The organism is Gordonia sp. HS-NH1, assembly GCF_001418765.1.
Lineage (GTDB): Bacteria > Actinomycetota > Actinomycetes > Mycobacteriales > Mycobacteriaceae > Gordonia.
This window is the reverse complement of record NZ_LIYC01000013.1, coordinates 1-113,543: the sequence shown is the minus strand read 5'-3', so window position 1 is coordinate 113,543 and position 113,543 is coordinate 1. Positions and strand designations below refer to the sequence as shown.

Below are 113,543 nucleotides of genomic sequence, written 5' to 3'. Positions count from 1 at the left end.
CCGGGCGGACTCGTGACCGCGCTCGAGCCGATCCTGCGCGCCAACACCGGGGCCTGGGTCGGATGGTCGGGGATTCCCGACTCCGACGACAACCCCGACATCGAGGGCATCGACATCCACGCAGTCCCGCTCTCGACGCAGGAGATCGCCGAGTACTACGAGGGCTTCTCCAACGCCACGCTGTGGCCGCTCTACCACGACGTCATCGTCAAACCCGAGTACCACCGCGAATGGTGGAACGCCTACGTCGAGGTCAACCGGCGGTTCGCCGAGGCGGCGTCGAAGGCCGCGGGCGAGGGTGCGGTCGTCTGGGTGCAGGACTACCAGCTCCAGCTGGTACCCAAGATGCTGCGGATGCTCCGACCCGATGTGAAGATCGGCTTCTTCCTGCACATCCCGTTCCCGCCGGTCGAACTGTTCATGCAGATGCCGTGGCGGACGGAGATCGTCGAGGGCCTCCTCGGCGCCGACCTCATCGGCTTCCATCTGCCGGGCGGGGCACAGAACTTCCTCTTCCTGGCCCGGCGCCTCGCCGGTCAGGCGACGAGCAAGGGCACGGTCGGCGTGCGCTCGCGTTTCGGCGTGGTGCAGGTCGGGTTCCGGACCGTGCGCGTCGGCGCGTTCCCCATCTCGATCGAGTCCGGCGAGCTCGACGCCCAGTCCAAGACCCGCAAGATCCGGGAGCGGGCCGCCGAGATCCGCCGCGAACTGGGCAATCCGAAGACGATCATGCTCGGCGTCGACCGGCTCGACTACACCAAGGGCATCGACGTCCGGCTCAAGGCCATCTCGGAGCTGCTGGCCGAGAAGCGGCTCGAGCCCGCCGACACGGTGATGCTGCAGCTCGCGACGCCGAGCCGGGAACGCGTCGAGAGCTACAAGCAGATGCGCGCCGGCATCGAGCAACTCGTCGGGAACATCAACGGCACGTACGCGAGCGTGGGACAGCCCGTGGTGCAGTACCTGCATCGTCCGGTGCCCCGCGAGGAACTGCTCGCCTTCTTCGTGGCAGCCGACGTCATGCTGGTCACGCCGCTGCGTGACGGCATGAATCTCGTCGCCAAGGAGTACGTGGCCTGCCGGGGCGATCTGGGCGGCGCGCTCGTGCTCAGCGAGTTCACCGGCGCGGCAGCGGAACTACGTTCGGCCTACCAGGCCAATCCGTACGACCTCGACGGCGTGAAGGACGCGATCGAGGCCGCCGTCGAACAGAGCGAACACGAGGGCAGGCGACGCATGCGCGCGCTGCGGAGGCAGGTTCTCGCCCACGATGTCACGAAGTGGGCCGAGAGCTTCCTCGGCACGCTCGGCGCCGACTCCGACACCGAGCTGTCGGCCAATCGGGGTGTCCACCTGGTGGACGAACCGGAGTGAGCGACAACAGGATTCCCGCCGAGCTCACCGAGGCGCTGACGCGGGCCGCCGGCGTGGGGGTGCTGCTCGTGGCGAGCGACTACGACGGATGTGTCTCGCCGATCGTGTCGCGGCCCGAGGACGCCGTTCCCCTCCCCGCGTCGATCGACGCTCTCACGGCCGCCGCCGCGCTGCCGGACACCGTCGTCGCAGTCGTGTCCGGTCGCGAGCGCGCCGTGCTCGCGGCACTGTCCGGCCTCACCGCCCCGGTGGTGCTGGTCGGCAGTCACGGCAGCGAGTTCGAGTCCGGGTTCGCGGTCGAGGTCACCGACGAGGCCCGCGCGCTGCTCAACCGGCTGATCGACGAGTTGTCCTCCATCGCAGCCGAATTCCCGGGCAGCACAGTCGAGGTCAAACCGGCCAGCACCGTGCTGCACGTGCGCAACGCGTCCGAGAGCGACGCCGTCTCCGCGCTCGACCGTGCGCGCACCGGCCCGGCCGCCTGGCCGGGCGTTCACGTGACCGAAGGCAAGGCCGTTCTCGAACTCGCGGTGATCGAGACCAGCAAGGGTCACGCGCTCGACACCCTGCGCGAGGCCATCGGCGCCGACGCGGTCATCTACCTCGGCGACGACGTCACCGACGAGAAGGCCTTCGCCCACCTACGCCCGGGGTCCGGCGACGTCGGCATCAAGGTCGGCGAGGGCGACACCGCCGCCGAATACCGCATCGCCGACACCGACGACGTGGCAACGGTTCTCGCGTTCGTCGCCGAACAGCGGGCACGCGCGGCCGACTAGGCCGGCATCGCGACGAGCGGGTCCGTGGCCACCGCCCGGCGGGCACTCTCGCGGATCACCTCGTGCACGAAACCGAGTTTGCGTACGACCGGTTCGGGGATCGTGAACGGGTACAGCGGCCGACGCCCCATCGCCACGTTCACCCTGTTCAGCATGAGCGACAACCACTTCCAGTCGTAGAGCAGGCGCTCGATCGGCTCGTCGGCGTACGACCGGAGCGGCACGATGTCGCGCTCCATGGTGAACCGGACCTGCTGGGCATCGAGATTGAGCCCGGATTCCCGGGCGGTGTCGATGGTTCCGGTGATGTGCAGGTAGTGCGCGAAGCACTCGGCGAAGTCCTCCCACGGGTGCATCGTGGCGTACTCGGAGATGTACGAATCGTGCCAGTTCTCTGGTGCCCCGAACCGGTAGTGCCGCGTGATCGCGTCGGCGTAGCTCGCGCGTTCGTCCCCGAACAGGTCCCGGCAGCGCTCGAGGTACCGGTCGGCGCCCGGACCGGTTTCGACGAGGACGTGTTCGAAGTAGTGACCCGTCTCGTGCCGGAAGTGACCGAGCATCGTGCGGTACTGCTCGCCGAGGTCGACCCGTAGCCGCTCACGATACGCATCCTGGGTCTCGGCGAGGTCGATGGTCACCACACCACCCGCGTGACCGATCATGACCGGCCTGCCGAGGGTCTGACTCGACAGCAGATCGAACGCCAGGCCGCCGTCGGTGCGCCAGAACGGCTCCACCGGCAAGCCGAGATCGACGAGTTGATAGATCAGCAGCCGCAGGTCGAAGGACGCCGGGGCGAGCTTCTCGAGCGCGATGGTGTCCTCGGCGTCGGGCTGACGCCGGATCAGGGACTCCGGAAAACAGCGTCCGCGCAGTCCGATGCTGTCGTCGGCGACCTCGGCCGGGGTCAGCCAGTTGCAATGGGTCCGGTCCCACAACGAGCATCGGACCCACCGGATGCCATCGATCTCGACCCCGTCCGCCGAGACCGCGTACAACGACCGCGACGGGAGGTGCACGCCGACGGTCGTCCCGCAGTTCGGGCAGGTCTGACGGTCGAAGCCGGACAACGCATTACAAACCGGACAGGTGAGCGCATGCACGCGGCTCAGCCTATCCGGATGCGCGCATTCCCGTCGTCGATCGGAAGGTCCCCTCGTACCGTCGCCGTCACCTCGTAGGAGTTGAGGTTGATCGAACCGCGATGGTTGTCGAGGAATGCGGTGTCGGCGGCGTCGCGGCCGGTCGAGATCCGCACGAGGCTCTGCCGTGGAGCCAGTCCGGTCGCGTCGACCGACACCCATTCGCCGTCCACGATCGCCTCGGCGACGGCATGGAAATCCATCGGCGAACATCCGGGCGCGTAGACCGCGACGAGCCGCGCCGGGATGTTGAGGGCCCGCAGGAGCGCGACGACGAGATGCGCATAGTCGCGGCACACGCCCGCACCGGCGAGCAGGGTGTCGGCGGCACCGTCGATGGGGTCACTCGCGCCGGGGATGTAGCTGAGCCGATCCGACACGTAGGCGGCGACCTGCCGCAGGATCTCGCCGTCGGGCAGCGACGAGTCGAACTGACCTGCCGCGAACCCGAAGAACTTGTCGCACTCGGCATATCGGCTCGGACGGAGATAGGTCGAACGGTCGGTGACGTCGACGGGCAGCGGGTCGGCGGGGGTGAGCACCGACGCCCAGTAGTCGATGGTCAGGACACCCCGCTCGAGCTGCAACCGGTGGATGCGGGAGCCGTGCTGCCCGATCATCTCCTCCGGGGTGACCGACCGGCCGTCGAATTCGACCTTGAGTTCCTCCTCCAGTTGGAGTCCGGGCAGTCGGGCGACGGTGATCTGCATCTCCAGTTCGGTGGGGTCGTCGACCCGCACCTCGAGCCGTGCGGACACATCGCGGGGCAGCGTCATGGACTCACCGTAGGGGATGCGCGCGACAACGGCAGCGGCAGGCGGTCGGGTGACCGGTCACAACGTCGCCATCGCCGCGACCGGATCCGCGTAGATGACACTGAGCGCCACCACGATCGCCGCGCTCTCCTGCACCCGCACACCGAACCTCGAGGGCGCGATCTCCAGCGGCCACGTGAGCGTCGTGGCTTCGTCGAAGGCCGCCTGCACCGGCGCGAGCCCGTGCGGGTGCGCGGCGAACGCGTCGCCGGCGACGACGATGGCGTCGGGATTGATCACGTCCCGGATGAGCGCGACCGACTCACCGAGGACGCGGGCCCGTTCGTCGACGATCCGGGACGACGTGGGACTGATCCCGAGACGACGGGCCGCCGCCTCCGCGGCGTCGTCGCCGATGACGTTCTGCAATCGGACCCGAGTGAGTCCCGGCGCGAGCACGGGCGCCGTGACCGGCAGGTGGGCGATGGTGCCCGCCCCGCGTTCCGGCACATGCACCCGGCCGTCGAGAGTCATTGCCATCCCGGCTGTTTCACGTGCGTAGAAGAACAACCCGGAGCCCCCGTCGTCACGCGGGTGGGTCAGCAGCAGCTCGGCGGCGGCCATCGCCTCGACGTGCTCGCACACCGACACCGGGGTGTCGAGGTGTTCGGCAAGTGTTGCGCCCACGCTGAGTTGATGCCAGCCCAGGACCCGATGGTTCACCACACCGGTCTCGGCGTCGACCGCACCGCCGACGGCGACGCCACCCCACAGCACCCGACGCCCGCTGAAGCGTGCGGCGAGTTCGGCGAGCAGTGCGCAGAGGTGCCGCAGGGCGTCCTCCTGGTCACCGGTCGGCGTGAGCACCGCATGGCTGTGCAACGTTCGTCCGCCGAGGTCGGCGATGGCGAGCACGGTTCGCCGGGCACCGATGTGCATCCCGGCGACACACAGCGAGTCACGGTCGAGGGTCAGCGGATTCTTCGGTCTGCCAATCGATTTCGGCCCCGCCAGGTCGGGTCGTTCGACGATGAGGCCATGGGCGGCGAGAGCATGCACCTGACGGTTGATGGTGGCCGGCGACAGACCCGTCGTCGACGCGAGCTGATCCCGGGTCACCGGACCACCGACCCGGATCGCGTGCAGGACCGCCGCCGCCGGGGTGGAGGTCAGTTGCAGCGCCGCCGGGATGACTCCCCCACGCATGCGATGAATGTAGCAGTGCGGCGGGGGCGCCGAGGCGTGCCGACGGGCTGCGCGGCGGACTTGCGGGCATCCGTAAGGTTGAGCCCATGAGCACCGACACTGCCTCTCAGTCGACGGACAGCCGACCGATCGCCGTGGTCACCGGCGCGAGTTCGGGTATCGGCGCGGCCACCGCGCGGCAGCTCGCCACGCAGGGTTACCACGTGGTGCTCGGCGCCCGCCGGCTCGATCGGGTGACGGCACTCGCCGACGAGATCGGTGGCACGGGAAGACAACTCGACGTCACCGACGACGAGTCCGTCGCGGCGTTCGTCGCCGGGCTCGACACGGTGAACGTGCTCGTGAACAACGCCGGCGGCGCGAAGGGCCTGGACCCGGTCGCGACCGCCGACCTCGACGACTGGCGCTGGATGTGGGAGACCAACGTCCTGGGCAGCCTGCGGGTCACCAAGGCCCTGCTCCCCTCACTCGTCGCCTCGGGTGACGGACTGATCGTCTCGGTCACGTCGATCGCGGCGTTCGAGGCCTACGACAACGGCGCCGGGTACACGTCGGCGAAACACGCCCAGGGCGTCGCCCACCGGACGCTGCGCTATGAACTCCTCGGGAAGCCGGTACGGCTCACCGAGATCGCCCCGGGCATGGTCGAGACCGACTTCTCACTCGTCCGTTTCGAGGGCGATCGGGAACGCGCCGACGCGGTCTACGCGGGGCTCACGCCGCTGGTCGCCGAGGACGTGGCCGAGGTCATCGGGTTCGTCGCGTCCCGCCCGCCCCACGTCAATCTGGATCAGATCATCCTCAAGCCGCGCGACCAGGCCTCCGCCCGGAGGAACATCAAGACGGGGTAGTTGCGGTCAGCGCGGCGCCGGCGCATTCGAGGTGGGCGCCCCGCTCGGCGTCGCAGGGACCGAGGTCTCCCGGACCTCACCCTTGACGGCGGACATCCCCTGCCACGTCTCCCAGTCGTAGATCCAGTCGTAGATGTCGCCGTCGGCCTCCGACAACGCGATCCGTGTCCCGGTGACCTCCACCGGGTCGCCGTACACCGCGACCCCGAAGTAGCGTTCGGCGTCGGACTCGGACAGGTTGATGCACCCGTTGGTGACGTTGGCCGAACCCTGGACGTTCACGGTCGCGGGGTTGGCGTGGATGAACTCGCCGTTGTTGGAGATCCGCACGGCCCAGCGTTCCCTGATGTTGAAGTAGCCCGCGGCCGGGTTGCTCATGAAGAACTCTTCGTACTTCTCGGTCACCACGTGGATGCCGGAGCGGGTGACGTTGCGGTCGAGATCGCCGCCGCCGTAACTGCACGGCAGGGCCATCAGCTCGACGCCGTCGCGGAGCACGACGATCCGGTGCGAGGACTCCTCGGCCTTCACCACCTGCGCGCGCCCGATGGAGAAATCACTGGTCACATCGGCCGCCCCGTAGGCCCCGCCGCCGTGGTCGAGCCCGTAGAGCTTGGCGACCATGCTGACCTTGGTGCCGGGGGCGAAGTACTCGCGCGGCCGCCAGTGCACGCGGGAGCCGTTGTCCTCGCCGAGCCACGCCCACGACCCCTCGGTCGGCGGAGTGGTGGTGACCGTCAGCGCACGTTCGACGGCCTCCTTGTCCTCGACCGTGCCGTCGAACTTCAGGATGATCGGCGCCGCGATGCCGACCTCCTGCCCGTCGCCGATGTTGACGACGACGTTCACCTGACTCGACGGTGTCAGGGTGGTGAACGTCCCGGCGACCGGCACGACCTTGCGATCGAGACCCACCGCCGTTCCGCTCCAGGTGTATTCGGTGCCGTAGCCGAGCGGCTCGCCGATCGTGTAGCTCGTCCGGTCCGCCGACAGCTGCCCCTTCACCACGACTCCGCGTGGGTTGGTCAGTTTCACGTCGGGATTGAGGAACCCGTCGGTGGCCTTCACCGAGAACTCGGTCGTCGGGCCGGCCGGTTCGGCGTCGAGGGCGGGGGTGAAGGTCAGGCGGACCGGGGGATCGGCCGGCGTGTCCTCACCGGGGCCGAGGCCGGAGCCCGAGCAGGCCGCCACCGCGACCCCGAGCGCGCCGACCCCGGCCGCGGCGAGCACGGAGCGTCGGTTCACCGAGGTCTGAGGAGTCATCACTGCAACAACAGTACCGATGCGGCGCCTCGCATCGGTGGTGTGCGGGCCGCGGGGTCAGGCGTCCGGGGCGCCCGCGGCGTCGTCGTCGCGCGCCGCGGTACCGGTCCGCACGGACGGCAGGTGGGCCCGCTCGCCGGCATGGTCCATCATCGACAGCACCTCCACCGGACCCTCGTACGAGCAGATCGCGTGCGGGATCATCGTCGAGAACTCCGCGGCGTCGCCCTCGGGTACGAGGACGGTGCGGTCACCCAGCCACAGCTTCACCGTTCCCGACAACACCGTGAACCACTCGTAGCCGGGGTGAACACGCAGCTCACCGACGGGTTGCTCACGGTCGAAGCGCATCTTGGCGACGGTCACGCCCTGCGGCGCGTTCTCCCGCGAGAGCAGCCACATCGTCATCCCCTCCACCGTGTGCGGCTGGGGCCGGATCACTACATCGGTGTCATCGGCGGGTTCGACCAGCTGATCCAGGGTCGTGCCCAGCGCGCGGGCGATCGGCACGAGCTGGTCGAGCGCCACCCGCCGGTGCCCGGTCTCGATCCGGCTGAGGGTGGACGGCGACAGGTAGCACCGGGCGGCGAGGGCATCGAGTGTCCAGCCCCTCGCGATCCGGAGTCCGCGAATGCGCTGGCGGACGACAGCATCGAGTTCTTGCGTCATTGGCAAGATAGTATGCCATCGGGGCATGACGCCGCTACCGTGAAGACATGACCAGCACCCACCATCACCACCCGGTCGGCGACCGTCACGCGCACGCGGGCCACGCCGGCGATCACATCCACGACCACGCCGACCACGCCCGGCTCGCCGCTGTCCTCGACCTCGACGCCGAACTCATGGCCGATTATCTGGAGGACGCAGCGCGGCTGATCGAGGAGTCGTCGACACACGCGCCCGCGCGCATCGCCGATCTGGGAGCCGGCACCGGGACCGGCACCGAGGCGCTCGCGCGCCATTTCCCGCAGGCGCAGATCATCGCCGTCGACGGTTCGCCCGACATGGTCGCGCTCGTCGAACGTCGTGCGCGAGCGGGCGGTTTCGCCGGTCGGGTGACCGCCGTCGTCGCCGATCTGGACGACGGGCTACCGCCCCTGGGGTCACCGGACGTCGTCTGGGCGGCCATGTCGCTGCACCACGTCGCCGATCCGCAACGCCTGTTGCGGGAGGCCGCGACCACGCTCGCCCCGGACGGGATCGTCGTGATCACCGAGATGGCAGGCGTCCCGCGCTTCCTTCCCGCCCACGAGGACACCGAGCTGCGTGCCCTGCAGGAGCGCTGCGAGACCGCGGCGACCGAAGCCGGATGGGAGGCGCTCGTGGACTGGACCGACGCGTTCGACGCCGCCGGGTACGACGTGCTCCGTGTCGAGACCCTCCGGGTCGAGCGCAGCGATCCCGGCCAGTCGGTGGCGCGGTACGCACGGCACTGGTTCACCCAGTTCCGGCTGCGCTTGGCCGAGACCCTCGACCCCGCCGACCTGACCCGCCTCGATGACCTGACCGACGATTCCGACTCCGACGCACAGCGTCGTCTCGACGACCTGACCCTGTCCGCCGGGCGGCTCCTCTGGATCGCCCGCCCGCGCACCACCGCAATCCCCACTCCCGAGAGCGAGCAACGATGACCACCCCCGTCACAACCGGGAAGTACTCCACCACAAGCAGATACGACGTCGCCATCGTCGGCGGCGGAGCTGCCGGCCTCAGTGCCGCGACGATCCTGGCGCGGTCCTTGCGCAAGGTCGTGGTCATCGACGCGGGCCAACCGCGCAATGCACCCGCCGCCGGAGCCCACAACGTGCTGGGGCAAGACGGGACCTCGCCCCTCGACCTGCTCGCCCGCGGGCGCGCGGAGGCGACCGGGTACGGGGCCGAGATCCGGTCGGACACCGTCGTCGACGCCGCCGGCGCCATCGACGACTTCACGCTGCGTCTCTCCTCGGGCGAGGTCGTCGCGGCGCGCCGCCTCATCCTGGCGACCGGGCTGGTCGACGAACTCCCCGACCTCCCCGGGGTCGCCGAACTGTGGGGTCACGACGTGCTGCACTGTCCGTACTGCCACGGCTACGAGGTGCGCGGGACCCGGATCGTCCAGATCGCGACGAGCCCGATGTCGGCGCATCAGGCGCTCATGTTCCGCCAGCTCAGCGAGCATGTCACGGTGATCGCGCATGACCCTGCCGCCTTGTCGGCGGACGATCGTGAGCATCTCGCGGCCACCGGCATCGACGTCGTGGACGCCCGCGTCGAACGCGTCCGGACGCGGGAGCGGGACGGGGCGACCCGCCTCGACGGCGTCCGCCTGACCGATGGCACCGTGGTCGAGGCCGACGCGGTGGTCGTCTCACCGAGGTTCGTGGTCCGCGGTGAACTGTACGAGCGCCTCGGTGGCAGCCTCGTCGACGGCCCGATGGGCATGGGCGGCGTGGTCGGGACCGGCCCGATGGGTGAGACCGAGCTGCCGGGCGTGTGGGCGGTCGGCAACACCACCACGATGAATGCGATGGTGACCGTGGCCATGGGTGAGGGCGTCTCCGCCGGTGCCGCGGTCAACGCCGGACTGGTGATGGCCGACCTCCACGCCAAGGCCTCCGCCCCGGCGTGACGGACGACCACCGTGCCGGGCGTCGTCGGCCGCCTATTCGGGGAAACCGTCGAGTACGGCGGCCGACGCGGACAGACCGAGCCGGGTCGCACCGGCCGCGATGAGCTCGGCGGCGAATGCGGCGGTCCGGATTCCGCCACTCGCCTTCACCCCCATGCGATCGCTCACCGCGGCCCGCATCAGTTGCACCGCCTCGACGCTCGCACCGCCCGCCGGATGGAACCCGGTCGACGTCTTCACCATCGACGCACCGGCCCGTTCGGCGCGGCGGCACACCTCGGTGACGGTCTCCGGTCCGGCGAGTTCCAACAGCGCAGCCGATTCGATGATCACCTTCAGGAGGGTGTCGTCCCCGACGGCCTCACGGACGGTGAGGACGTCGGCGAACACCTCGTCGAACCGACCGTCGACGGCCGCCCCGACATCGATCACCATGTCGACCTCGTCCGCACCGGAGTCGACGGCCAGACGCGCCTCGGCCGCCTTGACCAGCGAATGGTGCTTTCCCGACGGGAACCCGGCCACGACGCAGGTCCGCAGTTCCCCGGTGTCGATCGGGAGCATCGACGGCGACAGGCAGACGGCGAACACCCCGAGCCGCGCGGCGTCGGCAACCGTGGCCTCCGCGTCGGCGCGGGTCGCCTCCGGCTTCAGCAACGTGTGGTCGATGATGGCGGCGACGTCGCCGCGGCGCAGGTCCTTGTTCGTCACACCGACGAGCTTGGCACACTGACTGTCGTGGCCCCCGGACAGACGACCCAGACCCAGGCAGATCAGACCGAGCACCGCTATGTGCTGACGCTCGGCTGCCCCGACCGCACCGGCATCGTGGCCCGGATCTCGACCTTCCTCACCGACGTCGGCGGCTGGATCACCGAGGCGGCCTACCACTCCGACGAGGAGACCGGCTGGTTCTTCACCCGTCAGGCGATTCGCGCGGATTCGGTGTCGTCGACCGCGGAGGAACTGCGCGCGCGCTTCGCCTCGGAGGTCGCCGCCGAACTCGGGCCCGAGACCGATTGGCACCTCACCGATTCGCGGGAGACCAAGTCCGTGGTCCTGCTGGTGAGCAAGGAGAGCCATTGCCTCATCGACCTTCTCGGCCGCGCTCACCGAGGCGAACTCCCGGCAGCGATCCGGGCCGTCGTCGGCAACCATCGCGAATTGGAGGACCTGGCCACCCGTTTCGGCGTCCCGTTCCACCACGTGCCGTTCGGGGGCGAACGCAAGGCCGAGGCCTTTGCCGAGGTGGGCCGGATCGTCGAGGGCTACGAACCCGACGCAGTCGTGCTGGCGCGCTTCATGCAGATCCTGCCGCCGCAGTTGTGTGATGCCTGGGCCGGCCGCGCCCTCAACATCCACCACAGCTTCCTGCCCAGCTTCATCGGCGCCCGGCCCTACCATCAGGCCTTCGCGCGCGGGGTGAAGCTGATCGGCGCCACCTGCCATTACGTCACCGCCGACCTCGACGCCGGCCCCATCATCGAACAGGACGTCATCCGCGTCGACCACAGCGACTCGGTCGCCGACATGGTCCGCCAGGGCCGCGACATCGAGACCCTGGTGCTCAGCCGCGGCCTGCGGTGGCACCTCGAGGATCGTGTTCTGGTCCACGGACGCAAGACCGTCGTCTTCACCTGAGGTCCCCGACACAGCGAAACGCCCCGCGACTCGAGTCGCGGGGCGGTTCCAAGTATGTTCCGGGCACTCAGGTAGTGGGCTCTTCCTCGCCGCCGAGCGAACCGGTGAGCACGTTGCCGAGGATCTCCTCGATAGCGCCGGAGATGCCACCCTCGATTACGTCAGCCATGTCTACTCCCTTCGTCATCGGTGAGATTGTTCGTTGATCACCGTCCGCTCTCACCCGTGCGTCGGCTCGAATCCGACGTTACATATTCATTTCGGGAATGTCTGCCCCTCATCGTGATCTCATCACTCGTAAACGGATGAATCGGGCGGGGAATATCTCGAATTACCAGCTGAGAGGGTACGGCAGCGGATTTGGAATCAGAATAAATCGAAACATCGAATTCAGACAATGCAGCGATAATGCAACGTCGAACGACGTGTCGTCCGACTTGAATGGACCCAAAAAGAGTTCAGCGGCTGGTGCCGCCGCGCGTCACCAACCGCTGAACCGGAATTCGTCTGCTCAGGTCTCCGAATCGCTGCCACCGAGCGAACCGCCGCCGATCGAACCCGCGTCGCCGAGCCCGCCGATGATCGCCTCGACCGCACCTCCGATCGCACCCGCTAGACCGCCCTCGACTATGCCTGCCATATCCGCCTCCTCGATGATGGTGAGATGTCCGGTGTCGGTCGCGCGTCTCACCTGGTCACACGACTCGGGTGCGACGTTACAGACCCATCACGGAATCGTCCTGCGATATGAATAATTCTTGGTTTGAATTCTCGAATGAGGATCTAAACAAAACGTGAATCTCGCGCCACCGACCTCAGAGTTGTCCCGACTGGATACATTCGCGGGAATTTCATGGTGGCATGGACCAATGGTCAGCATTCACGCGGCCGGGATCAGATCACGGTCATTGACGGCCGCCGACCGCCCGCTCGCACTCAACCTTCTCGCGGCGGGAATGCAGGAGGTCCCGGTCTATCGATGGCTATTGGGCGACGATGCCCCGGCCGAGGCATTCCGGTGGTACGGCGACATTCTCTTCACCGACCATCTGCCGGGCGCCCGGGGAATGTTCACGCCGGCCGGAGAAATGACCGCTCTCCTCGCGGTCGCCGGCCCCGATCACCGGACGCAACCGGTCGATGACGAACTGGCGGCCCGTTCACGGCATTTCGTCATCGCCCTCGACGGATTCATCACACGATTTCGAGAACTCCAGCAGAAATCCCGCGCCCGCTCTGTCGACGGCGCACACAGCATCGTCTTCGCGCTGGTCCACCCGGACCATCGCAGGCACGGCACACTCGGAGCACTGCTCGACCCGGTTCTGCAGCAGGCTCTCGACGCCGGCTCGCCGGTCACCGCCAGTACGGCCGACGAGCACATGATCGAGGTGTATGCGCGCAGATGGGGTGGGCGGGTCTACGACGAGTTCACCCTCACCGACGGTCCGACGGTCTGGTTCCTGAAGGTCGACCCGCCGGAGACGGTCTAGGTCCGCCGGTCAGACCGAGCAGCCGCCCGACTGTCCCTGCGACGACGTGCCGGTCATCTCACTCGTCAGCTGCACGTCCGAGCCGCTGATCCCGAACTCGAGCCCGGTGTCGGTGACCTTCAGCGAGTCGACCTGCACCTCGTCGAAGAACGGGCCGAGCGACGACGTCGTGATCTGGTCGACGATCTGCTGCGCGAAGTCCGGCGGGATGCCGAAGACCAGGGCGCTGGCCTTCACGACCTCGAAGTCGACCCGGCCGTCGTTCAGGACCGGCTTGATCGTCGCCGACACCGGCACCTGGAAGACCATGACCGGGAAGGCGGCCTGCACCTCGAAGGTGCCGTCGGCCGCATTGCCGGTGATCTGCTCGACCGCGCCGACCCCACCCGCTCCGGTACCGGTGCTCTGCCCGGCGCCCGCGGCCTGCTCCTTGCTCAGTTCGACGATCCGCTCGTAGGGGATGAAGCCCGTCCCGTTGAGACTGCGGATGTCGGTGGAGTTCTCGGTGCCGGAGATGCCGTCGGCGCGCATGTGCAGACGGACGCCCCCGGCACTGTCATCGGTGTCGACCTGGACGAACGGGATGTCTCCGCTGCCCTGCAGGATGATCGGCTTGCGGCTCAGCGAGACCTCGGTCGGCACGCCGGTGAGTCCGCTGAAGGACTCTTCGAGACAGTCGGTGACCTTGTTGCGCAGGTACAGCTCGCTTCCGACCGCGCCGATGACGACCAGCAGCAGCACCCCGACGAGGCTGAAGGCCACGATCTTGCCGGTGCTCCGCTTCTTGCGCGGCGAGGTGAGGACCGGGCCGCTGCCGCTGGGGTCGGCAGACCCCGGGGGAATCGGTCCCGACGCGGTGCCGGGGGGCCCGTACGGGTCCTCCCCGGGCGGGAACTGAGACGTCGGCGGCTTGGTGCCGCCGAGGCCCGACGTGTCCCCGTCGGACGGGGGGATGGCGGAGTAGGCCTGCGCACCCGGGACGATCGGTTCGGTCGCGAACTGTTCGGTCGCCGGGGGCTCGCCGTGCCCCGCGCCGGGCACCGGCCGCCATTCGCCGCCCTGTCCGGCCGGGGCCGGCTGACCGCTCGCGGGATCGGGATGAGCGGACTCACCGGCACGCGGATCGGGCGTTCCGGTCTCGTCTGGATCCCCGGGTGAGGAATCGGGGCGGGGCCTGTTGGTGTCGCTCATGGGTTCCGTCCTGGGTCGTCTGACTCGCGGAGCCGCGCGTGGGCCGGCGTCACGTCGTTGTCCGTTCCACCGCCGACCGGCAGGGGCCGCTCGTTGGCGAGGACTGCCAGTTGTGTACGGGCCTTCTCGACCAGCGCTAGGTCGAGGTCGTGCACGTCCACCCGGATGCTATCCGGATACGCGGCGACCAACGTACCGAATGGGTCTGTGATTTGGCTGTGTCCGATTCCGGTGGGCGCACTCGACGACGCGGCGTCCTCATCGGTGGGAAACGCCTGGTCGACGGCCACCACGAAGGTCGTCGAATCCAGCGCCCGAGCCGAGGAGAGCACCTCCCACTGGCGCAGCTTGCCCGGACCGGCGCCCCACGACGTGGGCACCACGATCACCTGGGCGCCCAACCGTGCGAGATGGGTGAACAGCGCCGGGAACCGGATGTCGTAGCAGGTGGCGACGCCGACGGTGACGTCTCCGACCTGGAACGTCAGCGGCTGAGAACCCGGCGCGACGTTCTTCGACTCGGTGAAACCGAATGCGTCGTAGAGGTGGATCTTGTCGTATCCGAGACGCGTTCCGTCGGGATGCGCGACGACGACGGTGTTGCGGACGCGGCCGTCACCGGACGGGGTGAACATCCCGGCCACCACCGTGACTCCGGACGCCGCGGCGACCTCGGACACCCCGCGCGCCCACGGACCGTCGAGGTCCTCGGCCACCGGCTTCAGCGGCACCCCGAAGCGGCACATCGTGGCCTCCGGGAACACGACGAGTTCGGCGCCGCGCGACGCCGCGTCCTCGGTGGCCGAACGCAACGTCGCCAGGTTGGCACCCGGGTCGTCGGTCGAACTGATCTGGGCCATCGCCACACGCATAGCGGCCAGACTATCTACCGGGGCGCGACTTCCTCCCACGGAACCGTGAGGACGTTGTCCGACAGGCGGCGCCGCGGTACCTCGCAGTCGATCCCGCGCTCGCGCAGCAGACCGAGCGCTCGACGCCACCGCGTGCGCGGACCGTACGGCGCCAGCGGTGCGGCGACGTCCCAGCACTGATCGGCCAGGGTCAGCAGGGAGTGGATCCGCTCACCCGGGACGTTGTGGTGGATCAGCGCCTTGGGCAGCCGCGCGGCCAGATCCGACGGACGGTCCGAATGCTCCGGCGCCCAGCTGAGGGTCAGGCTCACCGGACCATCGGCGTCGAGCAATAACCAGCTGCACCGTCGGCCGATCTCGTCACACGTGCCCTCGACGATGACACCGCCCGGAGCGAGCGCGGAGCGCATCCGCGCCCACGCGTCGTCGACCTCGTTCTCGTCGTACTGCCGCAAGACGTTGAACGCGCGCACCACGTGCGGGCGCAGGCCCCCCAACTCGAATCCGCCGACCGCGAACCGGACACCCGCGCGTGGCTCGACGACACGTTCGGGGTCGATCTCGAGTCCGACCATCTCCAGCTGCGGAGCCACCCGACGCAGGCGCACGGCCATCTCGACGGTCGTGTCCGGACGCGCACCATAACCGAGATCGACGACCAGGGGACGCGGGGTGTCCAGCGCCGACCGCACCAGCGGCGAGTGGGCCATCCATCGGTCCACGCGCCGGAGCCGGTTGATGTTCGTCGTGCCCCGGGTGACGCGTCCCTGTGGTCTGGGAGTTCGGTGTGATCTGGGTGTTCGGCCGAGACCGGGCCTGCTCACAAGTTCTTGTCGACCCAGTCCTTGGCGTACTCGGCCTCGGCACGGAAGAGGTCGACGAGGTTGATCAGGATCATCTGCTCGAGCTTGCCGTTGACGAACGGGACGAAGACCTTCGCCTCACTGGTCCGGCGGATCGTGCAGCCGCCGTTGTCGGTCGGGAACAGCTCCTGCCAGCCGTTGAGGCTGCCCGGACCCGCCGGGATCGACGCGTTGTAGGTGCCCTTGGTGTTGTCCGGGTCGAACGGACCCAGCGTCTCCTCGCGGGTGATGATCATGTCCTTCTTCATCACCGTCTGGGCGAGCGCGGGTAGCTGATCTCGCCCGATGGTCTGCTTGAGGACCACCCGAATACCCGTCTCGTCGGAGACGAAGGAGTCGACCTCGCAGTGTGGGGAGATCATCTGGAAGCCTGCCATCATGTCGTCCCAGTACTGCTTGATGCTCTGGGCCTGGTAGAGCTTCTCCGCGGACTGTGCGTACCGAGCGGAGTAGCTGAGCCGTCGTGCCATGCAGACCAGGCTACGTCAGCGGATTTTCGCTCTCCCACTCGACGGTGTGTCCGCGCTCGGCGTCGAGCAGCGCCGACAGCTCGCTGACCACCGCCTTCTCGATCTTCCCGCCGAACAGCGGGAGGTTCACCGACACCTCGGCCTTGTTGTCGGTGGTCGCCGGATCACCGGTCGTCAGCGTCGTCCCGGTGACGTCGACCGGCACCGGAGCTCCGTCGACCGTCGCATGCGTCTCGCCCTCGATGCGGTCGTCGACCAGGCGATATGTGTTCTTGCGCGGAATCCGCAGGTCGCCCGGCATCACCTTGGTGACCGCGGAGGGCAGCTTGTCCGCGGGGATGCCCTGCTGGATCTCCACCGTCACCGTGTCCCCGGCAATGGTCACCTTCTCGACGTGACCGTGTCCGGAGTTCATGCGCTCGACGAGGTCGTGCCAGTACTTCTCGGTGGTGTAGATCGCCCACAGGCGCGCGGTGGAAAAGGGATAGGACACCGTGTGCTGCAGCTTGCTCGCCATGATGAGAACGCTACCGCTCGCCGGTTAACGTTGAGGACGTGACCGACACGCAGGCGCCGCTGAGCGCGCCCCTCGCCGAGCTGACCACCCTGCGTCTGGGCGGCCCGGCGCGCGAGATCCTCCGGTGCGAGGACACCCGCACCATCGTGGAGACCATCCTCGACCTCGACGAACGCTCCGAGCCGGTCCTCGTGGTCGGTGGCGGCTCGAACCTCGTCATCGGCGACGCCGGGTTCGACGGGACCGCGGTCGTGCTCGCGAGCGGTCGCATCGAGTTCGGCTCCGGCCGCGAATCGGGCCGCGCGCACGTCGTCGCCGACGCCGGGGTGGGCTGGGACGAACTGGTCGCCGCGACGATCGACGCGGGCCATGGCGGACTGGAGTGCCTGTCCGGAATCCCCGGCGCCGCAGGAGCGACCCCGGTACAGAACGTCGGCGCCTACGGCGTCGAGGTGGCCGACATCCTGCGGTCCGTTCAGGTTCTGGACCGACGCTCCGGCAACCTGCGGTGGGTCTCCCCCGCCGAACTGGGCCTGGGCTATCGAACCAGCAATCTCAAGCACCGCCACGACTTCGTGGTGGTCGCGGTGTCGTTCTGGCTCAACGAGAATCGCGCGAGCCAGCCGATCCGCTACCGCGAACTCGCCACCCGCGTGGGCGTCGAACCGGACGACCGCGTCGATGCGGCCGCGGTCCGCTCGGCCGTCCTCGAACTGCGCGCGGGCAAAGGCATGGTGCTCGACCCGGCCGACTTCGACACCTGGAGTGCTGGTTCGTTTTTCACGAACCCGATCGTGCCCGGCGAGGACACCCCGGCGGTACTCGAACGAATCGCGGCGCGCGTCGGCGACGATGTCGCGATCCCGACCTATCCCGCCGGTTCCGACGACACCGATCCGGCGGTCAAACTGTCGGCGGGGTGGCTGATCGAACGCGCCGGGTTCCACCGCGGATACCCGGGCCCAGACGCCGCGGTCCGATTGTCGACCAAACACACTCTGGCACTGACCAATCGGGGCGCGGCGACCACCACGCAGCTCCTCGACCTGGCGCGCGAGGTGCGCGACGGGGTCGCCGAGGCGTTCGGGGTGACGCTGCGGCCGGAGCCCGTTCTGGTCAACTGCAGTCTCTGACCCGGCAATTCGTCAGACCGACTGGACGTCCTTGCGCTCCTCGGTGTCCCGGCTGCTCTCGGCGACGACGTCGTCGAGGAGGTCGTTGAACCGTTCGGTGGCTTCGATGCTCGACATGTGACCGACACCCTCGTACACCACGAGCTCGCGCAGAGATCCGTTGCGCCGCAGCACGTCTGCCATCTGCTCGGCGTGCAGTCGTGGGGTGAGGCGATCCTCCGTGCCGACGACGACGGTGGTGGGCACCGACAGTGCTGCCAGTCCGGCGGTGACGTCGAGCTTTCCCATCGCCGATCCCCAGCCGGCGCGGGCGCGCGGTGGGCACGCCCCGATCATCTCGTCCACGAACTCGACGTGCGCCCGGCGGGCATTCGGCCCCAGCGCGATGTAGTGCGAGAAGCGCACGCCGTATGACGTCTTGGGAATGGGCACCGGGACCGAGGTGATCATCTTCGCGGCCGCCGGCGCGAACGGCTTGGCGTAGACCGGCAGGTCGACCGGGATCAGCAGGTGGTTGTCCATGACCGCCTTGGCCGCGGTCGACACCAGCACCACCGACGACACCCGTGATCCGACCTTCTCGGGATTCTGGGCGGCCCACGACATGATGGTCATCCCGCCCATGCTGTGGCCCACCAGAATCGCGCGACGGTCGTCGGGCACCGCGGCCTCGAGCACCGCGTCGAGATCCTCGCCGAGCATCGCGATGGTCGGTCGGCGACGACCACGCTCGCTGCGGCCGTGACCGCGCTGGTCGTAGGTGACGACACGCCGGGAGCCGCCTTCCGACGCGGCGAGGTGATTGATCTGCGGGTACCAGTAGGCGGTGTTGCAGGTCCAGCCGTGGACCATCACGATGACGTCACCGGTGTCGTTCGCGGCCGGGTCGTCCGAGTCCCCGTAGACCTCGACATTGAGCCGCGTCCCGTCGGCGGTCCGGACCTCGACGCGCTTCGGCGGGTTGTCGGGCCGGGTCAGGAGGTCGTCCGGGCCGTCGTCGACGGCGACGTCGGCGTGTAGGGCTTCGCGCGCGAGCCGCGTGAAGATGGTCCCGATCCCCACCGCGACCGCGCCCGCTCCGATCGCGGTGGCGACACCGCCGGCACTGGCCAATGACTTCGTGTTCACGCGGCACTCCTCACCTGGGAAGGACCCTCATCGGTCCTCTGCGAGGCACCGAATTCGGTCAGCGCCCCGTCTCGGGATTCAATGTACCAATGTCCGTTGTCTCATAGTTCGGCTGTGCCGGCTCCGACTGCTCGTCGTCGGACCCACCCGTATCGAACACACCCGCGTCGGACTCACTCGTGTCGGACACGATCGGCGCGGGCACCTCGGCGTCGAAGTAGGTCGCCGCCTCACCGATGGCCTTGGAGATCTGCTCGTCGAGCGCCTTGCGGAAGGTGGTCTCGACGATCTCGTGGGCGATGGGCCGGACGGTCTGGATCAGGTCGGCCATCTCGCTGACCCCGGCCTCCCCCAGGTCGGGGAGGTTCTCGTCGAAGTACTTGTCGGTGATGATCGAGACGAAGCTGGTGGCGACGTCCTCCAGATCTTCCTGGACGCGTACCCACCGGTCGAGCAGGACGTCGATGTCGACTCCGCTCTTGACCAGGATCTCGGCACCCTCGAGCAGCTCCGGGTTGCGGATGGCGTAGTGCGCACCGTCCTTCGCCAGCAGCCCGAGCTTCTGGCTGAGGGCGATCGACCGGTCGCTGGCGTTCAGCGTCTTGCGCAGCTCGGTGATGGTGATCGTCGCGGCGCGCTTGAAGTTGCGGAACCGCCCGCCCTTCGGCGTGCCGCGGAGGATCTGCTCGACCCGCATGCCGTGATGCGCCGCGTGCAGGAGCTCACTGATGGTGGCGAAGGTGTAGCCGCGCTCGAGCATGCGCGAGATGAGGTTCAGCCGGACGAGGTGCTGGTCCGAGTACCAACCGGCGCGACCGCGGATGGTCGGAGGCGGAAGCAGTCCGCGGTCCTGATAGACCCGGATGTTGCGAACGCTGACCCCGGACGCCTCCGCCAGGTCGTTGATCCGATATTCCGCCACGTGAGTCAGGCCCTTTTGCTGAACCAGGACTTGCCCTGGACGTCGTCGACTCGTTTGCGCACGTCGACGAGGTAGACGAGCATCGCGACCACGCCGATGATGCCCAGGAAGTTCACCGCCCCGAAGAACCAGATGAACAGGGTCGCGGCGGCGAGGATCGACACCCAGATGACCTTGGTCTGCCGGTCCACCGCCGGGAAGGCGTCGGGCCGTTGGATGGCCGCATGGATCAGCGCGACGGTCGAGGCGATTCCCGCGACCAGCGTCAGGGTCAACATGATCAGACTCTGGCCGTATGCCAATACGCTGAAGAAGTCCACGTCGAACACTGTAGTCGCGCGAGTCCGATTTGCTGCGACACCCTACGACGCGGAGCGGTCACCCGGCCCGTCGACCGTCACCCGGAGCGGGTCAGTCGGCGCCGGGCGAGGCCTTCTTCGCGGGGGCCTTCTTGGCCGGGGCCTTCTTCGCCGCGGTCTTCGTCGCAGTCTTCTTTGCCGCAGTCTTCTTTGCCGCAGTCGTCGTTGCCGGGGTCTTCTTCGCCGCGGTCTTCGTTGCCGGGGTCTTCTTCGCCGGGGCCTTCTTGGCCGCGGCCTTCTCGGCCGGGGCTTTCTCGGCCGCCGTTGCCTTCTTTGCCGGGGCCTTGGTGGCTCCCGCGGCCTTCTTGGCCCCCGCCGTCTTCTTGGTGGCGGCCCGTTCGGCCGCACCTCGGACGGCAGCGGCCTTCTTGGTGGCGGCCTTCGCAGGCGCCTTCTTCGCGGGTGCCTTCTTCGCGGCGGCGTTCTCGGGTGCGGCCTTCTCGGGTGCCGCCTTCTGGGGTGCCGTCTTCCGGGGCGCCGACTTCGATGCCGGCTGGGTCGTGGCCGGCGGCTCGGGAGCCGAGTCCACCGCCGCCGTGTCGACGGCCGCCTTGTTCTGCTCGACCTTCGCCGCGGCCTCCGGCGAGAGGACGTCGGGTACACCCGGCCCCGACTTGCCGGACCGCGCGATGCTCGCCGGGGACTCGGCGTCGCCGCCATCGGTGCGGTTGGCGAGCTTCAGAGCGCGTTCGCCGACCGCCCGTGTCTGCCCGGAGATGGTCCCCAGCGCGTCTTCGGTGAGACCGACGGCGTCGTTGTACACCTTCTCGAGCTTCGGGAGATTCTCACCGACGAGGGGTTGCGCCTTGAGCTTCTCCACGGCCTCGTCGCGTCGTTCCGACAAGGCGGTCAACAGTCCCGCGGCCACCGCCAGGTACGCCTCGGCCACCTTGCGCAGTTCCTCCGGCGAGAAACGCGCCCGCAAGTCCTCGATCTCCGCCGGCAACTCGACCGGTAACGCCGACAGCTTGGTCCGCGCCTCCTCGAACAGGGCCAGCGCCGTCGCGAGCGCCTCGTCGATCCGTGCCTGCGCGTCGTCCTTCGACCCGGTCAGCCGCGCCTCGAGCTTCGACTGTGTGGAGCCCACGGTCTCGACGAGCTTCGACTGTGTCGAACCGACGGTCTCGGCAAGCCTCGACTGGGCGTCGGCGACCTTCGCCTGAGTGGAACCGACCGTCTCGACGAGCTTCGATTGCGCCTGCTCGCTCGCGGCCTCGCCGCGCTCGCGCACGTCTGCGAGCAGAGCAGCCACCTGCCCCACGGCTGTGGTCAACGGGTTCTCGCTCATCAACTACTCCTTGCCGGTCGACTCGATCGTGTTCTCTTTACGGAATGACTCATAGATCTCCAGCAACATCTGCTTCTGGCGTTCGTTGATGGAATCATCTGCGATCAGAGCATCGCGGACCGGGCTCGCGGGGCGTTCTTCGAGAATCCCCGCCCGGACATACAGGACCTCCGCGGAGACCCGCAGACCCTTGGCGATCTGAGCGAGCACATCCGCCGACGGTTTCCGCAATCCGCGCTCGATCTGACTGAGGTACGGATTGCTCACTCCCGCCCGCTCGGCGAGCTGGCGTAGCGAGACCTTGCCGGCGACCCGCTGGGACCGGATGAAGGCACCGATGTCCTGGGCCGCGTTGGCCACGGCCTCCACCGCCTCGACCGCGATCGGGGTCGTCCCGTCGGTGTCGTCCTCCTCGGCTCCCGAGCCGGGACCGTCTGCGGTGGTGGGTGATTCGACCGCGCCGCCGGAGCTCGTGCCCGCGTCTGCGACCGAGGCGTCGTCCGCGTCGAGAGACGCTTCGTCCTTCTCGGGCTGCATCAACGCTCCGTTCTCCTGGACCTGCCCCGGTGTCGTCGGTCGGGGCGTTCGGCGATGTGTCCGACTTTCGGCCCGTTCCCCAGTATCAACACGACTGCTAACCCGTGCAAGCACACAGCAAACTGTCCGGCACCGCCACCGGGGGCGGTTCCGCCGAGCCAGACGTCACGAGAAGATCAGCACCGATGCGGAGTAGATGACGAGCCCGGCCAGTGCACCGACGACGGTGCCGTTGATGCGGATGAACTGCAGGTCCCGGCCGACCTGGAGCTCGATCTTGCGACTGGTGTCGTCGGCATCCCAGCCACGCACGGTCTCGGTGATGACCGAGATGATCTCCTGCGAGTAGTTCGCGGCGACGTGATGTGCGACCCTCGCGACCCAGCCGTTCATCTTCTCCTGCAGCGGACGGTCGTCGCGGATTCGCTCCGCGAGTTGGATGATCGAGTCCGACAACGTGTTCCGCAGGGTGCTGTTCGGGTCCGACAGCATCTCCTCGATCACGGCCTTGCCGGTCTGCCACGCCGTCGACGCCGCGCCGGTCACCTCGTCGCGTCCCACCAGTTCGAGCTTGAGAGCCTCGAACTTGGCGATCATGTCGGGATCATTCTGCAGGTCGTCGGCGAACTTCTCCACGAATTCGTGCATGGCGCGCCGCAATTCGTGATCGGGGTCCACCCGGACCTTGTAGGTGAAATCGACGAGTTCGCGATAGATCCGGTCGCCCACCAGGTTGTTGACGAACTTCGGCGTCCACTGGGGCCCGTCCCGGTCCACCACCCGGTCGACGAGGTCCTGACTGCCGACCGCCCACTCGTGGGCACGGTCACACAGAAGCTGGAACACCGGCTCCAGACGGTCCTCGGCGATGAGCTGTTCGAGGATGCGTCCGGTGGGGGGCGCCCACTGCGGTTCGGCCGCCCACTTCAGCGCGGCCTGGATGAGCTGTTCGACGTCCTCGTCGCGCAGCATCTCGGCGGCGAGCTTGATCGCGCGCGCGGCTTCGCCGCTCACCCGCGGAGCGTTGCGCGGGTCCGCCACCCACGTCGACAGTCGGCGCGGGAGGTCGAGTTGTTCGGCGCGGTAGACCACGACCTCGGGCGTCATGAAGTTCTCTTCGATGAAGCCGCCCAGCTGATCGCCGATGTCGTCCTTCTTCTTGCGGATCAGCGCGGTGTGCGGGATCGGGATGCCCAGCGGGTGGCGGAACAGCGCGGTCACCGCGAACCAGTCGGCCAGCGCACCCACCATCCCGGCTTCCGAGGCCGCGCGAACGTATCCGACCCATGCCGCGACGTCGGCGCCGTCGCGATGCTCGAGGTATCGGGTGAACAGATACACGATCGCCGCGAAGACCAGGAAGCCCGTGGCCACCGCTTTCATCTTGCGTAGGTCCTTGCGCCTGCTCTCGTCCCCGGCGCTGTTCTCGCCGAATCCGGGAGAGGACGCCTTGGCCGGCGGACCCTCGTGCTGACCGGCTACTCCCGGGATGACTGTCGATGCCATGGAACCAGTGTCACCCATCGAGCGACTACGCTGGCTGCGTGATGGCCAACCGCCCGAATCCCGCCGCAGCCGCGCGCGCAGCAGTGGCGGCCGCGGCCAACGTGACGCGCGGGCTGGAACAGGTCCTGACCACTGTCACCGAGTCGGTCGCCGAGACCGGCGCCAAACCGGACGGCCGCAAACAGCGCTGGGAGAAACACAAGCTCGCGCGACGCACCGAACTCACCGACGGCGTCATCGCCGCGGTGCGTGAGCTGGGCGCCGACGTCGGCATGGACGAGATCGCCGCGCACATCGGCGTCTCCAAGACCGTGCTGTACCGCTACTTCGCGGACAAGAGCGACCTCGGCGTCGCGACGACGGTGCGCTTCTTCGAGACCACCATCTACCCACGGCTGACCGAGGCGATCGCCGACGATCTCGACGAGTACACGCTCACCCACACCATCATCGGGGTGTACGTGCACGCCGTCGACGACGAACCCAACCTCTACCGATTCGCGCTGGCCAGTTCGCCCACGTCGTCGCCCGCGCCCGCCGACTCGGTGCGCCTGGTCACCCAGTTGGTCATGGGCAGCATCCAGATGCGAATGGCCGAACGCGGGGCCGACACCACCGGCGCCGAGCTGTGGTCCCATGCCCTCGTCGGCGGCATCCAGCACGTCGTCGACTGGTGGATGACCAATCGCACCCTCAGTGCCGACGAAGTGGTGGATTATCTGACCATGATGGTCTGGAGCGCAGTCGTTGGTGTGTGGCAGGTCAACGGATCGCGGGAGAAGTTCCTCGCGGCGCCGCCCGCACTGTTCGATCCCCCGCCCATCGATCCCGCCGCCGGGACCCCGACCGTCTGATGACACGCGTCGCTCTCGTGACCGGCGGCAGTCGCGGCGTCGGCTACGGAATCGCTCGCGCACTCGTCGACGAGGGGTGGACGACGTACGTCACCTCGCGGAAGGGAACCGGGCCCGACGGAGCCCGCGCGCTGCCCTGCGATCACACCGACGACGCCGCGGTCGCCGCCGTGTTCGACGAGATCACCACCGACGCAGGCCGACTCGATCTCCTCGTCAACAACGCGTGGGCGGCACCGAATGGCTTCGGGGGATTCTCCGAACCGTTCTGGAAGAGACCGGTCGACGACTGGGACACCCTGATCGGCGTCGGACTGCGAGCACACTACGTCGCCTCGGTGCATGCGGGGAGGATCATGACCGAGGCCGGCGGCGGGCTCATCGTGAACATCTCGTCGTTCGGCTCGCGCGGTCATCTGCATTCGGTCCTGTACGGGATGAGCAAGACCGGTCTGGACAAGATGGCCGCCGACATGGCGGTCGAACTACGGGGAACCGGCGTCAGCGCGATCTCGTTGTGGCTCGGCCTGATTCGCACCGACCTTCTGCTGTCGCTCGGCCTCGACGAGTTCGCAGGCTTCTCGCTCGCGCGCGCCGAGGATCCCGAGTTCGTCGGCCGGGTCGTCGCCCGGCTCGCCGCCGATCCCGGACTCCCCGAGCTCAGCGGACACAGCCTCGTCACCGCCGAACTCGGTGCGGCATACGGGATCGTGAACAACGACGGCACGCCGCCGGATTCCCATCGCGCCGCCTTCGGCGGTGGACCGCTGTTCCCGCCGCCGGTCGAAGCCGTGTCCGAGCCCGAATCCGAACCCGAATCCGAGAGGACGCCGTCATGAGCACCGGTTGGTCCACGCCCGCCGTCGAGGCCCTGCGCGCCAGGACGATCGGCCCGATAGCGTCCTTCGACCCCGAGACGACGCCCGGCTTCGACGGCGACAAGGCGGCCGGCACAGAGCTCCTCGCGCAGCGCGGAGAGGTACTCGCCGATCTGCAGGAGTTGCTGTACGCCAACGGACGCGCCGGCGATCATCGCTCGGTGCTGCTCGTGCTGCAGGGGATGGACACGGCCGGCAAGGGCGGCATCGTGCGTCACGTCGGCGGCATGATGGACCCGCAGGGCCTGTCGATCAGGGGGTTCGGCAAGCCAACGAAAGAGGAACTCCAGCACGACTTCTTGTGGCGTATCCATCGCGCCCTCCCGCCCGCGGGCCGGATCGGGATCTTCGACCGGTCCCATTACGAGGACGTCCTCCCGGTCCGCGTGCACAACCTGGTTCCGCAGTCGGAGTGGGAGAAGCGCTACGACCTGATCAACCAGTTCGAGTCCGAGCTCGTCGCCGGCGGGACCACCGTTCTCAAGTGCTGTCTCGTTGTGTCCAAGGACGAGCAGAAGCGCCGTCTCGCCCAACGCCTCGACCGACCCGACAAATACTGGAAGTACAACCCCGGCGACGTCGACGAACGCGGTCACTGGGATGCCTACCTCGATGCGTATCAGGCGGTTTTCGACCTCACCGACCGCGACTCCGCACCGTGGTTCGTCATCCCGTCGAACCGCAAATGGTTCGCGCGTCTCGCGGTGTGCGAACTGCTCATCGATGCGCTCACACGTCTCGATCTCGATTGGCCACCGGCCGATTTCGACGTCGAGGCCGAGAAGAAGCGACTCGCTGCCGCCGACTGAATCTCTGCTCCCTGAGGTGCGAGGAGCGATAGCGACGAGCCTCGGAGGGTCTCGACACCCTTCAGCGACGGGGCCCAACGCGCCGCCCGAGCACCCCGTGCGCCACCAGTCCGACGACGAGTGCCCAGAAGGCTCCGCCGATCCCGGCGAAAGTGACGCCCGCGGCAGCGGTCACGAAGGTCAGCGCCGCCGGCATGCGGAACTCCGCCTTCTCGAACGCCCCCAGGACCGACGCCACGAACGTGGTCAACAGCGCAAGTCCCGCAACCGCTTCGAGCAGTCCATCCGGCGCGATCGCCGTGATGACCACCAGCGCACCCGACAGCACCGCGAGTACGAGGCTCGTCGAACCCGTGGCCACGCCGGCGATCCACCGCCGCGTCTTGTCGGCGCCCGCCTCGGGTCCGGCAGCCAGCGCCGCGGACAGAGCGGCGAGATTGATCGCGTGCCCACCGAACGGCGCGCCGAGCACGGTTCCCGCCCCGGTCACGAACATCGCCGGGCGCCACGGCGTCTCGTATCCGAAGGACTTGAGGACGGCCACACCCGGAACGTTCTGTGAGGCCATGGTCACGATGTAGAGCGGGACCGCGAGCCCGACGATCGCGGTGGCGTCGAAAGCGGGTGTGGTCCAGGTCAGCTGCGGCCACCACGACTCCCCGGCCCAGCCACCGTAACCGTCGAGGACGAGGTTCACGCCGATCACGATCAGCGCGGTGACCAGTGCCAGCGGCAGTGCCCATCGCGGAAGCCACCGCATCGCCAGCAACCAGACGACGAGGATCGGAATGGTCGACCACGGTTGCGCCGACAGTGAGGTCATCGGCGCGAGGCAGAGGGTGAGCAGCACCCCGGCGAGCATCGCCTGGGCGATCGGCGTGGGGATCCGGCCGATCAGTTCGCCGAGCGCCGGCACCAGGCCGGTCGCCAGGATCAGCAGCCCGACGACCAGGAACGCCCCGACCGCTGCCGGCCACCCGGCGTCGTAGGACGCACCCGCCGACACGAGAAGTGCCGCTCCCGGGGTGGACCACGCCAGCGTCACCGGCCGGCGCGTGCGCAGCGAGAGCAGGATCGACCCGAGGCCGAACAAAACTGTCAGGACGAGCAGACCCGACGCGGCCTGTGCCGGACTGGCACCCACCGATCGCAACCCGGTGACCACCACGACGAAGGAGGAGGTGAACCCCACCAGCGAGGTGACGACTCCGGCGATGATCGGCTCGCTGCGAGTAGACGGCACGGCACTGGTCATGTCGCGAGCATAACGGTATCGTTCCGTAAACAGAACACTCCGACGACCCGAGAGGACAGGGACTGCGACGATGTCGGACGGCGAGGACCGACGACGCTCGGTCGGCACCCGGATCACCACCCTGCGCAACCGCCGCGGCCTGTCCCTGTCCGCACTGGCCCGCGAAGCCGGCATCGGCAAGGGCTCGCTGTCCGAACTCGAAGCAGGACAGCGAAATCCGACTCTGGACACTCTCTACGCGGTGGCCGGTCCGCTCGGCGTCCCGCTGACCGCCCTGCTCGGCGAGGACACGGGCGTGGAGGGCGCGAGTCCGCACCTCGCGGCGCGGCTGCTCCATGTCGAGCACCACGACGACGGATCGGTCACCGAGGTGTTCTGGCTGCGCGTGACCCCGGGCGGAACCAGGCAGTCGCCCGCACACGGCCCCGGCGTCGTCGAGCACGTGCATGTGGTCAGCGGCCACCTTCGTGCCGGGCGCGCCGGCGAGGAACACACGGCCGGACCGGGCGAATCCCTCCAGTGGCTCTCCGACGCCACCCACACCTACCGCAGCGACGACGGCGCGCTCGCGGTCCTGACCATCCGGTCACCCTGACACCCTGACCCGCGCCGTCGAATCCCGCTCCCGCGGTGCTGCTTCCGTCCCGCTGATGAGATCCGATCAGCGGGACGGAAGCGGGACCGCGGGAAGGTTGGGGAAAACCCGATGGAGCCGAAACCCCCTCCGCTGCGTCGAATAGAGATGACCAGCTACCCACTGGACCGCTACGGTCTGATCCGTCGCGGCGCCGCACTCGATGCGGCTTTCTCCGACAATCTGCTTGCTGCAGCGGTGTCCGCCGGCGACCTGATCCGCCTCATCCCCGGCGTCTTCGTCCCGGCATCCGACGACTTCGCCGGGCACGAAGGCGATCAGGAGTTGCACCGCCTCAAGTCTGTTGCGATCGCCACGTCACATCCCGCGAGCGCACCGCAGCTGCCGCTGAGTCACGTCTCGGCCGCCGCGGTGCTCGGCATTCCACTGCTGAAGCCCGACACCGAACGCGTTCACGTCACCAACGGCAAGAGGGCCGGCGGATTCATCGCGACGCATCGTCACGTTCACGCCGCCGCCCTGACAGAGGACGAGCTCGCCGTCGTCGACGGAATACTAGTCACCAGAATCGAGCGAACCGCCGTAGATGTGGCAGCCGGGGGCGACTTCGCACAAGCGCTCACCGCCTTCGACCAGGCACTTCGTGCAGGCGCCAATCGTGAGCTCATGTGGCGCATCCTCACCTCTCGTCGTAGGCAGGGCGGCAGAGTGGCTCGGCGTGCGCTGGCACTGGCTGATGGGGCGGCCGAGAGCGTCGGCGAATCGTGGAGTCGTGCGCAGATGATCGAGGCCGGCCTGCCTGCTCCGGGGCTGCAACACGAGTTCTGCGGGCGGAGCGGCGTCTACCGTGTCGACTTCGACTGGCAGGCGAAGCTCGTCGGGGAGTTCGACGGCATGGTGAAGTACGGCCGCCTGCGCAAAGCGGGCAAGACCATGACCGACGTGGTGCTGCAGGAGAAGCTGCGCGAGGACGAGATCCGCGCGCTGGGCCCCGTCGTCGTGCGCTGGACCTGGTCGATGCTCGAGGACGGGTCCTTCATCGGCCTGCTTCGACCATGGCTGGAGAAGTTCGAATTGATGAGCTGAGTCCCGCGGTCCCATTTCCCTCCCGCTGATGAGATCCGATCAGCGGGACGGAAACACCACCGCGGGACAGGGACCTCGTCCGAGACAAAGAGCACCCCACACACGACAACGCCCCCGCCGGAGCGGGGGCGTTGTCGGATGCGATTGTGGGTGAACCTACTTCGCGGTGGTCGGCTTCTTGACCGGGGCCTTCTTGGCCGGCGCCTTCTTGGCAGCGGTCTTCTTCACGGCCGGCACCGGGGTGTCCTTGGCCTCGGCGACCTTGTTGGCCGGCGAGGACTTGGCGGCGCGTCCCTTGGCCTCGACAGTGCCTGCGGCGCCGTCGATTTCCTTGGCCGCGTCGGCAGCCTGGTCCTTGACGTTGCTGCCGGCCTCTTCGATCGCGACGGCGACGTCCTCGACCTCTTCGCTGACGCGTCCGGCGAGCTTCGCCGCGCGGTCACCGACGAGGCGGGTCTGGGTCGAGACGACCCCGAGGGCGTCCTCGGTGAGATCGACGGCGTCGTTGTACACCTTCTCAGCGCGCGAGAGGTTCTCCTGGACGAGCGGCTTGGTGCGCAGGCGCTCCAGGGTGGCCTCGCCACGCTCGGCGAGCGAGGTGTAGAAGCCGTAGGCCTTCTCGACGTACGGGTCGGCGAGACGCTTGAGCTCGTCGGCGGTCAGCTTGCCGCGCAGCTCGTCGAGGTCACTGGGAACCTCTTCGGACAACGAGCCGATACGGGTCTTGGCCTCGTCGAAACGCGTCTGGGCGGTCTCCGGCAGATCCGAGATGCGGGTCTTGGCCTCGTCGAAGCGGGACTGGGCGGTCTCGGCGGCGGCCTCGGTGCGCTCCCGCAGTTCGGTCAGCTTCTCGGTGACCTGCGCGAAGGCGTAGTCGCCTGCGCCGACTGCGGCGTAGAGGGGAGCGTAGTTGCGTTCGGTGGTGGTCACAATGGACTCCTTAGGGTCGGGTCACCAATTGCGCTGCAGCACATGCGGTCTCGCTCATCTCGGCATCTTCGCCGGGCGCATGTCGGAGAATTCCGTCGCCTGTCGCCTCGAAACGTACGGTGTCGCAAGCCGATTCGATTCGACTCACACCGCGCGAGAAAAGGGGAACCGCGGCGCCATCGGTATTGGTGTTTCCGCTATCCAGTATCCACGCTGTGCTAGCAAATGCAAGCATCTTGCTAACACACGTGACGGAGGTCACCCGAAGTGCCCGCATGCAGCGGTCTGATCACCCGTAACGGTGGAAACCGTGGCCCGATTTCTTGCCCAGTCTCCCGGCCTCGACCATGCGCAACAGCAGTGGAGGCGGCGAATAGAGGGGCTCTTTGAACTCCTCGTACATCCTGTCGGCGATCGCCTTGACCGTGTCGAGCCCGACGAGATCGGCCAGCTTGAGCGGGCCCATCGGATGTGCGCAGCCCAGGACCATGGCCTTGTCGATGTCGTCGACCGTCGCGAAACCGGTCTCCACCATCCGGATGGACGAGAGCAGATACGGCACCAGCAGGGCGTTCACGACGAACCCGGATCGGTCGGCCGAACGCACCACCTGCTTGCCCAGCACGTCGTGAGCGAAGGTCTCGGCGCGTTCGACGATCTCCGGTGCGGTCACCAGGGTGGTCACGACCTCGACCAGCGGGAGAACCGGGACGGGGTTGAAGAAGTGCATGCCGATCACGCGGGTGGCGTTCTGAGTCGCCATGCCCAGCTTCATGATCGGGATGGACGAGGTGTTCGACGCGAGGACGGCCGCCGGGTCGGCGACGACCTTGTCGAGCTGGGTGAAGATCTCGGTCTTGACGGATTCGTCCTCGACGACGGCCTCGCACACGAGTTGCCGGTCGGCGAAGTCGCCCAGATCCGAGGTGAACCGGAGTCGCAGGGACGCCTGTTCGCGCTCCCGCTCGGTCAGTTTGCCGCTGGACACGCCACGATCCAGCGATCGGAGAACCCGATCGCGACCGGCGGCTGCGAGTTCGCGGGTGAATTCGTAGACGAGCACATCGGACTGGGCCCGCGCGCACACCTCGGCGATTCCGGCGCCCATCTGCCCGGCACCCACCACACCGACGCGGGAGATCTTCTGGCCTGTCATGTCGGCTCCTCCGGAGGAAAACGTCTACGCAACAACTGATTTCGCGAGAACACGGGTAGCTCCTCGGGGCACGAACCATCCCCGGGATACACCAACAGGCGGCCCGCAGCGAAAGCCGCGGACCGCCTGACTGGTACGCCAAATGTTCCGCCGGTGGCGGGAGAGTTCCTAGTGGAACTGTCCTTCCTCGGTCGAGCCCTTCAGCGCGGTGGTCGAGCTGTTCGGATCGACGGTGGTGGCGATGTTGTCGAAGTACCCGGCGCCGACCTCACGCTGGTGCTTGACGGCGGTGAAGCCGCGCTCCTCGGCAGCCTTGAACTCGCGGTTCTGCAGGTCGACGAACGCCGACATCTGCTCGCGGGCGTAGCCGTAGGCCAGGTCGAACATGCCGTAGTTCAGCGAGTGGAAGCCGGCCAGGGTGATGAACTGGAAGGTGAAGCCCATGGCGCCCAGCTCGTTCTGGAACTTGGCGATCGTGCTGTCGTCGAGGTGCTTGCTCCAGTTGAACGACGGGCTGCAGTTGTAGGACAGCAGCTGGTCGGGGTACTCGCTCTTGACGGCCTCGGCGAACTTGCGAGCCAGCTCGAGATCGGGGGTACCGGTCTCCATCCAGATCATGTCGGCGTAGGGAGCGTAGGACTTCGCACGCTCGATGCACGGCTCGATGCCGTTCTTCACGTGGTAGTAGCCCTCGGCGGTGCGCTCACCGGTGACGAACTGCTTGTCGCGGTCGTCGACGTCGGAGGTGATCAGCGTGGCGGCCTCGGCGTCGGTGCGGGCGATGACGACGGTGGGAACACCGGCGACGTCGGCGGCGAGACGAGCCGAGTTCAGCGTGCGGATGTGCTGCTGGGTCGGGATGAGCACCTTGCCACCGAGGTGGCCGCACTTCTTCTCCGAGGCGAGCTGATCCTCCCAGTGGGTGCCGGCGGCACCCGCGGCGATCATGGCCTTCTGCAGCTCGTAGACGTTGAGCGCGCCACCGAAGCCGGCCTCGCCGTCGGCGACGATCGGGACGACCCAGTTGTCGACCGAGTTGTCACCCTCGACGCGGGCGATCTCGTCGGCGCGCAGCAGCGCGTTGTTGATACGACGCACGACGCTCGGCACCGAGTTGGCCGGGTAGAGCGACTGGTCGGGGTAGGTGTGACCGGAGAGGTTGGCGTCGCCTGCGACCTGCCAGCCCGAGAGGTACACGGCCTTCAGGCCGGCGCGGACCTGCTGCACGGCCTGGTTGCCGGTGAGGGCGCCCAGTGCGTTGATGTAGCTGCCGTCACCCTGGGTCACGCCGTCCCACAGGATCTCCGCGCCACGACGGGCGAGGGTGTGCTCCTCGACGACCGAGCCCTGGAGCTCGGCGACCTGCTCGGCGGTGTAGTCACGCTTGATGCCCTTCCAGCGCGGGTTGGTGTCCCAGTCCTGCTGGATCTCCGCGGCGGTACGGGGCTTTCCGACGTTGCTCATTGGCTACTTCGCTTTCGTTGTCCTGCTCGTCCCGACCGGGGGCCGGATCGGGACGACGGCCCGGCGCGCCGCCGGAACCTCTCTGCTGACAGACAGCCGACTTCCTGCCCGAAGGTGTGGACTCGCGGTCGGCGTCAGTCTCGGCCGAAACTTGCGAACCTTCCGACTCGGTGTCGGTGGTGCCTGCAGCAAGGGTGCCACAAGACAAACCCGCAGGTCCAACCCTTGACGAATGCAAATATGGGTTATTTTTCGGCATCGCGGTGCAAAGTTTGCAAATATTGATCTGTGAAACCCGCGCCGCCCCCGCCAAAAAGTACGTCCGTACTGGGATTTTCCTACCCGAGGGTAGGTAAGCGTCTGGCCGATGGATCGCGGTCGACACGCACCCGAGCCGGCACGGTCGTGTACCCGGGAGTGACACCCTTCACACTCTCGGGCGCCGCGTCGGCGACGGCCGGCGTGGCTCAGGGTGTGGTGACTTGCTCGACGGCGGTGTCGAAGAGGGCCGAGAACGCGGCCGGATCGATCGGCTCCACGGGGGCGGTCGGCGGGTTCGTCGCGCGGGTGGGCGCGCCCGACACCGTCAGCTGCACCGTCACCGGCCCCGATGCCGGACGGTCGAGTACGGCGTACCCGGCGAACCCGATCTGCCGGCGGACGCCGCCGTCGGTGAGTGTCGTCGTGACGTCGGACCGCGTGAGCAACATCTGCTCACCGGGCAGCAGGCCGCCGTCGACGTCCGGCGGGGGAAGTTCGGTGAACTCGGTGACCACCCGGCTCCCCGCCAGGTGTCCCGTGGTGATGTCCGTCGTGGTGCGCGCGCAACGGCCGGTTGTGGTCAGACGGTCGGCGTCGATGTCGCGAGGTGCGGTGGTGACCAGCTCGACCAGCGCGCCCGTGGCACCGTCACGGGCGGCAAGGACAGCGGAGTTGTCCGAGGTCAGCTGCTTGTTGAGCGCCGCGTCGGACGTGGGGTCGCAGTACTCGGGGGTGACGCGCGCCGAGCGGGAGGCGTCGATGGCGGCCTGGTTCCCCGTGACGAGATCCGCGACCGCCAGTGGCGCGGAGGTGTACCCGGGCGGCAACTGCGACGCGGTCAGCACGAGGTCGGCAGGCCCGCGCGGAGCCGGTACTGCCGCCGGGTCGCCCGCACACCCCGCGACGAGGAGCGCCGCTGCCACGACGGACGCGGCCGTCGCGGCCGTCGCTGCCGGCGAGCGGCGTCGGCCGGGGAGGGAGAGCACGCGGTCACCGTACCCTGGGGACGACGCTCGAGGCGGCGGCACCTGTCCTGGAGGTGGACGATGAGCAGGACCTATGTGGGGTCGCGGTTGCGCCAGTTGCGTTCCGAGCGCGGCCTGTCGCAGGTCGCCCTCGCGCAGACGTTGTCGATCTCGGCGTCGTATCTCAATCAGATCGAACACGACGCCCGGCCGCTCACCGCGTCGGTGCTCGCCAAGATCACCGAGGCCTTCGGCGTCGACGCCGGGTTCTTCGACTCGCAGGACGACGTGCGGTTGGTCGCCGAGTTGCGCGAGGCCCTGCTCGACGACGACCTCGAGGCCTCCCCCGGCGCGCTCGACGCCCAGGGGATCAGCGCGATGGTCACGTCGCATCCCGAGATGGCACAGGCGATGGTGAACCTGCACCGCCGCTACCGGATCGCCACCGATCAGCTCGCGGCGGCCACCGACGAGCGCGGCGACCGCAGCATGCGCGGCACCATCAGCGCGCCGCACGAGGAGGTGCGCGACTACTTCTACCAGCGCCGCAACTACATTCACGAACTCGACATCGCCGCCGAGGAGATGACCACGCGGATGCGGATGCACTCCGCCGACATCCGCCGCGAGATCATGAACCGCATCGAGAGCGTCCACGGCATCAGCATCGTGCGCCGGGTGGACCTCGGGGACTACACACTGCACCGGTTCGATCGCGAGGCGCGACGCCTCGAATTCTCCGCGTCGCTCTCGGCCGGGCAGCGGACGTTCAAGCTCGCCAGCGAACTCTGCTACCTCGAGTATCAGGACCTCCTCGACAAGTTGGTGGACGAGGCCAACTTCAGCAGCGAGGACGCGCGGGCGCTCGGACTCCTCGGCCTCGCGAACTACTTCGCCGCCGCGGTCGTCCTGCCCTACAGCCAGTTTCACGGTGCGGCGGAGGATTTCCGGTACGACATCGAACGCCTGTCCGCCTTCTACGCCGTGTCCTACGAGACGATCTGCCACCGTCTCTCGACGCTGCAACGACCCAACCTGAGGGGCATCCCCTGGTCGTTCGTGCGCGTCGACCGCGCGGGCAACATGTCGAAGCGACAGTCTGCCACCGGGTTCCACTTCTCCTCGAGCGGCGGAACCTGTCCGCTGTGGAACGTCTACGAGACGTTCGCCTACCCCGGCAAGATCATCACGCAGATCGCCGAGATGCCCGACGGCCGCAACTACTTCTGGGTCGCGCGGACGGTCGAACGCCGCGCGACTCGATATGGGCAACCCGGGAAGACCTTCGCGATCGGCATGGGATGCGAACTGCGCCATGCCGCGCGGGTCATCTACTCCGACGGTCTGGAGATCGGACCGCAGGCGCACGTCACGCCGATCGGTGCCGGGTGCCGGGTGTGCGAGCGGACCAACTGCGCGCAGCGCGCTTTCCCCGCTCTCGGCGCCTCACTGCGCATCGACGAACACACCAGCAGCGTCTCGCCGTACATGAGTCTCACCGAGACCCGGTGAGCGACGAGCCTCCCTTCCGCTCCCTGAGGTGCGAGGAGCGATAGCCGCCGGGCCGAGCAAGCGACGAAGGAGCGCGTCGAGGTCGACGAGCCACCCTTCCGCTCCCTGAGGTGCGAGGAGCGATAGCCGCCGGGCCGAGCAAGCGACGAAGGAGCGCGTCGAGGTCGACGAGCCTCGAAGGGCCGCAAGCGAATCAGCCGCGACACCCGTTCGGCGCGGGTAGGCCGCGTAGCCGGTCGTCGAGCCAGGTCGCGGTGTCCGGGAAGCCGAGAGCAGCCGCCGACACGTGCTCGGCACCGTACTCGCGGTAGACCGCGGTGGCACCGAGAGCGCACTGCTGGGCGAAGAGCGCGCGTGCCTGGCTGGCCGGAACCCACCACTCGTAGCGCCCGTGGTAGATCAGCAACGGCATCGACGCCTCGAGATCCGCCATGGACGTGACCTCGAAGAGCTTCTCGGCGACCGCGGAGTTGAAGGGGTCCGGGTCGGTCGACAGCAGCTGGGTCGGGAGGTGCGAGATCCCGAGGTTGCCCATGTCGTCGGTGCAGATGTTGCGGATCTCCGACGTCGCAAGCCATCTCGCCAGATGGTTCGACATCTGCAGGACCTCGGGCCGTTCCCGCGCGACACCGAGAATCGCCGAATGGAAGACACCCGAGGCCAGGTTCGCGTTCATGGCGCCGGCGAGTGACCGGTAGTCCGCGGGTACCCCGCCGATGGCCGCGCCCACGAATCGTCCGGCGATGTCGGGCGCATACCCGGCGGCGAGCTTGGCCGCCCCGTGGGTGGCGATCGCCCCACCGGAGTAGCCGACCATCGCGATGGGTCCGCGCCCGAAGTTCGCCGGGTCGACGCCGGCCGCCGCGCGCACCGAGTCGAGGATCACGTGTCCCGCGACAAACGGCTCGGCGTAGGCCATCCGGGGTCCCGTGTGGTCGGGCACGAGCACCGCGTAACCCCGGTCCAGTGCGAGTTGGGTGAACGGCGGGATCAGATCGGTCTCGTTCGTGTTGTTGGTGAATCCGTGTGCGTAGGTGAACCCCGTGGTGCATTTCGTGCCCAGCGCGACTATCGGCGAATTGTTGACCAGGACCGGCCGGGCTCCCCGTCCGGTCCACGCCTTGGCCGGCACCAGGAGGGTGGCCGTGCCGAACATCGGGGCGCCGTTCGCGTCGGTGGTCCGGAACTTGACCTGCCGCGCCGACCGCAGCGGGACGAAGACGAGCGACTGCGCCACGCGGGTCACCGACCGCGTCGTCAGGACCTCTCCGGGTGTCCGCGCGGCGAGTCCGGCCGGCCAGTCGTCGAAGAACCGGTCGCCGCTCGGCGACGGCATGATCGCCTCGCGCAGCTCTTGCAGCTCGTGGGAGGCGCCCGGAATGCGGGACCGTTCCGGAATGCGCGACAGTCTCTCGACCGGCGGCGCCGGGATCACGGCGTCGATGTCCGCCGGCAGCTGCGACGGGACCGAGGTGAGATTGGGCGGTTCGGCGTCGGCCGTACCGCTCATCCACGTCGGGCCCGCGACGAGTCCCAGTGCGGCCACCGCCACCGTGGTCGCGATCGCTGCCCGTCGAACCGATAGTCGAAGAACTCCCCTGGCCGGCATCGCCAACCTCCCGTCTCACCTCGGTGATCGTCGAATCACCTGCCCCCCGGCAGCACATCTGACGACTCGAACCGCGATCACCTGCGGCCAATGCTAGACGGCGGGGATCAAGCGTGCCGTGCCGACGGCGAGGTGAGTCGCGGGTGTAGTCCGGTCGGGTGACGCGCGAATGTGCTTTCCCCACCGGGCATCACACATCACGGTTCCGTCTCGGTGCGGCGACCATCGATGCGCAACCGGCGCTCCGGTCCGGTCGATGGTCCTAGGGTCACGGGGAAGCGGGCGCATCGGGGCGTCCGTCACGCGAAGGCACCGTCATGACGAGAACCTCGCTCCGCCGCCGGACACCGCTCCGGTACCGGACTGCGCTGCGGCACCGGGCGACGTGGACGGTCGGCGTCCTGCTGATCGTCGTCGTCGGCCTACTGCCCGCCGGACGCGCGGCCGCGGATCCACCGAACATGATGCCGCTGCCGCCGCCTGTCGTCGACGCGATCGACGACGCGGTGCCGCCACCCCCGGTTGCCCCGCTGCGCACGATCCCACCGCGCGCACGAGCCGCCGGATTCGACCACCGCACACTCGAATTGCGCGAGTCGATCCTGCCCTCGCCCACCGGTGACCCGATGTTCGACCGCTGGCCGGCCGATCTGGCTTCCCGCGCGCCGGGCGAAGTGATCGCCACGCGCGACGTCATCGCGGCTGCCGGACCGGTTGTGACCGTGCCGCTTCGCTCGGCGACGCTGATCAAGTTCCGGAGCACCGACGCCGTCGGAGCGCCGATCTACGGCACCGCGACCCTGCTGATCCCGCGCCGCGCGGTCGGCGCGTCGACGCCGATGCTCGTGAACAATCTGCCGATCGACTCCCTCGGAGCCGCCTGCACACCCGGATACACACTCGCGCATGGACTCTCCATCGCAACCGGGATCACGGACCTGATCCCGCCGACGACCCAGCTCGCACTGAACGCGGGCCATGCGGCTCTGATACCCGACCACCAGGGACCCCGGATGGCCTACGCGGAACCGGTACTCGCCGGGCACGTGACGCTCGACGCCATTCGCGCGGCCCGGCGTCTGGACCCGATGATGTTGCGCGACAGCCGGGTGGCGATGACCGGGTATTCCGGGGGTGCCATCGCCACGCACGGGGCGTCGAAACTGCTGGGCGAGTACGCTCCCGAGCTCACCGATCGCGTCGTCGGCGCGGCACTCGGCGGCGTCCCGGCCGACTTCCGGATGCTCGTCGGGAGCATGAACGCGAACCTGGCGACCGGCCTGTTCCATGCTGCGACCTTCGGCATCGCGCGCGAGCGTCCGGAGATCCTGGCGCTGGCGAACCGGCCCGCTCGATGGCTGGCCTCGTCGCCGATGAAGAACGTGTGCGTGCTCCCCGAGGCCATCGCCGGCGGGACCTTCCTGCCGATGCAGGTGCTGTCGAACGACCCCGACCCGTTCCGGTCGCCGACCGCCGAGCGGATCTACCGCCTGACCGGAATGGCCGACCGCGCGTCCGCGACTCCCCTGCTGATCTATCACGGCACCCACGAATGGTGGATACCCGCGGCCGGCGCCCGCGCCCTCTATCGCGAACAGTGCGCTCTCGGCACCAACGCGGCCTACCGTGAAATCTTCGGCGAACACGTCACCGCAGCGCTGCTCGGCTTCCCGGTGGCCCTCGACTGGCTCGACCGCCGGCTACGCGGCGAACCGGCCGTCGACGAGTGTCGCCGCTGACCGGCGGGACGTCGCCCGGTCAGAAGACGAGAACGCGGAGATTCTCCGCGACGCATGCGGGCTTGGCCTCTCCCTCGATCTCGACGGTGTTGGTGACGACCACGTTCACGCCCTTCGGCGTCTCCTCGACCGAGGTGATCACCGCATTGGATCGAATCCGGGCGCCGACCTTCACCGGATTCGGGAAACGCAGTTTGTTCATCCCGTAGTTGAGGACCAGCTTGGGACCTTCGACGGTGAAGATCTTCCCGGCGATCATCGGCAGCAACGAGACCGTCAGGTATCCGTGCGCGATGGTCGTGCCGAACGGACCCGACTTCGCACGTTCGGGGTCGACGTGGATCCACTGGTGATCACCGGTCGCGTCGGCGAAGGCGTTGACCCGTTCCTGGGTGATCTCCAGCCATTCGCCCGACCCGAGATCCTCGCCGATCGCGGCCTTCAGTTCGTCGACACTGGTGAACGTCCGTGTGGTGTGCGTCATAGTCCGCGTAGTCTACCGTGGGCCCATGGGCACACCTCGCGTCGCTCCGGGCGGTCTCCGGGAGCTCGGGCCGATCAATTTCGTCTTCGCGCGGGGGGCCGCACGGGCCATCGGTGTCGACGACGCACACATCTTCTCCACTCTCGGACGCACGAAGGGGCTCTTCCGCGGCTGGCTCCACTTCAGCAGCCGGTTGATGCCGTTCGGTGCGTTGTCGCGCAAGGACTCCGAGATGGTCATCATCCGGGTGGCCCATCTCCGGGAGTGCGACTACGAACTCGATCATCACCGACGACTCGGCCGGCGGGCCGGGATCACCGCGGACGAGTTCGACCACATCCTGGAGGGACCCGACGCCGGATGGGGCGATCGCGAGCGCGCGATCCTGCGAGCCGTCGACGAGCTCGTCGAGAGCAAGGACGTCTCCGACATCGCCTGGCAGGCGTTGTCGCGGCACCTCGACGACCGGAAGCTCATCGCCTTCACCCTGCTCGTCGGGCAGTACGACAGTCTCGCGACCACCATCCACACACTGCGCATCGAGCGCGACACCCGCTCCTGACATGGAGTCGATCGCGCAGCGGCTGATGCGCAACCAGCACTTCGCCGAAATCTACGAGCACCGGTGGCGTCCGACCTTCACCCGGCTCTTCAGTCTCGGCGGCCGTTCCACCGCCGACTTCGACCGCGCGCTGCGCGCCTACCTCGCCCGCCCCGGCGATCGCCTCGTCCTCGATGTCGCCTGCGGTCCGGGCAATTACACGCGTGAGATCGCCGACGGCCTCACCGGCGACGGCCGGTGCATCGGCATCGACTTCTCCACACCCATGCTGGCGCGCGCGGCGCAGACCAACGCCGTCGGACGGGCCGCGTTCGTGCGCGGTGACGCCCACGCATTGCCGTTCGCCGACAACACCTTCGACGTCGTCACCTGCCTGGCGGCGCTCTATCTGATCCCCGATCCCCTCCCTGTGGTCGACGAGCTGGTTCGGGTGACCGCGCCCGGCGGCGAGATCGTGGTCTTCACCTCGGTGACGACACCTCTCACCTCGCTGCCGGGCGTCCGGCCGCTCGCCGGGGTGAGCGGATACCGCATCTTCGACGACCACGAGATCCTCGAGCGCCTCCGTCGTGCCGGCGTGGACGACGTCGAGCAGACGATCACCGGACAGGGACAGTTCGTGCTGGCGCGGAGACCCGGCCCGGAGGCGACGCAGGGCTGAGCGGTCGATCAGAAGGACCGGTAGTCGCGGATGGTCATCCGCGGTCCACGGCGCTCGGGACGGACGCCGCCCCGCGTGACCATCCGGATGATGCGCTGTCGTTGTCCCGCATAGGGTTCGAGCAACTCGAGCATCCCCGCATCGTCGACGGCCTCGCCGATCAGGGTGAGCCCCACCAGCTTCGGGATGTGATAGTCGCCGACGTTGACGACGTCGGGATCGCCGAGCGCACGCGACAGGGCCTCCGCCTCGGTCCACCGCCCGACGCCGCGTAACACGGTGAGCTTGGCCGCGTGACGTTCGACGTCGAGAGCGGTCGCCCCGCGAATCGTCCGCATCCGGACCGGTTCGATGCCGCTGCGGTGCCACTCCCAGCTCGGGATGCGGGCCCACTCCGCTCGGGGCGGTGGCACCCTCATCGTCTCCGGAACCGGACCGGGTGCGGGAGTACCGAAGCGGCGCAACAGATACCGCCACGCGCGGAACGCCTCGGCGCCCACGACCTTCTGTTCGAGGATCGCCGGCACCAGCGCTTCCCACACGCGATCGGTGCGACCGAGGCGCAGTCCCTCGGTACGGCGGACGAGTTCGTGTACCACCGGGTGACGTGGGACCAACGCGTCCGGATCGTCACTCGCCCCGAGGAAGTCGGGCATCTGCTCGAGTAGCCAGTCCGCACCCGGCCCCCAGGCGCGTCCGGTGACGGTCGTGCCGTCGGAGCGAACGGTCAGCGTACCCGGCCCATCGGGCGTGTGGGCCGCCCGCCACACCGACCTGTCCTGTCCGTAGACGAACGCCGGGTCGCCCGCACCGCGTCGGTGCAGGCCGACCGTCGCCCCGATGTCGAGCGGCCACGGGGGTGTCCACTCGCGGACACGTTCGACGGCACTCACCGTTCCGAGGGTAGTGCGCAGACCCTTCGTGGCTCGTCGACCTCGACTCGCTTCGCTCGCTCGGCCCGGCGGCTATCGCTCCTCGCACCTCAGGGAGCAGAGATGAAGCCCTGCTCCCCGAGGAGAGCAGAGATGTCCCGCCCCCTGAGGTGCGAGCGAAGCGAGCCTCGAAGGGCCAGGACTACAGGTTGATCATGTGCCCCAGCGCGCCGTGGAACGTCTCCTGCAGCGCCTCCGACAGGGTCGGGTGGGTGTGCACGTTGCGGGCGAGTTCCTTGGCGGTGAGGTCCCACTTGTGGGCCAGCGTCATCTCCGGCAGCATCTCGGAGACGTTGTCGCCCACGAGGTGTCCGCCGAGGAGTTCGTCGGTGTCGGCGTTCGTGATGAGCTTGGCGAAACCCGCGGTCTCGCCGAGTCCCTGCGCCTTGCCGTTGGCCGAGAACGGGAACGTTGTCGCCTTCACGTTGTAGCCCTCGTCCTTGGCCTGCGCCTCGGTGAGTCCGAAGGACGCCACCTGGGGCTGGCAGAACGTGGCGCGCGGCATGAAGCGGTAGTCGCCGAGGGTCATGGTCTCGACGCCGGCGATGGTCTCGGCGGCCACGACGCCCTGGGCCTCGGCCACATGCGCGAGTTGCAGCTTGGCGGTGACATCGCCGATGGCGTAGATGCCGTCGACGTTGGTGCGCATGTAGTCGTCGATCGCGATGGCGCCGCGATCGGTGAGCTCGACACCGGTCTTCTCCAGGCCGAAGCCCTCGACGCGCGGGGCGAAGCCGACCGACATGAGGACCTTGTCGACGGTCAGCTCGCCCTCCTTGTCCTTGGCGTCGGTGTAGGTGACGGTGACGTCGTCGCCGTTGTCGGTGACCGACTGAACCCTGGTGGAGGTCAGCAGCTTGATGCCGAGTTTCTTGTATTCCTTGGCGAGAGCCTTGGACGAGTCGGCGTCCTCGTTGGGCAGCACGCGGTCGAGGAACTCGACGATGGTGACGTCGACGCCGTAGTTGGCGAGCACATAGCCGAACTCCATACCGATGGCACCGGCGCCGACGATGACGATCGAGCCGGGTAGCTCGCGGGTGAGGATCTGGGTCTCGTAGGTGACCACGTTCTCCGACAGTTCGACGCCGGGGAGCAGCTTGACCGTCGACCCGGTGTCGATGATGACGTCGTCGAAGGTGATCTCCCGATCGCCGACCTTGATGGTCTTGGCGTCGGTGAACACCCCGTACCCGTCGATTTCGGTGATCTTGTTCTTCTTCATCAGGTAGTGGACGCCCTTGACGATGCCGTCGGACACCTTGCGGCTGCGGTCGAATGCCGCGCCGAAGTCGAAGGAGACATCGCCACTGATGCCGAACGTCTTGGCCTGGTGATTGAAGATGTGCGCGAGTTCGGCATTGCGCAGAAGTGCCTTCGACGGGATACATCCGACGTTCAGACACACACCGCCCCAGTACTTCTCCTCGATCACGGCGGTTTTCTTGCCCAGTTGAGCCGACCGGATCGCGGCTACGTACCCACCTGGACCTGCACCCAATACAACTGTTTGAAAGTGTTCAGCCACGACAGCCAGCCTACGTCGCGTCCGACCACCGCCGCAGAGTGTCCCACTACTCGCCGGTAGCACCACTTCGGTTTCAATCACTGATTGAAACGACGACTGAACTGTGCTTTGCTGCTCGTGTGACCCAGACCACCCGCGAGGGACGCGGTGCCGGACGCCGCGATTCGGCCTCGATGCCGACTCGCGAGACCCTGCTGACCGTCGCCGAACGGCTCTTCCTCGCCGACGGATACGACAAGGTGTCCGTCCGGGCGATCTGCGCGGCCGCCGAGGCCAACCCGGCCGCGGTGCACTACCACTTCGGCACCAAGGAAGACCTCACCATCGCACTGCTGCAGTCCCGGCTCGGCCCGCTGTGGGCCGACCCGCTCGCTTCGCTCGACCCGGCCGTCACAGCGATCGCGCAGGTCGTCGACGTGGTCGTCGACCCCTTCGTCGATCTACAGGCCGACCCGGCGGGACATCTCCACCTGCGGCTGCTCGCCCGGTTCGTGTTCGCCCACCCCACCGCCGGCTGGACGTCGCGCTGGTTCGATCTCGACCCGTTCGCCGACATGCTCGCCGACGCCGTCCCCGGCCTGACCGCGGGGCAGGCGCGCCGGCGCTGGGCCCTCGCCTTCCAGCTCATCCTCCTGAGGTTCGGGGGCACTGAGACGTTGAGCACGACCGCGGTGACAGCCCTGACCGGCTTCGTCACCGCCGGACTGACCGCGCCCGCGCCGTGAGACACGAGTGAGAGGACCCGTTGTGGACAGCCCCACCACCGGACCGTTCAGCCCCGCCCGGCTCGGCCCGCTGCACCTGCGCAACCGGCTGATCAAATGCGCGACCTTCGAGGGGATGACGCCCGACGCCCTGGTCACCGACGAGCTCATCGAGTTCCACCGCGAGGTAGCGGCCGGCGGCGTCGCCATGAGCACCGTCGCGTATTGCGCGGTCTCACCCGAGGGCCGCACCGACCGCCACCAGATCTGGATGCGGCCGAAGGCGGTTCCCGGATTGCGGCGGCTCACCGACGCCATCCACGCCGAGGGGGCTCTCGCCGCCGCACAACTGGGGCACGCAGGCGCGGTCGCGAACTCGGCGTCGAACCGGGCCCCCGCCCTCGGACCGTCACGGATACCCGCGCCGATGGGGATGTCGGTGACCCGCGCGGTCAGTGTCGACGACATCGCCGATCTGCGGGAGAAGTTCCGTCGCGCCGCGCGACTCGCGGTGGACTCCGGTTTTGACGGGCTCGAGATCCACTGCGGCCACAACTATCTCATCTCCAGCTTTCTGTCTCCGCTGCTGAACCGGCGTCGCGACTCCTACGGCGGGAGCCTCGTCAACCGTGCGCGTATCGCGCGCGAGGTGGTCGAGAGCGTGCGCGACGAGGTCGGGGACGAGGCCGCGATCTGGGTGAAACTGAACACCTTCGACGGCGTCGGCCGCGTCGACCTCGAACGCTCACCCGCGGCTCGGGCACGCAGCCGGGCCAAGCGCAGTGGCTTCAACGTCGACGAGGCGTGCCAGGTGGCGCAGCTCCTGGAGTCCGACGGTCACCTCGACGCCATCGAACCCACCGCGGGGAGTTCACTTCTCAACCCGATGTACCTGTTCCACGGCGAGGCGCCGCGCAAGGAGTTCGCCGATGCGTTCTCCGGTGCGATGAAGTACGGACTCAAGGTCTTCGCCCCGGTCTTCCTGAAGCACTACCGCTATCACGACGCCTATCTGCTGCCCCTCGCACGCGAACTGCGTAAGGCCGTCGACCTGCCGCTCATCCTCCTGGGCGGCGTCACCGACCGGGCCTCGATGGATCTCGCCCTCGCCGAGGGCTTCGACTTCATGGCCATGGGCCGCGCGCTGTTGCGTGAGCCCGACCTTCCCCTACGCCTGGCCGACGACCCGTCGACGACGTCGAAGTGTGTCCACTGCAACCTCTGCATGCCGACGATCTACTCACACACCCGATGCCCGATCCGAACGGGTGAGGTCCCCGACCCGGTGACTGCCGGCAGCCAGGGCGTGTCGCCCCGCCGCTGAGCGTCACCGGCGGATGAACTCGCCGTTGCTCTCCTCGTCGTCGTAGTACTCGATCGTCATCCGTGGCCCGTCGAACCTCACCTGCGAGATCGAGCCCGGCTCGGCGTTCTCGTTGAGCAGGGTGAAGGTGTTGCCGTCCCAGTGGGAGAGCTCGTGTTTGCGGACCCCGCCCGGACCCATCTCCAGGACGAGCTTCCCGTCGCGTTCGACGACCTCCGCCGGCCCGTACACGGGGTTGGCGTAGGCACCCACGTACGACGGCAGCGGTTGCGGCGGTGCGGGATTCGGCGGCGGTTCTTTGCCGACCAGTTCACCCTCCGGGACGCTCAGCGGCGCATACGCCTTGGCGTAGAGATCCCGCCAGTCGTTGCGGATCTCACCGAACTGGACGAGGTCCATGAACTCGGCGGCGATCGCATCCACCGCACCGACGGGCGCGGCGTTGGAGAGCACGACGATCGCGGTGTCGGCCGACGGCAGGACCGAGAACACCGTTCCGGCGCCCGAGGCGAAGGCGCCGGCGTGGTTGAACTGCGTCCGCGCGTCCTCGGTGACCCCGACGTTGAAGCCGTAGCCGTACGATCCGGCGCGGGAGTCGGGCGTCTGCGGTGGATTGGACACCACCTGCGGCGAGACCGCGGGGAGCAGGGCGTCGGGCGCCACCACCTCCTGGCCGTTGTGCTTGCCCTGGGCCAGCACCATCTTCAACCAGATCGCCATGTCGTTGACCGACGAACTCACGCCGCCCGCCGGTGACTGCGCGTCGGGTTCGCGCGGGATCGGGGTCTTGACCCACTTCTCGTCTTCCTTGATGTGTCCGACCGCGCGGTCCGCCCGGCGTTCGAAGTCGACGAACCGCGAGCTGGTGCTGGTCATGCCCAGCGGTCCGTAGATGAGATCCTGAGACAGTGTCGCCCAGTCCGTCCCGGCTTTCACCGCCACGGCCTCGCCACCTGTCGTCACCCCGAAGTTGGTGTAGGCGTAACTGATCCGGAACGGATCGAGGGGCATGAAACGCATCCGCTGCAGGATCTCCTCGCGCGAGTAGCCCATGTCCTCGAGTTTGTCACCGGCGTGGTCGGGAAGACCCGACCGGTGGGAGTACATGTCCCCGACGGTCACCGTGCGCGTGACATACGGCTCGGAGAGAGCGAACCACGGCAATGATTCCACGATCGGCATCTCCCAGGTCACCGTCTTGTCGGTGACGGCGGCCGCGACCACCGTCGACCCGACCGACTTGGACACCGACGCGAGCTGGAAGACGGTGTTCGGGTCGACCGCGTCACCGGTGGTGATGTCCTTGACGCCGAACCCCTTGGCGTACTTGGTCTCCCCTCCCGACACGACGGCCACGGCCACCCCGGGGATCTTCGTCGACTCCATGATCGACGCGACCAGGTCGTCGAGCTGGCCGACCGCCTTGTCGACCGCATCGGCCGGCAGCGGTTCGGCGGCGACGGAATTCGGATTGACCAAGGACGACCCGGACGGTGACGAACCGGTCCCCGACGACCCGCTGTCACAGGCGGCGACGAGTGCGATGACCGCGACGGCGGAGCACGTGGCCATCGAGAGACGGCCCCATCTCGTGGCTCGCGGCGGCTCATGGCCGGAGCGGCGGACAGGAACGGAATGAGCAGTGGCCATGGGGGTCTCCTCGACGTCGCTGCGTCACGATACCCCCGAAACAGGCCCCGAGTAGGCGTTTTGTCGGGGTCGGCACCGCGTCGCACGCGCGCGGGGTCCGACGCCCGCGGGCGCCCGCGTAGGTTGGACGCCATGACCGAGCACGGCGACGACGGCACCGCGACCACCGACACCGATCCGTACCTGTGGCTGGAAGAGGTCACCGGCGACGATGCGTTGTCGTGGGTACGCGCCCACAACGAACCCACGGTGGCGGCGTTGACGTCATCGGAGCGCTTCCGCGAGCTGGAGGCCGCGACGCTGGCCGCGCTCGACACCGACGACCGCATTCCCTACGCGCGGCGTCGCGGTGAGTATCTCTACAACTTCTGGCGCGACGCGACCAACCCGCGCGGACTCTGGCGTCGCACGACGTACGACTCCTACGTCACCGACGCCCCTGACTGGGATGTCCTCATCGACGTCGACGAACTGGCACGGGACGAGGACGAGAACTGGGTGTGGGCCGGTGCCACCGTGCTGCGGCCCGAGTACGAGCGGGCGCTGATCTCCCTCTCGCGCGGTGGCGCCGACGCCTCCGTGGTCCGCGAGTTCGACATCCCGTCGCGCACCTGGGTGGCCGACGGCTTCGTGCTGCCGGAGAACAAGTCCGACGTGGGGTGGATCGACCGCGACTCCGTCTACGTGGGAACGGATTTCGGCGAGCAACCCGACGGGCACGGCTCGCTGACCGACTCCGGCTATCCGCGCGTGGTCAAGCGGTGGACGCGGGGGACCCCGCTGTCGGAGGCCGTCACGGTCTTCACCGGTGAGACCTCCGACGTGTCGGTGCGCGCGGTCTACGACAGCACACCGGGATTCGAGCGCCACTTCATCGGGCGCGCCACGGACTTCTTCAACTCGCTGGACTACGAACTGCGCGACGGCGAGCCCGAGTTGCTCGACGTCCCCACCGATGCCCACGCCGGGGTCCGGATGAACTGGCTGCTGGTGCTGTCGCGGTCGGAATGGGAGGTCGGCGGCACCACTCACCCACCGGGCACGCTGCTGGCCTTCGACTACGAGTCCTACCGGTCGGGCGACCGCGACGCGACCGTGCTGTTCGCACCCGACGCGCACACGAGTCTCGTCGACTACGCCTACACGCGTTCACATCTCATCATCGTGAAACTCCACGACGTGCACACCAGGGTCGAGGTGCGCGAACTCGGGACGTGGCAGGTCATCGACATGCCGGGACTGCCCGACCTCGCCACGGTCTCGGTGCTCGACACCGACCCCGATGAGAGTGACGAGGTGTTCTGGTCGGCGACGTCGTTCACCGAACCGCCGAGTCTGCTGCACGGTTACAGCGGGCACGCCCCGGAGGTGATCAAACACAGCCCCGCGTTCTTCGACTCCGGGTCGGTGACCGCAGAGCAGCACTTCGCGACGTCCGACGACGGCACGCAGATCCCGTACTTCGTGGTGCGGCGCCGCGACGTGTCCCATGGCCCGACGCTCCTGTACGGCTACGGCGGATTCGAGAACGCGCTCACCCCGAGCTACCTCGCCATCGCCGGACAGAGCTGGGTCGAACGCGGCGGCATCTACGTGATCGCCAACATCCGTGGCGGCGGCGAGTACGGACCGTCGTGGCACACCCAGGCCCAGAAGGCGGGCCGGTACAAGGTCTATGAGGATTTCGCGGCGGTGGCACGCGCCCTCGTGGACTCCGGCCTCACCACCCCGGCCCAGCTCGGCGCCCAGGGCGGTTCCAACGGCGGGCTGCTCATGGGCGTGATGCTGACCCGGTATCCCGAGTTGTTCGGCGCCCTGGTCTGCCAGGTGCCGCTCATCGACATGAAGCGTTACCACCTCCTGTTGGCCGGGGCATCGTGGATGGCCGAGTACGGCGACCCCGACGATCCCGAACAGTGGGAGTTCATGAAGCCGTTCTCGCCGTATCAGAACATCGACGCCGAGACGACATACCCACCGATCCTGGTGACCACCTCGACCCGCGACGACCGGGTCCACCCCGGTCATGCGCGCAAACTCGTTGCCCGCCTGGAGGAAACAGGCCACGACGTGCAGTACTACGAGAACATCGAGGGCGGTCACGGCGGCGCGGCGGACAACAAGCAGGCCGCGTTCAAGTCCGCGCTCGCCTACGAATTCCTCTGGCGGACCCTCGGGATCTCGTAGCGACAGGGCGCGCCATCGGCCATCGTCTACTACGAGATCCGCAAGACCACGACCGCCGCGGGGCGCACCGACCGCTCGCCCGCGACCAGTCCCGGACGGAGCACCTCGGCAACCGTGCGGTCCGCGGCGGTGTCGGTCACCGGGCGGACGTCGACCGCCTCCATGGTGCGGGCATCGAAGTCGGCGCCGGGTGGCGGTGCGACGACGGCACCGCCGCGGCCGACGATGAGCCGTTCCAGGCCGGCGCGCAGCAGCTCGAACGCGGGCCGGTCCGCCTCCGACGCCGAGACCGCGCACGTCGCGGCGTCGGTGTACAGCGCGAACAGATCGACCAGGAGCGGAACGTCTGCCACGGCCGTCGCCGGCGGCGATTTGGCGGCGTCGACGAGTCGTTCGATCGTCCTGGTCTGCCGCGCGACCACCAGCGCGAGGTCGGACAGCTGCTCGCGCAACTGCTCGAGCCCAGCGGTTCGGTCGGGTGCAGGGCCCTCCGGAGACGTCATTCCGCCAGCGTAATGAATGGCCACCCATCGATCGTCCGACACCGGCGGAACCCTCTGCGCTGCTAGCATCCCCGATCGTGGGCGTAATCGGGATCGACCTGGGAACCACCAACTCGGCGATGGCGAAGATCGATGCCGACGGTCGCCCCGAGGTGATCGTCGGCCTGACCGGGGCACCGACCACCCCGTCGACGGTCTTGCTCACCTCGCCCACCGACCACGTCGTCGGCGAAGGTGCGCGCCGGCAGGCCCGGCTCGACCCCGAGAACGTCTGCAGCCTGGTGAAGCGGCGGATGGGCGACGCACAGTGGCGGTTCGTCGCGCACGGGCAGACCTGGTCGGCCCCGGCGATCTCGGCACTCATCCTCAAATCGCTGATCTCCGACGCCGCGTTCGCCGGTGAGCGGGTCGACCGCGCCGTGATCACCGTGCCGGCGTATTTCGGTGACGAAGAGCGGCGCGCGACGATCCAGGCCGGCACCTATGCGGGCCTCGAAGTCGCGGGGGTCTTGTCCGAACCGATCGCCGCGGCACTCTCCTACGGGTTCAGCCGGATCACCGATCCCCTCGCCAAGAGCACGCCCGACGAGACCGTCCTGGTCTACGACCTCGGCGGCGGCACCTTCGACGCGACGGTCATCGAACTCGCCGATCGCCGGATCACCGTGCTCGCCGTCGACGGTGATCATCAGCTCGGCGGTGCCGACTGGGACGAGCGGCTGGCGCTGCACCTCTCGCGCACATTCTGCGCCCAGAATCCCGATGCCGAGGACCCGCTCGACGACTCCGCCGGGTCACAGGCCCTCATCCTTGCCGCGGAGCGGGCGAAACACGAACTGACCGAATCGGATTCGACGTCGGTGATCGTCGCTCACGACGGCGCCCGGTCGGTCATCCCGCTCACGCGGTCCGAGCTCGAGGAACTCACCCGCCCGCTGCTGGCCCGCACCGTCGAACTCACCCGGTCGTGCCTGGCCGCCGCCGAACGTCGAGGGGTGTCCGCCGTCGACCGGGTCCTGCTGGTCGGCGGTTCGTCGCGGATGCCGATGGTCGCACGGGAGCTCGCCGCCGCATTGGGAAAGACCCCGGAGCTCAACGATCCCGATCTCGCCGTCGCCCGCGGAGCCGCGATCTACGGCGAGAAGCTCGAGATCGAACGACTCGTCCGCGCCGACCTCGCCACCCGCGGCCGTCTCCGCGAGGACCGCGGACTCGACAGCGTCGCCCCGGCAGATCTCGACGAGTCCTGCACGCGGGTCGCGCACGCGTTCGCACTGCCTGTCAGCGGTGTCCGCCGGATGCTCGAGGTCAGCGTGGACACGGTGGTGTCCCGCGGGTTCGGGGTGCTGGCGGTCAACGGCCACAACGGCGAGCTGGAGGCCAGCTGGCTGGTCCACCGCAACCAGACGCTGCCGATCAAGGTGCGCCGGTCGTTCGGGACCATGCGACGCGATCAGTCCCGCATCGAGCTGGTCGTGCTGGAACAGCAGGGGCAGGCGGCGTCCCCACGACCCGAGGACGCCAAGGTCCTCATCGAGGGCGCGATCACCGACATCCCGCCCGGTTACGACGAGGGCAGTGAGGTGTCGGTCACCTTCGAGATGGCGTTCGACGGCGTCTTGCACGTCACCGCATTCCACGTCGACGCCCGGATACCACTGACACTGTCGGCCAAAACAGGTGCGTCGCTGTCGAAGTCGGAGGTCGAACGGGAACTCGAACAGGTGCACCGATCTCGACGCCGCGACCAGTGATCATGTCCGGGTGAGGTAAGGGGTCTGATGGAGCCGTTCGTCGGCAACGACTACCGCAAACGCGTGCTCGCCGCGGTCGAGCGACGCGGCGGCCCAGGCGAATCCGATTCGTTCGAACTGTATGACATCCCGGTCGGGGAGGCCGAGCGACTCGACGACGATGCCGTGGCCGCGCGCCTCGACGAGGTCTGGGCGTTCTGGCAGAAGCAACGCGACCACCCGAAGTACCGCATCCTGGTGGCACGACTGGTCGCCGAACACGACGAGCGGTCGGCGCCGTTGCGGCACAAAACCGGCCGGATCGCCGAGGCGCGCGCGGTGACCACCCGGCGCGAACTACGCGATCAGCAGAGGTTCGAACTCCTCGACAACGCGATCGCGCGACTCAACGAACGCTACGGCGGCATACCGAGATCCAAGCGCGCCGGGCTCGAGGAGATCGGCGCGATGGGTGGCCTCGACCCGGCGGAGACGGCCACCCGCCTGCGGCGTCACCGCATCGTCGACGATGTGCCCGCCCCACCCGCCGCGCCGGTGCCGCCGCGGGTGACGTTGTCGGCACAGCAACGCGCCCAGATCGGCGACCTGCTCGCCGAGTTCGACCGGCTGCACGACGGCGACCCCACCCCGACCCTGCTGACCCTGTTGCACCTCGACACCGACGCCGTCGCCGACCGCGGTGTCATCGAGTCGCGGGCCGTCGCACTCAACGAGCGCGCCCGCGAACTCGCGGCCGGCCGGTTCCGCGCGGTCCTCGACGAGCTCCTGGTTCACGTGCACGACGTCCTGCTCGCCGATCCCGCCCTCGCACAGGAGTATCGGCAGTCGGTGATCGACGAGGTGACCGACCATCTCCGGCCACGGGTCCGGGCCGCGGTCCTGGTCGAGGACGAACTCGGGACACAGGACCACGAGTACCTGCTCGACGAGGCGCGCGCCCGCGGGCTGGGCGCTCGGGACGCGCGCACGGTGATCGCCGGACTCGCCGCCGAATTCGGCGCGCCCCCTCCCCCGGGCGAGCCCCTCCCGCCGCCGGCCGAGCCCCTTCCTCCGCCGGCCGAGCCCCTCCCGCCGCCGGCCGAGCCCCTCCCGCCGCCGGCCGAGCCCCTTCCTCCGCCGGCCGAGCCTGTCGAGGTCGAGGTCCCCGCCCCGCGCAAGAGGCTGTGGGAGAACGATCTTCGAGCCGCCCGCGCCGCGTTGCGTGACGGCCAGCCCGTGCGGGCGCGTTCGGCGATCGCGGACGCCCGGGCCTCGGCCGGCGACGACGACGAGGCGTTGCGGCAGATCGGGGCGGTCGCCGACGAGGTCGAGCGGGTCATCACCCAGGCGGTGACGGACTCGCGGCGAGCGGGAGACCTCGCAGACGAGAAGCGACATGTCGCGGCACTCGACCTGCTCGAGAGCGTGTTGCGGGTGGCCCGGGACATCGACCTGCTTCCCGACGTGGACGGCCGACTCGACGAACGGCTGGAGCAGTCACGCGACGTCGTCACCCGGGCCGCCGCGGCTGCCCGAACGGCGTCGGCGGGAGACCCGGCCGGCCTGGCCGCCGTCGCCGAGCTGCGGCGTCAGATCGTGGATCACGACGAGCTCAACTCGGCGGCGGCCGAGGTCACCGTGGAGCCGCCGCGCAACGTCCGGTCGGTCGCCGACGGGGGCGCGATCACCGTCACCTGGGAGCCGTCGGCGACGGGGTCGGTGACGTACCGGGTCGTGCGGATCGGATTCGACGGCTCGACCCGGACGCTGGGTCGGACCACGGCGACCGAGCTGTCCGACGGCAGTGCACCCGACCCGGTCCCGCCGGTCTACGAGGTCACCGCCGTGTACGCCGGGCACCGGTCCGCCCCCGCCCGTACCGACGCCGTGTCCGCCCCGTCCGCCGGTCCGGCGGCCGCGGCCCCCGAGCGACCCTCCGCCCCGCGCCCCGACGACCCGCCGCCGGTCACCGCCGTCTGCGTCGAAGGCGACACCGTGCGCTTCGACTGGCCGGTCGGAGTCACCGAGGCGATGGTCGTCATTCGGCCGGATGCCGCTCCGGATCACCCCGCGGACCCGGCGGCCATCGCGTCGAAGGTGACCAACACCCGGTATCAGATCGACGACGGTTTCCCGCTCCCGCCGGACATCCCACGTCCCTGCCATGTCGCGGTGGCCAGCTGCCGTCGGAGCCCGCAGGGAAAGCTCGTTGTCGCGTCCGCGTTCGGTCCGTCCGCGCGAGCTCATGCGCCGGCGACGGGCGCCGCCGGATGAGGGTGGTCCACTACGCTGGGCGCCAGCACCTGCGACGAGCATCTTCGCCGCGCGATCACCGCGAGAATGTCCGACCCGAGAATGTCACCGACGACGAGATGAGGAACCGAGATGGGGATCGATTACACCAAGCGTCCGAAGGCCCAGCCGCCGCAGCCGCCCGCACAGCCCCCATCCGCACCCGCCGGCTACGGTCAGCAGCCGCCGGCCCCCGCGGACTACGGACAGCAGCCGCCCGCACAGCCGATCTCGATGTCGAAGATCACGCTCACCAAGTCCGCGCCGAGCATCTCGCTGAGCAAGCAGGGCGCGACCACCGGCCAGGTGCGCGTCAACCTGAGCTGGACCTCGAATTCGAAGGGCGGTGGCCTCTTTCGCAAGGCACAGGGGATCGATCTCGATCTCGCCTGCCTGTGGGAGTTCACCGACGGCAGCAAGGGCATCGTCCAGGCACTGGGCAACTCGTTCCGGGCACCGCGTGACGGACAGCCGATCATCTACCTCGACGGTGACGATCGATCCGGCTCCGGTGGCGAGAACATGTACATCGACCTCGCCGCGACCAACCGCATCCGGCGGATCCTGATCTTCGCCTACATCTACGAGGGCACCCCGAACTGGGCGGGCGCGAACGGTGTCGTCACCCTGTTCCCGGCCAACGGCCCGGAGATCGAGGTCCGGCTCGACGAGGCCGATCAGTCCGCGCTCTCCTGCGCGATCGCCCTCTTCGAGAACCGCGGCGGCGAGCTGGTTCTCAACCGCGAGGTGCGCTACATCCGCGGGGCGCAGGACAAGGTCGACGAGGCGTACGGCTGGGGCATGAACTGGCGCGGTGCGCGCAAGTAGCAGAGAATTCCGCCCATGACCGCAACCACGCTGGCCGGTTTCGCCGCCGGTCTCGCCGACGGATCGCTCCGCGTCATCGACCTGACCACCCCGTTGAGTGCGTCGACGCCGGCGCTGCGGCTGCCCGCACCGTTCGCGAACCTGATCGACTTCAGTCTCGAAGAGGTCAGTGCCTACAACGAGCCGGGACCGTACTGGCGGCACAACAACATCCACACCGGGGAGCACATCGGCACCCACCTCGACGCCCCGATCCACTGGATCAGCGGACGCGACGGGGACGATGTGTCACAGATCCCCGTGCAGCGGCTGATCGGTCCGGCTGCGGTCCTCGACCTGACCCGGGAGGTCGCCGACGACCCGGATCATCTGTTGAGCGTCGCCGAGGTCGAGTCCTGGGAGGGTGAACACGGACGGCTCGGCGCCGGAACCTGGTTGTTGCTCCGGACCGGCTGGGAGTCGCGTGGCGGGTCTGAGGCGGAGTTCCTGAACACCGACGAGACCGGGTCGCACACGCCCGGCGTGTCGGTGGAATGCGCACAATGGCTGGCCACCGAACGCGAGATCACCGGCCTCGGCGTCGAGACCGTCGGCGTCGACGCCGGTCTCGCCGGAGGGTTCGATCCCGCGTTCCCCGTGCACTACCACTTCCTGGGCAACGACAAATACGGGCTCACCTCGCTACGCAACCTGGGCTCGCTCCCGCCCACCGGGGCGGTGATCGTCGTGAGTCCGCTGCCGATCGTCGGCGGCACCGGCAGTCCGTCGCGCGTGCTGGCGATCGTCGAAGGTTGATGGGCGCACCCGGCCGCTACGGCCCGACGGTCGCCGACGTGGCTGGCCGGGTGCTGGCGGATCTCGGCGTCGGCCATGTTTTCGGTGTGGTCGGCAGCGGGAACTTCGTCTTCACCAACGCCCTGCGCGCCGGCGGGGTGCCGTTCACGGCCGCCCGTCACGAGGGCGGCGCGGCCAGCATGGCCGACGCCTACTCACGGATGTCGGGACGGGTGGGCGTGCTGTCGGTCCACCAGGGGTGCGGGCTCACCAATGCGATGACGGGCATCGCCGAGGCGGCCAAGAGCCGGACGCCGATGATCGTGCTCACCGCGGACTCGCCCGCGTCGGCTTTGCGGTCGAACTTCCGCATCGACCAGGCGGCCCTGTCCGCGAGCGTGGGCGCCGTGAACGACCGCGTCCACGGCCCGAGCACCGTGGTCTCCGATGTCACCCGCGCCTTCCGCACCGCGGTGACCCGCCGCCGGACCGTGGTGCTTCATGTCTCGATCGACATCGCCTCGGCCGCAGCGGAATTCGATGGGTCGGTCAAGCTCTCGGTCGAGCCGCCGCGGGTGCGGCCCGATGCCCGGTCGGCGGCCCGTCTGGCCGATGCCATCCGCGCCGCCCGGCGGCCGGTCTTCGTCGCGGGCCGGGGGGCGCGCGCCGCCGGACCGGAGGTCGCGGCACTGGCCGAGACCGCCGGTGCGCTGGTCGCGACGTCGGCGGTCGCGAACGGTCTGTTCGCCCGAGACCCGTTCTCTCTCGGCATCTCCGGTGGCTTCTCCTCACCCACCACCGCAGACCTGATCGCCGGTGCCGACCTCATCGTCGGGTGGGGTTGCGCCCTGAACATGTGGACGATGCGGCACGGCCGACTCATCGGGGCGGACACGACCGTGGTCCAGGTCGACGACGACATCGACGCCATCGGTGCGCATCGTCACGTCGATTTCGGTGTCGTCGGCGACTTTGCCGCGACCGCGGCAGACGTGCTCGACCTCTTGACCGGCGCCGGGAGCGCAGCGAGCGGGCCAGTTCAATCTGGCTACCGCACAACGGAGGTCAGGCAACGGATCTCGGCGTCGTCGAGGTGGCAGGACGTCCCCGTCACCGGTGAGGTGACACCCGGTCGCGTCGACCCGCGGGCACTGACGATCGCGCTCGACGAGATACTCCCGGCGGAGCGCGTCGTGTCGATCGACTCCGGGAACTTCATGGGCTACCCGTCGACGCATCTGTCGGTTCGAGACGAGAACGGCTTCTGCTTCACCCAGGCCTTCCAGTCGATCGGTCTCGGTCTCGGCACGGCGATCGGCGCGGCGTTCGCACAGCCGGGCCGGCTCCCGGTCCTCGGCACCGGTGACGGCGGATTCCTCATGGCCATCGCCGAATTGGAGACCGCGGTGCGGCTGGATTTGCCGCTGGTCGTCATCGTCTACAACGACTCCGCCTACGGCGCGGAGGTACACCACTTCGGCGACGCCGACATGACGACGGTGACGTTCCCCGAGGTCGACATCGCCGCGATCGCCCGCGGTCACGGCGCGACAGGCGTCACGGTCACCGGACTCGACGACCTCGACGAGGTCCGGGAGTGGGTCGGCTCGCTGTCCTCACCCGAACCGTCCGGGCCACTGATCATCGACGCCAAGATCACCGACGACGGCGGTTCGTGGTGGCTCGCCGAGGCGTTCGCGGGTCACTGACCCACCGGGATTTTGTAGCGAAAATGCGTGCTATTTGCCAACTTTCGCTACAGAACCCCGGTGGGCGTGTGGCGTCGTCGAGTCGCAAGCCATGACACCAAGGTACTCGCCAAAACGTTCGACGACGAAGTTTCTCCACAACCTGCAGGCGTTGAGAGTTGTTGTGTTGCAGCGCATATCACTTGCACCCCAACGGTGAACGAACCATGGTGGACTGTGGTGTACACAAACCCCACCAGTCACACCCGAGACCGGCGCGTCAGGGTCACGATCGGGCACAACTCGACCTCAGCACATTCGCACCGCCCCCGTCGCCGAACTCGGCGGTGCCGCCTGTGCCCACTCGAGCCAGACCATCCGCCGACGCGGCCGCCTGGCCACACCGCGCCGGTCCGGTGATCCACGCGCATGTCTCGGTAGCCTCGTGGCTGTGCGTAGCTTCCTCAGTGCCTTGCTGACACTTGTCGCGATTGCGGCGACCGTCCTCGCCGTTCCGTCCTTCTGGCTGGATCAGCGCATCGTCGATCAAGCGGGATTCGTCTCGACAGTCGCGCCGATGGCGGAGAACCAGGAGGTCAAGGAGTATCTGGCCGACGAGATCGCCGCGCAGGCGACCGCCCGGACCGATCTGCCGATCGCCGGCGTCCTCGTGCGCCCACTGGCCGGTCGCTACACTGAGAGCGAACAGTTCCGGCAGGACTTCGCCGACGTCGTCGGGCAACAACACGCGTTCCTCTTCGAAGAGCCCGCGCCGGGCTCGGACACCTCCGTGATGCAACTCGACATCACCGCCATGATCAACCGTGCCCTGAACCTGTCGGGGGGCAACGCGATCCAGGGTCCGGTCGTGGTGGAACTCACCAACGGCGCCTCGGGCCTCGAGGCGGGCCGGTACGCCGAGGTCGGTGGCCAGATCACGTTGCTCGCGTGGGGTTCGGCCGCCGTGGCCGTGATCGCGGCGGTTCTCGCACTGCTGGTCGCCCGCCGGCGCGGAACCGTGTTCGCGTGGCTCGGACTCGGCGTGGTCGCGGCCGGCGTCTCGACCTGGGCCACGGGCCTGTTCTTCGCCGACCGCGCCAAGCAAGAGGTGGCCGGCGCCGAGAGTTCCGGGCGGCGGGTGGCCGAGCTCATCATCGACGGCGCCTACGACGATGTCACCCGGCTCGCCCTGATCGTCGGCGGGGTGGGCGTCGCGATGTTCGCCGTAGGTGTGCTGGGGCGGTTGATCTCCGGGCGGCGCTGACAAGCGGGCGTGACAGGGACGACGTCGCCATGATGCTCCGTCGTCCGAATCTGCCCGGTGCCTACTCCCCGATCACGTCTGCGGCACGACCGACGATCAGCGGATCGGGCGTACCCACGAACGACTCGTTCTTGCCGTCGTAGTCGAAGAGACTCAACACGTGGCGCATCGCGTTGATCCGGGCACGTTTCTTGTCGTTGGACTTCACCACTGTCCACGGCGCGTGATCGGTGTCGGTGGCGGCGAACATCGCCTCTTTCGCTTCGGTGTAGGCATCCCACTTGTCGAGCGAGGCCAGGTCCATGGGGGACAGCTTCCACTGTCGCACCGGATCGATCTGACGGATGGCGAACCGGGTCCGCTGCTCGAGCGGGGTGACCGAGAACCAGAACTTGACCAGGTTGATCCCGTCGTCGACGAGCATCTTCTCGAACGCCGGGACCTGGGCGACGAACTGCGTGTACTGCGTCGGGCTGCAGAATCCCATGACCCGCTCGACGCCGGCCCGGTTGTACCAGGAGCGATCGAAGAACACCATCTCCCCGCCTGCGGGCAGGTGCTGGACGTAGCGCTGGAAGTACCACTCGGTGGCCTCGCGTTCACTGGGCTTCTCCAGTGCGATGGTGCGCGCGCCGCGCGGATTGAGATGCTCGTTGAAGCGTTTGATGGTGCCGCCCTTGCCCGCGGCATCTCGACCTTCGAAGACCAGTAGGTGCCGCTGGCCGGTCTGCTTCGACCACTTCTGCAGTTTCAGCAGCTCGATCTGCAGCCGTCGTTTGGTGACCTCGTACTCGCGGCGGCTCATCCGCTCCTCGTACGGATAGTCCTCGCGCCAGGTGTCGACGACGTTCCGTTCGGGCAGGGTGAGCAGAACCGGGTCGTCGTCGTCATCGTCGTTGACCGTGAAGTGGGTCGTGTCGTGGAGGTCGACGAGTTGCTGCAGCGCTTCGCGGCCGTTCAGCACGCTGAAGTCGGGGCCGATCTGGGTCGCGGGATCGTGGAGGTCGGTCACTCCACAACGATAGGACGAAGCGACGAACGACGCCCGACGCTCCGGTGAACGGATGTCGCGCCGGGCGTGTTCTGTCTCTCAGACCTCGTGCGATGAACCCGAGGTCAGTTCCTCAGGTCGATCGAACCGGAATGCAGGCAGGCCTTGCCGGTGCTGGTGTCGAACGCGGCCGCGAAACCACCGCTGCACCGGGCACCTTCGGGACCGGCGTAGGCCTCGCCGCCCCAACCTCCCACCGCCACCGTGGTGCCGCCCCGGCGGGCCTGGGCGATCGACAGCGCGCTCGGTCCGGTCGTGACCGAATAGGCGTTACCCCGGGTGTTGGCCCCGGCGAGGGCCGACGAGCCCGGCTGCAGGTTGTAGGCCGCGGCGTTGCCGCCGTTGTCCGACACCGAGACCGCGGTGCCGTAGCCACTGTTCTCATCGGCGGTCGCACGACTGCCGAGTCCGGCCTTCGCGCCGCATCCGCTCCGTCCCTCGACCCGCTCGACCTGATGTCCGTTCGACACCGAACAATGCGTCGAGGCCGAGGACACTCCCTCGCCCGACAGCCCGGCGAAACCGACACATCCGGCGACCCCCGCCGCCAGGACCAGACCGCGAACGGCAAACTTCTTGATTCTCAACTGCTTTGGCCTCCATTGCTCGGGCGCCCCGGTACGGAACGCCCTCAGCGTACCCGTGCTCCGCACCGCGGAGGCGACGATCGACCCGCCACGTCGGGTAACGATTGTCCTCAGGCCGCGGCGCGCTTCTCCACTTCGGTCGTGAGTCCCTTGCGAGCGGTGTCCACCGCCATCTTCTGCGCTCGTCTCACGATGAGGCCGGGCAGCTTGATCTTCAGCTCGACGTCGAGGTCGAACCGGACCCGCGCACCCTTGTCGGTCTCGGTGACCGTGTACTTGCCGTGCTGCTCGCTCAGTTGATTCGACTCGATGAGGTGCCATTCGCACGAATTGCCGGTCCACTCGTAGGTGCACGTCTGTTCGTCGGAGATCCCCGCTGCGGTGACGACCATCCGCACCTTCTCCGGCGTGCCGTCGTCGTAACTGGTCAGGATCTCGGCTTCCTTGTGCGGGCCCGACCAGTCCGGCAGGGACTCGATGTCCATGAGCACTTCCATCACCACCGCGACCGGGGCGGCGACGTCGAATTCGATGTTCGCTGAGACAGCCATGCGCTGAACCTACCGCGCGCCTGCGAAGCCGATGCGAAGAACTGTCGACGACGTGTCGAACCCGTGGTGAGGTCGCCCGCCGCGGTGCGGGTCAGCTCTCGCGGTCCACGAGGTTGACCGGCCACGCCTCGTCCGGGATGTCGCGCAGCGAGCACGCCTGATCGACCGCGGTGAACCAGCCGCGGAAATGCATGATCTCGCCGATGACCGGATTGCGGACGGTCGCATCGCACCGGAAGCGGTCCCGTTTCTCGTCCCACCCCTCGATGTACTTCATCTGGGCGGTGAAGAGTCCACGCATCCCGACCTTCGGTCCGCGTCCGAGCCAGCGCATCGGCCCGCTCTCGAGCAGCAGTTCGCCGGACCGCGTCACCGACGGCTCGATGGGATACAGGAACTCCGGACCGTCGCCGAAATAGTCGACCAGGCCCGTGCGCCCGGCCACCAGCAACGAGTTCAGCTTGCGCGGGCCGGTCGTGTACTGGAAGGTCCGCAGCACCGCGAGCGATTCCCGCTCGAGCTCGTCGGAGTAGCAGTAGTAGCCCTGGGTGAAGGGCACCATGCGACTCGTCTTCGAGGGCAGCGCATTGCGCTTCGCGTAGTGCCACAGCGCGGGCGGCGGCAGCGCCGAGGAGATGTACACCGACTCGTAGATCCCGCTACAGATCTGGGCGACATTGGAAGTCGAATCGATGCCGTAGCGCCACGCGACGTTGGGATGGAGACGGTCGAAGTCCGAACCCAGCGCATGCCGGAAGACCGGCGTCATGGCGTCACCCTCCCCGAGCTCACCCACCATTCGGGCCGGCGCCGACGATGAACGGGCGCAGGCCAGGCGTCACCGCGGCGGTGACGACATGGTGAACCTACTAACGGAGCACACGCGTGTCCAACGTCTCGCTCCCGTTCAGAGCCGCTCGACCGCGGCGTCACACAGGCTCGCCAGTTCGGCGATGACGCGATCGAGTGGTTCGACGCTGCGCTGTGTCTGACACAGCCCGACCGCTCCCTCGACTGCCGCGATGGTGAGGTTGGCCAGCGAGTCGGCGCGGTCGCTGTCGACGCCGTCGACCACCAGCCGGGCGGTGACCAGGTCGGCCCACCGCCGCAAGATCTCGGCGGATGCGTCCGCCACCGCGGGCTCGCTGCGTCGGGCGAGTCCGCCGGCGAGCACCGGACAACCGAACTGGAAATCGGTGTTGACCAGTAGACGCCGCCACACCCCGCCGATCTCGCGCATGGTGTCGGCCGGGGTCATCGCGGTCGGGCGCCCGATGCGCTCGGCGATGAACTCACCGGCGTAGCGGACGGCCTCGGTCATCAGTTGGGTCTTGCCGCCGGGAAAATGGTGGTAGATGGACCCGCGAGGGGCGGAACTCGCGGAGATGACATCGCCGATCGAGGTGGCGGCGACGCCGTCGCGGCCGATCAGATCGGCCGCGTGCACGACCATACGTTCACGCGGGCCACGGTCGTCCGCGCCGGTGATCACGGACTCGGCGGGATGTGACGTCATGCGGCAACTCCTATGCAGACCTTCATACAACCGATGTCCTGGGCAAGCATACATAGCATCGGCCGAGGTCATTCCGCCTGAGAGGAACCGGGCTGCATATGCACACCTTCATAATTTCGCTCGAGTATGCAACCATGCATAGTCATGACGACGACCGACGCACCGACCGACCCCTCCGCCATGTCCGGACTCGAACTACTGCGTGCCTGGCAGGCCGGCGGCGCGGGTTCGGATCGCCCGAGTATCGGCAGACTGCTGGGCATGGTGCCCAAGCAGATCGACGAAGGCGAGGTCACCTTCGCCGTGACCCCGCAGCCCGATTTCGCCAACCCCCTCGGCACCGTTCACGGCGGCATCTGCGCCACCCTGCTGGACTCGGTGATGGGGTGCGCCGTGCACACCACCCTGCCCGCCGGTGTCGGGTACACGACGCTGGAGCTCAAGGTGAACTACATCCGCTCGGTCGCCGTCGACGCCGGGGAACTCACCGGCGTGGGCACCGTCATCCACGCCGGGCGCACCACCGCGACAGCCGAGGGCAAGGTGTTCTCCCACGACGGCAAGCTCGTCGCCCACGGAACCACCACGTGCATCGTGTTCCGCTGACCCGGCCCGGACCACGGGTCAGTCCGCGCGCGCGGCCGTGATGATGCGGGCGATGTCCTCGCCCCTCATCCCGAAACCGGCGAGGCGTCCGAGGGGGATCGACGCGAGCATCCGCATCATGTCGATCCCCAGCGCGTCGTCGCCCGCACCCATCAGGGGGTTGTTCTCCGCCAGGGAGGCGAGCGCTTGCGCCGCAGCCGGATTCGCCAGGACCTCGCCCAGGGTCGAGTTCTCGTCGATGGGCAGGTCGACCTCGTCCCCCGCGAGTTCGACCGTCGCGCTCAGCCGGACGTCGCGGCTCGACGCCCCGGCGTGGATCGCGTATTCACCCGGTTCGACGATCCAGCGATCGACCCGTGTGTCCCAGTACGCGAGGTCGTCCCGGTCGATCGTCACCGAGACGCTCTCGTTCTCACCCGGTTCGAGGTCGCGGGTGACCACGAAGCCCTTCAGCTCACGCGGCGGTCGCCCGACGCGCGACTCCGGCTTCGACGTGTAGATCTGGACCACGTCGCGCCCGGCGCGGGTTCCGGTGTTCGTGACCGTCACCTCGACGTCCACGCCCTCACCCGGTCCGTTCGACGCGACCGAGAGATCCGAGTACTCGAACGTCGTGTAGGACAACCCGTGCCCGAACGGATACGAGACCTCGATGTCCCGCGCGTCGTACCAGCGGTAACCCACGTAGATGCCCTCGCCGTACCGGATGTGCGAGTTCTCGTTCGGGAAGTTGAGGTACGCCGGGGTGTCCTGCAACCTGACCGGCACGGTCTCGGTGAGCCGCCCCGACGGGTTCACCACGCCGACGAGCACGTCGGCGATCGCTCCGCCCCCGGCCTGCCCGAGAAGCGCGCCGTCGAGGACTGCGGGAGCCGCGGCGATCGGTCCGAGGCGGAGGACTCCGCCGTGGGCGAGCACCACCACCGTGCGGGGTTGCACCGCCAGGATCTCGGTCAGCAGCTCGATCTGCTCCGCGGGCAGTTCGATGTCGTCACGGTCGAAGCCCTCCGACTCCTGCGACGCCGCCAATCCCAGGAACACGACCGCGACGTCGGCCTCGGTCGCGGCGGTGATCGCGTCGGCCGAATCCACCGGGGAACCGTCGGTGGAGAATCCCTGGGCGTAGGTCACCGTGTGGCCGGCCGCCCGGATCTCGTCCACCGGTACATCGAGGCGTGTCGGATTCACGTGCGAACTGCCGCCGCCCTGATATCGGGGTTCGCTCGCGAACGCTCCGATGACCGCGACGGATTGCTCGGCGGCCAGTGGGAGAACGCCGCCGTCGTTCTTCAGGAGGACGATGGACCGGCCGGCCGCCTCCCGCGCGAGACGGTGGTGCAGATCGAGATCGGCGACGGCCCGGTCCGCGCGGCCGGCGACGGCCCGCTCGGCGAGTTTCCGCACCGCTCGGGCCGAGCGGTCCACGGCCGCCTCGTCGAGGTTCCCGTTCTCGACGGCATCGACGACCTGCGCGTCGGTCCTGCCCCCGGAACCGGGCATCTCGAGATCCAGTCCGGCCGCGACCGCGCGAACGCGATCGGCGACGGCACCCCAGTCGGAGACCACCACACCGTCGTAACCCCACTCGCCGCGCAACAGGTCGGTGAGGAGCCAGCGGTTCTCCGCGGCGTAGGTGCCGTTGATGCGGTTGTAGGAGCACATCACCGTCCACGGAGCGGCCGAGCGGATGATGTGCGCGAAGGCGCGGAGGTAGATCTCCCGCATCGGCCGGGGATCGACGTCGGAGCTCGACCGCATCCGGTCGTCCTCGGCGTTGTTCAGCGCGAAGTGTTTGAGCGATGCCCCGACCCCCATGCTCTGGACGCCGTCGACCCAGGCCGCGCCGAGCCGGCCGGTGACGAACGGGTCCTCGGCGAAGTACTCGAAGTTCCGCCCGCTCCGGGGATCTCGTTTGATGTTCACACCGGGACCGAGGAGAACGTCGACGTCGAGGCCGCGGGCCTCCCGTCCCAGCGCTTCGCCGACACGACGGATCAGTCCGACGTCCCAACTCTGGCCGAGGCCCACCGCGGGCGGAAAACAGGTGGCGGGTTCGCTGTCGGCGAGACCGAGATGATCGGTCGCGCCGGTCTGCTTGCGGACTCCGTGCGGGCCGTCGGTCAACGTCAGCGCGGGAACCGGGCCGACCGCCTTCGTGGTCCAGAAATCGGCGCCGCTGCCCAGCGCGGCCTTCTCGGACAAGCTGAGTTCACTCATCCCACGACACTACCGACCAGAGTCGACTCTCAGCTCGGTCGCGGGCAGTACGCCTGGTGGCCACCGGACCGGATCTCCCGGTCGCACTGCGCAATTCACGGCGACCTCACCCCTCGAGGTAGCGGTCCCGGAGGGCTCGCCGGTCTTCGGCATCCAGGCCCAGCGCCTCGCTGAAGTAGCCCTCGATCCCGCCGAAACGAGTGCGCACCTCGTCGAAGGCCGCGTCGAGGTAACCGGCGTCGACCCCCAGTACGCCGACGAGCAGTTCGGGATCACCCCCGGCCGCGGCGAACCCGTCGAAGATGTGCCCGAGCGACGGGATGAGACGTTCGTTGGTGAGGAGGTAGTCGCGGTACACGTCGTCCGCGGGCACTCCGAGCAAGGTCAGGAACGCCGCGGCTGCCCACCCGGTTCGGTCCTTGCCGGTGGTGCAGTGCACCAGGGCCGGCGTCGTCCCATCGTCGAGCAGCCCTCGAAAGAACCGAGTGTAGGCGGCGGTCGCACTGGGCAACGTGATCATCTCGCGATAGGTCCCGGAGATCATCGCGCGCGCCTTGCCGCCCGACAACATCTCGCCTGCCTCCGCGACGACGGCGGGATCGGCGAGAACCGCACCGATGTTGGCCGGAATCGACATCTGCGCATCGGCGAGGACGTCGAGAGCGATGTTCGACGCACCGGGCAGGACGGGATCCGGGATGGCTTCGCTCTCGTGCTCCGACCTGAGGTCGTACACGGCCGTCAGCCCCAGCGCCTCCAGCGCGGGTACGTCGGAGACGTCGAGGGCGGAGAAGTCCGTCGAGCGGAACAGGAGCCCGGATCGGACGGTGCGGCCGTCGACGGTGCGCCAGCCGCCGAGGTCGCGCAGGTTCGGCAGGCTCGGGATGGGGCTCGGCGCACCGGGGGTCGCAGTCACGGTCACATCGTGACAGATCTCCGGCGGTCAGTCGGTGAGCGCGCGTTCGAGCATCGGCCACGACTTCACGAGCTGGTCCTGCCAGTACGGCCAGGCGTGCGTACCGGGTGTGTAGTCGACGGTCGCGGGGATGGCGAGTTGCTTGAGCCGGCGGTCGAGATTCAAGGTGCATTGGTGCGTCGCGGCCTCGATCGCGCCACCCACCGCGATCTGGTCGATGTAGATCGTCGTCTTCCCGTCGATTCCCTGGCTCTGCAACTGGTCATGCGGCCCGGGAACCCCCGTGCCGGTGCTGATGTAGATCGCCTTGCCGCGCAACTTGTAGGCGTTGACGACCGGATCGTGGGCACGCCACCCCGGGGACCCGACCGGACCCCAGATGTTGGCGATGTCACCCCCGCCGCGGCCCTCGACCACCGCCCGGATCGCCAGCCGGCCCAGATTCGTACTCGTCTCCGCACATCCGCTGTAGGACGCGACGGCCCGGTAGAGCTCGGGCGCGGACTCGGCGAGGCTCAGCGACGACGTCCCCGCCATCGAGATCCCCGCGATCGCATTCACCCCGGTCGTATTCAATTTCTGGTCGATGAGCGGCGGCAATTCGCTGGTCAGAAAGGTCGTCCATTTATTGCGCCCGAGAACCGGGTCGACTTTCACCCAGTCGGTGTAATAGCTGTATGCGCCGCGCATCGGCACGACCACGTTCACATTCTTGTCGGAGACGAAATCGACGATGTCGGTCTGCTCGAACCAGTGCCCGGTACCCTCTCCGCCACCGGCGCCGTTCAGCAGGTAGAGCGTCGGCCGGGGCACCGATCGGTCCGCCGGCATGAGCACCCGCACCGGCACACTGCGTTTCATCGACGGCGAGTAGACCGACAGGTCGAGGACCCGGCCGTCGGCGACCGCGCGGGCCAACGCCTCGGCCCGGGTCGATCCGTTTCCCGGTTCCGCGCCGGCAATCGACGGAATGGCCAGCGTGACAACGAGTGCCGCGATCGAGATCATGGTGGCGACCAGGCGTCGGCAGAGAGCACCATCCGCTGCGGACATCACAGTCCCTTCACATCACTACCGCTCACATCACAGCAACCGCGCCGTCGTCTCGACAACGGAATTCACACGTGGAGATATCGATCCGAATACGTTTCACCATACGCACCGGGGCGAATCCCGTCCGCATTACTCCGCCGGCGACGATTTCCGTTCATCTCGCGGGTCAGCGCGATAAAACCAGGATTCGAAGCGTTTTCACGATGACAAATATCGCGTACCGCGAGCACCGCGCGCCTGAGCAGCAATTCTGGCCTCCCGGTACCCCGAATCGACCGGTGAGCTCTGGCCGGAAACGGTGCCTTCACATCGCTCGGCACGGGGGCTTCGCTGCGACCGGCCGACGAAGATTCGGCCGATCGGACGACAACGCAGACCGGAGGACGACGATCGGGCGAAACCAGAGCGGACGACAACACTGCCCTGGATCGCTCAGGGTGTCACGGACGCGGGGAACAGCCTGCGCGGGTTCTGCAGCAACGCCGGCGGGGTGACGGCCGCCCGCTCGAGCGTGCCGGTCCACCGGACGCGGCGGCGATGCGGCGTGAGCGTCTTGCCGCGAGTCGAGAACTCGTAGTCGCCGTCCACCACGCCGAGCACGAGCGTGTCGACGTCCGCCGCACCGGTGTTCTGTGGTGGAAGGATGGCGACCTCGTCCCCGGCCGCCAGGTCGGAGACGAAGGACGCCAGCACGCGGAGGTCCTTTCCCGGCCGACGCCCCGGACTGCGCTCCTTCAGCAGCGTCCGGAGCGACGCGTCGGCGCCCGCCGTCGCGTCGACGTCGACGCCGGACTCGGTGCCGAACCCGACGATCCGCCGACGTCGGAATTCGGCGTACTGCTCGTCCGAGGTCGCCCGCACAATCCACACGGTGCGGGTCGGCGCATCCAGGTCACGGACCTCGGCGACGGGCGGATCGGGCCAGAAGTACGGTTGCTCGTCATCGACGTCGTCGAACACGGCGCCGTAGAAGTCCGGCGCCTTGCGGAGCAGCGCGGCACGGTGACTGCAATGCAGCCTGTCATCGCCCAGCCACTCGGGCATCAGACCCTGCGCGGCCAACTCGGACTGGGGTCGCCCCACCACATCGGGCGCGAACTCGGCGATCATCGCCGCGGTGCTGTCCGCACGCCCTTCGCGAGTCCACACATCGACGACGGCGAGCCCGTAGGCGACCAGTGCCGGGGTGTGCCCGCGCCACATCATCACCGCGGGATGACTGGTCCAGCCGTAGTCGAAGAGTTCGAGCGCCCGCAGGATCTGCAACGTCTCGACCCGCTGTTTGCCGAGCCTGGCGGGGTCGAGGACCTCGGCGGAGCGCCGGAAATCCGGGTAGGGCAGGAACGTTTGCATCGTCCTCGCATACCCACTACGACCGTGCACTGACACGTCGGCCGCGACCCGCAGCCGACAAACCGTTCAGAACGGTGGTGGGTTGGCGGCGTTCCACGCGTCGACCTCGCGACGGTGGGCGGTGGTGCGGGTGGCTCGCTGCTCGGCGAGCTTGCTGCGCGCCGGATCATCGGGCGGGCGTCCGGGAACGAGGTAGCCGAACAGGTCGCGGCCGTTGAACGCGTTGCCGACGAAGGTGTGTCCGGTCGGGGACTGGAACCAGGCGGTCAGGTACTCGTCCTGGTAGTCGCGCCACATGCCGAAGGTCTTGATCCGGTGGTGAAAACGGCACAGCGGCTTGAGGTTGCGCTGCGACGTCGGACCACCGGCCCGTGGTGATTCGTGGTCGAACGGGATGGTGTGGTCGAGATCAGCCGTCCACACCGGTGAGTTGCAGCCGGGGAAGGTGCAGCACAGCTCACCGCAGCGCACCAGGGTCTGCAGCTTGCGGCTCGGGGCGTATCGGGAGCCGGCTGCGGCATCGGCGCCGGCGTCGGCGTTGACGAAAGAGCGTTGCGCGTCGGCGAGCAGTGATCGCATGGTGTCGGCGTCGATCAGTCCGTGTCCGTCGAGGAACCCGGGGTCGTCGTCGCGGCCGAGCAGCGTAGACAAGTTCACCACGATGTGGAACATCGGCACCGGAACAGGCACCGGCGCATAGCCGGCGTCGGATGTCGGGCCTGCATCGAGTCCGTCTGTCTCCAGGCCTGTTTCGGCTTGCGGGTCGTCGAGGTCGACCGGTGCGGGCACACAGTGTGGGCAGCGGCACGGAAGCACATCGAGGTGGGCGGCGAGCGCGATCAGGGCGTCGACGCGTCGTTGCTGTGTGGTGCGAGGGTCGTCGTGATGCACTGCGGCGGCCATCGCGTCGAGCTGGGTGTTGAGTTCGGCGGCGTCGGTGATCGGAAGGGTGCCGGTGATACGAGACTGGCCGGGTGTGAATCGGTCGGGTGCGATGATGATCTTGCGGTCGTCGCCGGCGCGTTCGCGACGTCGGCGAACCGCATCGGGGGCATGCTTGGCGACGATCGAGTCGACCAGGATGGTGAACTGGGTGGTCGACATCGGTGGGCGGGCCAGGATCGCCTCGGCCAGATGGGCATCGACGGTCGGCATGTCGGCGTCGGGCACGAAGTCGGTGCGCTTCATGGCGATGGTGAAGCGTCGCTGGTCGATCCGCCCGCAGGCCAGGGTGTTGCCGGTGAGCATGAGTCGGTAACGCAGGACGTCGCCGGTGCGGATGAGATCGCGGGCTTCGGCGGCGGTGATCAACAGGGCGGCGCCGAGTTCGGCGGTGGCCTGGTCGAAACCGTCGGGCCCGTATTCGGCGTACGGGTCGATACCGGCGGCTGCGTCGGCCGCGCGCCGGTGCAGTTCGTCTGCGGACGAGGTTCGACCGTCGCGGTGTTCGGTGCGGCGCAGCTGGTAGTCGAGTTCGCGTTCCTCGTGCAGCAGGCTCGCCGCAGTCAGGAGTCGGTAGGAGGCGGCGGAGGTGATCGACGCGCAGTGGGTGATGACATCCACCAGCTCGGTGGCCGACAGTTCGACATCGGAAAGCACTGCAGGCAAGGACAACTCGGACTCGGACTCATCGCCCGAGATTCCTGCGCCCTCGCCCCCGAATTGCATGAAACCAACATACGACCGACCACCGACAAGAACCGCCGACCGCGTCAGACGGTTCCGACACTCACTCCAGCACAGGCTCCGACGTGTCGGTCCCCGCCTCCGGCAGTACACACACGCCGTCGGCGCAGACCGCCGCGTCGTCGTCGCCGATCATCTCGAAGCGCACCGGCGGTTCAGACACGATCGACCGCCTCGGCGCGGACCTTGTCGAGGGCCTGGGTGAACGTCTCCGGCGCCTGTGCACCAGAGACGCCGTACTTGCCGTTGATGACGAAGAACGGCACACCGCTGATCCCGTACGCCCGCGCCTGATCGATGTCGGCGGCGACGGCAGCGGAGTACTCCCCCGACTCCAGCGCGGCGAGGACGGCGTCGCGCTCGAGGCCGACATCAGCCGCCAGATCGGCCAGTTCCTCGGCGCGGCCGACGTGCCGCCCCTGCTCGAAGTACGCCTTGAACAGGCGCTCGGCCAGATCCGGCTGTCGGCCATGCGCTTTCGCGAAATGCAGGGCTTCGTGCGCCTTCAGTGTCTTGGTGTGCTGCAACCGGTCGAAGTCGTAGTCGAGACCGACGCCGGCGGCGATCTCACGGACCTGGTCGAGCATCCCCCGGACCTGCCCGGCGGGCATGCCCTTGTGCCGGACGAGGAAGTCGATCTCCGAGCCGTCGAAGTCGACCGGTGTGTCGGGGGCGAGCTCGAAGCTGTGGTAGGTCACCTCGACGTCGTCACGCCCGGCGAACTCCGCCAGTCCGGCCTCGAACTTGCGTTTGCCGATGTAGCACCAGGGGCAGGCGATGTCGGACCAGATGTCGACGGTGATGGGAGCACTCATGGCCGTCTCAACACCGCCCCGACCGACTTCGTTCCCCGCAACGCCGAAGGCCGGCCACCCTCTCGGGTGACCGGCCTTCGGTTGGAGCTGCGTTGAGTGAACGCAGGGATCTGATCAGGAGATCAGAAGCCCATTCCGCCCATCTCGTCGCCACCCGGCATGGCCGGTGCGGCGTTCTTCTCGGGCTTGTCGGCGACGACGGCCTCGGTGGTGAGGAACAGAGCCGCGATCGAGGCTGCGTTCTGCAGCGCCGAGCGGGTGACCTTCACCGGGTCGTTGATGCCGGCCTTGAGCAGGTCCTCGTACACACCGGTGGCGGCGTTGAGGCCGGTGCCGGTGGGCGAGTTGAGGACCTTGTCGGCGACGACGCCCGGCTCGAGCCCGGCGTTGATCGCGATCTGCTTGGCCGGAGCCGAGAGCGCGACCTTGACGATGTTGGCGCCGGTGGCCTCGTCACCCTCGAGCGAGAGTGCGTCGATGGCCGGCTCCGACTGCAGCAGGGCCACGCCACCGCCGGCGACGATGCCCTCTTCGACGGCAGCCTTCGCGTTGCGGACGGCGTCCTCGATGCGGTGCTTGCGCTCCTTGAGCTCGACCTCGGTGGCCGCGCCCGCCTTGATGACCGCAACACCGCCGGCCAGCTTGGCCAGACGCTCCTGCAGCTTCTCACGGTCGTAGTCGGAGTCGCTGTTCTCGATCTCGCCGCGGATCTGGGCCACCCGGCCGGCGATGGCGTCGGGATCGCCCGAGCCCTCGACGATGGTGGTCTCGTCCTTGGTCACGACGACCTTGCGTGCGGTACCGAGCAGCTCGACGCCTGCACCCTCGAGCGAGAGGCCGACCTCTTCGCTGATGACCTCGCCACCGGTGAGGATGGCGATGTCGGCCAGCATGGCCTTGCGGCGGTCACCGAAGCCCGGAGCCTTGACGGCGACGGACTTGAAGGTGCCCTTGAGCTTGTTGACGACGAGGGTCGAGAGAGCTTCGCCCTCGACGTCCTCGGCGATGATCAGCAGCGGCTTACCGGCCTGGATGACCTTCTCCAGCAGCGGCAGCAGGTCCTTGATGGTCGAGACCTTGCCCGAGACCAGCAGGATGTACGGGTCGTCGAGGACGGCTTCCTGGCGGTCGGCGTCGGTGACGAAGTAGCCCGAGATGTAGCCCTTGTCGAAGCGCATGCCCTCGGTGAGCTCGAGCTGCAGGCCGAAGGTGTTGGACTCCTCGACCGTGATGACGCCTTCCTTGCCGACCTTGTCCATCGCCTCGGCGATGAGCTCGCCGATCGAGGGGTCACCGGCCGAGATGCCTGCGGTCTGAGCGATCTGCTCCTTGGTCTCGACCTCCTTGGCGCTCTTCAGCAGCGACTCGGTGACGGCCTCGACGGCCTTCTCGATGCCGCGCTTCAGACCCAGCGGGTTGGCGCCGGCAGCGACGTTGCGCAGACCCTCACGGACGAGAGCCTGGGCCAGAACGGTGGCGGTGGTGGTGCCGTCGCCCGCGACGTCGTCGGTCTTCTTGGCGACTTCCTTGACCAGCTCGGCGCCGATCTTCTCGTACGGGTCCTCCAGCTCGATCTCCTTGGCGATGGACACACCATCGTTGGTGATCGTGGGGGCGCCCCACTTCTTTTCCAGCACGACGTTGCGACCCTTGGGTCCCAACGTCACCTTGACGGCGTCGGCGAGGCTGTTGAGGCCCCGCTCGAGGCCGCGACGGGCCTCTTCGTCGAACGCGATTTGCTTGGCCATGGGTAAGTGATCCTCCGAAGGGGGTGACACTAGGTTCGTATGGCCGGAACTCGGTGCCCGCGACGGACGACCGGTGTGTCATTCGGTACCGGCCTCACCGTCCCGACCTGGCACTCACAGCTCGCGAGTGCCAACCTCGTTTTTAGCACTCGCCCACCGCGAGTGCAAGGTCGGATCGGCAGCAGACCGACAGGATCGCCGCACCCGGGGGCACGGCCTTGATTAGCGTGATCCGTATGTCCGGCGCGCCCAGACCTTTCCGCTTCGGGGTCAACATGTTCACCGTCGACGACGCGGCCTCCTGGACGAGTCGCGCCCGCCACGTCGAAGACCTCGGCTACGACGTGCTGCTCTTCCCCGACCACCTCGGTGCGCCGAGCCCGTGGCCCGCGCTGGCCGTGGCGGCGACGGCGACGCAACGCCTCCGGCTCGGCACTTTCGTCCTCAACGCGGCATTCACCAACCCCGCGCTCCTCGCGCGCGACGTCGCCACCGTCGACCGGCTGTCCGGCGGACGGGTCGAACTCGGACTCGGCACCGGATATGCGAAGAACGAGTTCGAGGCGGCCGGCATCGACTTCGGGACCCCGGGCCGTCGTGTCGATCACCTGTCGTCCACGGTCAGGAAGGTGGCGTCCGCGCTCGACGACCCCGGCGTCGAGCCGCGGCCGGTGCAGGCGCGGGTACCGCTGATGGTCGCCGGGAACGGCGACCGCGTTCTCCGGGTCGCCGCCGACCACGCCGACATCGTCGCGTTCACGGCCGCCCGGACGAGTCGTGACGGCGAACTCCGGCTGCTCACCGCCGACGACTTCGAGTCCCGCGTCGCCTTCGCCCGCCGGGCCGCGGGCGAACGCGTTCCCGACATCGAATGGAACCTGCTGGTACAGGTCGTCGCCGTCACCGACGACCCCGAGTCCGTGTTCGAGCGGACTCCCGGGGCCACCGAGGCCGCGGGCTCCGCCGAGGCGTTCGCGGAGCTGCCGACGGTCCTGGTCGGCTCCACGGCCGAGATCGCCGAGCGGCTCGTGGGGTTGCGCGCGCGGACCGGCATCTCCTACATCTCCGTGCACGAGCCGGCCCTGGAGGAATTCGCACCGATCATCCCGCTGCTGCGCGCCGCCGACGCCTGAGCGTCAGGTGCGATCGCGGTCATTCGCACCTTCGACGACTGCCGTCCCGGGCGGCCAGGTCGGCTAGGGTCTGAACCGTGGAATTCCTGTTGATCATCATCGTGGCGCTGCTTGCGATCATCGCGGTGGTCGTCATCTTCAATTTCCTCGGCAACCGCAGGGCCCGGCAGGCCGAACAGGACGCCCTGCGCGAGCGGACCTACCGGCCCGGCGATCCCTTCTCCTCGGCCGACGACGATTCCGTCTACGGTGATCCCCGCGATCTCAAGCCGGGCGATCTCGTCGAACTGCGCGGTCAGACCTATGCGGTCCGCGGCACGCTGCGCCTGACCCAGGACGGCTACACCTGGACCGAGAACTTCCTGGACACCGGTGTCGGGTCCAAGGCCTGGATCTCGGTCGAGGACGATCCCGACCTCGAGGTCGTGCTGTGGCACGAGTTGCCCGGTGCAGCCGTCACTCCCGGCCCCGACACCGTGGAGCTCGAGGGTCGTCGATACCAGTCGGAGGAGGCGGGTTCGGCGCGCTTCACCTCCGCGGGCACGACCGGGCTCGCGACCTCCGGCCGGATGGCCTACCACGACTACCAGGCCGGCGACGACCGCCTCTCGTTCGAGGACTACGGCAGCGGCTGGGAGTGCGCCCGCGGTGAACTGCTGTCCCGGGCGGACTATCGCATTTATCCCAGCAACCCGGCTCCGGAGACGCCCTGACGGCCCCGACCGCCGTCCACCCGACCGAGACGCCCTGAGCAGGGAGATCGCACCCGCATGACAGAGAACCCCGGACATCCCGGCGACCCCGCAGCACAACTGGCGGTCGCCTTCGCCGACACCAGCGCGGCACAGCTCGGCTTCTCACTGAGCGCACCGTTGCAGGAGCCCCTGGCACAGGAGGACCGCGACATCGACGGCATCACCGTGTCGGTGCGATTGCTCGGCGCGAGCCATCAGGTGCTCGTCGAGGACGGGGTGCAACGAATCTGTGAGACCGTCGCCTGCCTGCCTGATGTGACCTCGGCACTTCCGGAGAGTTTCCAGGAGAGCGGCTACTACTTCAGTTCCCGCGTCGAACAGGTGACCTCGGACCATCTCGCCGCACTCGTCGAACAGCTGGCCGCGCGCGTCACCGAGCAGTTGGCGACCGGACATCCATGCGTGATGGGCCGCTTCCCCGGCGACCCGTATGCCGTCACCGCGATCGTCTCCGAGTCCACCGACGACGACATCAGCTGGCACACCTGGCACACCTACCCCAAAGCCGGCGAGGTCGTGATCACCTCCAGCAGAATCGACCGCGGACCGGTGGCCCGCCGATGACCGAGCAGTTCCCGCCCGACCGGCAGCCGGACCCGCGCCGCCGCCTCAACAAGATCCGCAACATCATCATCGGTGTGATCGTCGTGCTCACCGTTTTCGCGCTGATCGGCGCGTGCACCGCGCGAGTGGCCCGCGGGGGCGGCATCGGGGGGTCGGCGCGCGACTACATCTCCCAGAACTACGAGCGAGACACCTCGCTCGACGAGGGCGACGTCGACGCCTACGTCGCCGACGGGACCCCGGCGGAGGTCGCCGCCGACATCCGCGACGCCGAACGTCCCAGCGACCAGCGGACCGGCGCCACAGGCGCGGGCAACATCTCCGGCACGCAGTTCCTGCAGTATCCCGACTACCTCGTCGGTCTGTTCCCGCTGGCCGCCGGGACCACCCGGGTGATGCTCAGCCGCGACTACCGGTCGGGCTACAACCACTACCACCCCTACGTCGGCGCGTTCTGGGTACCGACCCCCCGCTATGCGGGTAGCGGCAGCGGAAACCGCGGCGGCGGGAGCGGCGGTGGCGGCAAATGATCGTTGTCCGACCGGCCCGTCCCATCGAACTCGTCCGATCAACCAACGGAGAAGACCATGCTCGCTGATATCGCTGAGAATGCCTACGCGGCAGGCGCTTACGCCGGCGTCGGCGTGATCCTGATGATCGTGTCGTTCGGCATCCTCGACCTGCTCACGCCCGGGAAGCTCCGTTCGCAGCTGTGGACCGAGCGCAACCGCAACGCAGGCATCCTGGTGGGCTCCAACATGCTCGCCGTCGCCGTGATCGTCACCGCGGCCATCGTCGCGAGCGAGGGCCGGCTCCTCGAGGGACTCACCTACACCGCGGTGTACTCGGCGATCGGCCTGATCGTGATGGCGGTGACCTTCCTCGTCATCGACCTGCTGACCCCCGGGAATCTGGGCGAACTCCTGGTCCACCCGGAGACCCACCCGGCGGTCTGGGTGCAGGGCGTCGCACACATCGGGGTGTCGATCATCGTCGCCGCCTCCATCCTGTGACCGGGTCACCACACTCCCCCGTCCGTTGGTGACCGTCGACGACCCCGGTCCGGCGACGACCGACACCGCTCCGGACACGTTGGCGACGCGGCCGCGACTCGCCCGCGCCGGACTGCTCGGCGTCGTCTTCGTCTGCGCCGCGTGTGGCCTGGTGTACGAGCTCGCCCTGGTCTCGCTCGGGTCGTTCCTGATCGGCAACACCGCGACGCAGGCATCGATCGTCCTCGCGGTGATGGTCTTCGCGATGGGGATCGGATCGCTCGCGGCCAAACCCCTCCAGCCGCAGTCGGTCACGGCCTTCGCGGTGATCGAACTGCTGCTCGCGCTCATCGGCGGACTGTCGGTGATGGCGCTCTACGCGGCGTTCGCGTACCTGGAGCTGTACACGCCCGCCCTCATCCTCGTGGCCTTCGTGCTCGGCATCCTGATCGGCGCCGAGATCCCGCTGCTGATGGTTCTGCTGCAACGGATTCGACGCCAGGAGGCCGGTTCGGCGGTCGCCGACATGTTCGCCGTCGACTACATCGGCGCCCTCATCGGTGGCCTGTGCTTCCCCTTCTTGCTGCTGCCGTGGTTCGGCCAGTTGCGAGGTGCTCTGGTCGTCGGACTCGTCAACGCCGCGGCCGGGTGCTTCCTCGTCTTCGTCATCTTCCGAAAGTCGATGTCGCGCACCCAGATGGCGGCCCTGTCCGCGTCGGCGATCGCGGTCGTCGCCGTCCTGGTCGCGGGGTTGATGCTGTCCGGTCGCTTCGAGATCACCGCCCGCCAGGCCCTGTACCGGGATCCCATCGTCGCCGCCGAACGCAGTGCCTATCAGGACATCGTCATCACCGAGAACCGGTTCGGCGCAGCGGCCGATACCCGCCTGTACCTGAACGGCGACCTGCAGTTCTCCTCCGTCGACGAGCACCGCTATCACGAGACCCTGGTTCATCCGGCGATGTCCGGCGAGCGCGGCTCCGTCCTGATCCTCGGCGGCGGTGACGGACTCGCGCTCCGCGAAGTGCTCACCTATCCCGACGCCCGCGACGTCACGCTCGTCGAACTCGACCCGGAGATGATCCGCCTGGCCCGGACCGACGAGCGTCTCACGACATTGAACCGGGGGGCGATGAGCGACCCCCGAGCCGAGGTGATCGCCGCCGATGCCTTCTCCTGGCTACGCGGCACCGACCGACGGTTCGACGTGATCATCGTCGACATGCCCGATCCCGACGACTCGGCCACTGCGAAGCTGTATTCCACCGAGTTCTACGCGATGGTCCGTGCACATCTCACCCCGACGGGCCGGACCGTCGTGCAGGCCGGGTCCCCGTACTTCGCACCGAAGTCGTTCTGGTGCGTGGCGTCGACCATGCGCGCGGCCGGGCTGGACCCGACCCCGTACCACGTCGACGTGCCGGCCTTCGGCGACTGGGGATTCCACCTGGCCGGCGCCGGCGGCCGCGTCACGCCGACCGTGCGGGCACCCGGCCCGCTCCGGTTCCTCAGCCCCGAACAGATCTCTGCCGCAATGGTTTTCCCACTCGACCGGCAACAACTGGACGTGCCGCCGTCCACCCTGATGGACCCGAGGATCCTGCGGTACGCGCAAGGCGAGTGGGCGACCTACTGACGTCGGCACGTCTGCGAACGCAGATGCTCGAGGTGATCCCAGAGGTCGCGTTCGCGTTCGGCGTCATGACTCTCCCCCGACGAGTCGGACACCCGCCCACGGTCGATGTAGGCACCGGTGGCCGCATGTGGCACGCCGAGAATCGCCGACGCGAGACGCCGGCCCGCCGCGGCGGGCCGGTCCAGCGGGCTGACGAGGGTCAGACCCGGAACAACCCATCTGTTCGCCCACCGCTGCGGTGCGCTCGCCGCCCGGGCCAGGTCCGTACCGGGCACGTAACCCGGGTTGTAGGAGACGATCTCGATCCCGTCGGGCAGGTGACGTGCCCATTCGTGGACGAGATGGATCGCCGCCAGCTTGCTGGTCGAGTACGCGGTTCGGCCGGCAGACGGGCTCGCGCCGCCGAACGCGCCGGGCCGGGACAACCGCGCCGGAGAGGTCCATCGCGGTGCCGGCACCAGGCCGAGATTGTGCCGGAAGTCGCCGAAGTGCGTGTCGCTCACCGTGATCGTGATCCGGGAACCGTGCGCGAGGTGCCCGCCGAGCTCACCGAGCAGCACGTGATTCGCGAGCACGTTGACCGCGAAGGTCGCCTCGAGTCCGTCGACGGTGACCTGCTGGTCGTCGACATACTGGATACCCGCGTTGCACGCCAGCCCCCGCAACGGCGGAAGCGCCGCGTCGTCGAGCATCTGCCGGATCTCCGCCGCCGCGGCGGCCGTGCCCGCGGTGTCGGCGAGATCGGCATCGACCACGACGACGCGCGCGGCGTTCTCACCGAAACCGTCCACGAACCCGGCGGGTCCGCCTCCGCGGGCGAGCACGACGAGGTGACACGAGGGGTCCATCGATGCGATGGACCGCGCGGCGACCACTCCGATGCCGCGCGTTGCTCCCGTCATGACCAGCGTCCAGGCCGGAGGTGAGCTGTTCGAGGAATTCATGTCGGCTCCCACCGGTTCGGTTGACGTTGTCAACTCAAGAGAACCGCATTCGGTTGACAGTGTCAACTGTATGGTGGGGCGATGACCACGAGGGCCGAGACCGCGGCACACACCCGGCAGGCACTGCTGGCGACGGCGTCGGCACTGCTCGACCAGGGCGGACCGGAAGCGGTGACCCTGCGCGAGGTCGGCAGTGGCGCCGGGGTTTCCCGGTCCGCCGCGTACCGGCACTTCGTCGGGAAGGACGAGTTGCTGGCGGCACTCGCCGCCGAGGCGTGGGCGGTCGTCGCCGACGGACTCGAGGTCATCGCGTCCGACCCGGACCTGTCCCCTGAGGACGCCGTGCGGACGGCGATGCACGCGCTGTCCGACCTCGGGCTGGACCGGCCACATCTGTACCGGCTCATGTTCGCGACTCCGGCGGGCGCGCCGGCCATCCCCGCCGCCGCCCGCGCGCAGAACGGTCTGATGTCCCTCGTGAGCCGTATCGTCGGCGCCGACGCCGCACGACACCATGCGGCGCTGCTGTTCGCGACGACGCACGGCCTCACCGACCTGGACACCCACGGCCACCTACCGCCCGACAAGTGGCGCGCCGACCGGCACACCCTCATCGATCTCGCCGTCTCGTCGCTACCTCACGGAGACAGCGTCATCGGGCCCGACAACCATGACCGGAACCCCGATGTCTAGCGGGGTGACGATCGCCCTCGTCCTGCTCGGAGTGCTCGCGTGCGTCGGCGCGGTGGTGCTGATCCGCACCCGGCGCGTCGTGCGGACCCCGGCCGAGCGGGCGGTCCATCTCGCGCTGCACACCGCGTCCCTGGCCGCCCGCTCGCTGCGTACCGGACTCTCGGCGGAGTCCGCTCGCGAGGCACTGCCTCACCTGCTCACGCTCACCGGCGCCGAGGCGGTCGCCCTCTATGACGGTGAACCGAGCCGCCTCGCCCATCTGCCCGACGGCGACGACATCTGGGACGACGAGATGCTCGGTCACGCCGATCGTGCGGCGACCTCCGCGCTGGGCGACCTCCGGCGCGTACTGCTCACCGACCCCAGCGGCGCCGAGTCCCCGGTGCGCGCGCTCGTGGCCCAGCCCCTCCTCGCCGACGACGTCGGGGTCGGGGTCCTCGTGGTCGCCACGACCCGACGGCCCGGCCCCGGAATGCTCGGCGCCATCGCCGAAGTCGCGCGGTACGCGTCGAGTCAGATCGAACTCGCCGACCTCGACGCCTCACGCGCGCGACTCAACCGCGCCGAGGTCCTCGCGCTGCGCGCGCAGATCAGTCCGCACTTCATCTACAACGCGCTGAACACCATCGCCTCGTTCGTGCGGACCGACCCCGACCGCGCGCGCGAGCTCGTCCTCGACTTCGCCGACTTCACCCGGTACTCCTTCCGGGCCGCGGGCGAGTACACCGTGCTCGCGGACGAACTGCGCAACATCGACCGCTACCTGACGCTCGAACGAGCCCGCTTCGGCAACGCTCTCGACGTCAAATTGCATGTCGCGCCCGAGGTCCTGAACGTCGTCGTACCGTTCCTCGCGCTGCAACCGCTCGTCGAGAACGCCGTACGGCACGGCCTCGCGTCGAAAGGCGGGGGCACCATCACCATCGTCGCGGCCGACGAGGGCACCGACTGTGTCATCACGGTCGAGGACGACGGCGTGGGCATGGAACCGGAACTCCTGCGCAGCGGTGCCCTCGACGCCCTCGATCACGGCGAGGGCGCGCACGTCGGCCTGACCAATGTCGACCACCGGCTCCGCGCCGCCTTCGGCAACGACTACGGGCTCGTCGTCGAGACGGCCGTCGGCGCCGGCACCAAAGTGGGCATGCGCGTTCCGAAGTTCCGCGCGGGCATCCGGGCGTGAACGCCCGGTTCGGGCGGGTGCGCGAACCCCAGGGCGGTAAACTGCGGTCTGTCGTCGAGGCGGGAGGTGTTCCATGACCGCATTGGTGGTACTCGCGGTCGACGACGAACCACCCGCTCTCGACGAGCTCGGTTACCTGCTGAACCGGCAGGACGACGTCGCCGAGGTCCGGTCCGCCTCTGACGCCACGGGCGCCCTCCGCGAGCTCAACGACCATCGCATCGATGCGATCTTCCTCGACATCAACATGCCCGGCCTGTCGGGACTCGAACTCGCCGGCGTGCTGGCGAAGTACGCCTCGCCCCCGGCGATCGTGTTCGTCACCGCCCACGACGACCGCGCCGTCGACGCGTTCGAGGTCGGCGCGGTCGACTACCTGCTCAAACCTCTTCGCGAGCAACGTCTCACGCAGGCGGTCGAGCGGGTCCGCGCCAGCCTCGAGCGCCGCGGACGCACACCCGAACCCGAGCAGACGGCCGCTCGCCCGGACCGCCGCGCCGGCTCCGACGATGTCATCCCGGTCGAGATGAGCGGCGTGACCTCACTCGTCCGACGCGATTCGATCTCCTGGGTCGAAGCCGTCGGCGATTACGCCCGCCTGCATGCCGACTCGGGCGCCCACCTCGTGCGCATCCCGTTGTCGACCCTCGAATCCCGCTGGCAGGAGACCGGTTTCGCGCGAGTACACCGGTCCTACCTCGTCGCGCTGCCGATGGTCACCGGCCTGCGCACCGTCGGCGGCGGCACCGTGGTGTGCGTTCGCGCGAACGGCGCCTCCGACGCCGTCGAACTACCCGTGAGCCGCCGTCAGGTCCGCGAACTCAAGGACCGTCTCATCCGGGATCCGCTGCGCCAGTACCGTTCCCCCACCGGCCGAGACGATGGCTGAGCACCCGCCCCAGCGCGAACGCGTGGTGCTCGCCGCGCGCCGCGGGGCGCGGATGGTGCGCACCCGCGTCGAGGTCCAGGAACAGACCGAGGTCGGCGACGCGCTCGTGCGGGGCCTCATGCGCGCCCAGCTCGGCCTCGCCCTCCGACTCGGTGGCGCCCTGCTCGCCGTCTCGGCCGCGATACCTGTTGCCGCCTGGCTGTTCCCGGGCATCGCCGACGCCGAGGTCTTCGGCATCCGCCTGATCTGGCTGGTGCTGGGGCTGCTCGCCTTCCCGGTCCTCTACCTGACCGGCCGACTGTACGTACATCTCGCCGAACAGGCCGAACGCGACTTCATGGGCCTCGTCGACGACGACCCGACCGACTCCGTCGACGATCCGACCGACTCCGTCGGGGACAACCTGACCGACCCCGTCGGGGACGATGTGCCAGAGCAGGGGCCGCCGTGACGGCCGAGGTCCACGCCCTCACCGCGGTCGGTCTGTTCGCCGCCGCCATCGCCACCATCGTCGTGGGTGCGTGGGGCGGCCGGTTCTCGCGCACCACCTCCGATTTCCTCGTGGCGTCCCGGACCGTCGGTTCGCGGTGGAACGCCGCCGCGGTCTCCGGCGAATACCTCTCGGCGGCATCGTTCCTCGGAGTCGCCGGGCTCATCGCGAAGTACGGCGCCGATGCCCTCTGGTACCCCGTGGGATTCACCGCCGGATATCTGGGCCTGTTGCTGTTCGTCGCTGCGCCACTGCGTCGATCCGGGGCCTACACGGTGCCCGACTTCGCCGAGTTCCGCCTCGCCTCCACGGCCGCGCGGAAGACGGCGATGCTCGTCGTGGTCGTCGTGTGCGTCCTGTACCTCATCCCCCAGTTCCAGGGCGCGGGCCTCACCCTCAACATCCTGCTCGGCACCCCGGTGTGGGCCGGCGTGGTCGGCGTCGGCCTGATCGTCATCGTGAACGTCGTCGGCGGCGGCATGCGGTCGATCACCTTCGTGCAGGCCTTCCAGTACTGGCTCAAACTGACCGCGATCGCGGTCCCCGCCCTCGTCCTGATCGGCGTCTTCGCCCAGGACCCCACCCCAATCGGTGAACCCGCGCCGCCACGCATCACCACCGCGACCACGGTCGACGTCACCACCGACGTGTCGGTCACCGTCGCCGAGACCACCGGCGTGCGGGTCACCGGGATGCTGGACGGAGTCGTCGTCGACGACGCGCCCGTGGCCACCACCGGACCGCACGTGATCTCCGCCGGTTCCACCATCTTTCTCGACGCCGGAGCGGCGACCCCCGTCGTCGCGGGCGCGCCGACGCAGAACGCCGACTGGATCGCCCCCGGCGGTGGGTTCGGCGGCAATCATCCGCTCTACCAGGTGCTGTCGCTGATCATCGCGACGTTCCTCGGCGTGATGGGTCTGCCGCACGTGCTGGTGCGCTTCTACACCAACCCCGACGGTCGATCGGCTCGACGGACGGCGCTGGCCGTCATCGCCCTGCTGTCGCTGTTCTATCTCTTCCCGATCCTGCTGGGCGTGTTCGCGCGGCTCTACGTCCCCGAACTGCTGATCACCGGTACCGCCGACGCCGCGGTCCTGCTGTTGCCCAGCGCGGCCGTCGGCGGTATCGCCGGCCAGATCCTGGCCGCCCTCGTCGCAGCGGGGGCGATCGCCGCCTTCCTCGCCACCTCGTCGGGGTTGCTGGTGTCGGTCGCCGGCGCGCTCGCCACCGATCTGCTGCGGGGTCGCGTCCGCGATTTCCGGGTGGCCGCGGTCATCGGCGGACTGATCCCGATCGGCCTGTCCCTGGCGGCCGCCTCCCTCGAACTGTCCCGGACCGTCGGACTGGTGTTCGCGGTCGCCGCGTCGACGCTGTGCCCGCTGCTGGTACTGGGAATCTGGTGGCGCGGGCTGACGGCGGTCGGCGCCATCGCCGGGCTCATCGTCGGCGGCGCGTCGTCGGGTTCGGCGACGATGCTGGCGATCGCGGGCGTCGCCGACGACGACATGCTGGGCGGGTGGCTCGAGGTCGTCATCGGCTACCCGGCCGCGGTCACGGTCCCTCTCGCGTTCGGCACGATGGTGCTGGTCAGCCGGATGACCCGGCGTCGGGTACCCGCCGATCTCGCGCGCACGTTCGCTCGGATGCACGTGCCCGAACGCGTCGGGATGGGCCTGGACCGCACACCCGGACGGGCGTCGGACTGACCGATCGGAGGGGTGACCGCTCGCCGTTCGTCGGACGTCACCGACCGTCCGTCGCACAGGATGCGGGCTTCGGCGTGTGATCCAGGCCACCCGATTGCCTGTGATCTGGACCTCATTCAGGCTGACTGTCGTAGAGCCATCACACATGTGGCCACGTCACCCTGGGAGGAAACGTGTCGACCGTCGACCAACCACCACCGGCGCCACACGCGCCGACCGGCGAAGAATTCATCGAGATGCAGGCCAGTCCGGAGTTCCAGGAACTGCGGCGGACCCTGCGGAAGTTCGTCTTCCCGCTCACCGCGTTCTTCCTGATCTGGTACGCCCTCTACGTGCTACTCGGCGCGTTCGCGCATGACTTCATGGCGACCCAGGTCTGGGGCAACATCAACCTCGGTCTCATCCTCGGTCTGCTGCAGTTCGTCAGCACGTTCGTCATCACCGGCATGTACGTACGCTTCGCCAATCGCCACCTCGACCCGAAGGCCGAGGCGATCCGCAACGAGATGGAAGGCGGTCCCTCGCTGTGAACGCGAATGTCCACACCACCGATGTGACCGTCCTCGCGGCGACCGTCGGCAGCCCTGTCGCCAACATTGCCATCTTCGCCGCCTTCGTCGCGGTCACGATGTTCGTGGTCATCAAGGCCAGCAAGAACAACACCACCGCCGCCGACTTCTTCACCGGCGGCCGCGGATTCTCCGGACCACAGAACGGGATCGCCATCGCCGGCGACTACCTGTCGGCAGCCAGCTTCCTCGGCATCGCGGGCGCCATCGCGGTCTACGGCTACGACGGCTTCCTCTACTCCATCGGATTCCTTGTCGCGTGGCTCGTCGCCCTGCTGCTCGTGGCCGAATTGCTGCGCAACACCGGCAAGTTCACGATGGCCGACGTCCTCAGCTTCCGGCTCAAGCAACGGCCCGTCCGCCTGGCCGCGGCGATCTCCACCCTCGCCGTGTCTCTGTTCTACCTGCTCGCCCAGATGGCCGGTGCCGGCGGCCTTGTCGCGCTGCTCCTCGACATCGAGGGACGCGTCGGTCAGTCCATCGTCATCGCCGTCGTCGGTGCGCTGATGATCGTCTACGTGCTCATCGGCGGCATGAAGGGCACCACCTGGGTGCAGATCATCAAGGCCGTCCTGCTCATCGCGGGTGCCGGCATCATGACCGTCATCGTCCTGGCCAAGTTCGGCATGAACCTGTCGTCGATCCTCGGGGCGGCACAGGACGCCGTCACCGACTCGACCAGCGAAAAGGTCGCCTCGCGTGACGTTCTCGCTCCCGGCGCCCAGTACGGCGGTTCGCTCACGAGTCAGATCAACTTCATCTCGCTCGCCATCGCACTCGTCCTCGGCACCGCGGGACTGCCGCACGTGCTGATGCGCTTCTACACCGTGCCGACCGCCAAGGAGGCCCGCAAGTCGGTGGTCTGGGCCATCGCCCTGATCGGTGCCTTCTACCTGTTCACGCTGGTGCTCGGCTACGGTGCGGCCGCCCTGGTCGGACCGGACAAGATCCTCGACGCCGCCGGCGGACAGAACTCCGCGGCACCACTGCTGGCGTTCGAGCTCGGCGGCGTCGTCCTCCTGGGCATCATCTCGGCGGTCGCCTTCGCCACCATCCTCGCCGTGGTCGCCGGCCTCGCCATCACCGCGTCGGCGTCGTTCGCCCACGACATCTACGCGTCGGTGATCAAGCGCAACAAGGCAAGTGAGGCCGACCAGGTCCGCGTCTCGCGGTACACCGTCGTCGTCCTCGGCATCGTGAGCATCATCCTCGGCATCCTCGCCAACGGCCAGAACATCGCCTTCCTGGTGGCGCTGGCCTTCGCGATCGCCGCGGCCGCGAACCTGCCGACGATCGTCTACTCGCTCTACTGGAAGCGCTTCAACACCCGCGGCGCCCTGTGGAGCATGTACGGCGGCCTGATCTCCACGATCGTGCTGATCATCTTCTCCCCCGCCGTCTCCGGGTCGTCGACCGCCATGATCTCCGGCGCCGACTTCGCCTGGTTCCCCCTGGCCAACCCGGGCATCATCTCGATCCCGCTGGCCTTCGTCCTCGGTATCGTCGGCACGCTGACGACCCCGTCGGACAACGGCACCCCGGAGCGCAACGCCGAGATGGAGGTCCGCTCCCTCACCGGCATCGGCGCGGAGAAGGCCGTGCAGCACTAGGCAACTCGCGCCCGCCAGATCCACCGACCAACAGACGCACCACCGGCTTCCGGTGGTGCGTCTGTTGGTGGCGATCGCCGACGATCGCACTCCCGCGTCGCCGTTTCCGTCCCGCTTATCGAATCCAATCAGCGCGACGGAAACGTCACCGCGGGAACGGATTACGCGAGTCAGGCGTCCTGGATCCGTGCGAACGGCGCGGCAGCCTCGAGCTCGAAGGCCAACTCGAGGAGTGTGCGCTCCTGGCCGAGGTCGGCGGCGAAATGGATGCCCACGGGCATGCCCGACTCCGTCTGTCCGAGAGGCAGACTGATCGCCGGGGTGCCTGCGGTGTTGTTGGCCGGGGTGAACGCGATGAATCCGGTCAGCCGGTCCATGGCCTCGTCGAATTCGATTGCCGGATCGAGATATCCGATCTCGGGGGTCGCGTGGACGACGGTCGGGGTGAGGATCACGTCGAAGGTGTCGTGCAGACCCCGGATCGTGGCGGTGGACTTCTTCAGCCCCCGGACCGCACCGGGTAGCCGGTAGAAATGACGCAGAGCGTTGCGCGACAGACCGCGGGTGAACGAGTCCACCTGCGACCGATCGAATCCCTTGTCGACCACCCGCTTTCCGAACCGATCCAGCGCCAGGGCCAACAACGACCAGTAGTCGATGAAGTCCCGGACGTAGTCACGGTCGACCGGCAACGGCACCATCTCGGTGCGGTGCCCGAGAGACTCGACGAGCTCGGCCGCCTCGGCGACACATCGCTGGGTGTCCCGGTCGAGCAGGGAGCCGGTCAGCGGTTCGGTGATCAGCGCGATCTTCAGTCGCTTGGTGCCCGGACCTTCGACGACCCCGACGGGCGGCATCCCGGGCGCGGGCCGGAAACCCTGCGTGTCGGCCAGGAACCGCGCGGTGTCGCGCACCGAACGGCTGACGATCCCGTTGGACACCAGGTCGATCGGCGCGTCGCGCGTCTCTTTCGACGACTCGACCCGCCCGCGGCTCGGCTTGAGCCCCACCAGACCACAGATCGCGGCCGGAATCCGGATCGACCCACCACCGTCGTTGGCGTGTGCGATCGGCAATGCACCGGAAGCGACCAGCGCCGCCGAACCGCCGGACGAACCACCCGAGGAGTAGTCGGTGTCCCACGGGTTGCGCGTCGGCTCACGGTCGACGAACTCCGTCGTCGAGGTCAGCCCGAAGGCGGGCATCGTCGACGCTCCGACGACGTTGACCCCGCTGGCCAGGAACTGGTTGGTGAAGGCCTCGTTGGCCGCGGCCGGCCGCGGTGGCACCGCAGCCGACCCATGGCAGGTCGGCAGTCCCGCGAAGTCGGTGTTGTTCTTGATGATCGACGGCACCCCGATGAACGATCCCAGCGGGAAGTCGTTGTCGACAGCGCGTTTCCGGGCGCGCTCGCGGTCGTCGAAGGCGATCGCGTTGAGGTGCGGGTTGACGGCGTCGACCCGGGCGATCGCGGCCTCGACCGCTTCCGCGGCGGAGATCTGACCGGAGGAGATCGCGTCGGCGATGCCGACCGCGTCGTGCTCGCCGAGTGCGTCGTCGGTGAACGCGTGGACGTGTTTCATGCCCGGACCCTACCGCCTCGGCGCGGCCCCGATCATCGACAAGACGTCACCGACCAGTCGGCGGGCGTGATCGGCGTCGAGTTCGAGCCCGAACACCGCGTGGTGGTACAGGGGGGCGATCACGTGGTCGAGCACCTGACGCACCGACGGGGTGGGTTCGCCGCGCTCCTGCGCCCGCGCGATCATCTGTTCGGCGTGCTCCCGCCGGATCTCCCAGCACGGACAGACCTCGACGATGTCCTCGCGGGCCGCGACCATGGCGCGCAGATACGCCCGGCGCTTGGGGCGCGCGATGTCGGCGGCGATGATCTGCGCCCACTCGGACAGATCGTCGACGAGGGTGCCGGTGTCGGGTAGCGGTTCGCCCTGCGTCAGGGCCGCAACGGCAACCTCCCCGAGCAGCGCGTCGATCGTTCCCCACCGTCGATAGATGCTCGTCGGATTGACCCCGGCGAGTTCGGCGACCTCAGGGATCGTCATCGTCTCGCGGCGTCCGGCACCGACGAGCTGCCCGACCGCTGTGTAGACCGCCGATTGCACGCGCGCGCTGCGGCCACCGGGGCGTCGGGTCGGCGAGGCAGAGGCGCCGGGAGTCGGCTTGTCGTGGGTGCGGGCCGTCGTCATGGAAGCCATTATTGCAAAGTTGGTTGCTTTTGGAACCAGGTCCGGGCTACTTTTTGAATGCAACTCTGTTTGCTTTAAGGAGACCTCGTGACGCCACTTCATCCCCATCGCGCGTTCTGGCTGATCGCGGCGACCTACATGATGGTCCTGTTCGCGTCTGCGGCACCTTCGCCGTTGTACCCCGTCTACCAGGAACTCTGGGGGTTCTCCGCGCTCACGCTGACGCTTGTGTTCGCGGTGTATGTGGTGACCATGCTGCTGAGCCTCCTCACGGTCGGGTCTCTTTCCGATCATGTCGGCCGTCGGCCAGTCCTCGCCGTCGCGCTCGTCCTGCTCATTGCGAGCATGGTGCTGTTCGTCGTCGCCCAGGACGTCGGCACCCTGCTGGCCGCACGTGCCCTACAAGGCCTCGCCACCGGGGCGGCGATGGGCACCTTGACCGCGACCACGGTCGATCTGCAGCCCTCGGCCCGTACCGGATCGACGATCGTCGGCGCAGCCCCGGCGATCGGCCTGGCGAGCGGCGTCGCCGTGGCCGGTGTGCTCGTCGAGTACGCACCCGCGCCCCGCGTCCTGATCTACGAGATCATTCTCGGCCTGTTCGCCGCACTGCTGATAGCCCTGCTCGTCGTCCCGGAGACCCGCGAGCGGGTCGGCTTCGATTCCCGACGCCACCTGGCGGGCACGCTCGCACCGCAGGTGCGCGTGCCCCGCGAGGTCCGCACGGTGTTCCTGGCCTCGGTCCCCGCGCTCGTCGCCACCTGGTCCCTCGGCGGCCTGTATCTCTCCCTCGGCTCGTCGGTGGTCTCCCGCGTGTTCGGCGTGGACAACCACGGCGCGGCGGGCGCCATCCTGTTCGTCTTCTTCGCCTGCGCGGCCGTCACGTCCCTGTTCGTCACCGATCGCTCGTCGACGGTCAAGGCGGCGTACGGATTTCCCGCACTCGCCGCCGGCGTGGTGATCTCACTGGCCGGGGTCCTCATCGAATCCCTGCCCCTCTACATCGTCGGTTCGATCGTGGCAGGCTCGGGCTGGGCCGCCACCTTCCTCTCCGCGATGGACAACATCACCGCCGCGACCCCGCCGGCCCAGCGCGGTCAGGTCTTCTCGTCGGTGTTCGTGGCGAGCTACCTCGCATTCAGCGTCCCGGCCGTGATCGCCGGAATCCTCGTCTCGCACATCGGGTTGCGCGACACCATCATCGGCTACGTCGGCTACGTCCTCGCGATGGTGATGGTCGCGGCGGCATTCGCGGTGACGGTGCGCCGCCGGGCGACCTCAGCAGCCGGTGATGCCGTCAAAGACTCTCCGTCGAAACCGGAACCGGCACACAAGGGCTGAGTCACCCCGGGCCCGGCGGGCGCCATCCGACCATCCGCGCGGCCAGCTCCGCGTAGAAGGCACCCATCTCCTCGGGCGACAGTGAACCCCCCTCGCGATACCAACGCGCGACATCGATTCCCATCGACAACATCGCGTTGGTGGTGGCGAGTGAATCGGCGACAGCGAAGTCGCCGTCGTCGATTCCGGCGTCGACGACTGCCCGCACTCGCCGGGTGATCTCGCGGCGCATGGCCATCACGGTGTCCAGGTGGTCGGGTGCGAGTGAGTTCAGCTCGTAATTCACCACCCGCCCGCCCACATGTTCGCGCGCGTGGTGCTCGGTGAACGCGTGGACGATCGCCCGCAACCGGTCGCCGGGGGACGCCGAAGGATCGTCGGCCTCGTCGATCGCCGCGAGGATGGCGCGGTGACCGGCATCGGAGATCTCGAACAGCAGCTCCTCTTTGGAGCGGAAGTGCACATAGACCGCCGCCGAACTCATCTGCGCGCCGTTGGCGATGTCCCGCGTGGTGGTGCCGTTGAAACCCTTCGCGGCGAACGCCTCGACGGCTGCACGCAGGAGCCGGGCCCGCGCGGCCATCGGCCGCGCCTGCTGCACCGGGTCGGCGGACGGGCCCACATTCATCCCTTCGGAACGGTCTCCAGGCGCCTGCGCGACGGCCGTGATTGACAGCATCCGGCCCGCGCGGCATAGTGCAACCTATCACTGAGCAAGCGCTTAGTCACCAGTGGTTCGGCTGGCTCGTCCAGCAGGACCGCGCACGACGGAGGCCCTCGTTCGAACGCCATCGCCCGGACGCCGTCGCCCGAGTACGGACACCTTCGACAGGAGTAGAGAAGAACCCATGCAGCTGACATTCAGTCCTGAAGAAGAGGCCTTCCGCGAGGAGTTGCGCAGCATCTTCGCCAAGGTCCCCGAAGACGTCCGCAAGCGGTGCGAAGAGGGCAAGCTCAACTACCCCGAGGATCTCGTCACCACCACCCGCATCCTCAACGAGCACGGCGTCGCCACCCCGAGCTGGCCCGTCGAGCACGGCGGCAAGGACTGGACCCCGATCCAGCACCACATCTACCGCGAGGAGATGAGCCTCGCGTTCGTCCCCGACATGCTCCCCTTCAACGTCGGCATGATCGGCCCGGTCATCGCGCAGTTCGGGTCCGACGAGCTGAAGGAACGCTTCCTCGCCAAGACCGCCAACCTCGACATCTGGTGGTGCCAGGGCTTCTCCGAGCCCGAGGCCGGATCCGATCTGGCGTCGCTCAAGACCCGCGCGGTCCGCGACGGCGACCACTACGTGATCAACGGTCAGAAGACCTGGACCACACTCGGCCAGTTCGCGGACTGGATCTTCTGCCTCGCGCGCACCAACCCGGACGTGAAGAAGCAGGCCGGCATCAGCATGTTCCTGTTCCCGATGGACACCCCGGGCGTCGAGATCCGCCCGATCCAGCTCATCGACGGCAGCTACGAGGTCAACGAGGTCTTCTTCAACGACGTCCGCGTCCCCGCGGAGAACATGGTCGGCGAGGAGAACAGCGGCTGGACGCAGGCCAAGTTCCTGCTCGGCAACGAGCGCAACGGCATCGCCCGGGTCGGTTACACCAAGGCCAAGCTCGCCCGCGCCAAGGAACTGGCCAAGCAGACGCGTACCGCCAAGGGCACCCTGCTCGACGATCCGCTGTTCGCGGCACGTCTGGCCGAGGTGGAGAACGAACTGCTCGCGCTCGAGCTCACCCAGCTGCGTGTCGCCGCGTCGTCGGCAGACGGCAAGCCGAACCCCGCGTCGTCGCTGCTCAAGCTGACCGGTAGCCAGCTGCAGCAGGCCGCGATGGAGCTGATCGCCGACATCGCCGGCCCCGACTCGCTTCCGGTGGCACAGCTCGACGCGTCGGCACCGAACGGCAGCGCCGAGGTGAGCGCCCCCGAGTGGGCCCAGCTTGCGGCCCCGACCTACCTCAACTACCGCAAGGTCACGATCTACGGCGGCTCGTCGGAAGTCCAGCGCCAGATCATCGACAAGGCCGTCCTGGGCCTCTGAGCCCCGGCCACGACTCTCTTCAGACCTTCACCAAAGGAACACCATGGATTTCGAGCTTTCCGAAGAGCAGGGGATGCTGCGCGACACCGTTCGCGAAGTCCTCACCAAGACCTACGACGTCGAGACACTGCGCAAGGTCACCGACACCGATCTCGGCTGGAGCGAGAAGGTGTGGAAGTCGCTGGCCGAGATCGGCATCCTCGGCCTGACCTTCCCGGAGAACGAGGGCGGCATGGATGCCGGCCCCGTCGAATTCACCAGTGTCATGACCGAACTCGGACGCGCACTGGCGCCCGAGCCCTACCTCGACTCGGTCCTCGTCCCCGGCTCGCTCCTCGGGCTCGCCGACGACGCGACTCGCACCGAGCTGCGCACCGCACTGGCCTCCGGCGAACTCCTGATGGCCTTCGCCCACACCGAGCCCGGTGACCGCTGGCCGGAGGCGCGGGTCGAGACGACCGCATCTGCCGACGGTGTCCTGAACGGCACCAAGAGCCTTGTCGGACATGGTGATTGCGCGGCCAAGCTGATCGTGTCGGCCCGCGACGACAACGGTGTCGGCCTCTACCTCGTCGACGCCGACGCCGAGGGCGTCACCCGCACGCCGTACCGGACGCACGATCGCCGACGCGGCGCGCAGTTCGAGTTCAACGACATCAAGGCCACGCGGTTGGGCACCGGCGACGCGTCGCTGACCATCGCCGACGCCGAGGGCGTCACCCGCACGCCGTACCGGACGCACGATCGCCGACGCGGCGCGCAGTTCGAGTTCAACGACGTCAAGGCCACGCGGTTGGGCACCGGCGACGCGTCGCAGACCATCGCCGACGCCGAGGGCGTCACCCGCACGCCGTACCGGACGCACGATCGCCGACGCGGCGCGCAGTTCGAGTTCAACGACATCAAGGCCACGCGGTTGGGCACCGGCGACGCGTCGCAGACCATCGCCGACGCCGAGGTGGGTGTCCAGACCGCGCTGTGCGCCGAGGCCGTCGGCGCGATGGAGCGCAGCCTGGATCTGACCGTCGAATACCTGAAGTCGCGCAAGCAGTTCGGCGTCACGCTGTCGGCCTTCCAGGCCCTCACCCACCGCGCCGCCGACATGTACGTCCAGCTCGAACTGGCGCGCAGCCTGAGCCTGTACGCGACGTCGGCGCTGGCCGACGGCATCGCCGATCCCATCATCGCGTCGCGGGCGAAGCTGCAGATCTGCCGGTCCGCGCGCCTGATCGGTCAGGAAGCGATCCAGATGCACGGCGGCATCGGCATGACCGCCGAGTACCCGATCGCCCACTACGTGAGCCGACTGACGGCGATCAGCCACACGCTCGGCGACGCGTCGGACCACGCGACCCGTCTCGCGGAGAACGTCGACAACTACGACATGCTCAGCGTCGGCTGACACCGCACCTTCCGGACACGCGCCGGAAGGGGTGCTGCGGGGCTGCGCCCCGGCTACTGTCCTTCAGCGAAGGTCCTTCTGCGTTTCTCGCGTACGGGCCTTCGCTGAAGTCGTTGTCGGGAGTCGTCGTGGGGCGAGAGGAACCGGATGGAACTGCTGCGGGACAACCTGGCCGCGGGCGCGTCGTTCAGCCTGGTCGGGATCGCCTTGCTGGTCCTCGGATTCGCCGCACTCGACCTGGTGACGCCGGGCCGGCTGCGGCAGTTGGTGTGGATCGAGCACAACCGCAACGCGGTGCTGCTGACCACGTCGATGGTCATCGGCCTCGCGATCGTGCTGGTCTCGTCGGTCATCGACACCGAGCTACTGGAGTTGTGGCGCGCGCTGCTCTACACCGCGGCCTACTCGGTGCTCACCATCGCGGTGATGATGTGGTCGTTCGTACTGATCGACTGGCTCACTCCCGGGAAGCTGGGCACGCTGCTGTTCGACGGGTCGGCGCGTGACGACGCCGGCCGACGGGCCGCCGACGAGCATCCCGCGGGCTGGATCACCGCTGCCGTGTTCGTGGCAGTGGGTGCCGTCATCGGCACGACCCTGCTCGTCTGAGTCGACGAGACGCCGCTGGTCCGCGCGTTTTCCGGGTTGACTCGAGCACCGGAACATGCTTATTGACCCTCGGCCAACAAGCCCATAGGGTGGGCGACCATGACCGCAGCACTCATCGAGGAGTCCATCGACATCGCCGCCACGCCCGAGCAGGTGTGGTCGGTGATCTCCGATCTGAAGCGCATGGGCGAGTGGAGCCCACAGTGCAAGAAGATGATCGTCCGCGGCGGCACCGTCGGGTTGGGGACCAAGACCATCAACATCAACCGCCGGGGCCCGCTGGTGTGGCCGACCACCGCCAAGGTCGTCCGCTTCACCCCCAACCAGGAACTCGGCTTCCGGGTCGTGGAGAACCACACCATCTGGAGCTACACCATCACCCCGAAGGACGCCGGCGTCACGGTCACCGAGCGCCGCGAGGTCAACGGATCGACCACCAAGGTGTCGTCGGTGCTCGTCGACAAACTCTTCGGTGGGGCCGAGTCGTTCGAAGAGGAACTCAAGCTCGGGATGGCCGAGACCCTGGGCGAGATCAAACGCGCCGCCGAGACCAACTGACCCTTCGAGACGCTCGCAAGCTCGCTCCTCAGGGCGCAGAACACGAAGCCCCCTCCGCTCCCTGAGGTGCGAGGAGCGCAAGCGACGAGCCTCGAAGGGTTCTCGCATGCTCGCTCCTCACGCGAGCACAGGTCAGGTCCCGCTGAGCTTGCCGATGAGCTCGGGGAGGTCGGCCACCGAGTCGATGATGTGGTCGGGGTAGGGCCCGAACTCGTCACGCTGCAGCGCATGCAGCGCCTCCTCGCGGAACTTGCCGGTGCGCACCAGCACCCCGATCAGGGCCGCGGCCTGGGCGCCGAGGACGTCGTTGTGCATGTCGTCGCCGACCATCACCACCTGGGTCGGCTCGAGGCCCAGGATCTCGGTGGCCGCCCGAAAACCGACCGGCGAGGGCTTGCCGATCGCCTTGATCTTTGCGCCCGAAGCCTTTTCGAGCCCCTCCAGGTACACCCCGGTGTCGATGCTCAGACCGCTCGCCGTCGACCAGGTCATCGAGCGGTGCATCGCGATCACCGGGACGCCGTCCAGGAGCATCTCCAGGACCTTCGACAGCGTCGCGTGCGTGAACACCGAACCGGCGCCGCCGAGCACCACCACCTCCGCCGACGAGGGGTCGTCGGTCAGCTCGACGCCGGTCATGTCCTCGGCGATCGGGCCCTCGTTGAGCACCCACACGCGCTTGCCCGGATAGGTGGCGGCGACGTGTTCGGCGGTCAGTTTGGCCGCCGAGAGGATCTCGTCGGCCCTCACCTCGAAACCGGACGAGTTCAGCGCCTCGGCGATCTCGCCGCGCGAACGGGACGTCGTGTTGGTCAAGAACATCCGTGGAACACCCTGATCGGCGAGGTCGGCGATCGCCTCGACCGCACCCGGCAGCGCCTTCCACGAGGTGACCATCACCCCGTCGATGTCGAGCAGCAGACCCAGCGCCATGCGCACGAATGTAGTCCTCGGGCAGCTGGGTCGCAGGACTGGCCCGGCCACCTGCCGGGACGCGGTGGCGCCCGCGCCGGCACCTGGCATGCTGAGCCCATGCGTACCGTCGTAGAGCATCAGCGCGTCGTCGCGGCGTTGTTCGGCGCGCCCGAACAATCGCAGGTCGCGGTGCCCGAATCCCTGGGCCTGGCCACGTTCACCGACGTCGACGCCCCGCTCTCGCTGCCCGGCTTCGACAACTCCGCGATGGACGGATTCGCCGTGCGCGCCGCCGATCTCGCGGGTGCGAGCCCCGACAACCCGGTCACGCTGCCGGTCGCCGCGGACATCCCCGCCGGCCGCACCGACGACCTCACGCTCGGACCGGGGACCGCGCACCGGATCATGACCGGCGCCCCGTTACCCGGGGGCGCCGACGCGGTGGTCCCCGTCGAACTGACCGACGCCGTGGTGGGCCCGGTGGCCGCGGCGGCGACCGTCACCTTCACCGCGGCGCCCGAGCGCGGCAGGCACATCCGGCGCGGGGGCTCCGACATCGAGTTCGGCACCCGGGCGCTGCCGGCCGGCACGGTGATCGGCGCGCCGCAGATCGGCTTGCTGGCCGCATTGGGCATCGCCGAGGTCGCCGTCGCCCGCCGATTGCGCGTGGTCGTGCTGTCCACCGGTTCCGAACTCGTCGAGCCCGGAAAGCCGTTGCGGCACGGGCAGATCTATGAGTCCAACGGCGCCATGCTCACCGCGGCGGTCATCGAGGCCGGCGCGGTCGGTCGTCATCTGCACTTCGTGCCCGACAACACCGCGGACTTCGCCGCGCGGCTCGACGAGGTCGCCGACGACGCCGATCTGATCATCACCTCGGGGGGCGTCAGCGCGGGCGCCTTCGAGGTGGTGAAGGACGCACTGTCGGCGACGGGGACCGTCGAGTTCGTGAAGGTGGCGATGCAGCCGGGTATGCCCCAGGGGTGCGGCCACTTCCCCTCGTCCCGCGGGGGCCGGGTACCGATCATCACCCTTCCGGGCAACCCCGTCAGTGCGCTCGTGTCCTTCGAGGTCTTCATCCGGCCGGCGTTGCGCGCCGCGATGGGACTGCCTGCCGACCGAGATCGGATCAGGGCACGTCTCTCCGCCGACATCCGCTCACCCCGCGGCAAACGACAGTTCCTGCGCGGCGTGCTCGCCGCGGCGAACGTCGACGGGACTGTCGGAGTCGCCCCGATCGGTCCGCCCGCATCCCATCACCTGCGCTACCTCGCCGAGGCCGACGCGCTGATCGACGTCCCTGCCGACGTCGAGGCAGTCGAGGCCGGATCGCTCGTGGACGTGCTGGTCCTGCGCTGACGACGAGGTCCGCGGGGGCGGCGCTCTAGAGTGGACGCCGATGCACCCGGCGATGCGGTGCGCACATGTACCCGGCCTGGACACAGGCCAGAGGAGGTTGATCGTGGCCCGACGTCCGCGTCCGGACGGCTCCGGTGACACCGGCCGTGTCGCCCATTTTCTCGATCTGGCCCGAGAGACCATCCCCCCGATCCACCCGGCGGGCGCGCCGTTCGTCGCCGCGCCGGCCGCCGTGGCCCTCCTGGGGCGTCGGCACCGCTGGATCGCGCGGCCCGCCGCGCTGACCGCCGGGGCGTGCGCGGCCTTCTTCCGGCATCCCAAGCGTGTCCCGCCCACCGAGCCCGGCGTGGTGGTCGCTCCCGCAGACGGGACCATCGCCCTCGTCGACGAAGCCGTTCCGCCCGCCGAATCCGGCCTGGGCACGCAGCCGCTGCCGCGGGTCTCGACCTTCCTCTCGATCTTCGACGTCCACGTGCAGCGCGTGCCGATCGCGGGCACGGTGACCACCGTGACGCACACGCCGGGCGCGTTCGTCTCCGCCGACCTGCCCGAAGCCAGCCGCGACAACGAGCGCACCACGATGACCATCCGCACCACGGCCGCAGGCGGCGCCCCCGGCCCCGAGCTGGCGGTCGTGCAGATCGCCGGTCTCATCGCCCGGCGCATCGTGTGTGAACCGAAGGTCGGGGACTCGCTGGCGATCGGCGACACCTACGGGCTGATCCGATTCGGGTCGCGTGTCGACGTCTACTTCCCGGCCGGTACCCGGCCCCGCGTCTCGGTCGGGCAGCGCGCGGTCGGCGGCGAGACCCCGTTCGCGTACCTGGATCAGTGAACTCCGGCCCGGTGAACTCGACCGACATGACCTCCTCCGGCACGAATCCCGGGCGGCGACGCCCCGGATCACGCACCGCCCGCACCCCGACGGCACGATCGGCCAGTCGACACGCGCAGGCGCATCCGGCTCCGCAGAAAGCGCCGGAGCGTCGGCGTCTACGACGCCAGGCACAGGCGAGCCGCATCGTCATCCCGTCGTCGCTGACGATCCTCGCGATCTGCGCGGGACTGACGGCGATGCGTTCGGCGATCAACGGCGACGTCGACACCGCGATGGCACTCCTGGTCGCAGCCGCGTTCCTCGACGGCATCGACGGCCGGGTCGCACGCCTGATGGGAGCGACCAGCCGGATCGGCGCCGAGATCGACTCACTGGCCGACGCGATCAACTTCGGCGTGGTCCCGGCGATGATCATCTACTTCCACTTCATCGACGGCCACGACCTCGGCTGGGTGCTCGCCCTGATCTACTGCTGCGCCATCGTGCTGCGGCTGGCGAGGTTCAACACCCTGCTCGACGACGATGACGCACCTGCCTATACGCGGGACTTCTTCGCCGGCGTCCCCGCTCCCGCCGCGGCGATCGCAGCGCTGCTGCCCATCGGTCTGGAGCAACAGTTCGGCGAGGGCTGGTGGACGTCGCTGCCGGCCGTCGGCGGATGGCTGATCCTGGTCGCCTTCTTGGCCGTGAGCCGCGTCCCGACCTCCTCGTTGAAGACCGCGTCGATCCCGCCCGGCGCCGTGGCCGGCCTGCTGGTGTTGGTCGCCGCGGCCGCGGCACTGCTGGTGACCTTCCCCTACGTGCTGATGATGATCGCGATCGCCGGGTATGTCCTGCACATCCCGTTCGCGTGGCGCGCGCGTCGCTGGGTCGCCTCCCGGCCCGAGCACTGGGAGGACAAACCGGCCGAACGTCGCGCCCAGCGCCGTGCCCTGCGCACGGCATCTCCTGGTGGCCGTCGACGCCGGCCGGTCATCAACTCGCTCGGTCGGCTGGGCCTGAACCGTCCGACCGGCCCCGGCGTCCCCGCGGCCCGCGCCACCGGCGAGACGACCGAAAGCGAGCCCGAATGAGCGCACCCGCCTCCCTGACGCTGACGGCGCGTCACAATCCCTCGGCGGCCGAGGCCCGGCGCGGCATCATCCGCGTCCACCCCGAGGTACTCACGGCCCTGGCGCTCCGGGAATGGGACGCGGTGTCGATCACCGGCGCCCGCGTGACGGCGGCCGTGGTGGCCGCGACCGAGGCATCCGCACCCACCGGCGTGGCCCTCCTCGACGAGATCGCCTTCTCCAATGCCGGTGTCCGCGAGAACTCGACGGTCGTGCTCGCACCGGTCGCGGTGCAGGGCGCGAGCCGGGTGGTGGTGAGCGGTTCGGCGTTGGCCACCCAGTCGATCACCGAGTCGACGCTGCGCCGTGCACTGCTGGGAAAGGTCCTGTCCGTCGGTGACGCGGTCTCGCTGCTCCCCCGCGACCTCGGTCCCGAACTCGCCGCCACCGAGGCCACCCGTGCGCTGGCGCGGTCGGTCGGGATCACCTGGACCACCGAGTTGCTGACCGTCACCGCGACCGAGCCCGGCCCACCGGCGGACGGGCAGGTCTCCGCGCCCGTGAGCGTGCAGACCAACACCGCCGTGCTCTGGTCGACGAGGGCGGGCGAGGTGGCGCCGCTCGGCGACCGCACCGGGCCGGGTTCGCCCCGGATCCCCGGCGCCCTCGGCATGGTGTCGGAGACCGAGTCGTTTCGACCAGTGGTCGCGCCCGCCCCTGTCCGCGAGCCCGCCCGGGAGCCCGACGTGCCGGTCCGGCCGGTGTCGGAGCTGGTCGGCGTCGATTCCCAGATCACCAAGCTGACCGAATGGCTGACGATCACCCTCGACGAGCCCGACGTGCTGCGCACCCTGGGCGCGACGCCGCGTCTCGGCGTCCTGGTCACCGGCCCGGCGGGCGGTGGCAAGGCGACACTCGTGCGGTCGGTGTGCGCGTCGCGCACGCTGGTGACGGTCGACGGCCCGACCGCCGGCGCGACCCAGGCCGAAGCACGCCTGCGGACCGTCGCCGAGGCGGTCGCCCGCGCCCGGTCCGCGGGCGGGGTCCTGTTGATCACCGATGTCGACGCACTGCTGCCCGCCGAACCCGAGCCGGTCGCCGCCCTCATCCTCGACGAACTGCGCTCGGGCATCTCCGACGGTCGGATCGTTCTCGTCGCGACGACCGCCGAGCCGGTACGTCTCGACGCCCGGTTGCGCGACCCGTCGCTCTGCGATCGCGAACTCGTCATCGGGCTACCCGACGCCGCGACTCGGGCGCGGTTGCTGTCGGCGATCCTGTCGAACGTCCCGACCGACGGCGACCTCGATCTCACGTCGGTCGCGTCACGCACCCCGGGATTCGTCGCCGGCGATCTCGCCGCCCTCGCCCGGGAGGCCGCGCTCCGCGCCGCGACACGTGCGAGCGCCGAGAAGTCCGCGCCGTCCCTGCGCACCGAGGACCTCGTCGGCGCCCTCGACGTCATCCGTCCGGTGTCCCGCTCGGACTCCCCCGAGGTCGCGCTGGGCTCGATCACGCTGGCCGACGTCGGCGACATGGTGGAGACGAAACAGGCCTTGACCGAGGCGGTCCTGTGGCCGCTGCAACACCCCGACACCTTCGCCCGGCTCGGCGTCGACCCGCCGCGCGGGGTTCTGCTGTTCGGTCCGCCGGGCTGCGGCAAGACCTTCGTCGTCCGCGCGCTCGCGGCGTCGGGCCAGCTGTCGGTGCACACGGTCAAAGGCGCCGAACTGATGGACAAATGGGTCGGGTCGTCGGAGAAGGCGGTGCGGGACCTGTTCGCGCGAGCCCGCGAATCGGCACCCTCGCTGATCTTCCTCGACGAGGTCGACGCACTGGCCCCGCGCCGTGGCCAATCCACCGATTCCGGTGTCGGCGACCGCGTGGTCGCCGCATTGCTCACCGAGCTCGACGGCGTCGAACCGCTCCAGGATGTCGTCGTGCTCGGCGCGACGAACCGTCCCGACCTCATCGATCCGGCTCTCCTCCGGCCCGGTCGGCTCGAACGACTCGTCTTCGTGCCGCCGCCGGACGCCGACGCGCGCGGGGACATCCTGCGCGCCACCGGGCGAGACGTCCCGCTCGACGGAGTCGACCTCGACGACCTGGCCGCCGACCTCGAGGGGTACTCGGCGGCGGACTGCTCGGCGTTGCTGCGCGAGGCCGCGCTGTCGGCGATGCGCCGCGACATCGACGCCGCCTCGGTGACCGTGGCCGACGTCGACGAGGCCCGCCGGCGGGTACGACCGTCTCTCGACCCCGCGCAGGTGGCGGACCTGAAGGCCTACGCGCAGCGTCGTCTCGACTGACCCCGCCCCGGGCATCGACCGTGCGGGCCTTTCCGTCGACTGGGCAGGGGATTCCGTCGACTGGGCGCTGAATTTCGTCGACTGGGCAGGGATTTTCGTCGAGTGTGCGCAAGTGCGGATGGCGGCGACCTCGAGCTTCCGTCCTTGCGGCCATCAGATCGGGCCACTCGACGAAGAACGATGCACGGTCGACGAGAACGCCTGCCCAGTCGACGGAAAAGCCTGCACAGTCAACGAGAATCGCTGCCCAGTCGACGAGAATCCCCACCCGGTCGACGGATCCGGCTGATGATGACGGGAACCGGGTGAGTCCCGGAACACACTCGGAATAACCTCCGATAGTTGCTGGTTACAACAATCACGCTTTATAGTTGCAGCAATCAACCAATCCGGTACGCCGTCGCGCGTCCCGGTTCGCTGCCCGCCCCGTCTCCGGTCGCCGCGGGCAGCATTCTTTCTCGGAGGTTTGTTTTATGAGTGCACCCGCTTCCGCGGTGGCGCCGGCCGAAGACGTGCCGATGACTCATCGTCAGAAGATCAACGCCCTCGTCGGCCTCTTGCTCGGCATGTTCGTCGCATTCCTGTCGTCGACCGTGGTGTCCAACGCCCTGCCCACGATCATCACCGACCTGCACGGCAGCCAGGATCAATACACCTGGGTCGTCGTCGCCACTCTGCTCGCATCGACCGCAACGACGCCCATCTGGGGCAAGTTCGCCGACCTCGTGAGCAAGAAGCTGCTGGTCCAGGGCGCGCTGTTCCTCTTCACACTCGGTTCCGTCCTCGCCGGACTGTCCACGTCGGTCGAGATGCTGATCGGCTTCCGCGTCGTCCAGGGCTTGGGCCTCGGCGGTCTGCAGGCCCTGGTGGTCATCGTCGTCGCGACGATGTTCAGCCCGCGCGAACGCGGCCGGTACCAGGGACCGATGGCCGCGGTGATGTCCGTCGCAACCGTCGCCGGGCCCCTGATCGGCGGCGTCATCGTCGACACCAGCTGGCTCGGCTGGCGCTGGACGTTCTACGTCTGTGTCCCCCTTGCCGTCATCGCCCTCCTCGTCATCCAGCGCACACTGAACGTCCCGGTCGTCCGCAAGAAGGTCAGCATCGACTACCTCGGCGCGGTGCTCATCGCCTCGGGCGTCAGCACCCTGCTCGTCTGGGTGACGCTGGCGGGTAAGAATTTCGACTGGGCATCGCTGACCTCGTACGGACTGGTGGCACTCGGAGTCGCCCTGCTCGCCGCGGCCGTCTTCGTCGAGTCGAGGGTGTCGAGCCCCATCATCCCGCTGCACATCTTCCGCGACCGCACGACGACCCTGGCGACTCTCGCCAGCGTTGGCGTCGGTGTCGCATTGTTCGGCGGCGCGGTGTTCCTCGGGCAGTACTTCCAGATCGCGCGCGGCTACTCACCCACCGCGGCCGGCCTGCTGACTCTGCCGATGGTCATCGGTTCGATGCTCTCGGCGACCGTGTCGGGCAACCTGATCACCCGGTACGGCCGGTGGAAGCGATTCCTCGTGGCGGGTGCCGCGATGATGACGATCGGCTTCGGCCTGCTCGCGACGATCGACGCGCACACGAACATGGTCCTGGTCGGTGCATTCCTGTTCATCCTGGGCTGCGGCATGGGCATGACCATGCAGAACCTCGTTCTCGCGGTGCAGAACAACGTCAGCCCCGACAACCTCGGCGCGGCGACCTCGACGGTCACCTTCTTCCGCTCGCTCGGCGGAGCCGCGGGTGTCTCGGTGCTCGGCGCGATCCTGTCCAACCACGTCACCGACCTCATCGCGAAGGGCCTCGGGGCCCTGGGCATCGGGTCCGGACAGACCGGTGGCGGGGCCGCCGGCCTGGCCACTCTGAACGAACTGCCGGCTCCGATCGCAGCCATCGTCCGCGGCGCGTACGGCGACGGCACGGCCCGGATCTTCTTGGTCGCAGCGGTCATGGCGGCCCTGAGCTTCATCGCCATCACGCTCATCAAGGAAGTCGCCCTCAAGACGATGAGCAGCGATGAGGAACGCCGCGCGCAGGAGGCTGCCGCCGCCGACGTGGCCGTACCCGCAGTCGTGGCACCGTCCGCGGTCGGTCTCGTCGCGGACGACGCCTCCGCCGTCGGGACGCGGACGGGCGACGCCACCCGCGCGCGATGAACACCATCGCCGTCGGGGTGGACCTGAGTCCCGAATCCGAGGCGGCCGCCCGTTGGGCGGCCGCCTCGGCCCGCGTCGGGGACCGTCTGGTGCTGATCCACGGATTCGCTGCCACCGCAGCGCTGCAACCTCTCGGTGAGTTCGACCTCGACTTCGACGTCACCGCCACGCGCCGCGCAGCCGTCGCCCACGTGTCCTCGATGGCCACCCGCCTGGCCGCCCAGCATGCCGGTCTGCGCATCGACACCATCGTCGAGCACGACTTCGCGATCCCGCTCCTCACGCGGGTGTCGGACCGGGTCGACCTGATGGTCCTGGGACACCATCGGCCCGGACTGATCGAACGTCTCACCACCGGGAGCATCAGTTCCGCGCTCTCGGCGCGGTCGCACTGCCCGGTCGTGACCGTCCCGTACGGCAACCTCGCCACCGGTGGTCCGGTCGTCGCGGCGATCGACGTCGATGCCCCCTCCGATCTCGCGCTGTCGGCCGCGTTCGAGTACGCCGATGTCACGGGGAGCCCGGTGGCGGTCGTGTGCGCGATATCGGACGCGGCGCCGCCCGCCCAGATCGAATCCGTGTACGCACGCGCCGACGCGCTGCTCGCACCGTGGCGCCGACGCTTCCCCGACTGTGACACGACACTGCAGCTGGTCAACGGCAACCCGTCCCGCGCGGTCAGCGAGGCGGTTCCGCAGGCCTCGTTGCTCGTCGTCACCCGCCCGCGCGCGGGAAGCACCTTCGCGGCCTGGGCGGGTTCGGTGGCCCGCGCCGCGCAACACCACACGCGATGCCCGATAGCGATCGTGGATCACAGCCGGACATCCTGATGGCCGCCCTCGGTGCGAGAAGACCATCGAAACGGCTCGCCCACATGGACATCCACCGCGCCTGAAACTACTCTTGTTAGGTCCGTTCAGGCAGCGTCGAGAGGTGGGACATGGCACGGCCGTCCAAGCCGTTGATCAGTCGCAAGGCAGCCGTGATGGCGTCCATCGACATCATCGACTCCGAGGGACTCGACGCGTTCAGCCTGCCGCGGCTCGCGAAGCATCTCGGGGTCCGGGCACCGTCGCTCTATCATCACTTCGACGACAAGAACGAGATCCTCACCGAGGTCGCGCGCTACATCGCCGGCACCGCGGTCCGACGACCGCGGATGAACCCCGGACCCGACTGGCCGGAGTTCTTCGTCGCCCTGGCGCTGAACTTCCGACAGTCGATCCTGCGCCACCGCAACGCGGCCCCGGTCCTGCTGCAACATCTCCCGCGTGATCTGTTCACCTCGACCTACGAGGACACCGCCCAGTTCCTGCTCGACTCCGGCGTCCCAGTGGACCTGCACGTCCGCATCCTCGACGGCATGGAAACCTTGTCGATCGGCGCGGTCCTGATGGAAGCGATGCGCCCACCGCGCCCCAAGTCGGCGATCTTCCCGAATGTCTCCGCGGAATCGCAACCCCTTCTGGCGCAGGCGTTGTCGAGCAACGACCTCACCCAGCGCCAGCTCTTCGAGGCGATCGTTCGCAGCTTCCTGCACGGGATCATCCGTGACCACGACCTGCCGGCACCGGATGTGGAGGCCGCCGCCGCGGGATGACCACAACGGGGGGCGCCACGAAACCCCACCCCTCGACGGCCACCGCTCCACAGTCACCGGCCGACAGTCATAGATCGACGGTCAGAGATCGAGCACCAGCTTCGGTGTGCAACTACGAGATACACAGACCATCATGCAGTCGTTCGCGGCCTGCTCGTCCTCGGACAGCACCGAGTCGCGATGGTCCGGCACGCCCTCGAGAACGCCCTGCTCGCAGGTGCCGCAAGTGCCCTCGCGGCACGAGAAGTCGACGTCCACGCCATCCTCGAGCAACGCGTCGAGCACCGACTCGCCGGCGGACACGGTCACCGTCCGCCCACTGCGCCCCAACACGACCTCGAACGCCTCATCTGTCGAATCACTATCGTCCACAACGATCTTGGGCGCGAATCGCTCCACGTGGAGTTCGATGTCCGACCGGGTGGCGCACACCGCCTCGATGGCCGCGAGAAGAGGTTCGGGACCACAGCAGTACACCGCCGTTCCCGGCGGCACCTCGGCGATCGCGGATCCGAGGTCGAGCAAGCCGTACTCATCCTGGGGCCGGAGACGGACGTGATCCGGATACTGTTGCGCGAGAGTCTCGGCGAAGGCCATCCCGGATGCTGTCCGGCCGCCGAACAGCAGCGTCCATTCCACACCCCGGGCGTCGACCTCGGCGATCATCGGTGCGAGTGGGGTGATCCCGATCCCGCCGGCGACGAAGAGATACGAATCCGCCCCCACGAGTGGGAAGTTGTTGCGCAGCCCCTTGACCGCGATCAGATCCCCCACCGTCAGTTCATCGTGCACGCGCGCCGATCCACCCTGGCCGGCGGGCTCACGCAGAACGGCGACCCGCAGTCGGTCCCGGTCGGTCACGTCGCCGCACAGCGAATACTGACGGATCAGATCGTCGCCCAGGATGAGGTCGAGGTGCGCGCCGGGTTCCCAGGAGGGCAGCGGGTTCCCGTCGGGATCGACCAGCGTGAGCGACACGACCCCCTCGGCCTCCACCTGTTTCGCGGCGACCCGTAACTTGGCATCGCCGGAGAACTCGGTGGCCGTCAGGACCTCACTCATTCGGATTTCCCATCCTCACAACGGCTGTCGCCCGGCGCGGACGGCGCTCATCGGAACGCCGGCGGCGGGCTCGTACTGGTTCCGACCTGATAGCAGGAGTGCACGTCCTCTTGCTCGAAGGCGAGCAGACGGCACATCCGCACCGCACCGGCATCGTCGGGATCGATCCGCAACTGGGAGACCTGGATTCCCGAACCACGCTGCCGGACCAGCGCTGCGGTCAGCAGCGTCGTCCCGAGTCCGAGACCGCGTGCCTTCTCCGACAGGACGAGCGCGTGGACGGGCGCGGTCCGCAGTTCGAGATGCATACGGTGTTCGGTGGTGTACCAGACGAATCCGAGGACGTCACCGCTCTCATCCCGCGCTTCGATGACGGTCCCGCCACCACGACGGAGGTCGGCGGACACACGGTCGTGGTGCCGTTCGGGCAGCTGCGCGGCCGACACGACCCGGCCGATCTCGGGATCGTCGGCCGCGAGGTCGCGCGGCGCGGCGAGAGCGACCCGGTCCGGTACCCCGGTCTCGTCGAGAGGGAGTGCAAACGGACCGGCCAGGTGCCGAGCAAGGGTCCACTGCCTGCGCACCGCGGGAATCCCGAATCGCCTTGTCAGCCTGCCCGATGCCGGATGGGTGGCGTATGCCCAACACCGAAGCGCGCTGGCACCGGTGTGTTCCCACCCGTCAGCCCGGGTCACGTCCAGGCCGATCTCCTCCACCAGCAGGGTCGTGATCCCGCGTGAACGGTAGTCCGGGTGGACGACGTAGGACACCGTGCCCACTCCGTCGGCGTCGACCGACAGATGAAGGTAGGCCACGATGACCATCGGGACGTCCTCGAGCGGGCTGAGGTCGCGGCGGGCCTTGATCGGCAGGTGCGCGACGGTTCCAGCGTTTCCACCGGTCCCGCGCACGGTGTCGGCGTCGATCGACGAGAACCCCGCTTCCTCGTCGTATTCCGCGGCGTCGGAGACGAGTTGGAGGACCTCGTCGAGCTCCGCGCCGGTCAGTTCGGGACGCCAGTCGTAGGTGATCATCGCTGTGCATTCCCGTCCGTGGGCTGGAGGACACCATCGGCGACGAGCGCGCCGAGTTCGGCCTCGTCGAGTCCGAGTACCTCGAGGGCGATCTCGCGTGTGTCGGCACCCGGGGCCGGCGCCGGACGCAGTGGCGCGTCCGGGATCGAGGTGAATCTGGCGACCCGCACCGCCGTGGGCAGCGGCCCGGAGAGCAGCGGATGCTCGAGCTGCGAGTAGGCGTTCCGTTCGAGAAGATGTGGGTCGGTGAGCAACTCGGGCAAGCGGAGCATCGCGCCTGCGGGCACGCCGGCTTTCTGAAGGGCGGTCATCGCCTCGGTGGGTGTCCGGTCGGCGAGCCAGCCGGTCAGCACCTTGTCGGCCTCGGTGCGGTTGTCGATCCGCGCATCGACGGTACGGAACCGCGGGTCGTCGGCCAGATCCTCACGGCCGATCACGCGTGCCAGGCTCCGCCATTCGCTGTCATCGCGGACCGTGACGGCAATCCATTCGTCGTCTCCGGCACAGGGATAGACGCCGGCCGGCGAGGCGAATGGATCGCTGTTGCCGACGGCCGACACCGATCCCGCGGCCAGGGACTCGCGTGCGAGCTGGCTGCCGAGGGCGACGAGGGCCGTGTCGGCCTGCGCGATCTCGATGTCGGCGCCCTGGCCGCGCGAGGTTCTCGCGATCAGCGCGGCGAGAACGGTCACCGCGCTCACCTGCCCACCGATGTGGTCGGGGTACACGGTGGAACCGTCACTCAGGCCGGTGTCGTCATCGGAGTAGCGCCAGAGAGCCGAGACCCCGCAGGCGGCACGGACAAGAGGTCCGTAGCCGAGCCTGGTGTTCCACGGTCCGACACTCCCGAAGGCGCTTCCCTCGGAGACGATGATCCGCGGATTGACCTGTCGGAGTTCGTCGTAACCGATTCCCATCGCGTCGAGGGTCCCGGGTTTGAAGTTCGCGAGCACCACATCGGCGTCGGCCGCCAGCTTCCGGAACAGTTCCTTGCCCGCATCCGTCCGCAGATTCAGTCCGAGCGATCGACGGTTGCGATGACCCCATGCCACCGACGGGGACAGGGAGTTCGGTCGCTTCGACTGGCGCAGACCGTCGGGGAACTCGCGGTTCTCGACCTTGATCACGTCCGCACCGTGGTCGGCGAACTGCCTGCCGAGTTCGGCCCCGAACACCACGACGCCGAGGTCGAGCACGCGCAGCCCGGCGAACGGGTGTGACCCCGGCTCTCCCAGGTCGTCCGCGCGACGCCAGGCCTCGGCGTTCGTCGACCAGGTGTACTCGTCGGCACCCGCGTCCGCGACCGGAGCCCGATGCCGGAATCCCGCCCGGTGTCCGCCGATCGACACATAGCCGGAGGGGATCCGCGCATCGACACCGGGTGCGATCTCGGCGTCGATGAGAGTTCCCGCGGCGCTGAAGTGTTCGTTGTCGAGGACTTCGCCGATGCGCAGGACCCCGCCGATCGGGATACCGCGCGCGGCGCCTTCGGCGACGAGCTCGTCGCGGGTGTGGGCGGCGAACATCTCCTCGATCAGCGGGTGCAGCCGGTCGGCGGCGGCGAATCGCGCGGGGATCGTGTCGTACACGGGGTCGGCGAACTCCTCGGGTTCACCCAGCCAGGCGAACATGGCGCGCCACTGGCGTTTGGCGAGCAGACAGATTCGCACCTGCCCGTCCGCGCAGCGCAGGACGGGGTAGAAGTTGGCCGCGTCGGGCCGGTCCCGCGGGAAGTCGTCGCGCCGTCCGGCCGCCGCCGAACCCTGGACGCCGAACCCGGGATCGAATCCGTGCACCACCGCCTCGAAGGCGGAGATGTCGACGAGTTGTCCGCTGCCGGTGCGGAGGCGATCGTAGAACGCCAGGAGTGCCGACCACGCGGCGTGCACGCCCACCGACTGCTCGACGAGACCGGCCGGCGGCAGGAGCGGATCGCGACCGGGTTCGCCCGACCGCGACAGCACACCGCTCATCGCGTAGATCACCGACTCGGTGGCCGCCCAGTCGCGGTAGGGTCCGGTCAGTCCGAATCCGCTCACCGTGACCACGACGAGCGCGGGATTCTCCTCGCGGAGATCGGCGGGCTCGATCCCGCTCCCGGCGGACGTGGTCTCCACGAGTATGTCGGCGCCGCCGACCAACTCGCGGAATCGGGATCGTCCGGCCTCGGAGTCGAGGTCGAGGATCACGAGGTTCTTGTTCGCGTTGTTGAGCGCGAACGGGATGCTGATCCCCGCCTCGACCGGTTCCGCGTGACGCGAACGCGAACCGCCCGGCCGTTCGACGCGGACCACCTCGGCACCGAGGTCGGCGAGAAAACGGCCGCACGATTCACCGAGGCCGTCGGTCACGTCGACGACCCGCACACCTGTGAGAGGCAGACCGTTCATGTCACTCCTGTCGAAAGTATTTGTGCCGCAGCAGAGGGCTGTGTCTTCTGCGGCCGAGTTCAGCGCGTACCGAAGTACACCGATTTGGTGGACACATACGGCGTCAGGCCCTCGGGGCCGAGTTCCCTGCCGAGTCCCGACGCCTTGACGCCGCCGAAGGGCGCCGCGAGATCGAGTGCGTAGTAGTTGACTCCGACCGTCCCGGTGCTGATCCGGTCCGCGATCGCCAGCCCGCGGGATTCATCCGTCGTCCAGACCGTCCCGCCGAGCCCGTACACGGAGTCGTTGGCGATGCGGACGGCATCGTCCTCGTCGGTGTACTCGGTGACGGTGAGGACCGGACCGAAGATCTCCTCCTGTGCGATCGACGCGGAGTTGTCCACGTCGGCGAAGACCGTCGGCTCGACGAACCAACCCTGTGGCTGACCGCCGGGGACGCCGCCGCCGGTGGTGATGCGGTATCCGGCTGCGCGCCCCGCCTCCACATGACCGAGCACCCGGTCGCGCTGCGCGGCGCTGACGAGCGGTCCGATGGCGGTCGACTTGTCGAGCGGGTCCCCCACCGGCAGGGCCCGGACCGTCTCGGTGACGGCGTCAACGACCTCGGCATACCGCGAGCGCGGTGCGAGAATCCGGGTGCTCGCGTGGCAGGTCTGGCCGTTGTTGACCAGCGAGACGTCGAGCAGGTGCCGGCTGAACTCGTCGAGATCGGCGTCCTCGGCCACGATGGCCGCGGATTTGCCGCCGAGCTCGAGCGTCACCGGGCGCAGCAGAGCACCGCAGACCTCGCCGATGGCCCGCCCCGCGGCCGTCGAACCCGTGAACGCCACCTTGTCGACGCCGGGATGCCGGACCAGGTAGGCACCCGCTTCGCGTTCGGCCGGAACGACATTCAGCACCCCGTCAGGGACACCCGCTTCCAGTGCCGCGTCGGCGAAGACGAAGGCATCCAGTGCGGTCTCCGGTGCGGGTTTGAGCACGATCGTGCAACCCGCCGCGAGGGCCGGCGCGATCTTCATCGCCGCCAGCGGCTGAGGGTAGTTCCAGGGGGTGATGGCCGCGACGACACCGACCGGTTCACGCCGGACAACGGTGCGTCCACCGAAGGCGCTCGGGCGCACGTCATCGGTGTCGGTGGCGCGGATCAGGTTCGCGTAATACGTGAGCATCGCCGCCGGGCCGTATCCGTTGACCGACTTCGACAACGCGATGGGCATGCCGTTCTCCCGGCTGACCAGCTGGGCGGTGTCGCGCCCGCGTGCGGTCAGAGCGGCGGCGAATCGGTCGAGGACATCGGCCCGCTCCCCCGGACCCATCGAACGCCATGGTCCCGACAGCGCCGACCGCGCCGCGGCGACCGCGCGATCGATGTCGGCCGGGCCGGCCAGCGTGCTTCTGCCCAGCGGCTTCTCGGTGGCCGCCTCGATGACGTCGTACCCCGTGCCCGACTCTGTCGGTGTCCACTGTCCACCGATGAACAGAGCGTCTCGCTCCAACATGTCTTCTCCCGATCAGATGTGGTGACGGAGGTGGTGCCTGTCGCCGCTAGACGGTGTCGGCGTGGCCGAACAGCACCGAGCTCACGAGCGGCGCCATCGGCCCTCCGATGAACAACGACGTCCGCGCCTCGGCGACCTGGTTGGTGGACGTGCCCCGGATCTGCCGGACGGCCTCGACCGCCAGATTCAGTCCGTTGATGAACGAGTCCGCGAGATTGCCCCCGCTGGTGTTCACCGGCAACTTCCCGTGTGGGGCGGTCAGATTGTCGACCGTCATCACGGTGCCGGCCGCCTCGCCGGGTGGGCACAACCGGTGATCGATCAGCGCGGCGACCGCCGGACCACTGAAGTTCTCGTACACCTGGACCACGTCGACGTCGTCGGGTCCGAGGCCCGCCGCCGCCCAGAGACGTTCGGCGACACCGGGTTTCCCGTTGTTCGCCGGACCGAAACCGGCCGTCGAATACTGTGCGTCGTTGTCGACCCGTTCGCAGAAGCCGCCCGGCGCTCCTTGCGCACCGGCCAGCACGAACGCCGGGTCACGACGGAGATCCCGTGCACGGTCGGCGCCGACGAGGACCAGCGCGACGGCACCGTCGCTCTCCCGCGAGCAGTCGTAGAGATGGAAGGGCTCGGCGATGAGCCGCGAGGACTCGTAGGTCTCCTCGTCCAGCGGCTTGCCGTGGCCCTGCGCAGTCGGGTTCTGCTGCGCGTGCTGATACGCGGCCAGCACCAGCGAACGCATCGCCGAGCGGGGCACACCGTCGTGCTCCAGCATGCGCTGGGTGCGCATGGCGCAGATCTGGGCCGGCGACCCCACACCGTGTGCGAGGAAGTGAGATCCGTAGTGGTACTTGGCGTATCCGAGGCGCCCGGTGTCGGCCTGCGACATCGCGCGGTACACGACGACGCACTGCGCCTGACCCGACGCGATGGCGACGGCCGCGTTGGTGATCGCGGCCGCCACACTTCCGCCGCCGCCACCCCACATCATGTTCGACCAGCGCAGCTCGTCGATCATCAGCGCCGCGCCGAGGATCGGCCCGTCATTGGAACCGCCTGCGTACGAAACGAATCCGTCGATCTCCCGGGGTGAGACTCCCGCGTCGGTGCAGGCGTCGAGGATCGCCCGGATCGTCATCTGCTGTTCGGTGAACGGCGACTGACCGCGCTTGTAGTGCGCCTCGGAGACACCGACGACTGCGGCGCCACCACGGATTCCGTTGCTCATCTACGCCCTCCGTCGCTCGACTCGGCCCGTTGCCACCGGAGAAGCGGCCACGGTTCACCGTCGCGTTCCTCGAAGACCCCGACGACGCGATCGCCGATGTGTGGGGTGCGTTCGGGATCGTCGGTCAGCAGGCCGAGGACGCGCCGAGCACCCGCGTTGTCCAGTTCGACGAGCACGCTGACATACGCCAGCCGGTCGGACAGCTCCTGGATGTAGGGATACCAGCTTCGGCTCCAACTGTAGATCGTGCCGACGGGTTCGACCGCCTCCCAGCCTATGTCGAGCGAGTGGCAGTTGCCGCACACCGACTGGGGGCTCCAGATCCAGGTCGAGCAGCTGCGGCAGCGCTGGAGGCGCAACTCACGCTCGGTCAGCCCGTCCCAGTACGGCTGGTCCAACCCGTCCGCGGCGGGCCCCCAGGGAACGTCGACGGCGGTCATCGCACCGACTCGGGTGCGAAGTTCTGCAGGGCTCCGGCGAGCCATTCGCCGTCCCGACGCTCCCAGATCGAACGCAGGCCGATCTCGCGACCCTCCGTGGTGTAGACGGTCTCCCCGATCATGCGGTCGCCGTCGGCCCGGACGCCGACGATCCGGTGCCCGTCCACCGCGCCGCGCGGGACGTCGACGCCGTCGAAGACCGCCGGGATGTTCTCCTGGATCATCTCGGCCACCGCGGCTTTCATGTCCCCGTCGACCACATGGCCGACGTGCCGCTCGTAGCGCGCCCGGAAGTCATCCAGTTCGCTCATCGTGTCTCTCCTCACCGCCGGATCACTGTCCGTCGTCATCGCCATAAACCTTACGGCTTTAGTTATATGTCGTCAATCGAGATGCGCGGAGCCGTCGGCGGCGATGCGCACGCGTCGCCCCTGCGCCTCGGTGCTCGCGAGTTCATCCAGGTCGCCGGTGTCGGTGACCACCGCCAGGGTGCGACCGCCACCGGGAACGCGACCGGCGACGAACGCCCGCTCGGGGACGCCGGTGCGGCCATAAGCGACGGTCCAGGTCTCGAGTTCGGCGACACCCTCGTGGGAATCGACCACCTCGACCGGCCGCTCGGCGCCTGCCCATACCCGATGCACCGCTTCGGTGACGTCGTGCCGACGGAAGCCGGCGGCGGGCGGCTCGGTCGAGTACACGCCGAAGGCGTGTTTGGTCAGGTACCCGCTGTTCGCGGTCACCATGCCGAAGGTGCCGGGCGATCGGCGCAGCCGAGTGGCCACCGTCGCGATCGCGTGCGTGCTGTAGTTGTTCCACGGACCGCCTGCGAAGGTGAGCCCACCGGTGCACGTCAGCGGACGACCGGGATCATCTGTCGGAACCCCGATCTCGGCAGCGGCGACCTGGACGGCCGAGGGGAAGCACGAGTAGATGTCGAGGTGCTCGATGTCGCCGATTTCGACCTCCGCGAGTTCGAGCGCCCGGGCGGCGCCTATCCGGATCGGCGCCGAACCGTCGAGCGCGGGACGCGCCGCGACCGCGTCGGTGTCCTTGGACTCCGTCCCGCTGTGCGGGAAGACCCAGGACGAGGTCGGCACCCCCAGGCGCTGCGCGGTCTCGACGGAGCACATCAGCAACGCCGCACCCTGATCGACCATGTTGTTGGAGTTCACCAACTTCGGGTAAGGAGAAGCGATCAGACGGTTGGCGTCGGTCGGGGTCACGATCTCCTCCGCCGCGTAGTTCCGCTGTGTCCACGCGTGCGGATTGCCGGCGGCCACCTCGCTGAACGACGACCACAGCTCGCCGAGCACCTTCTCGTGGTCCGCGATGCTCCTGCCGGCCCCGATGCGCAGAGCCTGCTCGAACAGCGGGTAGACAAAGGACGGCCGGTCCAGCCCGATCCGCCGCTCGCTCTCGGCCTCCATGGGTACATCCGGGACGATGATCGGCGCGGACGGGGTCGAGTCGTCCTGTCGCGTCCATTCCGGCCGTTCCCCTCTGGCGCGGAGTTTCATCCGCGTACGCCAGGCCTCGCCACCGCCGATGAGGACCACATCGGCGCGGCCCGCGGCGATGTCTTCGGCAGCGCCGTTGACCAGCACCTGTGGCGTACTCCCACCGTTCCCGGTGTATCCGGTGTGCCGTGGATGTGCTCCGATCCGTTCGGCCACCAGGGCACCGGGGTCGCGATAGCGCCACGAGAGCAGGCCGACCACGCGGACGGAGTCGATCAGTTCCAGGAGGCGCATCGTCCCCGCTTCGGCAGCCGCCTCGCGCGCCGCACGTGCGATCAGGTCGACCGGCTCGACGCCGCCGTCGCGAGCGGTGATCTGTCCACCACCGACGAGGACGGGCGTGCGGGGATCGATGGTCATCAGGGGCCTGCCTCCAGTTCGACGAGACGGCGGGCGACCGTCACGTCAAATCTAACTTCAATAGATTACCGGCCGCAATCCACCCCTCGTGGATTGCGGCCGGATGGCGTCAGACGCGCGGGAGCACCTCGGTGGGTGCGTCCTGCCAGACCCGATCGTCTCGTCGGCGGCTCGCGACGTCGGCGGCGTGCGCACGGTTCTCACCGCGGATCTGGTCTTCTTGTT

106 protein-coding genes (1 of these 106 running past the window's edge) are annotated in these 113,543 nt (G+C 68.5%); 52 read left to right on the top strand and 54 right to left on the bottom strand.

The window, feature by feature from the left end; all coding sequences use genetic code 11:
• Together AMD30_RS11785 and otsB are read left to right on the top strand one after the other, a co-directional pair.
• A protein-coding gene (locus AMD30_RS11785; RefSeq protein WP_197282773.1) for an alpha,alpha-trehalose-phosphate synthase (UDP-forming) crosses the window boundary here: on the top strand, positions 1 to 1,374 show its 3' portion. Its footprint begins 114 nt before the window's first position; the window shows 1,374 of its 1,488 coding nt (coding positions 115-1,488); its start codon lies beyond the left edge, outside the window; the stop codon is at positions 1,372 to 1,374.
• Positions 1,371 to 2,153 carry a trehalose-phosphatase gene (otsB, locus tag AMD30_RS11780; RefSeq protein ID WP_055475760.1) on the top strand — a complete coding sequence of 261 codons (783 nt, stop codon included), beginning with the start codon at positions 1,371 to 1,373 and terminating at the stop codon, positions 2,151 to 2,153. Before AMD30_RS11785 ends, otsB begins: the two co-directional genes overlap by 4 nt.
• Here the strand turns inward: otsB and AMD30_RS11775 are convergent.
• The 3 genes from AMD30_RS11775 to AMD30_RS11765 are packed head-to-tail and all read right to left on the bottom strand — an operon-like array spanning position 2,150 to position 5,256.
• Positions 2,150 to 3,256 (bottom strand): zinc-binding metallopeptidase family protein, encoded by a 1,107-nt coding sequence (locus AMD30_RS11775; protein ID WP_014925361.1) that lies wholly within the window; start codon positions 3,254 to 3,256, stop codon positions 2,150 to 2,152. The genes otsB and AMD30_RS11775 overlap by 4 nt on opposite strands.
• A gap of 5 nt (positions 3,257 to 3,261) precedes the next feature.
• The gene (locus AMD30_RS11770; RefSeq protein WP_010842786.1) at positions 3,262 to 4,071 is read right to left on the bottom strand and encodes a transglutaminase-like domain-containing protein; all 810 of its coding nucleotides are present in this window, start codon (positions 4,069 to 4,071) and stop codon (positions 3,262 to 3,264) included.
• A 57-nt stretch (positions 4,072 to 4,128) separates the two neighbouring features.
• Positions 4,129 to 5,256, bottom strand: a complete 1,128-nt coding sequence (locus AMD30_RS11765; protein ID WP_055475759.1) for an ROK family transcriptional regulator — start codon at positions 5,254 to 5,256, stop codon at positions 4,129 to 4,131.
• An 86-nt stretch (positions 5,257 to 5,342) separates the two neighbouring features.
• On the opposite strand from AMD30_RS11765, the gene AMD30_RS11760 reads away from it, so the two are divergent.
• Positions 5,343 to 6,107, top strand: a complete 765-nt coding sequence (locus AMD30_RS11760; RefSeq protein WP_055475758.1) for an SDR family NAD(P)-dependent oxidoreductase — start codon at positions 5,343 to 5,345, stop codon at positions 6,105 to 6,107.
• Positions 6,108 to 6,113: 6 nt separating this feature from the next.
• Here AMD30_RS11760 and AMD30_RS11755 read toward each other — a convergent pair whose 3' ends face one another.
• Positions 6,114 to 7,370, bottom strand: coding sequence for a L,D-transpeptidase (locus AMD30_RS11755; protein WP_035717420.1), 1,257 nt, complete (start codon positions 7,368 to 7,370; stop codon positions 6,114 to 6,116).
• A gap of 57 nt (positions 7,371 to 7,427) precedes the next feature.
• Complete coding sequence (locus AMD30_RS11750) at positions 7,428 to 8,039, bottom strand: helix-turn-helix domain-containing protein (protein WP_055475757.1); 612 nt, start codon at positions 8,037 to 8,039, stop codon at positions 7,428 to 7,430.
• Between the two features lie 47 nt (positions 8,040 to 8,086).
• Here AMD30_RS11750 and AMD30_RS11745 point away from each other — a divergent pair, with 47 nt between their 5' ends.
• Positions 8,087 to 9,004 (top strand): class I SAM-dependent methyltransferase, encoded by a 918-nt coding sequence (locus AMD30_RS11745; RefSeq protein WP_055475756.1) that lies wholly within the window; start codon positions 8,087 to 8,089, stop codon positions 9,002 to 9,004.
• Positions 9,001 to 9,984: an NAD(P)/FAD-dependent oxidoreductase gene (locus tag AMD30_RS11740; RefSeq protein WP_055475755.1), complete on the top strand. Its 984-nt coding sequence runs from the start codon at positions 9,001 to 9,003 to the stop codon at positions 9,982 to 9,984. Before AMD30_RS11745 ends, AMD30_RS11740 begins: the two co-directional genes overlap by 4 nt.
• A gap of 33 nt (positions 9,985 to 10,017) precedes the next feature.
• Here the strand turns inward: AMD30_RS11740 and deoC are convergent, their stop codons facing one another.
• Entirely contained in the window at positions 10,018 to 10,695 is a 678-nt protein-coding gene (deoC, locus tag AMD30_RS11735) for a deoxyribose-phosphate aldolase (protein ID WP_014925354.1), read from the bottom strand.
• 27 nt (positions 10,696 to 10,722) lie between these two features.
• Here deoC and purU point away from each other — a divergent pair, with 27 nt between their 5' ends.
• Complete coding sequence (gene purU / locus AMD30_RS11730) at positions 10,723 to 11,625, top strand: formyltetrahydrofolate deformylase (protein ID WP_010842794.1); 903 nt, start codon at positions 10,723 to 10,725, stop codon at positions 11,623 to 11,625.
• A gap of 511 nt (positions 11,626 to 12,136) precedes the next feature.
• Here the strand turns inward: purU and AMD30_RS25705 are convergent.
• Complete coding sequence (locus tag AMD30_RS25705; protein WP_264186680.1) at positions 12,137 to 12,265, bottom strand: hypothetical protein; 129 nt, start codon at positions 12,263 to 12,265, stop codon at positions 12,137 to 12,139.
• A gap of 229 nt (positions 12,266 to 12,494) precedes the next feature.
• On the opposite strand from AMD30_RS25705, the gene AMD30_RS11720 reads away from it, so the two are divergent.
• On the top strand, positions 12,495 to 13,118 hold the full coding sequence (locus AMD30_RS11720) for a hypothetical protein (RefSeq protein WP_055475753.1): 624 nt from the start codon (positions 12,495 to 12,497) through the stop codon (positions 13,116 to 13,118).
• 9 nt (positions 13,119 to 13,127) lie between these two features.
• Here AMD30_RS11720 and AMD30_RS11715 read toward each other — a convergent pair whose 3' ends face one another.
• From AMD30_RS11715 to AMD30_RS11695, 5 genes are all read right to left on the bottom strand, one after another.
• Complete coding sequence (locus tag AMD30_RS11715; protein WP_055475752.1) at positions 13,128 to 14,309, bottom strand: hypothetical protein; 1,182 nt, start codon at positions 14,307 to 14,309, stop codon at positions 13,128 to 13,130.
• A complete protein-coding gene (locus tag AMD30_RS11710; protein ID WP_055475751.1) occupies positions 14,306 to 15,181 on the bottom strand; it encodes a carbon-nitrogen hydrolase family protein in 876 nt (291 codons plus the stop codon). The genes AMD30_RS11715 and AMD30_RS11710 overlap by 4 nt, the downstream gene beginning before the upstream one ends.
• A 14-nt stretch (positions 15,182 to 15,195) precedes the next feature.
• Positions 15,196 to 15,891 carry a class I SAM-dependent methyltransferase gene (locus AMD30_RS11705; RefSeq protein ID WP_231632692.1) on the bottom strand — a complete coding sequence of 232 codons (696 nt, stop codon included), beginning with the start codon at positions 15,889 to 15,891 and terminating at the stop codon, positions 15,196 to 15,198.
• 110 nt (positions 15,892 to 16,001) lie between these two features.
• Positions 16,002 to 16,514, bottom strand: a complete 513-nt coding sequence (locus AMD30_RS11700) for a DUF2505 domain-containing protein (protein ID WP_055475749.1) — start codon at positions 16,512 to 16,514, stop codon at positions 16,002 to 16,004.
• A gap of 10 nt (positions 16,515 to 16,524) precedes the next feature.
• Positions 16,525 to 17,031, bottom strand: coding sequence for a DUF2505 domain-containing protein (locus AMD30_RS11695; RefSeq protein WP_055475748.1), 507 nt, complete (start codon positions 17,029 to 17,031; stop codon positions 16,525 to 16,527).
• 38 nt (positions 17,032 to 17,069) lie between these two features.
• On the opposite strand from AMD30_RS11695, the gene AMD30_RS11690 reads away from it, so the two are divergent.
• Positions 17,070 to 18,164: a UDP-N-acetylmuramate dehydrogenase gene (locus AMD30_RS11690; RefSeq protein WP_055475747.1), complete on the top strand. Its 1,095-nt coding sequence runs from the start codon at positions 17,070 to 17,072 to the stop codon at positions 18,162 to 18,164.
• Between the two features lie 12 nt (positions 18,165 to 18,176).
• Here the strand turns inward: AMD30_RS11690 and AMD30_RS11685 are convergent, their stop codons facing one another.
• From AMD30_RS11685 to AMD30_RS11660, 6 genes are all read right to left on the bottom strand, one after another.
• The gene (locus AMD30_RS11685) at positions 18,177 to 19,292 is read right to left on the bottom strand and encodes an alpha/beta fold hydrolase (RefSeq protein ID WP_055475746.1); all 1,116 of its coding nucleotides are present in this window, start codon (positions 19,290 to 19,292) and stop codon (positions 18,177 to 18,179) included.
• Positions 19,293 to 19,350: 58 nt separating this feature from the next.
• Positions 19,351 to 20,214: a MerR family transcriptional regulator gene (locus AMD30_RS11680; RefSeq protein ID WP_055475745.1), complete on the bottom strand. Its 864-nt coding sequence runs from the start codon at positions 20,212 to 20,214 to the stop codon at positions 19,351 to 19,353.
• A 5-nt stretch (positions 20,215 to 20,219) separates the two neighbouring features.
• Positions 20,220 to 20,543: a DUF2516 family protein gene (locus tag AMD30_RS11675; protein ID WP_010842804.1), complete on the bottom strand. Its 324-nt coding sequence runs from the start codon at positions 20,541 to 20,543 to the stop codon at positions 20,220 to 20,222.
• Positions 20,544 to 20,625: 82 nt separating this feature from the next.
• Positions 20,626 to 21,861, bottom strand: a complete 1,236-nt coding sequence (locus AMD30_RS11670; RefSeq protein WP_055475744.1) for a hypothetical protein — start codon at positions 21,859 to 21,861, stop codon at positions 20,626 to 20,628.
• 3 nt (positions 21,862 to 21,864) lie between these two features.
• Positions 21,865 to 22,398, bottom strand: coding sequence for a helix-turn-helix domain-containing protein (locus AMD30_RS11665; protein WP_010842806.1), 534 nt, complete (start codon positions 22,396 to 22,398; stop codon positions 21,865 to 21,867).
• A gap of 165 nt (positions 22,399 to 22,563) precedes the next feature.
• Positions 22,564 to 23,904: a DUF445 domain-containing protein gene (locus tag AMD30_RS11660; RefSeq protein WP_055475743.1), complete on the bottom strand. Its 1,341-nt coding sequence runs from the start codon at positions 23,902 to 23,904 to the stop codon at positions 22,564 to 22,566.
• A 41-nt stretch (positions 23,905 to 23,945) separates the two neighbouring features.
• On the opposite strand from AMD30_RS11660, the gene AMD30_RS11655 reads away from it, so the two are divergent.
• Genes AMD30_RS11655 through AMD30_RS11645 form a run of 3 tightly spaced genes read left to right on the top strand, consistent with a single transcriptional unit; the run spans position 23,946 to position 26,445 of the window.
• A complete protein-coding gene (locus AMD30_RS11655) occupies positions 23,946 to 24,758 on the top strand; it encodes a TetR/AcrR family transcriptional regulator (RefSeq protein WP_010842808.1) in 813 nt (270 codons plus the stop codon).
• Positions 24,758 to 25,597, top strand: coding sequence for an SDR family NAD(P)-dependent oxidoreductase (locus AMD30_RS11650; protein ID WP_055475742.1), 840 nt, complete (start codon positions 24,758 to 24,760; stop codon positions 25,595 to 25,597). The genes AMD30_RS11655 and AMD30_RS11650 overlap by 1 nt, the downstream gene beginning before the upstream one ends.
• The gene (locus AMD30_RS11645; RefSeq protein WP_010842810.1) at positions 25,594 to 26,445 is read left to right on the top strand and encodes a polyphosphate kinase 2 family protein; all 852 of its coding nucleotides are present in this window, start codon (positions 25,594 to 25,596) and stop codon (positions 26,443 to 26,445) included. The genes AMD30_RS11650 and AMD30_RS11645 overlap by 4 nt, the downstream gene beginning before the upstream one ends.
• Positions 26,446 to 26,506: 61 nt before the next feature.
• Here the strand turns inward: AMD30_RS11645 and AMD30_RS11640 are convergent, their stop codons facing one another.
• Positions 26,507 to 27,700 (bottom strand): benzoate/H(+) symporter BenE family transporter, encoded by a 1,194-nt coding sequence (locus AMD30_RS11640; protein ID WP_055475741.1) that lies wholly within the window; start codon positions 27,698 to 27,700, stop codon positions 26,507 to 26,509.
• Between the two features lie 70 nt (positions 27,701 to 27,770).
• Between AMD30_RS11640 and AMD30_RS11635 the strand changes: the two genes are divergently transcribed.
• Both AMD30_RS11635 and AMD30_RS11630 read left to right on the top strand, forming a co-directional pair.
• A complete protein-coding gene (locus AMD30_RS11635) occupies positions 27,771 to 28,295 on the top strand; it encodes a helix-turn-helix domain-containing protein (protein WP_014925335.1) in 525 nt (174 codons plus the stop codon).
• 147 nt (positions 28,296 to 28,442) lie between these two features.
• Positions 28,443 to 29,381 (top strand): hypothetical protein, encoded by a 939-nt coding sequence (locus tag AMD30_RS11630; RefSeq protein ID WP_055475740.1) that lies wholly within the window; start codon positions 28,443 to 28,445, stop codon positions 29,379 to 29,381.
• 156 nt (positions 29,382 to 29,537) lie between these two features.
• On the opposite strand, the gene AMD30_RS11625 is transcribed toward AMD30_RS11630, so the two are convergent.
• The 4 genes from AMD30_RS11625 to AMD30_RS11610 form a co-directional block, all read right to left on the bottom strand.
• Positions 29,538 to 30,311: a hypothetical protein gene (locus AMD30_RS11625; RefSeq protein WP_010842814.1), complete on the bottom strand. Its 774-nt coding sequence runs from the start codon at positions 30,309 to 30,311 to the stop codon at positions 29,538 to 29,540.
• A 289-nt stretch (positions 30,312 to 30,600) separates the two neighbouring features.
• Positions 30,601 to 31,467 carry a 3-hydroxybutyryl-CoA dehydrogenase gene (locus AMD30_RS11620; RefSeq protein ID WP_055475739.1) on the bottom strand — a complete coding sequence of 289 codons (867 nt, stop codon included), beginning with the start codon at positions 31,465 to 31,467 and terminating at the stop codon, positions 30,601 to 30,603.
• A gap of 168 nt (positions 31,468 to 31,635) precedes the next feature.
• Positions 31,636 to 32,931 (bottom strand): isocitrate lyase, encoded by a 1,296-nt coding sequence (gene aceA, locus AMD30_RS11615; protein ID WP_014925333.1) that lies wholly within the window; start codon positions 32,929 to 32,931, stop codon positions 31,636 to 31,638.
• 467 nt (positions 32,932 to 33,398) lie between these two features.
• The gene (locus tag AMD30_RS11610; protein WP_055475738.1) at positions 33,399 to 34,178 is read right to left on the bottom strand and encodes a hypothetical protein; all 780 of its coding nucleotides are present in this window, start codon (positions 34,176 to 34,178) and stop codon (positions 33,399 to 33,401) included.
• A 60-nt stretch (positions 34,179 to 34,238) separates the two neighbouring features.
• Here AMD30_RS11610 and ramB point away from each other — a divergent pair, with 60 nt between their 5' ends.
• Positions 34,239 to 35,669 carry an acetate metabolism transcriptional regulator RamB gene (gene ramB / locus AMD30_RS11605; RefSeq protein WP_055475737.1) on the top strand — a complete coding sequence of 477 codons (1,431 nt, stop codon included), beginning with the start codon at positions 34,239 to 34,241 and terminating at the stop codon, positions 35,667 to 35,669.
• Between the two features lie 193 nt (positions 35,670 to 35,862).
• On the opposite strand, the gene AMD30_RS11600 is transcribed toward ramB, so the two are convergent.
• A complete protein-coding gene (locus AMD30_RS11600; RefSeq protein WP_014925330.1) occupies positions 35,863 to 37,278 on the bottom strand; it encodes a lipase family protein in 1,416 nt (471 codons plus the stop codon).
• Between the two features lie 317 nt (positions 37,279 to 37,595).
• On the opposite strand from AMD30_RS11600, the gene AMD30_RS11595 reads away from it, so the two are divergent.
• Positions 37,596 to 39,017 carry a lipase family protein gene (locus AMD30_RS11595; RefSeq protein ID WP_055475736.1) on the top strand — a complete coding sequence of 474 codons (1,422 nt, stop codon included), beginning with the start codon at positions 37,596 to 37,598 and terminating at the stop codon, positions 39,015 to 39,017.
• Positions 39,018 to 39,036: 19 nt separating this feature from the next.
• Here the strand turns inward: AMD30_RS11595 and AMD30_RS11590 are convergent, their stop codons facing one another.
• The gene (locus tag AMD30_RS11590; RefSeq protein WP_010842821.1) at positions 39,037 to 39,501 is read right to left on the bottom strand and encodes a MaoC family dehydratase; all 465 of its coding nucleotides are present in this window, start codon (positions 39,499 to 39,501) and stop codon (positions 39,037 to 39,039) included.
• A 25-nt stretch (positions 39,502 to 39,526) separates the two neighbouring features.
• On the opposite strand from AMD30_RS11590, the gene AMD30_RS11585 reads away from it, so the two are divergent.
• Complete coding sequence (locus AMD30_RS11585) at positions 39,527 to 40,063, top strand: carboxymuconolactone decarboxylase family protein (protein WP_055475735.1); 537 nt, start codon at positions 39,527 to 39,529, stop codon at positions 40,061 to 40,063.
• Position 40,064: 1 nt separating this feature from the next.
• Positions 40,065 to 40,724 (top strand): class I SAM-dependent methyltransferase, encoded by a 660-nt coding sequence (locus tag AMD30_RS11580; protein ID WP_055475734.1) that lies wholly within the window; start codon positions 40,065 to 40,067, stop codon positions 40,722 to 40,724.
• Positions 40,725 to 40,732: 8 nt separating this feature from the next.
• Here AMD30_RS11580 and AMD30_RS11575 read toward each other — a convergent pair whose 3' ends face one another.
• On the bottom strand, positions 40,733 to 41,617 hold the full coding sequence (locus AMD30_RS11575) for a DNA-3-methyladenine glycosylase family protein (protein ID WP_055475733.1): 885 nt from the start codon (positions 41,615 to 41,617) through the stop codon (positions 40,733 to 40,735).
• Positions 41,618 to 41,798: 181 nt separating this feature from the next.
• Positions 41,799 to 43,184 (bottom strand): dihydrolipoyl dehydrogenase, encoded by a 1,386-nt coding sequence (lpdA, locus tag AMD30_RS11570; RefSeq protein WP_044505823.1) that lies wholly within the window; start codon positions 43,182 to 43,184, stop codon positions 41,799 to 41,801.
• Between the two features lie 119 nt (positions 43,185 to 43,303).
• Here lpdA and AMD30_RS11565 point away from each other — a divergent pair, with 119 nt between their 5' ends.
• Positions 43,304 to 43,909 (top strand): TetR/AcrR family transcriptional regulator, encoded by a 606-nt coding sequence (locus AMD30_RS11565; RefSeq protein ID WP_055475732.1) that lies wholly within the window; start codon positions 43,304 to 43,306, stop codon positions 43,907 to 43,909.
• Positions 43,910 to 43,931: 22 nt separating this feature from the next.
• The gene (locus tag AMD30_RS11560) at positions 43,932 to 45,212 is read left to right on the top strand and encodes an oxidoreductase (protein WP_055475731.1); all 1,281 of its coding nucleotides are present in this window, start codon (positions 43,932 to 43,934) and stop codon (positions 45,210 to 45,212) included.
• A 3-nt stretch (positions 45,213 to 45,215) separates the two neighbouring features.
• Here the strand turns inward: AMD30_RS11560 and AMD30_RS11555 are convergent, their stop codons facing one another.
• The gene (locus AMD30_RS11555; RefSeq protein WP_055475730.1) at positions 45,216 to 46,784 is read right to left on the bottom strand and encodes a serine hydrolase; all 1,569 of its coding nucleotides are present in this window, start codon (positions 46,782 to 46,784) and stop codon (positions 45,216 to 45,218) included.
• A gap of 210 nt (positions 46,785 to 46,994) precedes the next feature.
• Between AMD30_RS11555 and AMD30_RS11550 the strand changes: the two genes are divergently transcribed.
• Positions 46,995 to 49,049, top strand: a complete 2,055-nt coding sequence (locus AMD30_RS11550) for a prolyl oligopeptidase family serine peptidase (RefSeq protein WP_055475729.1) — start codon at positions 46,995 to 46,997, stop codon at positions 49,047 to 49,049.
• A 29-nt stretch (positions 49,050 to 49,078) separates the two neighbouring features.
• Here AMD30_RS11550 and grpE read toward each other — a convergent pair whose 3' ends face one another.
• Entirely contained in the window at positions 49,079 to 49,552 is a 474-nt protein-coding gene (grpE, locus tag AMD30_RS11545) for a nucleotide exchange factor GrpE (protein ID WP_231632691.1), read from the bottom strand.
• A gap of 77 nt (positions 49,553 to 49,629) precedes the next feature.
• Here grpE and AMD30_RS11540 point away from each other — a divergent pair, with 77 nt between their 5' ends.
• The 6 genes from AMD30_RS11540 (at position 49,630) to AMD30_RS11515 (ending at position 58,131) form a co-directional block, all read left to right on the top strand.
• Positions 49,630 to 51,306: an Hsp70 family protein gene (locus tag AMD30_RS11540; RefSeq protein ID WP_084817248.1), complete on the top strand. Its 1,677-nt coding sequence runs from the start codon at positions 49,630 to 49,632 to the stop codon at positions 51,304 to 51,306.
• A 27-nt stretch (positions 51,307 to 51,333) separates the two neighbouring features.
• Entirely contained in the window at positions 51,334 to 53,559 is a 2,226-nt protein-coding gene (locus tag AMD30_RS11535) for a hypothetical protein (protein ID WP_055475728.1), read from the top strand.
• Positions 53,560 to 53,670: 111 nt separating this feature from the next.
• Positions 53,671 to 54,405 (top strand): TerD family protein, encoded by a 735-nt coding sequence (locus AMD30_RS11530; protein WP_010842833.1) that lies wholly within the window; start codon positions 53,671 to 53,673, stop codon positions 54,403 to 54,405.
• A gap of 15 nt (positions 54,406 to 54,420) precedes the next feature.
• Complete coding sequence (locus AMD30_RS11525; protein ID WP_055475727.1) at positions 54,421 to 55,200, top strand: cyclase family protein; 780 nt, start codon at positions 54,421 to 54,423, stop codon at positions 55,198 to 55,200.
• On the top strand, positions 55,200 to 56,888 hold the full coding sequence (locus AMD30_RS11520) for a thiamine pyrophosphate-binding protein (RefSeq protein ID WP_055475726.1): 1,689 nt from the start codon (positions 55,200 to 55,202) through the stop codon (positions 56,886 to 56,888). Before AMD30_RS11525 ends, AMD30_RS11520 begins: the two co-directional genes overlap by 1 nt.
• A 430-nt stretch (positions 56,889 to 57,318) precedes the next feature.
• The gene (locus tag AMD30_RS11515; protein ID WP_055475725.1) at positions 57,319 to 58,131 is read left to right on the top strand and encodes a hypothetical protein; all 813 of its coding nucleotides are present in this window, start codon (positions 57,319 to 57,321) and stop codon (positions 58,129 to 58,131) included.
• 61 nt (positions 58,132 to 58,192) lie between these two features.
• Here AMD30_RS11515 and ppk2 read toward each other — a convergent pair whose 3' ends face one another.
• The 5 genes from ppk2 to AMD30_RS11490 all read right to left on the bottom strand — a co-directional run bounded on the left by ppk2 (position 58,193) and on the right by AMD30_RS11490 (position 61,836).
• On the bottom strand, positions 58,193 to 59,143 hold the full coding sequence (ppk2, locus tag AMD30_RS11510) for a polyphosphate kinase 2 (protein WP_055475724.1): 951 nt from the start codon (positions 59,141 to 59,143) through the stop codon (positions 58,193 to 58,195).
• A gap of 104 nt (positions 59,144 to 59,247) precedes the next feature.
• Entirely contained in the window at positions 59,248 to 59,769 is a 522-nt protein-coding gene (locus AMD30_RS11505) for a DUF6764 family protein (RefSeq protein ID WP_010842838.1), read from the bottom strand.
• A 110-nt stretch (positions 59,770 to 59,879) separates the two neighbouring features.
• The gene (locus AMD30_RS11500; protein WP_010842839.1) at positions 59,880 to 60,320 is read right to left on the bottom strand and encodes an SRPBCC family protein; all 441 of its coding nucleotides are present in this window, start codon (positions 60,318 to 60,320) and stop codon (positions 59,880 to 59,882) included.
• Positions 60,321 to 60,411: 91 nt separating this feature from the next.
• Positions 60,412 to 61,089 carry a DUF4166 domain-containing protein gene (locus tag AMD30_RS11495; RefSeq protein ID WP_014925316.1) on the bottom strand — a complete coding sequence of 226 codons (678 nt, stop codon included), beginning with the start codon at positions 61,087 to 61,089 and terminating at the stop codon, positions 60,412 to 60,414.
• Positions 61,090 to 61,227: 138 nt separating this feature from the next.
• Positions 61,228 to 61,836 carry a TetR/AcrR family transcriptional regulator gene (locus AMD30_RS11490; RefSeq protein WP_010842841.1) on the bottom strand — a complete coding sequence of 203 codons (609 nt, stop codon included), beginning with the start codon at positions 61,834 to 61,836 and terminating at the stop codon, positions 61,228 to 61,230.
• A gap of 126 nt (positions 61,837 to 61,962) precedes the next feature.
• On the opposite strand from AMD30_RS11490, the gene AMD30_RS11485 reads away from it, so the two are divergent.
• Positions 61,963 to 62,442, top strand: a complete 480-nt coding sequence (locus tag AMD30_RS11485) for a PaaI family thioesterase (protein ID WP_193748592.1) — start codon at positions 61,963 to 61,965, stop codon at positions 62,440 to 62,442.
• Between the two features lie 18 nt (positions 62,443 to 62,460).
• Here the strand turns inward: AMD30_RS11485 and AMD30_RS11480 are convergent, their stop codons facing one another.
• From AMD30_RS11480 to groL, 7 genes are all read right to left on the bottom strand, one after another.
• On the bottom strand, positions 62,461 to 64,659 hold the full coding sequence (locus AMD30_RS11480; protein WP_055475723.1) for a glycoside hydrolase family 3 C-terminal domain-containing protein: 2,199 nt from the start codon (positions 64,657 to 64,659) through the stop codon (positions 62,461 to 62,463).
• Between the two features lie 106 nt (positions 64,660 to 64,765).
• Positions 64,766 to 65,575 carry a tyrosine-protein phosphatase gene (locus AMD30_RS11475; protein WP_055475770.1) on the bottom strand — a complete coding sequence of 270 codons (810 nt, stop codon included), beginning with the start codon at positions 65,573 to 65,575 and terminating at the stop codon, positions 64,766 to 64,768.
• A gap of 27 nt (positions 65,576 to 65,602) precedes the next feature.
• Positions 65,603 to 66,628 (bottom strand): alpha/beta hydrolase, encoded by a 1,026-nt coding sequence (locus AMD30_RS11470; protein WP_010842845.1) that lies wholly within the window; start codon positions 66,626 to 66,628, stop codon positions 65,603 to 65,605.
• A 432-nt stretch (positions 66,629 to 67,060) separates the two neighbouring features.
• Entirely contained in the window at positions 67,061 to 67,981 is a 921-nt protein-coding gene (locus AMD30_RS11465) for an MSMEG_6728 family protein (RefSeq protein ID WP_055475722.1), read from the bottom strand.
• Between the two features lie 66 nt (positions 67,982 to 68,047).
• Positions 68,048 to 69,649: an HNH endonuclease signature motif containing protein gene (locus tag AMD30_RS11460; RefSeq protein ID WP_055475721.1), complete on the bottom strand. Its 1,602-nt coding sequence runs from the start codon at positions 69,647 to 69,649 to the stop codon at positions 68,048 to 68,050.
• A gap of 173 nt (positions 69,650 to 69,822) precedes the next feature.
• A complete protein-coding gene (locus AMD30_RS11455; protein WP_055475720.1) occupies positions 69,823 to 70,482 on the bottom strand; it encodes a DsbA family oxidoreductase in 660 nt (219 codons plus the stop codon).
• A gap of 122 nt (positions 70,483 to 70,604) precedes the next feature.
• Entirely contained in the window at positions 70,605 to 72,230 is a 1,626-nt protein-coding gene (gene groL, locus AMD30_RS11450; RefSeq protein WP_010842848.1) for a chaperonin GroEL, read from the bottom strand.
• Between the two features lie 236 nt (positions 72,231 to 72,466).
• Between groL and AMD30_RS11445 the strand changes: the two genes are divergently transcribed.
• The 6 genes from AMD30_RS11445 (at position 72,467) to AMD30_RS11420 (ending at position 77,310) form a co-directional block, all read left to right on the top strand.
• Positions 72,467 to 73,363: a TIGR03621 family F420-dependent LLM class oxidoreductase gene (locus AMD30_RS11445; RefSeq protein ID WP_055475719.1), complete on the top strand. Its 897-nt coding sequence runs from the start codon at positions 72,467 to 72,469 to the stop codon at positions 73,361 to 73,363.
• Between the two features lie 77 nt (positions 73,364 to 73,440).
• Positions 73,441 to 74,076: a DUF4178 domain-containing protein gene (locus tag AMD30_RS11440; RefSeq protein WP_055475718.1), complete on the top strand. Its 636-nt coding sequence runs from the start codon at positions 73,441 to 73,443 to the stop codon at positions 74,074 to 74,076.
• 57 nt (positions 74,077 to 74,133) lie between these two features.
• The gene (locus AMD30_RS11435) at positions 74,134 to 74,682 is read left to right on the top strand and encodes a DUF2617 family protein (RefSeq protein WP_010842851.1); all 549 of its coding nucleotides are present in this window, start codon (positions 74,134 to 74,136) and stop codon (positions 74,680 to 74,682) included.
• On the top strand, positions 74,679 to 75,212 hold the full coding sequence (locus AMD30_RS11430; RefSeq protein ID WP_055475717.1) for a DUF4247 domain-containing protein: 534 nt from the start codon (positions 74,679 to 74,681) through the stop codon (positions 75,210 to 75,212). The genes AMD30_RS11435 and AMD30_RS11430 overlap by 4 nt, the downstream gene beginning before the upstream one ends.
• A 57-nt stretch (positions 75,213 to 75,269) precedes the next feature.
• The gene (locus AMD30_RS11425) at positions 75,270 to 75,695 is read left to right on the top strand and encodes a DUF350 domain-containing protein (protein ID WP_010842853.1); all 426 of its coding nucleotides are present in this window, start codon (positions 75,270 to 75,272) and stop codon (positions 75,693 to 75,695) included.
• A 28-nt stretch (positions 75,696 to 75,723) separates the two neighbouring features.
• A complete protein-coding gene (locus tag AMD30_RS11420; RefSeq protein ID WP_055475716.1) occupies positions 75,724 to 77,310 on the top strand; it encodes a polyamine aminopropyltransferase in 1,587 nt (528 codons plus the stop codon).
• Here AMD30_RS11420 and AMD30_RS11415 read toward each other — a convergent pair.
• Positions 77,304 to 78,254 carry an SDR family NAD(P)-dependent oxidoreductase gene (locus tag AMD30_RS11415; RefSeq protein ID WP_055475769.1) on the bottom strand — a complete coding sequence of 317 codons (951 nt, stop codon included), beginning with the start codon at positions 78,252 to 78,254 and terminating at the stop codon, positions 77,304 to 77,306. The genes AMD30_RS11420 and AMD30_RS11415 overlap by 7 nt on opposite strands.
• A gap of 81 nt (positions 78,255 to 78,335) precedes the next feature.
• Here AMD30_RS11415 and AMD30_RS11410 point away from each other — a divergent pair, with 81 nt between their 5' ends.
• From AMD30_RS11410 to AMD30_RS11380, 7 genes are all read left to right on the top strand, one after another.
• Complete coding sequence (locus AMD30_RS11410; protein WP_055475715.1) at positions 78,336 to 78,947, top strand: TetR/AcrR family transcriptional regulator; 612 nt, start codon at positions 78,336 to 78,338, stop codon at positions 78,945 to 78,947.
• Positions 78,940 to 80,130, top strand: coding sequence for a sensor histidine kinase (locus tag AMD30_RS11405; RefSeq protein WP_035717443.1), 1,191 nt, complete (start codon positions 78,940 to 78,942; stop codon positions 80,128 to 80,130). Before AMD30_RS11410 ends, AMD30_RS11405 begins: the two co-directional genes overlap by 8 nt.
• 73 nt (positions 80,131 to 80,203) lie before the next feature.
• A complete protein-coding gene (locus tag AMD30_RS11400) occupies positions 80,204 to 81,019 on the top strand; it encodes a LytR/AlgR family response regulator transcription factor (RefSeq protein ID WP_055475714.1) in 816 nt (271 codons plus the stop codon).
• On the top strand, positions 81,012 to 81,470 hold the full coding sequence (locus tag AMD30_RS11395; protein WP_055475713.1) for a hypothetical protein: 459 nt from the start codon (positions 81,012 to 81,014) through the stop codon (positions 81,468 to 81,470). Before AMD30_RS11400 ends, AMD30_RS11395 begins: the two co-directional genes overlap by 8 nt.
• Positions 81,467 to 83,218 (top strand): sodium/solute symporter, encoded by a 1,752-nt coding sequence (locus AMD30_RS11390; protein ID WP_055475712.1) that lies wholly within the window; start codon positions 81,467 to 81,469, stop codon positions 83,216 to 83,218. The genes AMD30_RS11395 and AMD30_RS11390 overlap by 4 nt, the downstream gene beginning before the upstream one ends.
• 173 nt (positions 83,219 to 83,391) lie before the next feature.
• Positions 83,392 to 83,748 (top strand): DUF485 domain-containing protein, encoded by a 357-nt coding sequence (locus AMD30_RS11385; protein ID WP_010842861.1) that lies wholly within the window; start codon positions 83,392 to 83,394, stop codon positions 83,746 to 83,748.
• Positions 83,745 to 85,397 (top strand): solute symporter family protein, encoded by a 1,653-nt coding sequence (locus tag AMD30_RS11380; RefSeq protein WP_084817246.1) that lies wholly within the window; start codon positions 83,745 to 83,747, stop codon positions 85,395 to 85,397. The genes AMD30_RS11385 and AMD30_RS11380 overlap by 4 nt, the downstream gene beginning before the upstream one ends.
• 170 nt (positions 85,398 to 85,567) lie before the next feature.
• On the opposite strand, the gene AMD30_RS11375 is transcribed toward AMD30_RS11380, so the two are convergent.
• Together AMD30_RS11375 and AMD30_RS11370 are read right to left on the bottom strand one after the other, a co-directional pair.
• On the bottom strand, positions 85,568 to 86,980 hold the full coding sequence (locus tag AMD30_RS11375) for an amidase (RefSeq protein WP_010842863.1): 1,413 nt from the start codon (positions 86,978 to 86,980) through the stop codon (positions 85,568 to 85,570).
• Positions 86,981 to 86,989: 9 nt separating this feature from the next.
• Entirely contained in the window at positions 86,990 to 87,604 is a 615-nt protein-coding gene (locus AMD30_RS11370; protein ID WP_055475711.1) for a TetR/AcrR family transcriptional regulator, read from the bottom strand.
• 87 nt (positions 87,605 to 87,691) lie between these two features.
• On the opposite strand from AMD30_RS11370, the gene AMD30_RS11365 reads away from it, so the two are divergent.
• Positions 87,692 to 88,945 carry an MFS transporter gene (locus AMD30_RS11365; RefSeq protein WP_055475710.1) on the top strand — a complete coding sequence of 418 codons (1,254 nt, stop codon included), beginning with the start codon at positions 87,692 to 87,694 and terminating at the stop codon, positions 88,943 to 88,945.
• A 1-nt stretch (position 88,946) separates the two neighbouring features.
• Here the strand turns inward: AMD30_RS11365 and AMD30_RS11360 are convergent, their stop codons facing one another.
• Positions 88,947 to 89,573, bottom strand: coding sequence for a TetR/AcrR family transcriptional regulator (locus tag AMD30_RS11360; RefSeq protein ID WP_055475709.1), 627 nt, complete (start codon positions 89,571 to 89,573; stop codon positions 88,947 to 88,949).
• Positions 89,574 to 89,793: 220 nt separating this feature from the next.
• On the opposite strand from AMD30_RS11360, the gene AMD30_RS11355 reads away from it, so the two are divergent.
• The 4 genes from AMD30_RS11355 (at position 89,794) to AMD30_RS11340 (ending at position 93,556) form a co-directional block, all read left to right on the top strand.
• Entirely contained in the window at positions 89,794 to 90,987 is a 1,194-nt protein-coding gene (locus AMD30_RS11355) for an acyl-CoA dehydrogenase family protein (RefSeq protein WP_010842867.1), read from the top strand.
• 43 nt (positions 90,988 to 91,030) lie between these two features.
• Positions 91,031 to 92,389 (top strand): acyl-CoA dehydrogenase family protein, encoded by a 1,359-nt coding sequence (locus AMD30_RS25420; RefSeq protein WP_055475708.1) that lies wholly within the window; start codon positions 91,031 to 91,033, stop codon positions 92,387 to 92,389.
• Positions 92,390 to 92,536: 147 nt separating this feature from the next.
• On the top strand, positions 92,537 to 92,998 hold the full coding sequence (locus tag AMD30_RS11345) for a DUF350 domain-containing protein (RefSeq protein WP_055475707.1): 462 nt from the start codon (positions 92,537 to 92,539) through the stop codon (positions 92,996 to 92,998).
• A 99-nt stretch (positions 92,999 to 93,097) separates the two neighbouring features.
• Complete coding sequence (locus AMD30_RS11340) at positions 93,098 to 93,556, top strand: SRPBCC family protein (protein WP_055475706.1); 459 nt, start codon at positions 93,098 to 93,100, stop codon at positions 93,554 to 93,556.
• Positions 93,557 to 93,688: 132 nt separating this feature from the next.
• Here the strand turns inward: AMD30_RS11340 and AMD30_RS11335 are convergent, their stop codons facing one another.
• Positions 93,689 to 94,489 (bottom strand): HAD-IIA family hydrolase, encoded by an 801-nt coding sequence (locus AMD30_RS11335; RefSeq protein ID WP_010842871.1) that lies wholly within the window; start codon positions 94,487 to 94,489, stop codon positions 93,689 to 93,691.
• Between the two features lie 99 nt (positions 94,490 to 94,588).
• On the opposite strand from AMD30_RS11335, the gene moeA reads away from it, so the two are divergent.
• The 7 genes from moeA to AMD30_RS11300 all read left to right on the top strand — a co-directional run bounded on the left by moeA (position 94,589) and on the right by AMD30_RS11300 (position 103,782).
• Entirely contained in the window at positions 94,589 to 95,830 is a 1,242-nt protein-coding gene (gene moeA, locus AMD30_RS11330; protein ID WP_055475705.1) for a molybdopterin molybdotransferase MoeA, read from the top strand.
• Positions 95,831 to 95,933: 103 nt separating this feature from the next.
• Positions 95,934 to 96,665, top strand: coding sequence for a phosphatidylserine decarboxylase (locus tag AMD30_RS11325; protein ID WP_055475704.1), 732 nt, complete (start codon positions 95,934 to 95,936; stop codon positions 96,663 to 96,665).
• A gap of 26 nt (positions 96,666 to 96,691) precedes the next feature.
• The gene (locus AMD30_RS11320; RefSeq protein WP_231632690.1) at positions 96,692 to 97,741 is read left to right on the top strand and encodes a CDP-alcohol phosphatidyltransferase family protein; all 1,050 of its coding nucleotides are present in this window, start codon (positions 96,692 to 96,694) and stop codon (positions 97,739 to 97,741) included.
• Positions 97,738 to 100,029, top strand: coding sequence for an AAA family ATPase (locus tag AMD30_RS11315; protein ID WP_055475702.1), 2,292 nt, complete (start codon positions 97,738 to 97,740; stop codon positions 100,027 to 100,029). The genes AMD30_RS11320 and AMD30_RS11315 overlap by 4 nt, the downstream gene beginning before the upstream one ends.
• A 473-nt stretch (positions 100,030 to 100,502) precedes the next feature.
• Entirely contained in the window at positions 100,503 to 102,182 is a 1,680-nt protein-coding gene (locus AMD30_RS11310) for an MFS transporter (RefSeq protein WP_055475701.1), read from the top strand.
• Entirely contained in the window at positions 102,179 to 103,012 is an 834-nt protein-coding gene (locus tag AMD30_RS11305) for a universal stress protein (RefSeq protein ID WP_010842877.1), read from the top strand. The genes AMD30_RS11310 and AMD30_RS11305 overlap by 4 nt, the downstream gene beginning before the upstream one ends.
• Before the next feature lie 110 nt (positions 103,013 to 103,122).
• Positions 103,123 to 103,782 carry a TetR family transcriptional regulator gene (locus AMD30_RS11300; protein ID WP_055475700.1) on the top strand — a complete coding sequence of 220 codons (660 nt, stop codon included), beginning with the start codon at positions 103,123 to 103,125 and terminating at the stop codon, positions 103,780 to 103,782.
• Positions 103,783 to 103,863: 81 nt separating this feature from the next.
• Here the strand turns inward: AMD30_RS11300 and AMD30_RS11295 are convergent, their stop codons facing one another.
• From AMD30_RS11295 to AMD30_RS11260, 8 genes are all read right to left on the bottom strand, one after another.
• Positions 103,864 to 104,844 (bottom strand): PDR/VanB family oxidoreductase, encoded by a 981-nt coding sequence (locus AMD30_RS11295; RefSeq protein ID WP_055475699.1) that lies wholly within the window; start codon positions 104,842 to 104,844, stop codon positions 103,864 to 103,866.
• Positions 104,845 to 104,891: 47 nt separating this feature from the next.
• The gene (locus AMD30_RS11290; RefSeq protein ID WP_055475698.1) at positions 104,892 to 105,878 is read right to left on the bottom strand and encodes a GNAT family N-acetyltransferase; all 987 of its coding nucleotides are present in this window, start codon (positions 105,876 to 105,878) and stop codon (positions 104,892 to 104,894) included.
• Positions 105,875 to 108,268: a CaiB/BaiF CoA transferase family protein gene (locus tag AMD30_RS11285; RefSeq protein WP_055475697.1), complete on the bottom strand. Its 2,394-nt coding sequence runs from the start codon at positions 108,266 to 108,268 to the stop codon at positions 105,875 to 105,877. The genes AMD30_RS11290 and AMD30_RS11285 overlap by 4 nt, the downstream gene beginning before the upstream one ends.
• A 59-nt stretch (positions 108,269 to 108,327) precedes the next feature.
• On the bottom strand, positions 108,328 to 109,767 hold the full coding sequence (locus AMD30_RS11280) for an aldehyde dehydrogenase (protein ID WP_055475696.1): 1,440 nt from the start codon (positions 109,765 to 109,767) through the stop codon (positions 108,328 to 108,330).
• Between the two features lie 46 nt (positions 109,768 to 109,813).
• The gene (locus AMD30_RS11275; RefSeq protein WP_010842883.1) at positions 109,814 to 110,998 is read right to left on the bottom strand and encodes a thiolase C-terminal domain-containing protein; all 1,185 of its coding nucleotides are present in this window, start codon (positions 110,996 to 110,998) and stop codon (positions 109,814 to 109,816) included.
• Positions 110,995 to 111,438, bottom strand: a complete 444-nt coding sequence (locus AMD30_RS11270) for a Zn-ribbon domain-containing OB-fold protein (RefSeq protein WP_055475695.1) — start codon at positions 111,436 to 111,438, stop codon at positions 110,995 to 110,997. Before AMD30_RS11270 ends, AMD30_RS11275 begins: the two co-directional genes overlap by 4 nt.
• Complete coding sequence (locus AMD30_RS11265) at positions 111,435 to 111,749, bottom strand: hypothetical protein (RefSeq protein WP_055475768.1); 315 nt, start codon at positions 111,747 to 111,749, stop codon at positions 111,435 to 111,437. Before AMD30_RS11265 ends, AMD30_RS11270 begins: the two co-directional genes overlap by 4 nt.
• A 72-nt stretch (positions 111,750 to 111,821) precedes the next feature.
• A complete protein-coding gene (locus AMD30_RS11260) occupies positions 111,822 to 113,318 on the bottom strand; it encodes an acetyl-CoA acetyltransferase (RefSeq protein ID WP_055475694.1) in 1,497 nt (498 codons plus the stop codon).
• Positions 113,319 to 113,543: the final 225 nt, after the last annotated feature.

Excerpts from the sequence above, each read along its gene's own strand:
- AMD30_RS11695 (WP_055475748.1), bottom strand. The coding sequence starts at position 17,031 with ATGGCGAGCAAGCTGCAGCACACGGTGTCCTATCCCTTTTCCACCGCG.
- AMD30_RS11530 (WP_010842833.1), top strand. The coding sequence starts at position 53,671 with ATGGGGATCGATTACACCAAGCGTCCGAAGGCCCAGCCGCCGCAGCCG.
- AMD30_RS11620 (WP_055475739.1), bottom strand. The coding sequence starts at position 31,467 with ATGACAGGCCAGAAGATCTCCCGCGTCGGTGTGGTGGGTGCCGGGCAG.
- AMD30_RS11275 (WP_010842883.1), bottom strand. The coding sequence starts at position 110,998 with ATGAGCAACGGAATCCGTGGTGGCGCCGCAGTCGTCGGTGTCTCCGAG.
- AMD30_RS11720 (WP_055475753.1), top strand. The coding sequence starts at position 12,495 with ATGGTCAGCATTCACGCGGCCGGGATCAGATCACGGTCATTGACGGCC.
- AMD30_RS11400 (WP_055475714.1), top strand. The coding sequence starts at position 80,204 with ATGACCGCATTGGTGGTACTCGCGGTCGACGACGAACCACCCGCTCTC.
- ramB (WP_055475737.1), top strand. The coding sequence starts at position 34,239 with ATGAGCAGGACCTATGTGGGGTCGCGGTTGCGCCAGTTGCGTTCCGAG.
- AMD30_RS11635 (WP_014925335.1), top strand. The coding sequence starts at position 27,771 with ATGTCGGACGGCGAGGACCGACGACGCTCGGTCGGCACCCGGATCACC.
- AMD30_RS11745 (WP_055475756.1), top strand. The coding sequence starts at position 8,087 with ATGACCAGCACCCACCATCACCACCCGGTCGGCGACCGTCACGCGCAC.
- AMD30_RS11715 (WP_055475752.1), bottom strand. The coding sequence starts at position 14,309 with ATGAGCGACACCAACAGGCCCCGCCCCGATTCCTCACCCGGGGATCCA.
- grpE (WP_231632691.1), bottom strand. The coding sequence starts at position 49,552 with ATGACGTCTCCGGAGGGCCCTGCACCCGACCGAACCGCTGGGCTCGAG.
- AMD30_RS11310 (WP_055475701.1), top strand. The coding sequence starts at position 100,503 with ATGAGTGCACCCGCTTCCGCGGTGGCGCCGGCCGAAGACGTGCCGATG.
- AMD30_RS11280 (WP_055475696.1), bottom strand. The coding sequence starts at position 109,767 with ATGTTGGAGCGAGACGCTCTGTTCATCGGTGGACAGTGGACACCGACA.
- AMD30_RS11500 (WP_010842839.1), bottom strand. The coding sequence starts at position 60,320 with ATGGCTGTCTCAGCGAACATCGAATTCGACGTCGCCGCCCCGGTCGCG.
- AMD30_RS11670 (WP_055475744.1), bottom strand. The coding sequence starts at position 21,861 with ATGAGCGAGAACCCGTTGACCACAGCCGTGGGGCAGGTGGCTGCTCTG.
- AMD30_RS11395 (WP_055475713.1), top strand. The coding sequence starts at position 81,012 with ATGGCTGAGCACCCGCCCCAGCGCGAACGCGTGGTGCTCGCCGCGCGC.
- AMD30_RS11370 (WP_055475711.1), bottom strand. The coding sequence starts at position 87,604 with ATGACGACGGCCCGCACCCACGACAAGCCGACTCCCGGCGCCTCTGCC.
- AMD30_RS11740 (WP_055475755.1), top strand. The coding sequence starts at position 9,001 with ATGACCACCCCCGTCACAACCGGGAAGTACTCCACCACAAGCAGATAC.
- AMD30_RS11435 (WP_010842851.1), top strand. The coding sequence starts at position 74,134 with ATGACAGAGAACCCCGGACATCCCGGCGACCCCGCAGCACAACTGGCG.
- AMD30_RS11770 (WP_010842786.1), bottom strand. The coding sequence starts at position 4,071 with ATGACGCTGCCCCGCGATGTGTCCGCACGGCTCGAGGTGCGGGTCGAC.
- aceA (WP_014925333.1), bottom strand. The coding sequence starts at position 32,931 with ATGAGCAACGTCGGAAAGCCCCGTACCGCCGCGGAGATCCAGCAGGAC.
- AMD30_RS11630 (WP_055475740.1), top strand. The coding sequence starts at position 28,443 with ATGACCAGCTACCCACTGGACCGCTACGGTCTGATCCGTCGCGGCGCC.
- AMD30_RS11665 (WP_010842806.1), bottom strand. The coding sequence starts at position 22,398 with ATGCAGCCCGAGAAGGACGAAGCGTCTCTCGACGCGGACGACGCCTCG.
- AMD30_RS11755 (WP_035717420.1), bottom strand. The coding sequence starts at position 7,370 with ATGACTCCTCAGACCTCGGTGAACCGACGCTCCGTGCTCGCCGCGGCC.
- AMD30_RS11415 (WP_055475769.1), bottom strand. The coding sequence starts at position 78,254 with ATGAATTCCTCGAACAGCTCACCTCCGGCCTGGACGCTGGTCATGACG.
- AMD30_RS11305 (WP_010842877.1), top strand. The coding sequence starts at position 102,179 with ATGAACACCATCGCCGTCGGGGTGGACCTGAGTCCCGAATCCGAGGCG.
- AMD30_RS11340 (WP_055475706.1), top strand. The coding sequence starts at position 93,098 with ATGACCGCAGCACTCATCGAGGAGTCCATCGACATCGCCGCCACGCCC.
- AMD30_RS11640 (WP_055475741.1), bottom strand. The coding sequence starts at position 27,700 with ATGACCAGTGCCGTGCCGTCTACTCGCAGCGAGCCGATCATCGCCGGA.
- AMD30_RS11320 (WP_231632690.1), top strand. The coding sequence starts at position 96,692 with ATGACCTCCTCCGGCACGAATCCCGGGCGGCGACGCCCCGGATCACGC.
- AMD30_RS11480 (WP_055475723.1), bottom strand. The coding sequence starts at position 64,659 with ATGAGTGAACTCAGCTTGTCCGAGAAGGCCGCGCTGGGCAGCGGCGCC.
- AMD30_RS11580 (WP_055475734.1), top strand. The coding sequence starts at position 40,065 with ATGGAGTCGATCGCGCAGCGGCTGATGCGCAACCAGCACTTCGCCGAA.
- AMD30_RS11355 (WP_010842867.1), top strand. The coding sequence starts at position 89,794 with ATGCAGCTGACATTCAGTCCTGAAGAAGAGGCCTTCCGCGAGGAGTTG.
- AMD30_RS11270 (WP_055475695.1), bottom strand. The coding sequence starts at position 111,438 with ATGACCGCCGTCGACGTTCCCTGGGGGCCCGCCGCGGACGGGTTGGAC.
- AMD30_RS11710 (WP_055475751.1), bottom strand. The coding sequence starts at position 15,181 with ATGCGTGTGGCGATGGCCCAGATCAGTTCGACCGACGACCCGGGTGCC.
- AMD30_RS11525 (WP_055475727.1), top strand. The coding sequence starts at position 54,421 with ATGACCGCAACCACGCTGGCCGGTTTCGCCGCCGGTCTCGCCGACGGA.
- AMD30_RS11520 (WP_055475726.1), top strand. The coding sequence starts at position 55,200 with ATGGGCGCACCCGGCCGCTACGGCCCGACGGTCGCCGACGTGGCTGGC.
- AMD30_RS11495 (WP_014925316.1), bottom strand. The coding sequence starts at position 61,089 with ATGACGCCGGTCTTCCGGCATGCGCTGGGTTCGGACTTCGACCGTCTC.
- AMD30_RS11600 (WP_014925330.1), bottom strand. The coding sequence starts at position 37,278 with ATGCCGGCCAGGGGAGTTCTTCGACTATCGGTTCGACGGGCAGCGATC.
- AMD30_RS11360 (WP_055475709.1), bottom strand. The coding sequence starts at position 89,573 with ATGAATGTGGGCCCGTCCGCCGACCCGGTGCAGCAGGCGCGGCCGATG.
- AMD30_RS11585 (WP_055475735.1), top strand. The coding sequence starts at position 39,527 with ATGGGCACACCTCGCGTCGCTCCGGGCGGTCTCCGGGAGCTCGGGCCG.
- AMD30_RS11595 (WP_055475736.1), top strand. The coding sequence starts at position 37,596 with ATGACGAGAACCTCGCTCCGCCGCCGGACACCGCTCCGGTACCGGACT.
- AMD30_RS11765 (WP_055475759.1), bottom strand. The coding sequence starts at position 5,256 with ATGCGTGGGGGAGTCATCCCGGCGGCGCTGCAACTGACCTCCACCCCG.
- AMD30_RS11295 (WP_055475699.1), bottom strand. The coding sequence starts at position 104,844 with ATGAGTGAGGTCCTGACGGCCACCGAGTTCTCCGGCGATGCCAAGTTA.
- AMD30_RS11490 (WP_010842841.1), bottom strand. The coding sequence starts at position 61,836 with ATGACGTCACATCCCGCCGAGTCCGTGATCACCGGCGCGGACGACCGT.
- AMD30_RS11285 (WP_055475697.1), bottom strand. The coding sequence starts at position 108,268 with ATGAACGGTCTGCCTCTCACAGGTGTGCGGGTCGTCGACGTGACCGAC.
- AMD30_RS11300 (WP_055475700.1), top strand. The coding sequence starts at position 103,123 with ATGGCACGGCCGTCCAAGCCGTTGATCAGTCGCAAGGCAGCCGTGATG.
- AMD30_RS11345 (WP_055475707.1), top strand. The coding sequence starts at position 92,537 with ATGGAACTGCTGCGGGACAACCTGGCCGCGGGCGCGTCGTTCAGCCTG.
- AMD30_RS11655 (WP_010842808.1), top strand. The coding sequence starts at position 23,946 with ATGGCCAACCGCCCGAATCCCGCCGCAGCCGCGCGCGCAGCAGTGGCG.
- AMD30_RS11375 (WP_010842863.1), bottom strand. The coding sequence starts at position 86,980 with ATGAAACACGTCCACGCGTTCACCGACGACGCACTCGGCGAGCACGAC.
- AMD30_RS11760 (WP_055475758.1), top strand. The coding sequence starts at position 5,343 with ATGAGCACCGACACTGCCTCTCAGTCGACGGACAGCCGACCGATCGCC.
- groL (WP_010842848.1), bottom strand. The coding sequence starts at position 72,230 with ATGGCCAAGCAAATCGCGTTCGACGAAGAGGCCCGTCGCGGCCTCGAG.
- AMD30_RS11405 (WP_035717443.1), top strand. The coding sequence starts at position 78,940 with ATGTCTAGCGGGGTGACGATCGCCCTCGTCCTGCTCGGAGTGCTCGCG.
- AMD30_RS11650 (WP_055475742.1), top strand. The coding sequence starts at position 24,758 with ATGACACGCGTCGCTCTCGTGACCGGCGGCAGTCGCGGCGTCGGCTAC.
- AMD30_RS11660 (WP_055475743.1), bottom strand. The coding sequence starts at position 23,904 with ATGGCATCGACAGTCATCCCGGGAGTAGCCGGTCAGCACGAGGGTCCG.
- AMD30_RS11315 (WP_055475702.1), top strand. The coding sequence starts at position 97,738 with ATGAGCGCACCCGCCTCCCTGACGCTGACGGCGCGTCACAATCCCTCG.
- AMD30_RS11460 (WP_055475721.1), bottom strand. The coding sequence starts at position 69,649 with ATGCAATTCGGGGGCGAGGGCGCAGGAATCTCGGGCGATGAGTCCGAG.
- AMD30_RS11590 (WP_010842821.1), bottom strand. The coding sequence starts at position 39,501 with ATGACGCACACCACACGGACGTTCACCAGTGTCGACGAACTGAAGGCC.
- AMD30_RS11260 (WP_055475694.1), bottom strand. The coding sequence starts at position 113,318 with ATGACCATCGATCCCCGCACGCCCGTCCTCGTCGGTGGTGGACAGATC.
- AMD30_RS25705 (WP_264186680.1), bottom strand. The coding sequence starts at position 12,265 with ATGGCAGGCATAGTCGAGGGCGGTCTAGCGGGTGCGATCGGAGGTGCG.
- AMD30_RS11265 (WP_055475768.1), bottom strand. The coding sequence starts at position 111,749 with ATGAGCGAACTGGATGACTTCCGGGCGCGCTACGAGCGGCACGTCGGC.
- AMD30_RS11410 (WP_055475715.1), top strand. The coding sequence starts at position 78,336 with ATGACCACGAGGGCCGAGACCGCGGCACACACCCGGCAGGCACTGCTG.
- AMD30_RS11705 (WP_231632692.1), bottom strand. The coding sequence starts at position 15,891 with ATGGCCCACTCGCCGCTGGTGCGGTCGGCGCTGGACACCCCGCGTCCC.
- moeA (WP_055475705.1), top strand. The coding sequence starts at position 94,589 with ATGCGTACCGTCGTAGAGCATCAGCGCGTCGTCGCGGCGTTGTTCGGC.
- AMD30_RS11645 (WP_010842810.1), top strand. The coding sequence starts at position 25,594 with ATGAGCACCGGTTGGTCCACGCCCGCCGTCGAGGCCCTGCGCGCCAGG.
- AMD30_RS11750 (WP_055475757.1), bottom strand. The coding sequence starts at position 8,039 with ATGACGCAAGAACTCGATGCTGTCGTCCGCCAGCGCATTCGCGGACTC.
- AMD30_RS11465 (WP_055475722.1), bottom strand. The coding sequence starts at position 67,981 with ATGCAAACGTTCCTGCCCTACCCGGATTTCCGGCGCTCCGCCGAGGTC.
- AMD30_RS11535 (WP_055475728.1), top strand. The coding sequence starts at position 51,334 with ATGGAGCCGTTCGTCGGCAACGACTACCGCAAACGCGTGCTCGCCGCG.
- AMD30_RS11335 (WP_010842871.1), bottom strand. The coding sequence starts at position 94,489 with ATGGCGCTGGGTCTGCTGCTCGACATCGACGGGGTGATGGTCACCTCG.
- AMD30_RS11470 (WP_010842845.1), bottom strand. The coding sequence starts at position 66,628 with ATGTCCGCAGCGGATGGTGCTCTCTGCCGACGCCTGGTCGCCACCATG.
- AMD30_RS11485 (WP_193748592.1), top strand. The coding sequence starts at position 61,963 with ATGCAACCATGCATAGTCATGACGACGACCGACGCACCGACCGACCCC.
- AMD30_RS11700 (WP_055475749.1), bottom strand. The coding sequence starts at position 16,514 with ATGGCACGACGGCTCAGCTACTCCGCTCGGTACGCACAGTCCGCGGAG.
- AMD30_RS11455 (WP_055475720.1), bottom strand. The coding sequence starts at position 70,482 with ATGAGTGCTCCCATCACCGTCGACATCTGGTCCGACATCGCCTGCCCC.
- AMD30_RS11425 (WP_010842853.1), top strand. The coding sequence starts at position 75,270 with ATGCTCGCTGATATCGCTGAGAATGCCTACGCGGCAGGCGCTTACGCC.
- AMD30_RS25420 (WP_055475708.1), top strand. The coding sequence starts at position 91,031 with ATGGATTTCGAGCTTTCCGAAGAGCAGGGGATGCTGCGCGACACCGTT.
- AMD30_RS11555 (WP_055475730.1), bottom strand. The coding sequence starts at position 46,784 with ATGGCCACGTGCTCCGCCGTCGCGGTCATCGCACTCGTCGCCGCCTGT.
- AMD30_RS11445 (WP_055475719.1), top strand. The coding sequence starts at position 72,467 with ATGTCCGGCGCGCCCAGACCTTTCCGCTTCGGGGTCAACATGTTCACC.
- AMD30_RS11290 (WP_055475698.1), bottom strand. The coding sequence starts at position 105,878 with ATGATCACCTACGACTGGCGTCCCGAACTGACCGGCGCGGAGCTCGAC.
- AMD30_RS11550 (WP_055475729.1), top strand. The coding sequence starts at position 46,995 with ATGACCGAGCACGGCGACGACGGCACCGCGACCACCGACACCGATCCG.
- AMD30_RS11430 (WP_055475717.1), top strand. The coding sequence starts at position 74,679 with ATGACCGAGCAGTTCCCGCCCGACCGGCAGCCGGACCCGCGCCGCCGC.